Source organism: Edaphosphingomonas fennica (genome assembly GCF_003034225.1).
Taxonomy (GTDB): domain Bacteria; phylum Pseudomonadota; class Alphaproteobacteria; order Sphingomonadales; family Sphingomonadaceae; genus Sphingomonas_E; species Sphingomonas_E fennica.
Window position 1 is genome coordinate 1 of sequence record NZ_PHHF01000049.1, and the last position, 110,636, is coordinate 110,636.

The following is a 110,636-nucleotide window of genomic DNA, read 5'->3' on the forward strand; positions in this document are numbered from 1 at the left end:
CAATGCCCTTGCCAAGGGGGCGTCCACATATGAATCACATTCCCGACGCCAAGGGAATCCTGTTTATGGGTCCCGACCCTAATATCGTAGACCGCCATGTCTGATAGTGCCTGCACGTTCCTCGAAAGCCTGCAACGCTTCGATCTATCGATGCTGTTGCGGCATTGCCGAGCGTCCGTTGAAGAAGTCGAAGTCGCGTTTGATTGGGTCGGCGACATAACGGAAGAAGCCGTCGTTGTTCGCGCGCCGATCCCTATTGCCGAAGCCTTAACATCCTTGCCGCCGCAGGATCGTAAGCGGATTGCCGAAGCCGTCGCGAGCGGGCAGCAAACTGCCAAGCAGCATGAAGATATTTGCGTCGTAACGGCGGATGGCTCGCAGGCGAATGGCGCAGTCGCCTTGCTATCCGAACTTCTCATCCACCGGGCGATGATGGTTTCCGTCTCTACGGGCGGGCCGCGATTCAGGACGTAGACGACTACTACCGAGCGCGGGAAGCGCGCATTCGCCGCAGCCTGCCCGAAGCCGTCACATACGAGAACCCGCACTCCGATCTGTGGGCATGGTATCACCGCGCATAACGAGCCACGCGAACACCATGGGAGAACCCGCACTCCGATCTGTGGGCATGGTATCACCATTGGAGCGCGAACCTTCCGCAATACAAGGATCGCCGCTTCTACGTTCGCCAGCTATTCGGCCCGGCGATCGACGCTATCGCGGCTCGCTCATCGCTCCCATCCGAACCGCGAGAGGCGACAGGGTGGGAGCGTGTCGATCGCACATTGTCGAAGGCTCGCACGCAGTTGGACACGGCTTCGGCCGAAGAAGACTGCCAAGCGATCGGACTGCTTTGCCGCGAAGTCATCATATCGCTGGCGCAGGCCGTCTATGATCCCAGCATTCACGAATCGTTGGACGGCGTGAAGCCGAGCGCCACCGACGCTAACCGGATGCTTGAAGGCTACATCGGACACGCATTCCCCGGCGAAAGCTTCAAGGAAGTGCGAGCCCACGCGCGTGCGTCGCTAGCACTGGCGCTAAATCTTCAGCATCGGCGAACGGCGACACCCCCATTAGCGGCACTTTGCGTCGAGGCCACAGCCTCAACAACAGCCGTTATCGCGATCATTGCCCGCGCGGAATGAGACGCCCGTAGACGCCCGCTCCATGTGGTAGCTGATGTGGTAGAACGGCCGAAACCCCAGCTAAGTTATTGATTTGGCTAGGGTGTTGGCGGAGACAGAGCCCGCCATATCAAGATACTCATGGCGTTGTTTTTTCGTGTTATTTCCATGGGGAAGTGCCCTCGATACCATGGATTATACCATGCATCTAAAATCTACCCCTGCTGGCCGGATGACCCAGCCGTTCCCGCACATCGGCGTCGCCAGCGCGTCATGACGCCGCCGCGATGAGGTCGATTGGCCGTCACTTTTATGTTGACAGTCGCCCGCCCGTCACCTAAAAGTGACGCATGGAAACGAACGCGGCCGAACATCTCACCGATCCCGAGGATCAGGCCGAACTGCTGGCGGATGCCTTCGCTACCGGCGACCCCCGCTATGTCGCCCATGCGCTCGGCATCGTTGCCCGCGCCCACGGGATGACCAAGCTTGAACAGGCGACGGGCATGAAGCGCCAGGCCCTCTACCGGGCGCTCAGCATGGACGGAAACCCGAAGCTCGATACCCTGATGAAGGTGATGAAGGCCCTCCATCTGAGCCTGCGGGCGGAGCCGCGCGAGGCCGCGTGATCCATTCGCCCCGGCATCGCGAGCATCTCTCGCCGTCACTTTTATGTTGACAGTCGCCCGCCCGTCACCTAAAAGTGACGCATGGAAACGAGCCAGGGACAGACGATGACCACCATCCGCGATCAGGCTGAAGCGCTGGCGAGCGAGTTTCGCGCCCTTGGCCGCGATGTTGAGATCGCCCACTCGACCAATCGGGACGGCGGACATTCTAGCTACCTCACAGTCAGCGGCCTCGCGAAGCGGCTGCGCATTTCGGATCATCACAGCGGATGGACCGATGCAGTCGACGCGTTCGGCTCCGCTGCCGATATCATCGCGGCTGCGGAAAAGGCCGGCCAGATCCGACGCGATGAAGAACGTGCGGATCGGGCCGCCTTGACGGAACGCGACGCCCCGTTCCGCGCGCGCTATTTCGCCGCCAAGGATCACGAACGCCATGCGATCGTCTGCGAGGCCTACCCGGCAGCCGTGACGAATAAGACGTTCCGTCGGGATATCATCGCTCGCTGGACGCTGGAAGGGTGAGGGGCCGCCCGATGGGCGGCCCCCAAGCGCCTTAGCGCAAGACCTAACTTGTCGGAGACATGCTCCTTTTCAGCCTGCCCCGGAGGGCCTGCGAACCACCCCGATTAAAGGCGGACAGTGCCGCCCCGGCTGCACGGTTCAGAGATCGCGGACCAAGGCGGCGCGACGACAATATCAGAAGTTTGGTTGTCGTCCAGCTTTGTCGGAGCGTATTTTCGGCAGCATCGATTTACGCGACCACCACAGCCGTGGGCGCTGATGTGGCCGCCACCGTGCCGGCCGGCCCTTGCCGCGTCACCCGGGCGGTGATCGCCTTGCCGACGTCGGCTGCGACCGGAGTGTATTTCCAGAGTTCCGGCAGGGTCGCGACAGGCCCGGCCGCGCCATCCCGCAGCCATTCGACCTGGGTGACCAGCCCTGCATCAAGGGCCGCGCCCAGGTTTAGGGTGAGCACCTGACCCACCTGGGCTGTGCCGGTGATGCTCGGCGGCGTCGGGAACGATGGCGCGGCGACATCGGCGGTGCCGAGCACCTGATGCAGAAACCGCTTGTAATAGGGCGCATCCGCTTCGCCTCGCGCGCGCTGTCCGCCGGGATTCGTCACCGATAGATGTCGCTCGTCGGAAAAATAGACGGTGCTGCCCTGGGTGCCGTCCAGCCCGAACCGGATATCGAGATTCTCCGGGGAGCGCAGGTCGACCATGCCGGTCCCGTCGACCGCCGCGATCCAGGCATTGCGCGCGGCCTCGGTGTTGCCGGTGAGCGAATCCGAATAATCGGCAGGGGTGGCGACGTAGATGCCCGTCACGCCGGCCGAATGGATGCCGCTGATGATGGTGACGGCCGTCGCCCCGCTCGTCGCGTTGCCATATAGCTGATAGGTCACCAGCAGCGGGACGCCCAGCTCGCGTTCGAGGCCCACGACGTCCGCCGGGATCAGCGTGGTGCAGTCCGCCGCCGACAGGCCGCTCTGCGCCTGCCACATGCGATTTTCGTCCGAGACGGCCACCGCGTCCATGACGACGTGCCAGAAATTGCCGAGCGCGCCGTTGGCGCCGTTGCTGTCCCCATACATCAGATGGACGGGCGCCTCGGCCCAGGGGAGGGCCGCGCCCTTCTGCGCCCGCAGATATTTCTGGATGGCCACCCACTCGGCAGACGTGATCCGGCGAGGGATGACCCACAGGCGCCCGAGGCGACCGATGAAGCCCGAAGAACTGCTTTCGGCCGTCACGCCGCGCCCATAGAGATAATTGTTGCTCGCATGGACCGGCAGCCCAGCCGCCGGGGCGGGCGAGAACACATTGTCCCGCGCCTGCGTTCCCCAGGCGCCGCCCGAGGCGAGGCGCTGCGCCCCAAGCATGGCGAGCTGATAGCCGGCCTTCGGGCGGCGCGGATAGCTCGCCCCCTGGTCGCCAAGGCCGAAGGTCCCGACGCCGGTGCGCATCGCGCGGCCGCTATTATTCGCGTCGTCGCTGAAGGCTGTGCGGAAATTGCCGGTCGCCGTGGCGCCGACATCCGCCTCATAGATGATCGTATAGCCCCGGCCCGCGTTGGCCGATCCCGTGCCATATTCGCTGAGCGCGTTGATGAGTCCGGGCGCGCGCTGGAGGTTGATCCAGTTATTGCCGTTCATCTCGATGCCCGGGTGCCCGGTGCCAAACGTATCCTGCCGCAGGACGGGATAGGCGCTGGCGGATGTCTTGCCCGCCGGGCAGGCAGCGCCGCCCTTGCCATCGACGATCGCGCCGGTGATCTCCGCATCATAGGCGACCGTCCCGATCAGGGTGGCCGGGTCGAGGTGGAAGGTCGCCTCGGCAAGCACGGCGGCGGCGTCGATGCCGGCGGGAGGCGCCACCACCGCCGGCCGGTTCCGCAGCGCGCAGGCGGTGATCGCGAGGCTATTCGGGCTGATCAGCATGGTTATCCTTCCGTGGGGCGCCAGGCATAGCCGGAGCCGAAAATCGTCGAGATCGGGATGCCCCGCAGCTTCTGGCGGAGCCGGCAGACGTGGACCTGCGCGGTCGGGGCGCACCCATCGCTATCCAGCCGCGCCATGATGCTGTCGCGGCTGACAGGCTGGCCACCGGCGCGGACGATGATCTCCAGCACATCAAATTCGCGCGGGCAGATGCGGGCCGGTTGCCCCAGCCAGATCGCCTCGCGGCGGAGCGGATCGAGGATCAGGCCCGCGCTGGATATCGGCCCCTCTCCCCGGAAGCTGTGCCCGCAGTTCGGGCAACATGCCGGCGACGCCGGCGCGGCCATCATCGGCCATCCGCCTTCGCGGCGGCGCTCTGCGCCTCCACCCACCGGATCAGCGCGTCCAGCTGGAGAGCCTGCTCGGTCGCCGTCAGGGCATCTGCGGCAGGAAATCTATCTTGCGCGGCCGCTGCATCAGGTCTGCCGGCGGCACCGGGAAGGCCGGGCAGACCCGCTCCTGCGCCACCACTGGCAGCGGGGCGGCCGGCGGCGTCTGCGAGCAGGCGGTCATAGCGAGCGCGAGCGTCGGCGAGGCGAGCCTGATAATCATTCGATATCTCCTGGTTGATGACGGCGGCGCGCTGTTCGGCGGCGCGGGCGCGCGCGAGATCGGCGGCGTGGGCGGCGGCCGTCTTGGTCCGCACCGCGTCGGCCGTGGCGAGGGCGGCCGCCTTGACGCGCTCGATCGAGGCGATGGCAGGCCCCTCCGCCAGCCGGCGGCCGTCCGATCGGCCATAGGCATAGGCGCCGATCAGCAGCAGGGCGGCTCCGATCGGGAGAGCGGCGCGCAGGGTGCTGGGAAGCGTGATCATGACCGGGCTCCATGGAAGCGGCCGAAGGCGCAATGCGCCAGCTCGTGGCCGATGAACTCGGGGAGGTAGAGGCGGGTCGGATCGACGATGTGGATCGTGCAGTTGCCGTGCGCGTCGATCAGGCTCCACGCGGCAATGCCTTCGTCCCTCTGGACGATCGCGCCCGCGCGGCGGCCCTCACGGTCCAGGTCCTCGATCGACGGATGCAGCACCAGCGTCACCCGCAGCTGGCTGTTCGACCATTCGGCCCGCTCGAAGCGATAGCCGTCCTTGGCGGTCGGTGGCTGGCAGCCGACGAGCGCCGCCAGCGCGAACAGGCCGGCCGCCAGGCGATGGCGCCTCATGCCAGCACCCCCAGCGCCCGGACACGCAGGCGGGCGACCTCCTCCAGGCCGATATAGCCGCCATTGGTGATCTTCCGGGCCTGCCGATAATCGTGACGGTCGATCGCGTCGTTGACCTTGCCCAGCCGCCAGAAATGGAGCGCGATCAGCACCGACGTTGCCGGGTTGGCCGCGAGATCCGGCGCATCCTCCAGCGGCAGGCCGAGTGCCTGGCCGAACCGGCGATAATTGCCCCGGAAGGTCAGCTGCAGCCCGCCGCGCCCGCGATAGCGCCAGCCGTCGCCCGGCTGTGTGTTGCCCTCGGCTGCCCGGTCATAGACCCGGTTGGCGAGCTTCTCCGGGTTGCGTGCATAGGGCTCAGCGCTGGCGATCGTCGGAAACCGGCTCGGCCAGGTCCGCTGGATCGCCTCCGCCGAATAGTTGAGGTTCTCGACGAACCGCCGGAACCCGCCCGTCTCGTTGCAGATCTGCGCGACGAATTCGGCCAGCCGCTCGGGCGTCGTCATGCCATAGCCCGACGCCTGCTTGGCGAGCACCGCGCCCATGGCGCGGATCGCGTCATCCGCGGGCCGACTGGCGACGAAGGCCAGCAGCGCCGTCATGGTGATGGGGCCGGGCACGCCGTCGGCGGCCACGCCCAGCCGCTGCTGGGTGCGTTTCCAGTCGATCATTGCGATTTCCTTGGGTTAGGACGCGGCCTTGTCGATCCGCGCCAGGGTCTCGATCATGTCCGGCGGCGTCGCCGGATCGACCGGGAAGGATGAGCGGATCAGATCGTCCGCGCGGCAGCCGCAGCGCTGGCCTGCCAGCAGCAGGGCGCAGGCGGCGGCGAGGTCATGGGCGGCCGTGCGCACGGCGCGGATCGCCGCCAGCCGCGCCGGGGGCGTCACGGCGCCCTCCGATCCATATTGTTGATGGTGACGGTCAGGGCGGTCAGGGCGGAAGCTAGCGCCTTATCGGATTCGATCCGCTCGCGCTCGATCTGGTCGCGCTTCTCCGCGCCCGTCCGCTCCCGCCAGACGAGATACCAGATCATGAGCCCGAGCGGCCCGAATTGGCCGAATGCGGTGATCAATTCGGGTGGCACCTATTCCGGTCCTTTCGCTCAGATCGTGAGGATTTCGGCCGCGCGGCCCGCGCCGATCAGCCCAATGGCTTCGAGGTAGTTGGTCCCGGCGACGACATCCGGGTCGGTCAGGTCGATCTCGGTCGCGATCATCGCCAGCGCGTGCCAGTCGATCACCGCAGGATCCGCTGATCCGCGGATCGCTATCCGCTCGGCCTGGGTGAACCGCCGCTGGTAGGCGAGCGGGGATAGGATGCGGCCCGTCAGCGGCACGATGTCGCGGAAGGCCAGCGCCACGGGGTCCCAGAACATCAGCGCCGGAAACTCAGGCGGCGCGGGCCACGATTCGCGCCCCTCGTCCACCTCGGGCGCGTCGGCATGCGGGCCGGAGACGAGCGCCTTCGTCTCCGCATCGATTACGATCCAGGGCATCGAGGCCTCACTTGGGCTGCATGTAGGAACGGGACGATATGGTGATATTGCCGGCACCCACCTTCGATCCGATGAAGCGCACCGTCACGGTCGCGCCACCGGACGGTGCCGTATAGGTCCCGTTGAGATGGACCGAGGCCGGCTCACCCACGGCGAAGGGCGCCGAACCGGATGAGGTGCCGCCCATCGCGTTCCAGCTGCTGCCTCCGTCCAGGCTATATTGCAGCGATCCGGACATTGTGCCGCCGCCGGTCGGGTTGATCCCGTCGAGCACGGCCCAGACGGTCAGCGTCTGCCCGCCGTCGAGCGGGATAGGGTTCGGATAGGCCGTCGTCGTCAGCCCGACCGGCACCGCCGGATAGGCGGCCGATGGGTTCGTGCCGTCGCGCACCTTCGACACGTTCATCCTCAGGGTCAGAGTCTTGGCGCCGTAGGTCACGGTCACCATGATATAGCCGGCGATGTTGGGGCTCGGCAGCGACGTGGCCGTCACCAGCCCCTTCGTGCCGGCGGCATTGCTGACGCTGCCGGTCGCGCCCCCGCCGGTAGAGCTGCTGAAGGTGCAGCTTTCGGTGACGTTTGCGTTCCCGTCCAGCACCGTGATCTGGGCCGTGGCCGGGAACTGGCCGCTATAGACGCCGCCGTCGCGATCGGCCTGGACGATGATCGAGGGCGGGCTCGCGGATATCGTCACGCCGTCCGTGCCCGGCGCCCCTGGGCTCCCATCCTCCCCGTCGACCGGGCCGGCCGTGAAGGGCGGAAACAGCGTCTGAGAGGCGGTCGCCGACGATATCATCGGCTGCGCGATCGCGTTGATCCCGGTCCCTGCGGCGTTGGTGTAGCTGCTGACGTGAATGAAGGCTCGCACCGCCCCGGCCGGCACAACGGCAAAGCCCTGCATCAACGTATTATAGCCGCGCTGGCCCGTCAGAGTTTGCAGGGTCTCTTGGCCAAAATTCGCATCGGCCGCGTCGCGATACCAGATCTGCAGCTCCGTTCGGTCGATGGGGCCGTTCGCGCGGATATTGCACTGGACGGCCAGGCGCTCGCCTGGCTTAACCGCCACCGCATAGGCCGGATGCTCATACATATTGAGCCGTTGGCCGGCCGCCGTGGCGGTGTAACTCGCCCGGTATTGCTTGATCCCCCCCTCGATCGTGAAGGGACTGACGGTCGCCGTAAGGCCCGCAACACTGATCCCGAAGCCAGCCTCGTCCCGCTCGAACTGGCTGTTCCGAACCCGGTTAACATTGTTGATGGCGTCCGCACCATCGCTCCCGTCCTTCGCCATGGTCCGCACTGCGGCCCATTCGGTGGAAAGGATATTGTCGGTAGCAGCAGCAGATGCGGCCGTGGCGGTGGTGACGTGCAGGAAGCTACCGCCGCTATCCGCCGGCACCGTTTGCGACCATCCGTTCAGCGCGCCGCTCAGCACGGCTGTGGCGAATGTATAGGTCAGGTTCGTCGTCGGCAGCGGAGGGGCGGTGCCCGTATTGTTGCGCTGGTAGAGATAGACGGTCGCCGAATTGATGCCCGCCGCCCCGCTCGTGCCGTCCTGCGCGAGTATTTCCGGCGTTGTCCATTCGCCGGGCGCGATCGTGTCCGTCGCGGTCGAATTCACCGCGCTGGCGACGGCCACGTAAAGCGGCTGCCCGCCCGATGGCGCCGGGATCGTCGTCGACCAGCCATTGTTGAGGCCGGTCAGCGTCGCCGTCGCGAAGGTGTAGGTCGCATCTGCCGTGGGCAGCGCCGGCGCGGTCGCCGATCGGCGGTAGATGTAAACGATCGCCGTGTTCGACGCGCCGGGACGCGCGCCCGTCGTCGATGGACCAAGGATCAGGCGGGCGCCCCATTCGTCCCGCAGCCGATAGCGGATCGAGACCTGATATTGCGTCGCCGCCGTCACCGACGTGATCGTTATGCGCTGGGTGGCCGGATCGACCGTGCCCGCGGCGATCCAGTCGTCGCCGTCGCCCTGTGATCCCGTATATCGGCGATACTCGAACAGGATCGAATCGATTCCCTCGGTCGCGCTGGCGCCGGTCACCACCAGAGCGGGCGCCGCGTCGCCGGTCGCCGTGATCGTCGTCGCGGAGATCGCCCATTCGGCGGTGGTCGGGGTCGGCACCAGAGCCGGGCCGGAGACGGCGGCGGTGGGGGGCGGCGTGCCGGTTTGACCGAGGGCAAAGGGGTGCTTGCCGGCGGTCTCCGACCGGGCGGTCAGCGTCACCGATCCGTTCTGGAGGCTTAGATTGCGGTCGAGCAGGAGCACGTCCTGGTTGACGAGGCCGGCCTCGGGCACGTTCAGCCGCACCACGTCGCCTGGCTTGTAGCCCCAGAACCGCAGTTTCAGCGGCAGTTCGATCGGGCCGAACTCGCGACTGTTCTCGATGTCGTAGCGCGCGAGCTGCGCCGCCTGGTTGACGTTCTGGACCAGCGAATATTCGACCTCGCGGGTCCTCTCGTCGCCGTCGAAGGTCACATGCGCCGGCACGCGGATCGCGGCGCCCGGCACGATATCCCAGCCATGCGCCTCTGAGCGGTATCGCGGCACGATGCCGTTGATCCGATCCCGCCGGCTTTGGGTGGCGGTCACGCTCACATCGTCAACCAGATCGGCGGAAGTGACGGTGGTGAGGGCGACGCGCGGCGTGTTGATTACGCAGCTCACCTTCGCCCCCAGCGAGATCGGCCAGCCGCCGCCCGCCTGGCACATCGCCTTCAGCGCGTTCCAGCGCGTGTCGGGCCGCGATGTGACCGACCCGCCCAGCTTCCATCCGTTCGCATCGGCGATGGACGCCGCCTCGACGAAGGCCGCCATGTCGATCATGTCGATCGGCGCCCCGATGCCGATCACCCGCTTGCCGTTCTGCCACCGTCCCAGCAGCCACGTCAGCGCATGGAGCCACGGATTTTCCGAATATACGTAGGTTGCTTCCTGGAGCGGGCGACAAGGGCCGGAACCGCCCGGATAGGTGCTGTCGAGGCGAGGATCGTAGACCTTGACGCCGCGCACCACCCACCGCGCCTTGGGCTCGCTGGTAAGCTGCTTGTCACCCTTTCCGTCAAATTTCAGGGTGAGGACGGATGCCGCGTAGCCGGAAAGGCGGTGGGCGCTCGTCCAGCCGGCCATCGCGCCCTCGGGCGAGGTGAGGGCTGTCGATGGCGTCGCGCCCAGCTGCGCGCGGTGCCACATCAGGCCGGATAGCCTGCCGGTCAGTCCGCCGGAGCCATTGACCGATTGCAGCACGTCGTCGAGGTAAAGACCCTCGATCGCATCGATCGGCCCGCCGCCGGACAGCACGGTGACGATCGACTTGATCTTGTTATCGCCGCCATAGGCGCGGTGATAGATGATGTTCCCGGACGTCCCCGTCCGCCCCATCACGTAAGGGATGCCGGCATTGGGATCGGACTGCCACGAGGTCTGGGCTCCGCCCACGCCGCTTGGCGCTTTCCCAAGCAGGCTGGCGGCGACACCCAGCCCCGCGCCGATCGCCGCCAGCGTGGACAGGGACACCAGCGATGCGGCCTCGATGCCGGTTGAAAGCGCGAGGCCGCTCGTCAGCGCGATGCCGGCGCCGGCCGTCACGATCGCGATCGATGCGACGCCGACGACGGTTGCGGCGATCTTCAGAAACTTCGCCATCAGCGCGGCTCCGCGCGCCAGGCGGCGGCAAGATCGATGGCCTGCATCACCACCGCGCCCTCCGCTTCTTCCGAATAGCCGAGCAGGCGGCCGTTGCCGAGGCACACCCCCAGCGCCCCGAACACATCATCCCCCGTGCCCTTCACGATATCGCCAACGATGGCGGCCGCCGGCGGGATCGGGGCCAGCCCCATCCATTCCAGCCATTGATCGAGCGACGCGAAGCCCGCGCGGGCCAGCGCCCGATGCGCCCCCAGGGCGGACTTATATGGCCCGCCGCGCGAAAGACCGGGCTTGTAGCCCAGCCTGCGCAGGTGCCATGCGATGAGTCGCGCGCAATCGCTGCTGCCCCAGGCGAAAGGCCGTCCGCTGAAATGATCCAGCGTGGCCTGCGCCGCATCGCGGCGGCGGATCATCACCGCGCTCATCGGCCGAAAAACGCTGCGATCGAAGGCGGCAAAGAGATGTTGGTCACCGGAGCCTGCCGGCCCCAATAGACCTGATCGACCACCCCGGTAACGAAGGCGAATCCAAGCTCGCCCGGCCAGATGGACTGGTGGAACGTGTCCGCCAGCCGGCGGCCCTCCTCCTCGTCGAACATCCATTCGAAGACGGACGCCACCTCATATTCCAGCTGCCGCGATCCGGAGCCGGAGACGAGTCGCGGCACGTCGAGCGATCCCAGAAAGATCAGGGCCGGATCCGGGATCGGCTCCCCGGTCAGCGGATTGACTACGCCCAGCCAGATCGAAACCTTGCTGCCCTGCATGTTCGGCGCGGCAAGCGTGGCGGCGGCGGCATCGCTGGCGGGAAACAGCGTGATCGAAATGCGGGGGGCCTCGTCGCCGCCGCCGTCGCGAATATCGTTGACGGCCGCCCAGGTGCCGAAGGTCGGATCGCGTCCGACGAAGCTCGACCATGGCGAGCCTTTCAGCGCCGCCGGCCCGCTCAGCAGGCGCAGCGTATAGCCGGGTAGTTCGATCTGGAGCGCGCTGAAGATCGTGGCGACCGGCGCCGCCAGCGCCGCGTCGACTGCTGGGGTGAACTGGCTCATTCTGCCTCGGTGATGCTGAAATCGGGGATCCGAATGAAGGGTTCGCGCAGCAGCTCCCAATCGACCTGGCCGCCGTCGAGAAAGCCTTCGATCATCGGCGCCGCGAATTCGCAGACCGCGCCGTTAACGGGTGAGACGCGGAGCATCGGCAGGATCGGCAGTGCCATCCGGCCGTCTTCGCCCGCCGCCAGATCGGCGCGCGACGCATAGAGATAGCGCCGCCCCCCGTGGATGATCGAAAAGAACTGGCCTTCGCGGACCACATAGCCGGGCGTGAAGCCGCGCAGGTTCAGCACCATGCCGGCCTGACCTGCGCCGTCGACCACCGGCGCGCCCGGATCGCCGATGATCAGGCCATCCTGCGGGAAGCGGAGGATGGCGCCTTCCCGCTGCGCATGTCGCAGCCGGGCTGCATAGACCCGCCCCCTGGGTTCGGAGCGCATCGGGGGCAGGCGGACAAGGATCTTGTGCCGGTCGCCGATCCGATTGAGTTTCTGCGCGGCGCCGCCGAGCGGCGGGGTAAGTACGCCGCCGAAATCCAGCAGCGAGGGCACCGCGCCCCGAATGCCGGGCGCGGTGGGAAGCATGATCGACATTCAGGTCCCCCGTTAGCGCAGTGCCTGGCGGCTCCGCCGGCCGATCTGCTGCTGGGCAAGTGCCGCGCCGCCGGCTGCCGCGCGAACGCCGATAGATCGCATCTCGCTCATCAGGTCTGCCGCCAGCACGGCTCCCTGGGCATTGACGCTGAAACTCTGCCGGACCTGCACGGTGCTCCCCCAGTCGCCCAGCATGTGATTGGGCACGACCACGCCCGGCACCCTGGGGACGAACAGCTCCGGCCCGCGCTCGCCCACCAGGCTGGCCTTGCCCACTGGCGGCGAACCGCCGTCGGCGAAGCCGAGGCCGCTGAAGATCGTGCCGGCCTTGCCGATGAAACCCCGCCAGGTGCCGCCGCCGGCGCTGCCGGGCGACAGCAGCTCCAGCAGGCCCGATTCCAGGAGGGCGGCGGCGGCACGCTTGAATGTATTCTCCAGCACGTCGCCCAGATTGTCGCCATAGACCACCGCGTCCGCGAGGCTGCGGGTGAGGTCGCGGCCGAAGTCGGCCTCGAACTCCAGCAACCGCTGCTGGTCCTCGGCGGATACCAGCTTTCCGATCGCCCCCTCATAATCGGCGATGCGGCTCGCATGGTCACCGATGCTGCCCAACGTCCGGTCGATATCGAACAGGCCGTCCAGACCTTCGAGGAAATTGCCCTCAGGCCACCACAAAGCATCCGGCCTGCCTTCCTTTGCGATCTCGCGCAGGATGAGATCGCGGGGCGACAGATCGGCATCGGTTGGGCGGCGCGTTGCGCCTGAACGTCGCAATGATCGTCCGGCGGCGGCAGCCGGGGCGCTGGGCCGAGCGATCGCCGCCGCGCGCGGGACTCCTTCCGCCCAGATGTCATCCAGCACGGATTGTCGACGACTGTCGTCGATATAGGTATTTTTCCCTTCGTAGAAGGTGTCCTTGATATAGGGATTGTTGAGGATCAGCCGGCCAACGGCGCCCGGGAGGTTAAAATATCCAGCGACCTCGTTCGCGAACTTTGCGCGATCAAGATAGCCTTCAATTATCCGTATAAGTGGCGCATATTCCCGCTTGATCATCTGCATGGCGGCGACGCCAGCATCGGCGAAGCCGTCCCAGACATTCTCTAGCCCGGCAATCGTGCCTCGGATATCACGGCCCAATTCCTCCGCGCTTGAGGAAAGTGATCTGAACCCATCCGAGCCGCCTGTGACAAAATTGGCGATGGCGGTAGAAAACTGGCCACCCCGGTCGAACGCGCCGAAGGTCGTGATCGCCGCGTTGTCCACCAGCGTCATAGCCTCACTGAACGTCTTCGGAAGCTGCTGGAATTCGGCGTCGATGCCGGCGGTGAACTTCCTGTCTGTCAGCGCCTTAAACAAGACATCGGCGGTCAGCTTGCCCTCGGCCGCCATTTGCCGCAGCGCGCCGGTCGAGACCCCAAGGCTATCCGCCAGCAGCTTCAGGATGCGCGGGGAGGCTTCCGCGATCGAATTGAACTCATCGCCCCGCAGCACCCCGCTTGCCAGCGCCTGCCCGAACTGCAGCGTCGCGCTCGCCGCTTCGGCCGCGCCCGCTCCGCCGATCTTCAGGGCCTTCGAGAACGTCTCGGTGGCCCGCGCCGCCTCGTCCTGCGTTTTCCCCATTGCGGCGGAGGCGCGAACGAAATTGCCGTAAAGCGTCGAGGTTTCGGTCAGGCCGTTCCGTGTCGCGTTCGCGATCCGGCCTACATCCTGTTGGGCCTGGCCGAAGCTGCCGAACGACGCCGTTGCAAGGCGGAGCTGTGCCTCCATCTGCTTGGACTGGTCGGCGATGTCGAGGAACTGCTTGCCGAGGCTGGAAAGCCCCTGGATCGTGGCAAAGCCCGCAAGCGCACCGACCACCCGGCCGATCGATGCGTCGATCCGGCCAAGACTGCGATCGATCGAGGCGCTGTTCCTGCCGACGTCATTGTCGAGGGAATCGAGCGCGCGGCGCGCCAGTTCCACATTGGCATCCACCTGCAACAGCAGCTGCCGCACGTCCGATCTTGCAGCCATCGCCCATCCTAAAAGAAAAGCCCGCCAAAAGGCGGGCTGTTGGTTCGCGTTAGAACAAGGTTATTCCGCAGTGTATTCGCTAGAATCGTCGGATCGACGGATAGAATTTATGGCTGTCCGGAGGGCAACAAAAGGGCGGGTCGCAGGCATGACCAAAAGGTCAAGGGAGCCCGCCTCTTTTGTCTGTCAGGGCGCAACCTATGCGGCTTGCGCGGATGGACGGAGCAACGCTGCCAGCTTGGTCAGCCCCTTCGCTGTGACCAGCACCTGCTCCACGATCTTCTCCGACCCGTCGCCGCGCAGCACAGTCGCCACCTTGTGTTCCAGCAGGCCGGTCGTGACTTTGGACTGGTAGCCCAGATAACCGGTCCCGCCGTTGCGGCGGTAAATCCACCCATGGGCCTGCAAGTAGGCGAACAGGTCTTTGGGCCGCACCTGCAACGCCTTCGCCGCCGCCGTGATGTTGAGTGACCCGTCCGCCGTCGCGATCCGGTCGAGGGCTTCGGCCTTTGGCGTCAGTTCGGCGTTGGCCTGTTCCAGTTCTAGCACCTTCTCGCTGTAGGATAGCAACAGCCCGCGCATGGTGGCCGGATCGTTGAGTGCCACCATCGGATCAGGGCGCTCGCGGGCTTCCAGTTCCTGCCAGCGGTCGATGATCTTGGCGCGAAGTTCGGCACTGTAGCCGGATACGACAACAAGGGTGTCCCGCTTCGTCAGGTCATAAACCTGTGTCGGCCTGCCGCCGCCCTCCGGGGCGATCGTCCGGGTAGTTTTACGACTTTCTCGTAAAACCCCCTGATCGAACAAGCGGACGATGGTTGCGACAACATCGTTGTGCCGCGCCTCGCACAGGTCGGCAATCTCGCGGCTGCTCATGGTCTGGACGCCGCCGGTGTGAATCAAGTCGTTCATGCCAGTTCCTCCTGACGGACGTTGAGCCACGACCGGAACATTGCCGCGTTGCGCTCGTGGGCCGCGCCATCGACGCAGACGCGATATGCCTTGAACTTTGGGGCCATTGGGCCGCCGTCCGAATAATCCCACCCGCTCCAGCGGCCACGGGACCGCGAGATAAGGGAGCCGTCGAGATCAACGGTGAAGCCGCCGACGCGAACTCCGCGCGTTACGTCGCCGTTAAAGTGACGGACATCGATCAGCGTGCCCTGCGGAAGCGGGCAGCCGTTGCCGCTATGTTGGACCCACCCGCTCACTTCGCGCACTCCAGGATGTGCAGCGCGGTCGGCGCATGGGGCGAGAAGTTCAGATCGGCCAGCGTTCCGACCTTTTTGCGGATTTCTTCCTTCGCGGCGTCGGGCAGCAGCTTGAAGATAGCGGTGATGATGAGCATTTCCGGCGAACGGTCGAAGCGCGCATCCTGCCAAGCCTTGTTCCCGCCATGGTCTTCCCATGTCGCCGGGTGCTTAGGCAGACCTTCGGCAGCAGCGATCAGGCCAAGCCCAATGGGGTTCTTGACCTTGCGCGACGCGGCGGTGGGCAGGCGGACGACATTCGTGTTAAGTGCGGCAGTAGCCATGACCTGATCCTTCCGAGATCGGTTGCGGTTAGGGCCGAGGTGGAAGTTGCCGCTTCCCCTCGGTCTGATTTTTTGATATCTCGGCGTTATGGAAACGTCAAGCGAAGATATTAAAAAATCAGCAAGGGGCCGCCCACGGTCGGACACGTCCCCGGTTATGGTGCGCGTCACGGCTGGCGAACTAAGTAAAATTGACGCCTGGATCGCCGCTAACGGCCCGCCTTATGTCTCACGCCCTGAGGCTATCCGTCGCCTCGTCGAAAAGGGCCTTGGCGCAGATTAATCCTTTGCTGCATCCGCATCCGCGCAGCTGCTGTCCCAAACAGCGTTGAAACCTGCCTGTTGAGCGCTTTGCTCAATAAGCTGTTCGCTGCGCTCGCAAGCCGTCGAGGTAAAGCGTGGATCGTCGTTCCGAGCTTGAGCTCTTGAGCATAGGCTCATCGCTTCTTGCATCTCCGCATCGGATGCAGCGAAACGAGGATCTACCATCCAACCAGCTTCATTTTGGCTGACAATAAACCTTGTGAACCCCGCGTATGCGCCGAGCTTATTCTTTGCATTGACCTCTCCACATATGAGATGCGAGGTCCTGTCCTTATCTTTAAGGCTCACGGTTTTCATCTTTTGGAACTTCGCCGAGTCAGCATCAAACAGAGCATCAGTTAGCATCGCGCGCGACCGACGTTCCAACGCAGCATCCGTCCCTGGAATGCGGTCGCAACCGCACGTTGCGACGGCGACGAACACCATTAATTTCCGTAGTTCCATGGCCCCCTCCGTTCGATCGCACTATCCATGGAACGGGCCTATTGTCCATGCTCAGGCTTGTTCATCTCCCGCCGGGCCTCGCACATCGCGACAAACTCATGGTGGGTGGAGCGCCAGAACTGATCGGCGCTCCACCCGAAGGCGGCGAGCGCGAGGCCCATCAATCGCCGGTAGCGGTGGCGATCCCCTTCGTCGTCGCTACCGGCTTCAGCTCCCCCGATATCGTAGCACCTCCCGTCAGGGCGGCGGTCAGAACCACCGTCAGCCGGGCCGCGATCGCCGGCATGCCCGCTTCGTAGATTAGTTTTCCCCAGACCTCGGGCTCGCCCTGCTTCCCGCCGATATCGTCGTCGGCGGCGCCGGCGCGGATCAGCTCCGCCACCACCACGGCCATCGTGGCGATCGGCATCGTCATCGCATTGGCCATCTGCGCCAGTTCGCGCAACGATCGGCCCGTCAGGGTCTCGATCGTCATGACCGCCTCGTAGCTGGGGCGCAGCACCCGGCGCTTCTTCCCCAGGACGATATCGATCTCGCCCCGCTCCGCGTTCGCCACCATCAGGGCGCCACCGCCGCGAGGTTGTTGATCGTCGGCACCGCCGCCGGGGCCGCGATGGCGCTCCACGTGCCCGCCTGATTATTCGTGAAATCGGTATCGTTCGATCCCCAGCCGCACAGCCCCTGATACAGGACGACCGTACCGCGCTTGATCTGGAGCGTCGCTTCGGGCGGAGAGGAATTGCGGACCGCGATCAGGCGCTCATAACCCTCGTCGGGCAGCTTGACCTTGCCGTTCATCGTGAACCGGATCGATCGCCCGGCATAGCTCACCAGATTGAATTCGCCGTCATCCTTGCTGGACGTGTCGAATTCCGCCGAGCTGTCACCCCACTGCAGGGTCACCTCGCCGCCGATCGGATCGAAGGCTTCCGCGGGCGTGGCGCCGTCACCGATCAACACGCGCACGTCCTTGCCGCGTAAAACGGGCATTGCACTATCTCCTTGCTGGATGGGCCGCGCGCCGGCGGCTATTCTTCCGGTTCGACCGAAATTTCGAAGTTCATCAGGCCGATATAGGTCTCGCCGTCATCGTCGAGATCGGCTGTGGAATTGAGCCAGCGGCATTCGCTGATATAGGCGCCGATGGCCGGCGGCGCCTGGCCGTCCAGGTCCGCCCGGATCGCCGCCATGATCTCCAGCACCCCGCGCCGCGCCGGGCCATGGAAGAAGGCCGCGATCTCGATGGTGTGAATTTCGGCCTGGCAGCCCTTGGCCGTATCCTCCGCCGCGTCCATCCGGCCGAGAACGACGAGATCGCCTCGGAAATCGTCGGGCACGTGCTGCCGGACGCTCGCCTTCCCGCCTGTCACGCCATTGGCCAGCGCCGCGAACAGCGCGTCCTGCACCGGGATCATCAGATCCACGCTCACAGTGCCCCTCCTGCGCCGACCCGCGTAAGCACCTTGCCCCAGAAATCCTGCAGTCGCAGGCTACGCGCTATCCGCGCCGCTCCGCCGCCCGAAAATACATAGGGCCGGGCGCGCATGGCCTTGACCCTGAGCGGATAGCTGGCCGGCGCCGTCCGGCCACGGCGCCGGTTCACCTCAACCGTCTTCGCCTTCCGCCCACGCTCGATGATCCAGCGATACCAGCGATCCCGGTTCACCTTCTTGCCGATGAACCCGACCCGCAGACGGAGCGATTTCGGGTAGACCTTCTTCGACAGGCCAGAGGCGAGGAAGCCCGACCGGCGTGACACGTCGCGCCGCATGCGGGCCAGCTCGTCGTCGCCGACCAGATTCATCTCCACGATCATTTCGGCCCGCGCCTCGGGCGTCAGCCGCTTGATCATGCCGCGCATCCGCCGGGCCGATGCCCAGTCCACGCCGGATTTGCCGCCGGCCATCAGCCGATGGCCTCCGCGTCGGTGTCGCACATCATGGACAGCCACACCCGATCGGTCGCGTCCGGCTCAATCGACCGGATGTTGAGGTTCCGCCCGCGATAGCGCACCTGGTCGTTGGTGCGGATATCGTCGCGCCAGCGGATGGTGACGCGATACTGGCCGATCCCTTGCATCGACCGATCGATCAGCGCCTCGCGCCCGCCCTGGCCGATCACCTCGGCGAGCACCTCGGCGACCTGCGTCCACTGACGCACATAGGCGCCCTTGCCGTCGTCGATATCGACAAGGCGCCAGATGCTGATGCAATGGCGCAGGCGGCCTGCCAGGTTCATGCGAACAGCCTGTCGTTGCAGAGCAGCGCCGCCACCGCGTGGGGCGGTTCTCCGAGCGCAGGCCCGGTAACGATCGCGGTGGGATTGTCGAACCACCACGCAATCAGCAGCAGGATCGCCTGCTTGACGTGAAGGGGGACCGACGACGGCGTGAAGCCGGTGGATACCTGCACCGTGATCGGTGCGCGCCCCCGGCCGAGGGATGGTGCCGGTGCGAGAAGGTCGACGCCCGATTCGTAGCCGTCAACGAACAGGTCATAATCGACGGGATCGAGCGTGGCGGTGATGTTATCCGCCCCGATATACTGGATCGTCGCCGCCGAAACCGGGGCGACCGGCAGCCGGGCGATGTCCGCCCAGCGCGTGAAGCGCAGCTGAGCGGTACGCTCGATCAGCGACAGCCCGGTATATGCCTCGACGTAGGACCGCGCGGCCTTGCGCAGATGATCCAGCGTCGCGTCATGCGTCGTGTCGTTGTCGAGGAAGCGGCACTGCCGCCGGGCCTCGACCAGCGAAACCGGCTCGCCGTCATCTGCCGGCGGAGCGTCGCCGCCCGCCGGCACGATGCCGGTGACGATCAGGTGCGCGAGCATCGCTCAGAAGCCCGTCAGACCGCTCGCGGTGCTGCTGTCGCGGATATGGCTCGCGCGCAGCGGGAAGAAGCCAGCGGGCAGCGTGATCGTGCGGTCGCCACCCTCGCCGGGATAGCGATAGGTGATGTCCCCGCCGGTGACGATGGAGATAGCACCTATCTCGCGCTCCAGCGGATCGCTGGCATGAGGCGTGATCGCAAAGGCCGGCCCCTGTGGCGCGAGCGCTTCGATCGCGGCTGTGGCCGCGTCCTGCTTCGTGGCCGTCGCCGCCCCGGCGGGCAGGGGCAGGCTGGCGGCGCTCACCGGCTGGGTGGCCTGCCAGAACGTGCCGGTCACCGGCACCGAACCGGAGATGCCGACCGTCCCGGAAACCGGCTGCGTCTCGGGGTAGAAATCGCCTGTCACCGGGAAGGGACCGGCAAGCGCCGTCAGGATATCGTCCTGCTTGGCCGAGGTGGCCGCACCCGTCGGCAGCGGCAGCGACGCTATGGTGACAGAGAGCGCATCGCCCAACCGATCGAAGATGGCCTTCAGGCGGCCGAGGACGCTGTTCGCCGCCGGATCGGACGCGACAAGGCCGATCGCATCGGCGCCGGCCTGATCGACGATCACATTCTTGGGGAGGTGGACGCCGCCGATATCCTTGGTCCCGAGGACGGAACCGTCTGCCACCGGCGTCGTGAGATTGTCGGCCACGATCGGTTACTCCTTGGTCGCGGGCTTGGCCGCGCGCTTTTCGGGGGCCGCCGTCTTCACCGCTTTTTCGGTCGCCTTGTCGGCAACCGGGACGGCATAGCCGGCGTCAATGAGGCGGGTTGCCTCGCTGGTCGTGAAGCGATCTGTTTCGTCATCCGGCGACAGCGCGAAGTCCTGCCCCGAGATCGACGTGAGCATCTTGATTTTCATGAGCGAAGACGGGGCGGGTTGTTGGCCCGCCCCGGTCCCTGTCGCTGACCAGCCTTAGCTGGCAGGCGTGGCGAGATGCTTGATGGCGGCGGTGTCGCCCAGCTCGCCGTCGAGGCGGATCAGGCCGGCGATGCCCATGTCCGGCCAGAAGCGCTCGCGCAGCACGCCGATGATCGGCGAACCGACCTTGCGGACGAAATACTTGCCGAAGTCACCGAAGACGATCGGCTTCTTCGACGCCGCAACCGAGTCCATCGCCTGGTTGATGGAGTAGGGCTTCGACCAGAGCGTGTCGGGCGCGCCGGTCTTGATGTCCCCCATCTGCCACAGATAGTTGCCGTCACCGTCCTTCAGCTTGCGCAGGACGAGCAGCGTGGCGTCGTTGAACATCCATCGCGCCTTCGGCGAGGTGCGATAGGCCGGGTCTACCGAGTGGAACAGATCCAGCACCTCGTCCGAGGTGATTGCGGCGGCAGCGGCGGCCGTCTTGCCCAGCGTCGACGCGGTGACGATACCGTTCGGCGCCGTCGTGCCGTTGCCGGAGGTAAGCTGGGTGTTGGCGATGCGGCCGAGGCGTTCGCCGAGCAGTTCGCCGAGCAGGGCTTCCATCGAAAAGATGGAATCCATGTCCAGTTCCCAGCTCCACCGCACGAACTCGGTGTCGAACGCATACGCGCCCAGCACCTTCTGGCCGAAGGTGACGTCCTTGCCGCCGTCGTCGGTCAGCGCCGTGCCCTCGGTATGCGCACCGGCGGTGCTCGCCGTGTCGTCGACTGTCGGGATCGCCCAGGGATGGCCGCTGGAGTGGTTGACGACGCGGCAGATCGCTTCGTCATACATCGGACCCCACAGCTTCATGCTCTTGATGATCTCGGCCGCCAGTTCGGTCGGGACGGTATAGCCGCCCGCCGTGTTCGTGCCGGTCACCTGCGCGCGCTGCTCGCCGTCCTTGAACTTGGTGACGCCCTGCCGCAGCACGGCGCGTTCCTCGGTGGACAGGTCGGCCAGCTCGACGCCGCACATGATCTTGGCGAAGACGTGGCGATATTCCGGCTCGCCCTCGCCATTGTCCCCGGCCGGCTGCCGGTTGTTCGGCTCGGTCGGGCGACGACGCTCGCGCTCCTCCTCGTTCTGGCGCTGGGCGTTGGCCTCTAGCTCGGCCATGCGCTCCTCGCGCTCGATCTGCTTCTCGATCTTGTCGATCTCGGCCATGGCCGCATCGTGCTGGGCTTCCAGCTCGGCGGCACGGCTTTCGTCGGTGTTGGCGGTGATTCCGTCCAGGCGCGAACGCGCCTCGGTGATCAGCCGCGCGCGCTTTTCGCGCAGCTCCTTGAGCTTGCTCATTTTCTGATCCTTGGGAATGACCCGGCCTCACCGGGCTGCATGCCTTTCCGAAGGGCGATACAGGCGCGTCCCGCGAGGGACGGAGAAACTCAGGCGCGCGAGCGAATATCCAGCTGGGCGCGCATCCGAAGCCGGCGATCGATATGGGAGCGCTTCGCCTCCCGCGCCGCGATGGCCGCTTCCTTCCGTGCATCGTCCAGCGAGCGGAGGCCGACGCTGGTGTCAGGGTAGGCCGGGAACGCGGTCACCGTGATCTCGTAAAGCTCGACCTGCTGAATCGTCCGCTGTGGCGGCTCGGTGGTCCTGTCCCATTGCTGCCGGGTCACAGAGAAACCGAAGGACATGCCGCCTATATCGCCGCGCTCGACCGATACGGCGACGTCGCGGCCATCGGTGGTGTCAGGCAGGTCAATCTCGAAACGCAGCCCCTTGCCATCCTCGCTCAGCCGAAGCGTGCCGGCGCCGGTGCGGCCGATGACACGGTTACGGTCATGTCCGATGATCGCGACGATATCGCCTTCGAGAGCGCGGGTGAACGCGCCGCGCTCGATCGTCTCGATCCACGCGCCGCCGATATCGGCAGGCGAATTGAACACCGCAGCATAGCCCGTCAGCATCCGGCCCGTGCCGGTCGCGCGAAGCTCAGGACTGCGGCTCAGCGTCCGGGTTTCGGTCTCCATCGTCATTGGGTTCTCCAGTAGCGGGCTTCAATGGCTGCGATCCGAGCGGGACCGTGGCGCCCTGAAGGTAGAGCTTGTCGCCGTGCGGCTTGGACGGGCGGCCTTCCAGTTCACGGGCTTCGTCCGGCGTCAGCTGTGCCGTGTTGATCGCGCGCGCGAGGCCCTCGATCCGGCTCTTGAAGTCGCCGCGCTGAAGCCCGTCGAGATTATGCTCGACATAGCGGCGGCCGTTCATCTGCCCGAACAGCTTCAGGTTCATTTCCTGTTCGAGCGCCTCGGCCCACTGGCCGATCAGATGCTTGACGAAGAACAGGTCCTGCTGCTCGGTGTTGCTGAACGTGCCTTTCGACAAATCCTGCAGGAAGACCGGCGGCAGCTGGAAGACCCGCGCGATCTCTTCCAGCTGGAAGCGGCGCGCCTCCGTCATCTGCCCCTTGTCGGGATCGACCGCGACGGGCTTCAGGTCGTAGCCCGGCGGGATAGGAAATACCGGCTTGTCGGTCTCGCGCGCGGTATCGATCGCGCGCTGAACGTCGGCCATGGCCCGGCGCTGGGCTTCCGCGCCGGTCGGCAACGGCCCGGTCAGCGCCAGCGGCGGGACGCCGCCGCCGGCAAAGAACTTGCTGCCATAGACCTGCATGTTGAGCGCCAGCCGGATCGCGCCGGCGCACCGGGCGATCGGCCCGACGACGCCAACCTGATCGTCCTTCAGCGCGAACGGCAGGTCGATGACCTCGCTGCTGGCATAGCGGCGGCCATCCAGCGAATAGACGCGCCCCGTGCCGACCATCTCGACGGCGGTCCGCGTCACGTTGATCGGCCGCAGGGCGACGGGCTGGCCGTTCAGCCCGCGCTCGATCCAGAGCAGCCCGCGCCCGCGCGTGAACACCTGATTCCAGAAATACTGGCGAAGGCCGAAGCTGGTCCATTCCGTGTTCGGCGCTTCGTGGACCAGCGTCTCGATACCGCCCTTTATGCGCTCGGGCTGGTCGCCGACCTTCCGCCATGCATGCAGCGGCAGCGCGGCGAGCGTGCGGGTGAGGAAGTTGACGGCCGCGAAGACGGCGGGCACCTGCATCGCCTGCTCGACGCTCACCGGACCGATATCGAGCGCATCGCCCCCGCCGAAATAGCGGATAATACCCTCGGCGTCGGCCTTGACCTGCGGGTTCTCGATCGAGGCCGAGCGCGTCTCCGCGCGGCCGATCTCCCAGCCGAACAGCTTCATGCCGCCACCAGCGAGAAATCGGGATCGTCCCATGGGGACACGACGGGAGCCGGTGGCGGAAGCTGCATCGGCGCCATGGCGTTGATGGCAGCGTCGATGCCGTCGATCTTGTTCTGCGACATTGGCGTTTCCTTCTTTGGCAGGATCGTGTTGTTGACCCGCCGGTCCACCACGGCGTTGCCGGCCATCCACGTCATCACCGGATTTCCATCATGGCGCAGCAGATGCGGCCCGCCTTTTACCCTGGCTTCCAGATCCTTGGCCGGGTCCGTCACGTTGGCCGCGTTCTTCGACAGGATCGCTGCCAGTTCACCGTCGCCGTCGCCAAGGTCCTCGTTCAACCGGCTCGCCATCGCCTGAGCAGCGGCGAACTGATCGAACGTGATCCGCTTCACGCTCAGCACTTTCTGGAGCCGCCGGATCAGGCGCTCGACCCTGTTGTGATCGACGAAATTGCCCGGCGTCGTCCAAAGCCATCGGCCATCCTTCCACTGGCGATAAAGCTCGACGATCTGCTTGGACGCAGGATCGTCGCGCGCCAGCGCGGCTTCCGGCAGGAAGAACCATGTCTTGAGCAACAGCCGGCCGTCGGGGTGGAGCGCCGCAAGAGCGACCGCCGTAATGTCGTCCTTATCGGCCAGGTCGGCGCCGATATAGCAATCAAGCCCGCGAAAATCGGACAGCTTCAGCGACGGATCGGAACAGGCAATCCACTGGCTGACATTGAGCCAGGCGCTCGCGGCGCCGATCCACTTGTTGAGGCGCTTGGTGAAGAACTCGCCCTCGGCCGAAGGGCTGTTCTTCGCCTCGATGGCATATTGCCGCAACTCGTCCAGCTGGACCGCCGATCCGAGCAGCGGGTTCGCCTTGATCCAGTTCCGCTCGTCATACGGATCGTCGCCGACCTTCCGCTCCGGCGTGAAATCCTTGGGACCGTCCAGCGTGAAGATGATACCGAATATGTGCTCGGCGATGACCGAGCGCTCCAGCACCTTCGTCGCCATTGTCCGCTGCTCGTAGCAAACGCCATGGACATTCGAGCCGGCCGTCGTGATCTGCCAGAGAAGCGGTTGTTTCCTGGCACCAAAGGCCGAGCGCATCACGTCATAAAGGCCGCGATCAGCATGGGCGTGCAGCTCGTCCATGGTGACGAGATGCGGGTTATGCCCGTCCTGCGTCTTCGACTTGGCGTGCAGCGGCTGCATATATCCGCCGTTGTCGCCGCACGTGATCGACTTCGCCCAGGCCGTGACGCCGAATGCCTCCTGCAACTCCGGCGTCTTCTCGACCATCCGCTTGGCCGGATGAAAAACCTTCTTCGCCTGATCGAACGTCGTGGCCGCCGTCAAAACCTGCGGTCCGGTCTCGTTCTCGCAGCAGAGGCAATAGAGCGATACGCCCGCCGTCTTCGTCGACTTGGCGTTCTTGCGCGCAACCTCCTCGTAAACCACCGTGAATCGACGAAGTCCGTTATCCTTGCGGCGCCACCCGAATACGGTGGTGAGGATGAATATCTGCGGCGGCTCAAGGTCGATCTTGCCGCACCGATCAAGATGCATGCCGTCATCGCCGCGCGGGCACTTGCACCAATTTCCCTCGATATGGGGCAGGTTCTCGATGAAATCGCATATGTCGTTCGCGTGCCAAGGGTCGAAGCGATAGCCCCACACGTTAGACTTCGCGCGCTCCAGATCGTCCAGATGCCGTTGCGCCGCCAGCCGAACCCATTTGCAGTGGCGAACCTGATCCGTGTCCGCCGCCGCCGCCCTCGCATATTCCAGCGCGATCGATGCGTAGTTCCGGGCGTGCCCGCTATCCGGGAACGCCGGCCGCTTACGCCTTCGCGCGGTGGCCGTTGCGCGCGAACGGGTTTCTGGTTTTCGTCGGATCATCGGCGATCTTGCCGACGCGGCTCTTGCGACCAGCTATACCGAGCAGCTCGGCATACTGGCGCAGGACGGTCAGATATGACGCTGGCGGCGGCTCTCGGCCTGCGTTGAACGACTGCCGGACCAGCGCTTCCAGCGAGCAGTAGCGCGCAAACAGCGAACTATCGATCTCGGCCACGCCGGCGGCCATGACGCGACCGATCTCTTCCTGCCAGACGTCCTGCGCTTCCGCCGTCAGATAGTCCGGCATCAGTGGAGGATCGCCCGGAACGACAAGCTCGTTCTTCAGCCCGTCGCGGAACGGGCGCAGCGTGCCGCGAGCCGCCTTCGTGGAAGGTGCCTCGGCCTTCCGTCCAGGCTTCATGGCGATGTCTCCGAAATTTAATTTGGCCCGGAAGTTTAATTCGGGCGCGCGAAAAAAAGACTGGGGGCGCGGTGTCCGGCACATCGGCCCATGACTTTGACCCTCCCCCTCCGGGTCAAGCCGGCCGCTGGGCGCGCCTGCGCCCGCGCGCCGCCTCCTGGGCCGTCTTCGCATCGCTACATGCCTTGCAGAGGCTCTGGCGGTTGTCAGGCACGTCCTCGCCTCCTTCGGCCAGCGAAAGGGCGTGATCAACGATGACGGCTTCGGTCACTCGACCATGCTTCAGGCACTCGCGGCATAGAGGTTCACCGGCAAGGTGCGCCGCCCTGATCTGCTGGCCGCGCCGCCCCCGGATGCGCTGGGCGGATGCTGCGCTCTGCCTTTCCCACGGTTTGCTTTTCGGCTTGGCGTAGAGGCCGGGCGGCCGGCTGGGCATTAATCGTCCGCAGATGACGGAGGCGGAGGCGTGCCGGGCGGAACTATCGGCTTGCGGAACTGCGCTTCCGGTCCGCACCTGTCATGCTGGCGGAAGATGCCACCACGCCCAGGCCGACGCTCTCTGTTCGTTACCGTGTAAAGGCGATCGTCCAACTTGCCCGTGACGACATCCCTGCGATCCGACAGAGGGTGCGGCAGACGGCAAACAAATTCCGGGTGGAAACCTTCAGCGACAAATCCCCGGTGGAAACCGAATAACTGGTTCGAATCCAGTCGCCCTTCTCTCTTGCGATCGTATGCGCTGGCCATCATTACCGCAACCCGATCCGCTTCCAGAAGCGGTTGCCGCACTCGTCCTGCCACAGGCTGATGCAGATGCCGGCGCCGTGGACGTGCGCCTTCCACATGGACATGGGGAGCAGAACGAGCATGGCAGCCTCCGGCGTGAAGGGGTGGGGATCGGCGATTTGGCGCCCCGCCAATCCCCGGTCGCGGGCAACTCCTGCTTTCCTTGGCCGGCAGCAGGAGCGGGACAATACCCGCGTGAACATTCGAAACTACTCCGAGCCGGTAGTAGGGCATTGGGTTCGTAACGAATAAGGGCGGGCCGGACGGGGGGCTTCCGGCCCGCATCAGGCACGCGGCTCGCGCCCGACCTGTGAATAGCTATTGCCCGCTCTATCTGGCGGCGGGCGCCGGGCGCCGTAGTGGACGATCCGTCCATGCGACCCGACATCTACGGGCTCTTGCGGTGCCGCCCCAGATGGCAGGTCCCGCCGTCGACGCCCCTCGGCATGCCGATCTACTGATAATCTCCATGCTAACGCACTTCGCGGGAAGCGCTGCGCTTCCACCGCGTGTGGCGGCGAGGGCAGTAAGGTCGAAAGACCAGCCGGACCTACTCACCGAAGCTGCTGAAGCAGCGGTTCCCGCTTGGGATAACCACTACCTAACTCGCTCGACCGCAGAAGAAAAGAGTCGACATTGATGCTCAGCCGCCCGCCAAAGCACACCAGCGTGTGCCGCCCGTCGCTCTGCTCCACGATCCCCTCCAGGCCAGCGAAGGCGCCCTCGGGCACGCGAACGCGCTCGCCGACACGGAACACGCGCTTCCGGTCGCGCGGCTTCGCCCGTTCCTCCGCCGTGCGCAGCCCCTCGATCTCGCGGTCGGCGATCAACGGCACGCGGTCGCGATGGTGGAAGACCGAGAAGCCCACCGTCTGCGACACCTCGAACAGGTCGCGGATCCGGGCCGCCCGCGCGAACACATAGGTGGGCATGATCGGCACCGGCCGCTCGACGCGCGACTTCGATCGAGGCACGCGGCGTGACTGGATCTGGATCGGCGTCCAGACGTCATAGCCCGCCTCGGCAAGCGCCCGGAACACAGGCAGCGTGCTCTGCCCTTTCATCCGCAGGATGCACCAATCGCCCATTATGCCGCCTTCGCCTCCTCGGTCTCGTTGCCGCGATCATCCTGCCGCGGGCGATCGATCTCATAGGCCGATCCGTCGGCCGCATAGCGCGTCCTGATGCCGAGCCGGGCGAACGCCGCGTTGGCGCTGGCGATCTCGTCGGCGGATAGCGCCTCATCCTTGGGCGCCTCCAGCGCCGGCCGGCCGGCATCGGCAATCGCCTGCTCCAGCGCGCGCAGCCGCATCAGCGCCGTCCTGTGCCGGGCCATGATGTCGGCAGCCACGGCGCGCAGGGCGGGGTCGACCTCGGGGAAGAAACGGATCGGCTTCATCACCACGGCACCATCATCGCGAATGGCTGGGTATTTCCAGCGGCGCAGCACCGCCTGGGCCGCCTCGCGCGCCACCCGGCCGGGCAGGTCGCCGAGCGAGTAGGTCGTTGCCTTGATCCACGCATCGGCCTGATCCGCCGTCATCGTCGGGTTCAGCTTGGTCGCGATCATCGCCAGGTCGTCGCCCAGGCCACGGGAGAGCTTGCCGTCTTTCTGAGGATCGCGGGCCGATTTGCCACCCGGCTCTGCCTGCGCCAGCGGCACGAGGCCGCGCTCGTAGCTGTCGGCCAGCCGCCGGACGTCAAGGCCATGACAGGCCGTCAGCGCCTGCTCCGTCGTCCACTTCGCACTGCTCGCGAGCTCGACGACGGCTCTCGATGGGTCCGCTTGGTCGGTCGAAGTGATTTCGTTTGCCATGGGGTGCTCTCAGCTTGCCGGTGATGAACGATACGGGGTCGGGGGTGCCCTCGGCTTCGGCGGATGCCAGGGCCTCCATCACGGCCGCGTTGCCGTGGTCGCGCTTCCAGAGCCCGATCAGTTGGCGGGCCTGTGCGTCGGACTTTCCGGCAGCGCAGAGCAGCCGGACGCCGGAGGCGAAAATGGCAGCCTGAAGGTCGATCGCCGATGGCTTCGGCGGCGCGTCGCCGCCGGATGCGTTAGCATCCGAACTAATCGGAGATGGAGATGGAGAAGAAGAAGAAGAAGAAGGGGCGGGGTGAGTAGTGGTGCCTAAGGGGGGGTGAGTAGCTGACATAATCACGCCCCTAACCTCATCCCATTCGGCGTCTATCCACTCCCCCTCGCGTCGCCCGTCGAAACATGCATGCACGGCCGCTTCCGACCGCCCCATGTCGGCGACATCGAACGTGCCGAGGATGATGATCGGCCCGACCTTCTTGCGCAGGCCGTTGAAGCGCTGGTGCGGATATTTGGTGACGCCGATCTTGATGGGGCCGCCGGTATCGCGCTGCACGGCATAGAGCTTGCCCGGCTGGTTATAGAGCTCTTTCTTGTGCGGGTTGCCACCCAGCTTGCCGAACTCTGCGCCCTTGTGGCCATGCTCTGCCCCGGCGGCGCCACCGGCCGCACGGGCGTCGCGCAGCATCTCGTCGCGCACCATGCGGCGGCTGAAGATGACGCCTTCGCCATCCACCGAGTAGACTTGGTTTGCCTCCAGCTCCGCCAGCCACCGGCGAACCTGGGGGACGCCTTCGCCCACCAGGCGCGCCAACGCCTCCGGCCCCAGCGGCCGCCCCAGCACGGTCAGATGGCCATATGGCGTCGCGTCGTGCATCAGGCACATCATCTCTATCCACAGGCCGCGCGCCGCGATCGAGCACAGGCGAAGGCCCGGATCGTTGCGCCAGTCGGGCGGATAGAACTGGAAGGACGGGCGCTTGCTCATATCGGCCGGTTCGCCGCCTGATTGCGGATCGCTTCCCGATTGCACTCGCGGCAGAAGCTGGGGCCGGCGCACATCTTCCAATAGCCGTCGGCCTGAAGGAACTCGTGCCGGCGCTCGTTCCAGGATGTGGTGGTGACACGGACATCGCTCATACTTCGCGAAGCTCCAGTTGGGGGAAAAGGGCGATGAAGAAGGCGCGGCGCACCTCCCAGGCTTTGTCGCGGTAGGCGCCCTTGGCATCCTCCACGATCGTCCGGCCGTCTTCGCGATACTGGAAGTCGGCCGTGTAATAGATCTGGCGGCCGCTCGGGTGTCGGACTGGCCGTCCGTCGACGGTGAACCTGAAGCGCGGCTGCTGCTCCAGGTCGCTGATGCGCCCGGCGCGCTGCAGCAGGTGCAGGTCGTTGCACCGCGCCGCCTCGCGCCGGGAAGCATGCATATGGCCGTGGGCGCAATGCGTCTTCTTCGCGCCGAACTTGTTGGTCGGGCGCGTCATTCGCAAAGCCCATATTCGCTCTCGCAGAACAAGCCGTCCTCGTCGGCCTGGCGCTGCTCCAGCTCGATCAGCAGGTCATAGTTGCGCCCGCCCTTGCCGGTGCGCGACCACTCAACCGCCTTGTCTATGACGGCACGGCCATGATCGTCGGCGGCGCCAGGAACCATCGGCGCGGGCAGGAGCGATGCCGCGGTGCGGCGCGAAACGAGGGCGACCAACCGCTCCCATTCCCGCACCCGGTCCACCTCGGCGGGAAAGCGCATGGCCCACATCCGCAACTCGCGCTTCTTGACCATGATGCAGGTCGAGCAGCCGACCCGGCTCATGCCCATCGTGTAGAGCGGATTGTGACGGAGGCCGAACCGATCCGAGATCGCGAAGGCATCGGCGGCGGTCCAGCGGAAGATGGGCCGATAGAGCACCTGCCTAGCGCCGTTCGGATGACGCTTCGATTGGATAGGCAGCTTCTTCGCGCGGGCGGCGCTCTCGTCCGCCCGCTCGCCGATCCATTCGACGATCGACACGCCCTCGGCGAGCAGCGGTTGCTTCCGGTGCATCATCGGGACGAGCTTCGTCTCGTCGGTGCAGAAGCGCGTCTTGGTTCCGGGGAACCGACCGTGAAGCATAGCGATGTCGAGGAAAGGGATGCGGGTCGGGTAAAGGTGGGCGAGCGCCTGCTCGATCAGATCGTCCGGCACCGGCGGCGACACCATGACGGGGCAATCGCAAGCTGCGCGCCACGCCGCCTTTGCTTCGGCCAGCTCAGCCGGGTCCAGCTTCGCCCTGTTGATGGCTTCTCGCCGCCGGCTGCATTCGCCCCGATGCCGCTTCCGCCGCTTCTCCTTCGACCATTCCTCGCGGAGCATCGCTCGCTTCCGGGCGAACGCCGCTTCGTCGGTCAGGCCCGGCACATCGTTTGCCGAACAAATCTCGATCGACAGGCCGGTGCGCTGCTGGAGCCAGCTCGAAAGGTAATCGATATGCTCCAGCGTGATCGGATTCTCATGGCCGTTATCAGCCGCGAGAAAGCGCGGCGGCATATTGCCGAAGCCCGCCAACCCCTTGTGGTCCATCCGCTCGATGGCCTTGCAGAGCACGGCCTGACTATCTTTGCCGCCGCTGATGGACAAAAAGTGCTGCACCGTCATGTCGCAGCCCTTCCGATCTCACGGTTGAGCGCACGCTCGACGCACGCGCGGGCGAAGGCCAGCTCTTTGCCATTGACCCTGTGGCCGGCATCCCGAAGGAGGCCGGCCGTGTCCTCGACAAGGGCTGCCGCTTCGTCCGCCGTGTCGCGCTTGATGGGCGGCTGCATCACAGGCCCAGCGCCGCCTTGTAGGTGTCCAGCAGCGCCTCGGCTTCGTCGCGCGCATGCTTCTCCATCTTCCGCAGCCGGACGATGGCGCGCATGGTCTTCGTGTCGTAGCCTTGGCTCTTCGCCTCCAGGTAGACGTCCTTGATATCGTCGCCGACGCCCCTCTTCTCTTCCTCCAGCCGCTCGACCCGTTCGATGAAGAGGCGGAGCTGATCGGCGGCGACATTCGCTTCGGACATATGGATTCTCCCGTTGGTTGATGGTCGAGGGCTATTGGGCCTGCCAGCCAAGATCGCGCCGGATCTGCGCGAAGATGGCGGACGACCGTTGCTGGTTGACGCCGATCAGCCGGCCGGCAGCAGCGAGGGACGATCCCTCCGCCACCGCATCGGCGAAGACCGCAATCTTCCGCCGGCCGATCTCGCGGACGGCGATCGATCTGCCGCTCTCCACCGTGCGCGTGACGCCGATCGACCGGTCGAGCATCTCGTTCGCCGCCGCGGCATGGTCGAGGCCATAGCGGCGGATGAGCTCGGACATGCGGGCGGTAAGCTCGTTGTGCCGCGCCCATTTCTCCTGCAGGTCGCGCAGGATTTCGGTTTCCGTCTCCGCGTAGATGATGTCGATGATTACCGGATGCGGCTGCTGGAACCGCTGGAGGCGGTGGATCGCCTGGATCAGGTCGTTGAACTTGAAGCCGATGCCGCAGAAGATCGCGCGGTGGCAATGGCGCTGCAGGTTGGTGCCGCTCCCCAGCATCACCGGCTTGGCCGCCAGCAGCCGCGTCATCCCTTCGGCGAACCGGCTGATGATGCCCTCGCGGGTGTCGAGCAGCTGGGCGCCATAGACGCTTTCGGCTTCCGGCAGGCTCGCCTCGATCGCGCGCCGCTCATCCTCCAGGTCGTGCCAGAGGATGAAATGATCGTCGCCGCTGGAACGGACGATCTCCACCGCCTTCTCGATCCGGGCGGAAAGGGTGGCCCGCTTCTCCCGCGCTGCCTGGGTGACGCCGATCGCATTATCGCGCATCAGCCGCACCTGGCCGTGCTTGTCGGCGCCGGCATCGGCGATATCTGTCTTCACCTCGTGGTAGCGCACCTCGATCGGCGGCAGGTCATATCCCTCATCGGAAAAGCCGAGGTCGCTGGGCCGCTGGAGGAAGACGGCCCAGCTGTTCAGCCACAGCCAGAATTCGTCTTCCTTGTGGGGATAGAGGGTAAGGTCGTTGGCCTTTTCGCTGTTGCGCTGGAAGAACCGGGTCAGCGCCTGGCCCGTGTCCATGATGCCGAGATATCCGGCATAGTGGATCAGTTCCTTGAAGCGGTTGGGCGATGGCGTGGCCGTGGCGACGAATCGGTAGGGCACGCTCTCGAACAGCGGCAGGAACGTCTGGTAGGTCTTCGATCCATAGGATCGCAGCACGCTCGCCTCGTCCAGGCTCACGACGGTAAAGCGGCCGGGCTGGATCTTGCCCTCGCGCACGCTCTCATAATTGGTCAGGAACAGCGATGCCGCCGTATCCTCCCGCGGCCCTCCCTCCAGGACGGCGGAGATCTCGTCGTCGGACTGGACGAAGTGAAGCGCGATGCCCAGCATCGCCGCATCGCGCAGGAACTCGCGGCGCACGCCGAGCGGCGCGACGATCAGGCCTGGCTCGCATGCCGCTTCGGCGATGATGCGGCAGATTTCCAGCTGCTGCATCGTCTTGCCCAGGCCGAACGCCTCGAACAGCGCCCGCCTGCCGCCCTGCACGGCCCACGCGACCACCGCGCGCTGGTGCGCCAGCAGGATCGGGTTCACATCGTCGATCGAGCAATCGAGACCGCTCCGCTCCGCCACCGGCACCTTCGCTTCCAGAAAGGCGCGATAATCGTCGGGACGCACGCTTCCGTCCGGTGCATCGGCCATCGCCGAAGCACCGCTACCCAGCATTTCCATGTCTTCACTCCCCTCGGGGATAGCCCCGGATCAGGTCCTCAATTCTATGGTCAGGCGACCGCCTTGATGGCCGGGCGCCGCATCGCTTCGATCCGCTTCAGCCAGCTGCCGAGCGTGTTGTGGATGCGACGCATCCGGTGCTCGTCCTTCTGAAGCAGCTCATGATCGGTGACGACGACACCGCCGGGGCTGGACGGGTCCTCCGATTGCGCCACCTCGTTCGCGAGCGCGATGATGTCGCGCGTCAGCGGATCGGTGGAGCAAAGCGCGTCGATCGGCGAATTCTTCACCTGATACCTGGCGTCGATCTCGTCGTGGGCGGACGGGTCCAGCGCCAACAGGTTCCAGATCCGATCCGCAGCCGGCAGGCTGGCGCCGCTCTTCAGGTTGCGCAGGTGCCGCTCGGACACGCCAAGCGCCAGGGCGACGCGCCCGTCGCCGTGGGCAGCGCACAGCCGCGCCAGCGATTGCAGCCAGGCGTTGCGGAACTCTGCTTCCGTCAGAGGTTGCGCGGGCGGAACGACATTGCTGTGAGCGTCAGCCATTACGATCACCATGGAAAGAGGGGCATTTAACCGGATCGCAGACCCGCAGCGCGCGGGCCTCGCGCTCATCCGCCGGCCGCGAGGCGACCGGATGGAAGGCCATCGACCCGCGAAGCGTCGGGAAGATCAGGCTCGGGATCGGGGATACGAACATCGCCGGTCAATCCTCCCCTCGCAGAGCCCGAAGCTCCGCCAGAATTCTATCGAGCGTCGGCGTCACCTCCTCGTGGAGGATCTCGCGCACCCGCTCCTCGGAGACCGCCTCGATCGGCGTAATCCTTTCGAGATCGGTCATGCTGTGGCCATCCCGGGTGCCGTTCGACGGTGGCGACGGGATTGCTTCACAAAAGGGGGCGGATCGGCGCGATACCCTTCCATGAACTCCTTGACGCGCTCAACGGTGGACAGCCGGACATCCCGGCCGCCGCGCAAATCGCGCACGAAATGGGGATCGCCCAGTGCCTTGCGGCCGAACGTGATCGGAGACATGCTGTGCTGACCGAGAAAGTTTTCGATCTGGTCGATGAGGCTACTGGTCATAGGAGCCTATCTAACGTAGGTAAAAACCTACCGTCAAGCCAAATTGGTGGGGTTTATCCCAGCGTAGCGCTCAGCGCCCCGGCGTGGGAAATAACCCACATGCCCCACGTGAAAATGACCCCGCTCCAAACGTTCATCCAGCGCGTATTGGATCAGCAGCCGCGCGCGCGCGATCATTACGACAAGTTGATCCAAGGGCGACTGGGGACGACGGGGAAACCTATCTACGATGTCCAGAGGGGAAAGATAGAGCGGCCCGGTGTTAAAACGCTGCAGGCGATGGCTGACGTGCTGGGACAGCCGATGGATCTTTTTACAAGGGCAGCGCAAGGCGAGGACGTCTATCCGGCATGGGGCCGGGCATCAGCCGAGCGGCATCCAGATCAGATGCCCACCCGATCGGCCCATGCGTCGGATGGCGCTGTTGCGCTTAAACAGATCGATCTCAGCTTTTCAATGGGCCCTGGATCAAACATCGACGACTACGTCGAAGAGGGGACGCTTGATTTCGATGCGAACCTGCTCCGGTCTATTACGCGCTCGCCCGCTGAACGGCTTTATGTTGCCAAGGGCGACGGAGACAGCATGTTCCCGACGCTTATCAATGATGACATGGTTATCTTCGACACGCTGCAACGCCAGCTCAACCTGCAGGATCGCATTTGGGCGTGTAGCATCCACGGGGCGGGCGCGATCAAACGCTTACGCTCTGTCGGAAAGGGCCGGGTGCTGGTCATCTCCGACAATCCAGCCGTCGACAACCAAGAGGTTCAAGCCGAAGACCTATTCATAGTTGGGCGGGTGATATGGGTTGGACGGCGGATGTAGATCTGTATGCGGAGGGGTGAATGTTCCTGATACTAGCCGCCCTCTTGGCGAGCGCGGAAAAGCCGACCTTAGTGGAGCGGATGCTGGCGAGACCGCCAGATGCCGTTTTCGAAAGCGCGAAGGCGTCTGAGGATGTCCATACATGCCTCACTAGCATTCAGACTTCTTTGGACCACGCGACCGTGCCGATGAAGGATCGCGTGCGGATAGTGTTCGAATCTGGGGTAGGCATCGTCGATTTATATCAAGACGGGACGGGCACTCGGGCAGATGTCTGGGGCTTTTCCCTTGCGCGCCCGCGCGTAAGGAACTGGGTGCGACGGTGCGTGTAGCCTCGCCTTCCCCCGAGCGAAGGTCGCTAAGCCTCGCCGTCGTGGGCGCTGACTACCCAAACCGACGTGGCCCGACCCGGCGATTCGAGATAGCGATCTGCGCGCCCGGCGATCCAGTGGACCTCCTTGCCGAGCCCAACAACCCCGCCGACCCTCGCGCGGTGGCGGTTTTTAGTGCGCGCGGAGTTCAGCTGGGCTACATCACCGCCGAGCGATGCGGCTGGATCAGCGGCATGTTTGCTCGCGGCTGCGAAATCCACGCGATCTTCCAGCAGCGCACTTCATACGGGTGCGTGATCCGCATCGCTTTTAATGGCGAGCATCCAACCTTGCCGCCATCCAATAACCCGAGAACCCAGCCCGCTGACAATGATTCGGGATTCTGGCCGGATTATATCCCGCCAGATGAGTAGGTTTAACCCTACTATTTGGGCTTGACGTAGTAGGTAATGCCCTACTAAGCTCCCTCCCACGAGCAGACCTCGGCGCGGTGCCGACGCGAGACGCTCGGGGGAGAATTCCATGGCCCAAACCGAAAAATTCGCGGTGCGCAATCGCTGGACTGGAGAGGTCCAGTTTACCGCTGATATCGAATGCGCGGCTGACGCACCGATCCGCGTGAAGCTCGGCCTGGCGATCCGGTGGGCGCGCAAGAGCGGTGCCGACCTGCGCGGTGCCGACCTGCTCGGTGCCGACCTGCGCGGTGCCGACCTGCGCGGTGCCGACCTGCGCGATGCCGACCTGCGCGGTGCCGTCCTGCGCGGTGCCGACCTGCGCGGTGCCGTCCTGCTCGGTGCCGACCTGCGCGGTGCCGTCCTGCGCGGTGCCGACCTGCGCGATGCCGTCCTGCGCGGTGCCGTCCTGCGCGATGCCGACCTGCGCGGTGCCGTCCTGAGCGATGCCGTCCTGCGCGGTGCCGACCTGATCGATGCCGTCCTGCGCGGTGCCGTCCTGAGCGATGCCGACCTGCGCGATGCCGTCCTGCGCGATGCCGACCTGCGAAGTTTCAAGGCCGACTATTGGATGGTGCTGACCGCCGCGCGCGCAGAGGTCCCAGGCGTCATCGCCGCGTTGCGCGAAGGGCGCATCAACGGGTCGGTCTATGCCGGCGACTGCGCGTGCCTCGTCGGCACGATCGCGAACATCCGGGGCGTCGATGTTTCTGCGATGGAGCAAGATTCTCGCCGGCCGGCCGAACAGTGGTTCCTGATGATCAAGCAGGGCGACAAGCCCGGCGACGACACGGGCGGCGGCTTTGCCGCCGGCAAGGCGCTGGAATGGGCGCTGGAATATTGCGCGGCCACTGGCATCGAGGTTCCGCCCGAGCCCGCGCAGGTGGAGGCCGACTGATGCTTCACGCGCCGCTTTCGGGACAGGTCGACCCTGATCTCGTCCAATCGATAGAGGACTTCCTGCCGGTCGCGGCGATGATCCGTGCCCAGTCCGATCTGCTGGCTCGGATGCCGGCCGGCCAGGCGCGCGCGGCGGCTAGGGAGCAGGTCCAGTCCGCCATGGACGACCTGCGTATGCGGGCCGACCGGCACGGGCTGACGGATCGCCAGTTCCTCGTGCTGCTCTATCGCGAGATGACCGCGCGGCGGACGACGGAGCCGGCCGAGGTGGCATCCCTCTCGGTGGTATCGTCCGAACTGGCCTCCGCCTACATCCGCGAGAGCGAGGCTCGCCGGATCCTCACTCGGGCGCAGACCGATTATCTCGCCGCACGCGCTGCCCGAGAGGCTGCCGAGCGCCGCGAAGCGCAGGTTGCCCGGTGATGGCCGGCATCCATCCGCATGCGATCCACAGCGGCAGCGCGGTCCGCCGGGAAGCCGAACGGCGGGCGGCCAAGATGCCGATCGCCCGCGGCGCCTGGCACTGGCTCTCCGCGCCCCGGCCGGCGCTGCCGGGCGAATGGGCTGCCTTTGCGATCATGAACGCGATCACGGTCGCGATCGTCGCCTGGGCGGTGCTCGGCTGATGCTTCCGCCGAAACGTCGATCGAAATCCGGGCGGGAGAACGACGGGCCGCGCTGGGCTGAGATCGAGGCCGAATGGCCCCGCATCGGCGAATGGCTCCAAAGTCAGCGCAAGCAGGTGGCCGCATGAAGCTCCTCTCCACCCTCCGCTGCTGGCTCCGGTCGCTGATCACGCTTCCGGGCTGCTCCACCTGCCACGAACTTCGCCGGTCCTCGGGCAACCGCTGGACTGAGTGCGACACCTGCTGGGACGAACGCCAATGGTAACGAACGACAGCCATCCGCCGCAGCCGGCGTGGGCCGAGAGGGTAGCCGCGCTCGGTTTCCGGAACCCGGCAGGCATCCACAATCAGCCGCCGTTCGAGGCTTGGCAACTGACGGCAAATCCCGCCGGGCCGTGGGGCATCAGGTCGAGAACTGGCGTCAACTGTGCCGGCGCACTGGTAGTCGCGGCTGGCGGCGGTTTCATGCTGCGTAGCCAGGCTGAGGCAATTGCCGCCGCTCTCCGCGCCATGGCATCGAGGGAGGGGGAGCGGTGATGCGATACCTCGATGTCTGCGCCGGTATCAGCGCCAGCACCGTGGCGTGGAAGCCGCTGGGCTGGGAGGCGGCGGCCTATTCCGAGATCGAGGCCGCACCCCGCGCGATCCTCGCCCACCACTATCCCGACACGCCGCTGCATGGCGACTTCACCACCATCCGGGGCGATGAATATGGACCTGTTGACCTCCTTGTTGGGGGAACACCCTGTCAAGACTTCAGCATCGCCGGACTCCGAGAGGGACTGGCAGGCGACCGTGGCAGCCTTTCCCTCGAATATCTCCGCCTTGCTGATCGCGCACGGCCCCGCTGGCTGGTATGGGAGAACGTCCCCGGCGTGCTGTCCATTGACGGCGGACGGGCATTTGGAGCCATCCTCGGAGGGATGGCGGAACTCGGGTATGGGTTCGCCTACCGAATTCTGGACGCTCAGTTCTTCGGAGTACCACAGCGCCGCCGTCGTGTGTTCGTTGTCGGATATCTTGGAGACTGGCGCCGTGCCGCCGCGGTTCTTTTTGAGCGCCACAGCCTGTCGGGGCATCCTGCGCCGCGCCGAGAAGCGGGGGAAGGTGTTGCCCGGCCCATTGCTGCGGGCTCTGCGCGCGGCAGCGGGTATCGGAACGACGCCGACACCGCCGAAAATTTGATTGCCTCGACAGGCAATGTCGCACATTGCCTGAACGCCGGCGCCATGGGACGCCAGGACTATGAAACCGAAACGCTGATCGCTCATTCCCTGCGCGGGGAAGGCTTCGACGCGAGCGAGGATGGCACGGGTCGCGGTACGCCGTTGGTGCCGGTGGCCTTCGACACCACCCAAATCACCAGCGCCGCCAACTACAGCAATCCGAAGGCCGGCGATCCGTGTCACCCGCTGGCGGCCGGCGCTCATCCTCCCGCAATCGCGTTCAACAGCCGCGAAGACCCGTGTAGCAGCGTCGATGTGTTTGGAGCGCTGGGATCGTCGCATCCGCAGGCCCAGGCCTGCACCTATGCTGCGCCGTTAGCGGGTTCGCTTGATGCCACCATGGGTCGCCGCAACGCTTCGCCTGATGGCGACAACAGCAGTTGGCAATCGGTTGCTCAATCCAGTGCCGTCCGCCGCTTGACGCCGCGAGAATGTGAGCGCCTTCAGGGCTTCCCGGAGATTGAGCAATCGCTTAGGATTCTGGTGTGCAAAAGCGAGGACGAGAAGAACGGGCGTGCGCGGTCTGCGGAGCGCGCTTCATCAGCCCCAAGTCTCGACCCAAGCGCACCTGTGGCCGTGCTTGTGCAGATCGACTTAGAGCGGCAGCAAGCTCGGCTACACAGTCTCGGAAGGTCGCCCTGGTCTGCGAGCATTGCGGACGTAGCCGCTTCGTCTCGCCAACCTATGCCGGCAGACGCTTTTGCTCGCCTGGTTGCGCTCATGCACGGCGGCGGGGAGCAGAAAACCCACGCTGGAAAGGCGGCGTCACCGCCGAACATGCAACCTTCTTCTCATCCGTTGAATGGAAGCGTGTCGCTGCTGCTGTCTGGGCGCGAGATCGACGCCGTTGCCAGCAATGCGGGTCAGTTCACCGACGCCCTGAACCAATGTTTGAAGTTCACCACATCGGATCTTGGGCGCGATACCCCGGCCTGCGGCTCGACTTGGCAAACCTTAGCCTCCTGTGCCGCGGCTGCCATAAGTGGGTTCATTCCCGAGGCAATACGGGACGCTTGTTCCTACGAGATTAGGTTCACGACCCACTGCGGCTACACCGCAGTCCCCTATCGCGGCCGGATGATGGCCGATGGCCCGCGCTACAAGGCGCTGGGGAACTCGATGGCGGTTCCGGTGATGCGCTGGATCGGCGAGCGGATCGCCGCGGTCGAGGCTCTCCCTGAAAGGATCGCAGCATGACGCGCGTGGAGCTTCCCGGCAGCTCAACGCTGGACCTGCTCTATTCGGTGGGAAAAGGCCGGCCAAGCCGATCCCCTGCGGGACTTTTCAGCGGCGACATCGCGCAGTCGGTCGGCGAGTGCGTCATGCGCACCGTCGCTAACATGCTGGCGCACGCGACCGCCTATGATCACTGGATATTCGCCTATTCGGGCGGGAAGGACAGCACGGCCACCGTCAGCGCCATCATCACGGCGATCCAGCTCGGCGCGCTGCCGCGCCCGAAGACGATCACCGTCATGTACGCCGACACGCGCCTGGAGCTGCCGCCGTTGCAGGCTGCCGCCCGCGAGATGATGCGGCGGCTGCGGGCGATGGGGATCGACGTCGTCGAGGTGGTCGCGCCGATCGACGAGCGCTTCATGGTCTATATGCTCGGCCGTGGCGTGCCGCCGCCGTCGAACACGTTCCGCTGGTGCACGCCGCAGATCAAGGTCGAGCCGATGACGGCGGCGATCCGGGAGCGGGTCAGCAAGCTGGGCGGCACGGCGCTGACGATCACCGGCGTGCGACGTGGCGAGAGCGATGCGCGCGACGCCCGGATATCGCTGTCCTGCACGCGCAACGGCGCGGAGTGCGGCCAGGGCTGGTTGCAGACCGACCTGCCCGGCGATCTAACGGACACGTTCGCGCCGATCGACCATTGGACGCTGTGCAACGTCTGGGACTGGAATAAGATTTTCGCGCCCTGGCCCGAGTTCGGCGCATGGCCGACGGCGATGATCGCCGATGGTTATGGCGATGAAGAGGACATGCGGACGGGCTGCACCGCCTGCAATCTGATCGCGACGGACGGGGCGCTGGCGGCCGTGGTGAAGCTGCCGGGCTGGGATCATCTGCGGCCGCTGTTCGGGCTGAAGGCGCTCTATTCCGAGCTGAAGCTGCCGCGCAATCGCAAGCGCCAGCCCGGATTCCAGTATCGCAAGGACGGCACGCTTCAGTCCAACCAGCAGCGCATGGGGCCGCTGACCTTCGAGGCCCGGTTGATGGGGCTGGAGCGAGTGCTGCTGATCCAGCGGCGGGTCAACGAAGCAGCCGACCTGCTCGGCCGGCCTGGCATGGTATTGATCGACGCCCCCGAGATGCCCGGCCACTGCCGGCGCGGGCGCGTCTGTGCCCCCGGCGATCCGATCACCAGCAAGGCCAGCCTAGCAGCCGCCCTGATCCTCGGGCCCATCCGGCTCGAGCAGGTCACGACCGATCGATATGGCCGGGCCGTGGGGATCGTCTGGGCTGGGAACGTCAACACGTCCTGCTGGCAGCTTCGCCGCGGGCAGGCCGTCTATCGCAAGGATTGGGATCATCGAGGGGTGATCGGGAGGTGTGTCGCGTGAATCACCAACGCCCAATGACCGCGCGGGAGCAAAATCTTGCCGTGCTCGCGGCGCTGCCGCCGGCCGACAATTCTAATGACCGCCTAATTCCCTTCGCCCGCGTCGAGCAGATCGCGGGGCTGAAGCGGACGCGGATCTACAAGCTGATCCGAGAGGGCAAGTTCCCGAAGCCCTACAAGCCGGGCGGGTTCGGCTCGCGGTGGAGCGAAGCCGAGGTCCGCGCCTGGCTGGAGGCCGTCAAGCAGGCGGCCTAAGCCGCCAGCCGCCCCGGCCCCGTTGCCGCATATCTGATCGGCTTGCCCAGATGCTCTGCCGGATCGCATAGATCGGCGCCGATCAGGTCGGCATACTCGCAAGCAAGCTCGCGGCGCCGGTCCATATACCCCGCCCGATTATAGGCCGTCTCCGAGCCGGATTTTCCTTCAGGGACATGCGCGAGCATCAGGTCGATGACCTCCCGGTCGCCATCTTTCCGCTCGGAGAGCGGGCGGTCATTCATATAGGTCGAGAAGGCTGCCCGAAATCCATGCGGCACATGGCGCTGATAATAGCCGGCGCGGATCAGCAGCGCGCGCAGCGTGTTTTCGCTGATCGGCTTGTGCAGGTGCCGCTCGCCGGGGAAGACATAGGGCAGGCCAGCCGATAGTAGCCACATCACGCGCAGGACGGCCACCGCCTGGGGCGCCAGTGGCACCAGATGGTCGCCGAACTCTTCGGCCTTCCGTTCGTCGTCGCCCTTCATCCGTGCCGCCGGGATGCGCCAGAGCGCCTCGGGCGCGGGGGTATGCGGGTTGCCCCAGTCGATCCCCTCGAACTCCGCCCACGAGGCAAAGCGCAGCTCGTTCGACCGGACGGCGGTGAACGCCAGAAAGCGCAAAGCGAGCTTGGTGCTCGCCCGGCAGCGCTGTGCTTCGCATTTCGCCAGCATGTTCTTGATGGCCCGCAGGCGATCCTCCTGCTTCTGGATGCCGTCGATGACCGAGGGCTGCGGTTTCGAGCGCGGCTTCTTCGCGAGCGCCTTGCCCAGGCTTGCAGCCGGGTCAGCCCCGCACAGGCCGGCGGCGATACCATAGACGAATACCCCGGAAATCCGCTGCCGAAGGCGATGTGCGGTCTCGATCGCGCCGCGAGCCTCTACCTCCTGCAGCACTTCGAGGAGCAGAGGCGCGCGCGCCTCCAACGACCGAATCGGCAGACTGCCAATCGACGGGAAGACGTCGCTTTCGAGGCTTTTCAGGACGTCGGCGCTATGGACCGCCGACCATGGCGCGGGCTTTTTCGTCCAATGGCGGGCGGTCTTCCATGACCATTTGTCGCTATTCGCCGCGCGATATTCGCGCAGCTTCTCCAGCGACCAGCCGCTGTTCAACTCGAACCATTTTTCGGCGACCGATTCGAAGGTGTTCGCGTCGGATTGGGCCTGCTCCTTTCTGGCCACGCGGCGCTCGATCGCCGGGTCGCGCCCAGCGCTGAGGATCTTCTTTGCGGCATCGCGCGCGGCCCGCGCCTCCGCGAGCGTCATGGTAGGGTAGGAGCCGAAGCTCAGCGTCTTTTGCTTTTGCGTCGACGGGGCCACATAATTCATGCGCCAGTGCCGACCGCCGGCCGGGCTGACGTAGAGATAGAGCTGGCCTGAATCGCCCAGCTTGTAGGGCTTGTCCTTCGGCTTCGCCGCCTTGACCTTCGCGTCCGTCAGCACCCATCAGCTCCGATACCATGGTCTGGCATGGTCGATACCATGCGGAATGCCATGCCAGAGGGAGAACGCCAGCGCACAACTCCGCACGACATGCAGGTCGAGAAGCCAGGATTTCCGCGAGAAAATCAAGCCCAGTGAACAGGAGAGAATAGGAAAAAACGGCTAGATGGCGGAGACGGAGGGATTCGAACCCTCGGTACCAGTAATCCCGGTACGGCGGTTTAGCAAACCGCTGGTTTCAGCCACTCACCCACGTCTCCGGGAAAGGCCAGCGGCGGTTTTCCTAGGGTTGCCCGATCGATTGGTCAACGAGGAAAACGCTGACCGCGAAAAATCTACCGGCCTGTGGCGACACGCCAGGCGGCGCAATATGTTCCTGACTTGTTCGAGTTTGATGCCCGCCCCATTGCGCCCTCGACCGCCGGCATAAGCAGGTCCGCGAGAACGATATAATCCGGCGCTGTGCGGTGGACGCCGTCCGATAAATAATCACCACGACTCGGATCGGCGCGGCATCGACTCGGGTGATCGCCCGTTCATTGCCGGGCAAGGGTGAAAGGCGCTAGATTCACGCGCTTGTCGTTCCCGGGGGATGTTTGATGCCGAAATTCCTTGTTTCCTGCGCGCTTGGGCTGGGCGTGGCCGCGCTTGGGCTGGCGGCGCCGGCATCGGCGCAGGTCCGCACCGTCGATCCCAACCAGGCGATCCAGGCGGATGTCACCCCGGTGCCCGCCGACGAAGCCGGTTACGGCACCAACGTGACCGCGCCGGCGCCCGCCGCCGATCCGGTTCCGGCGGAGACCGCCGCCGGCGCCGCGCCCGTCGCGCAGGAAAACGCCACCTATCAGGAAAACGACGTGCTGGCGGCGGCCGAGGGCGTTTTCGGCAAGGGCGCCGAAGGGCTGGCGAAGATGATCGAGGGCATCCTGAAGGACCAGGGCGAGCCCAACGGCTATATCGTCGGCCGCGAGGCGGGCGGCGCGCTGGCGATCGGCGTGCGTTACGGTTCGGGCACGATGTTCCACAAGGTGGAGGGCCAGCGTCCGGTCTACTGGACCGGCCCGTCGGTCGGCTTCGACATCGGCGCGAACGGCGCCAAGACGTTCGTGCTGGTCTACAATCTCTACGACAGCCAGGAACTTTACCAGCGCTTCCCCGCGGTCGAGGGCACCGCCTATGTCGTCGGCGGCTTCACGGCCAGCTATCTGCGGCGCGGCGACGTGGTGCTGATTCCGATCCGGCTGGGCGTCGGCTGGCGGCTGGGCGCCAATGTCGGCTATATGAAGTTCACCGAGAAATCGAGCATCCTGCCGTTTTGACGGGATCCGGCCGGCGCGCGGAATTCTTCCCGCGTCCCGGCGGAAACGTGCCGGCCGCCGAAATCACGGCCGATAGGTCGCCTCGAACCGCACCGGCCGGCCGCTCGCGGCATTGGCGAGCGCGCCTTCCCACATCACCCGCCGGCCGCGAATGATCGTGCCGACCGGCTTGCCGGTCAGCGCCATGCCGGTGAAGGGGGACCAGCCGCACTTGGAGGCGAGCCAGCTTTCTTCCACCGTCCAGCGCGCCTTCAGGTCGACGATCGAGAAATCCGCGTCATAGCCCGACGCGATCCGGCCCTTGGTCACCAGCCCGAACACGCGCTGTGGCCCGGCCGACGTCAGGTCCACCAGCCGCTCCAGGCTCAACCGACCATTGGCGACATGGTCCAACATCAGCGGCAGCAGGGTCTGCACCCCCGGCATGCCGGATGGCGATGCGGGATAGGGCTTCGCCTTCTCCTCGCGCAGATGGGGCGCGTGATCCGATCCGATCACGTCCGGCACGCCCTGGTTCAGCCAGAACCACAGCCCGTCGCGATGCGCGCCAGACCGGATCGGCGGGTTCATCTGGGCATAGGTGCCGATCCGGGGATAGGCCTCCTCGCCCGCCAGCGTCAGATGCTGGGGCGTCACCTCGCAGCTCGCAATATCCTTGTGCCGGGCGATATATTCCAGCTCCGCCGGCGTCGTGACGTGGAGGATGTGGATGCGCCGTCCCGTCTTGCGGGCGAGCGCGATGATCCGCCTCGTCGCCAGCAGCGCGCTCTCGTCGTCGCGCCACACCGGATGGGAGGAGGGATCGCCCTCGATCCGCTCGCCCAGCCGCGCGTTCATCCGCGCCTCGTCCTCGGCATGGATCGCCACGCGGCGGCTGCCCGATCGCAGCACGCGCTCCAGCTGGTCGTCCTCGGCCACCAGCAGGCTGCCCGTGGAGGCGCCCATGAAGATCTTGATGCCGGCGGCGCCCGGCAGCCGTTCCAGTTCCGCACAGCGATCGGCATTCTCGGCGGTGGCGCCGACATAGAAGGCATGATCGCACCACATCCGCCCTTCGGCGCGGGAAAGCTTGTCGGCCAGCGCCTCGGGCGTATCGGTATTAGGCTTGGTGTTCGGCATCTCGAACACCGCGGTGACGCCGCCCAGCACGGCGGCGCGGCTGCCGCTTTCCAGATCCTCCTTGGCCTCCAGCCCCGGCTCGCGGAAATGGACCTGGCTGTCGATCACGCCGGGCAGGATGGTGAGGCCGGCGCAGTCGATCGTCTCGCCGCCGTCGCCCACCTGGCCGATCCGGTCGATTCGCCCGTCCGTAACCCCGATATCCGCCTGCACCGGGCCGCCCGGAGTCCAGACCGTGCCGTTCTTCAGGATCAGATCATGGGTGGGCATGGCGCTTTCCTTTCGTCGCCGGGCTTCCTAACTCTTGGCGATGCCGCATACCACCCCGCACACGCATCTCGCCGACCGCGCCGTCATCCGCCTTTCGGGCGAGGATGTGCGCGGCTTCCTCCAGGGCCTCGTCACCAGCGACGTTTCGGGGCCGCTCCCCGTCTGGGCCGGGCTGCTGACGCCGCAGGGCAAGGCGCTGTTCGACTTCATCCTCTGGGCGGACGGCGATGACCTGCTGGTCGATTGCGAGGCCGACCAGGCCGACGCGCTGGCTCGCCGCCTCACCATCTATCGCCTGCGCCGGCCGATCACGATCGCGCGCGATGCCACGCTGGGTGTCCATTGGGCGCCGGATGGAGTGGAAGGCGTGCCCGATCCGCGCCTTGCCGCGCTCGGCCGCCGCTGGATCGCCCCCGTTCCCGGCGGCGAAAGCGATGCCCCGGCCCGCTGGCGCGCCCATCGCCTGGCCCTTGGCGTCACCGAAGGCGCGGCCGAACTGGGGCAGGACAAGACGCTCTGGCTGGAGGCCAATGCCCGCGAACTGAACGGCGTCAGCTTCACCAAGGGCTGCTATGTCGGGCAGGAGAATACCGCGCGCATGCACCACCGGTCCAAGGTGAACCGCCGGCTGGTGGTGTTGCCGCTGGGTGATGGCGCGACGGAGGATTTCCGCGCCGCTTATCCCGATCTCGGCCTGGGCGTCGCCTTCCGCCGCGTGGAAACGCTCGATCCCGCCGCGCTCCCCGCCTGGCTCGCCGCCGCGATCGCGGCCTGAGCGCGCGCCCGCAACCTATCCTCGCGCCGCGCCAGTTCCTCATAACGGCAGAGCGGTGGCGCCTCGTCGGTAGGCTCGCTGTCGGCGGTATCGGCCATGGCCGGATGCTATCGCCAATCCGGCCTTCGCGCCATGGCGCGCGGACAAGTTCGGATTTGCATCAGTGCCGATGGGGAGGTCCGCGCAGCGCCCCGAAGCCCGGTGCCGGGGATTGTCCGCGCGGCCCGGCGCGGCGGACCGTCGGGCATGCCAAGTTCCGCCAAGTTCCGCCAAGTTTGCGGACACTCGGATGTCGCTTCCCCGGATATTCGATAAGTCGCGCTAATCCCTCGCCCATTGGCTCCGTTCGGCCAGCCGCCAAGGGCGGTCAATCCGGCTGTCGATGACGGGCAGGGCTCTTTTGAACTTTCCTGTTCAAGAGCTGAAAAGTCGATGTGGTGATTGCGTCGCGCACTGGACACCCGGAGATGGAATCAAATAGATTATAAATTCAGATGCGGAATCTTAGGCGCGTTACAGGCTCTAAAAGGGGACGTGGCGGCATGCGGAAGATGGGCTTTGCGGGTCGTTTCGGGAATGACGCGCCAAAACGCTTGAACGTTCCTGAAGTTCCATTTGATCCGACACTTTTCTTCCGCCGGGGAGCGCAGGCGAGAAAATCGGCGTTGCGTTGCGCGGGGAGCCGGCTCGTTCCACAGCCGTCCGGCGGTCCGGGCCACCGTGCGGGGTTGTCACTGGCAGCCGGGCTGGCCCTCATCACTGCGCCTTCCGCATCCTGGGCCGCCTGCACCGGCACGACCGTGATCACCTGCACGGGCACGACCAACCAGCGCGTCGGCAACGGCCCCGGCCAGGTGGATGGGACGAGCGTAACGATAGCGGCCAATGCCCGGCTCAACGGGAGGAGCGATAACGCCATCAGCCTGCGGGACAATGCCACCATAACGCTGCAGAACAATGCCCGCGTGACCAACTCGGCCACCGGCAATGGGAACGGTCAATATGGGGCCGGGCTGAATACGATCGAGTTCAGGTCGAACGGCACCCTCACGATCGGCACGGGCGCCTCCGTGGAAGCGCTGGGAGATCAGACCAGAGGCGAGCCCATCAATGTGATGGGCGCCGGCAACAGCATCATCAATCGCGGATCGATCATCTCGACCAACGGTGCGGCGATCTGGTTCGAGGACACGGTTGTCGGCAGCGGCAACCGGATCGACAATTACGGCACGATCACCACGAGGGTGAGTGCCAGTGCCAATGTGATCGGCAATAACGGGACCAGCGACGTCACCTTCATCAATCGGACGGGAGGCAGGGTCGAAGGCAGCCTGTCCTTCGCTGGCGGCAATGACAGCCTGACGCTGGAAGCCGGGTCGACCATCACCGGCAGTTTCAACGGCGGCGGCGGGACGAATACGCTGACCTTGAGTGGCGGGGCGGGCTCGTCCGATAGCCTGTCGGGCGATATCCGCAATTTCCAGACCTTGACCAAAAGCGGCGAGGGGCGCTGGACGCTGACCGGCGCGGTCGGCGCCAATGGCGGCAACGCCGCGCTTCAGGTTCTCGTGAATCAGGGCACGCTGGCGCTGACCGGCAACAACCAGAATTTCAACGGTAGTGTCACGGTCGCCAGTGCGGGGATTCTGGAGGCGCGCGCGCAGAGCCTGCCGCTGACGATTACCGATAACGGCCTGGTGCGTTTCGTGCAGGATTCGGATGGCGCCTATTCGGGCGTCATCTCCGGCAGCGGGTCCGTCGAGAAGACGCTAGGCGGCACGCTGACCCTGGCGGGAACCAGCAGCTATTCGGGCGGCACCACGATCAACGCCGGCACGGTGCGGATTTCGTCCAACGCCAATCTCGGCGCCCCGACGGGCGGACTTGTTCTGAACGGAGGCACGCTCGCTTCGACGGCCAATATCACCACGGCGCGCGCCACGACGATCGGTGCGGCCGGGGGCGCCCTGGCGCCGGATGCCGGCACCACGCTGACCCATAACGGCGCGATCACGGGGCCGGGAACGCTGACGAAGCAGGGGGGCGGCACGCTCGTCCTGACGGCGGTCAACGGCTATCAGGGCGGCACCAATATCGCGGCGGGCACTTTGCAGATCGGCGCCGACGCCAACCTCGGCGCCGCGGGGACCGGGCTGACGTTCAACGGCGGCACGCTGCGCACCACCACCACCATGGCAACGGCACGCGGGGCCGTGATCAATGCGGCCGGCGGCACGCTCGAAACCCAGGGAAACACCACCCTTACCTATGATGGTCTGATCTCCGGGGCGGGGGCGCTCGGCAAAAGCGGGGCCGGCACGCTCGTGCTGACGGCCGCAAACCAGTATGCGGGCGGCACGAAGGTGACGGGCGGCGTCGTCCAGATCACGAGCGACGCCAATCTCGGCGCCGCGGGCGGCGCCCTGACGCTCGACGGGGGAACGCTCCGCACTGGCACCGACATCACGATCGGACGCGCCGGGGTGATGGGTGCGGCGGGCGGGACGTTCGATACCACCGCCGGCACGCTCACTTATGAAGGCGTGATTTCGGGCAACGGCGGGCTGACCGCCACGGGGGCGGGCGGCAATCTGGTGCTGACCGGGGCCAACAGCTATCGGGGCGCGACGACGGTCGATGCCGGCTATCTGATCGTCAATGGCGACCAGACCCAGGCGACCGGCCTCACCACGGTCGGCAATGGTGCGCGCCTCAGCGGCAAGGGGATCATCGGCGGCAGCGTCCAGGTGGGGAATGGCGGCATTTTCGCGCCGGGTTCGGAGCCATTCACGCCGGCGACGCTCACGATCAACGGCGATCTGGCATTCAGCAATAATTCCAATATCTTCTACGATATCCAGGATACGGCGGTGGGCGGATCGCTCAACGATCTGACCATCGTGAAGGGAAACCTCACGCTCGACGGCGTCATCAACGTGCATGACCAGGGGCAGGATCTGGGGCCGGGCGTCTATCGCATCATCAACTATAGCGGCACCCTGATCGATAATGGGCTAGAGATCGGCCAATATCAGTCGGCGCCCGGAACTTCGGGGCGGCCGCTGGACAATTTCAGCGTCCAGACCGCCATTCCGGGCCAGGTCAACCTGATCAATACCACGGGATTGTCGCTGAATTATTGGGACGGCAGGGACGGGCCGAAGAATAATGGTGCCATCAACGGCGGCGACGGCCAGTGGGTGAGAGCGGGAGAAGCCGCCACATCCAACTGGACCGATGCGGACGGCGGCGTGAACGCGCCATGGAGCGACGGCCAGTTCGCGATCTTCCAGGGTTCGTCCGGCATCGTCACCATCAGCCATCAAGATGGAGCCGTGACGGCATCGGGCATGCAGTTCGACGTGGATGGCTATGTCCTTAACGGAGAGGCGCTCCTGCTGGTGGATTCCAGCGCGGCGCCCGGAGAGGCGACCATCCGCGTGGGCAACGGCGGCGCGGCAGGCATGACCGCGACGATCAACGCACAGCTCACCGGCGATGTGCTGCTCCGCAAGACGGATGCCGGCACGCTCGTGCTGAACGGCGTGAACACCTATACGGGCGGCACCCGCATCGAGGGCGGCGTGATCCAGATCGCGAGCGATCAGGCGCTCGGTGTGGTATCCGGGAGCCTCACGCTCGACAGCGGCACGATCCGGACCATGGCCAGCATGAGCGCGTCGCGCGATGCCGTCCTGAACAGCGGCGGCGGGACCGTGGATGTGTTCGGATCGACCACGCTCACGCTCAACAATGCCATCACCGGCGTCGGCGCGCTGACCAAGGCCGGCGATGGCACGCTGCAATTGCTGGCCGGAAACAGCTATGCCGGCGGCACCACGATCAGCGCGGGCAAGCTGCAACTGGGTAATGGCGGCACCACCGGCAGCATCCTGGGCGACGTGATCAACAACGCCGCATTCGCGGTCAATCGTTCCGATACGTTGACCTTCGGCGGCACGATATCCGGGACGGGCCGGTTCGAGCAGGCCGGCACCGGCACGACGATCCTGACGGCTGATAGCCACTACACCGGCGGCACCACGATCAGCGCCGGCGCGCTCCAACTCGGCAATGGCGGCCTGTCCGGGGGCATCACCGGCGACATCGTGAACAACGGCACGCTTGTCTTCAATCGCGGCGATATGACCCGTGCCAGCGCACTGACGCTGGATGGCGTCATTTCGGGAACGGGCGGGCTGGTCGATATCGGCTCAGGCATCACGGTGCTGACGGGCAACAACAGTTACAAGGGCACCACCGATATCCGCAGCGGCTATCTGTTCGTGAACGGCGATCAGAGCGAGGCGACGGGACTGACCACCGTGGCCGCCAATGCGCGGCTGAGCGGACACGGCACGATCGGCGGCAATGTGCAGGTGGCCGATAACGGCATATTGGCACCGGGATATGAGCCCTTCACGCCGGCGACGCTGACGATCAACGGCGATCTGGTGCTGAGCGACAATTCGAACCTCTTCTACAATATCGGGGATACCAGCGTCGGCGGGCGGCTGAACGATCTTACGATTGTGCACGGCAATCTCACGCTGGATGGCGTGATCAACGTTCTGGACCAGCAGCAGAATCTGGGCGCCGGGGTTTACCGCATCATCAATTATGACGGCGATTTGATCGATCGTGGCCTGCGGATCGGAACATATATGTCCGATCCGGACACGCCTTCCGGCCGGCCGTTCGAGGGCTTCAGCGGGATGCGGAACCCGGCGGCGTCTATAACGAAGGGCCGGCCTTCAGGGCCAATGTCCGCGCCTTCCAGGTCGGCGTGGATCTGTGGCGGGGCGGCACGCCGGGCAAGAGCCTGACCGTCGCCGGCCTATATGGCGCGGTCGGCTGGAACGAGGGGATCGTGAAGGATCACGATCTTTCCTATGCCGGCCAGGTGAAGTTCGATGCCTATACGGTGGCGGGCTACGCAACCCATTATGGGCCGGGCGGCTGGTATGTGGACGGCGTCGTCCAGGCGACGTGGTACAAGGTGCGCGCCGGATCGGTTTCTCCCGACGACATGAAGACAGACGGCACGGGCATCGCCGTGTCGCTGGAAACGGGCTATCCGGTGCGCCTCGGCGGCGGCTTCAGCATCGAGCCGCAGGCGCAGCTCATCTATCAGCATCTCGACCTGGACGACAGCGCGGACATGGCCGCCGACGTTCAATTCGACAAGGCCGAGGCGCTGACCGGCCGGATGGGCCTGCGGCTGCTGCACAATGGCGAGCGGCCCGGACGTGACGGGCCGCGCCCGATCGCCACCTGGCTGAGGGCGAATGTCTGGCGCGAATTCAACGCCGATCCCCGGACGTCCTTCTCCTCCGAGGATGGGCCGGTGCCGTTCCGGTCGAACATCAAGGCGACCTGGGCCGAATTCGGGGCCGGCGTGTCGACCGAGGTTACGCGCGGCGCCACGCTGTTCGGCAGCGGATCGTGGCAGACGGCCTTCGGGCAGGAGACCAAATCTTGGGGCCTGCGCGCCGGCTTGCGCTTCAACTGGTGAGGATAGGGCGTAACGGCCGATAGCTCCCCCGATTCTCGGGCTGGCCCTTCCTCAGGGGCCACGCCCGCGATCGTGCGGCATCGCCGCGCTGGCGCCTACAGGCAGGATTCGAGGAAGGGCTGGTCGAAACCGAACTGCTTGGCCTTGTCCAGCGTATAGGGGCGCAGGCCCATGGCGCGATATTCGCCGATGATCTTGCCGTCGGCGCTTTCGTCCAGATATTCNCATGGCGCGATATTCGCCGATGATCTTGCCGTCGGCGCTTTCGTCCAGATATTCGAACTTGAATAGCTCCTGCGTCACGATCACCGGGCCTTCCATGCCGATCACCTCGGTGATGTTGGTGACGCGGCGGCTGCCGTCGCGCAGGCGCTTCACCTGGACGATGAGGTCCACCGAATCGGCGATCTGGCGGCTGATCGCCTCCTTGGGCACCTTGATGTCCGACATCATCACCATGTTTTCCATACGCGCCAGCGCCTCGCGCGGGGAGTTGGAGTGGAGCGTGCACATCGATCCATCGTGGCCGGTATTCATGGCGGCGAGCATGTCGAAGCATTCGCTGCCGCGGATTTCGCCCAGGATGATGCGATCGGGGCGCATACGCAGCGCGTTGACGACGAGATCGCGGATGGTGATCGCGCCATTGCCCTCCAGATTGGCGGGACGGGTTTCCAGCGGCAGCCAGTGGGGCTGCTGAAGCCGAAGCTCGGCCGCGTCCTCGATGGTGATGACGCGCTCGCCCGGGTCGATCATCTTCGAAAGCGCGTTCAGCATCGTCGTCTTGCCCGATCCGGTGCCGCCGGAGATGACGATGTTGAAGCGGCTGGCGCCGGCGATCTTCAGGGCGGTGGCCATCTTCGGGCTCATCGATCCGAAGCCGGCCATCATGTCGAGCGTGATCGGCTTGGCGGAGAATTTACGGATCGAGATGGCGGTGCCGCGCAGGGACAAGGGCGGCACGATCACGTTGACGCGGCTGCCGTCGGCCAGGCGGGCGTCGGCCAGCGGCGTCGTCTGGTCGACGCGGCGGCCGACCTTGTTGACGATGCGCTGGGCGATCTGGAACAGATGCTCCTCGTCGCGGAACTGGATGTTGGCGAGCTGCAGCTTGCCCTTCTTTTCGATGTAGGTCTGGTCCGGCCCGTTGACCATGATGTCGCTGATGTCGGCGTCGGCCAGCAGTTCCTCGAGCGGGCCGAGGCCGAGCAGCTCGTCCACCAGCACCTTTTCCAGCGCGAACTGCTCACGCCGGTTCAGGTTGATCTTCAGCTCCGCCAGCACCTCGCCGATGATCGGGCGGAATTCCTCGGCCAGCTCATCCTTGTTGAGCGTGGCGGCCGCCTCGGGGTCCACCCGCTCCAGCAGGCGCGGCAGCACCTGTTCCTTGATCTTGTGGACGGACGCCTCGAATCCCTCCGCCTTGGCGGGGCCGGCCTCGGCCGGGGCGTCCTGGCGATGGGCGAGCCGCGCCATCGCGTCCACCGGCGGCGCCGGCTCGGCGGGCGCGCCGGGCAGGGTCGCGGGATCGACCGTGGGGAACTGGTTGCCGCCGTCGAGCGGGGAGGAGGCGTTGCCCCCGCCCTGCATGGGCCGCGCCACGCCGAAGGAAGGGCGCTGGCCCGCGCCCGTCAATCCGCCGCGTCGTCCGAATGCGCTCATCCCCACTCACCTGTCACTTGCCGGAATTCCGGCCATGGTCTTAGGACGCACTCTTTGACAATTGCCTAACCAATGCGGATGAACCGGGCGATGACCGTTCGTGCCGCAACCGCCGCCCCGGCCAATGCCAGCCATCGCCGCGCGGCGATGCTGCTGGCGCTCGCCGGCTTCGCCTGTCTTTCCGTGGGCGATGGGCTGGTGAAATCCATGGCCGGGCAATGGCCGGGATCGGCGATCTCGGCCCTGCGCTACGTCTTCGGCCTGATCGGTCTGGGCATCGCCATCGCGGTGACGCAGGGGAGAGCGGGATTCGCCTGCCCCCGGCCCTGGCTGCAATTCGGTCGCGGCGCGGCGGTCGCGGTGGCGACGCTGGGCTTTTTTCTGGGCGTGCAGGTGATGCCGCTGGCGGACAGCACCGCCATCCAGTTCACCAGCCCAATTCTCACGGCCCTGCTGTCCGCCCTGCTGCTGCGCGAGCATGCCGGCCGGGCGGTGTGGGTGGCGACCGTGATCGCCTTCGCCGGCGTGCTCATCGTGCTGCGGCCCAACCTGCTGGCGCTGGGGCCGGCCGCGCTGCTGCCGGTGGGCGCGGCGCTGGGCATGGCCTTCCTGATGATCTTCAACCGGATGGCGGCGGGCGGCGCATCGGCGATCCAGATGCAGTTCCTGGGCGCCTGCTTCGCCACGCCGATCCTGATCCTGGCGGCGGCCGTGGGCGAGCTTTCCGGCGCGGCGCGATTCCATGTGGCATGGCCGGACTGGACGGTGATGCTGCGTTGCGCGGTCGTTGCGGTGACGGGCACGGTCAGCCACCTCCTCATCTACCTCGCCACGACGCGGGCGAGCGCGGCCACGATCGCGCCGATGGCCTATATCCAGATAGTCGTGGCGCTGCTGATCGGCGCGCTGGCTTTCGGCGACCTGCCCGATCCGGTGACGGTGGGCGGCGTCGCGCTTATCATCTGCGCCGGCCTCTGGCTGTTTCGCGGCCAGAGCGAGCCGATGGTGGAGGGGACGCCCGACTGAGGCGGCCCCGGAGCGGGAGGAAGGCGATGCGATTCGCGGTGGCGATGGCCGGGCTGCTGGCGGTGGCGGCGCTGCCCGCCCGGGCGCAGGATGCGGCGAGCCTGGGCTGGCTTTCGGGCAACTGGCATTTCGAGGCGCCGGACAGGCGCTGGACGGCCGAATGGTGGACGGAACCCATGGGCGGGATGCTGATGGGCGGCAGCGTCACCGGCATCGGCGGCCAGGCCGATTTCTTCGAGCATGCCCGGATCGCCGCCGATGCGGATGGCACGCTCACCTATTTCGCCATGCCGCGCGGGCAGGCGGCGGTGCCGTTCCGGCTGGTGCGGGCGGACAAGGGGGAGGCGATGTTCGAGAATGCCGCCAACGATTTCCCGCAGCGCATCCACTATCGGCGCGAGGGCGACATGCTGGTCGCGACCATATCGACGCTGGACGGCGCGCGCGTCGAACGCTGGCATTATCGCCGGCGCTGACGCGCGTTCCGATAGTCAGGCGGGAACCGCCACGGCCCGCGGCCGGCGCCGGATCGCCATGCCGACCAGGCCGAAGCCGGCGATCATCATCGCCCATGTCGCGGGTTCGGGCACGGAGGCGGTGATCGCGAACTGGCGATCGATATCCCGCGCGATCGCCGCCTGCACCTGGGCGGTCGGGTGGGTGCCGTCGAACGAGAAATAGCCGGTGCAATCGATGTCCGGCCCCGGCGTCTCGCCGACCAGGCAGGGCACGGTGGTATTGAGCGGCGGCAGGCCCAGGCTGCCCGGATCGGACAGCAGCCGCCCGAACACGTCGAGCACGTCGTAGCGCATCAGATGCGTGCCGGCATCGAGCGCGAGGCCGTCCAGCGACGTCTGCAGCATCGCATCGACCATATAGGCCAGCGGAATGTCGCCATTGGGGATGCCGGCGATCAGGATGTTCCGCGCGCCGATATCGTTCAAGAACTGCACGCCGGCCGCATAGGTGGACACGACGGCCGAGATATAGTCCGTCGGCGTGAAGCCGCCGATATTGCCGTCCACCAGCCCGAATATGTCATTGCCGCCGAAATTGAGGACATAGAGCGCGTTCGCATTGGCGACGCCGCCATGGTCGCCGGCATAGAAGCCGAGCTGCGCCTGGATATCGGGAATGGCATCGCCATGATCGACCACCCTGGCGCCGCCGAAGGCATAATTGTTGCCGCCGGCGAGCGAGGCCACCGTGGGGGCGCCGTAGAGCGCGATCGAGAGCAGATCGGTATAGTCGTAGCCGTTGGTGAAGCGGCCGTCATAATAGCCGAGTGATTCGTTCGGCGTTGCGCCGCCGGTCAGGATCTTGATGTTGCCGGCATCGACCAGGCTGTCGCCGAAGACGTAGAGATCGGAATATTTCGGGTTTGCCGTAGCGGCAATCGCCGCCGTGGAGACCATCGCGACGCAGCCGGCAATGGCCAGCCGCAGGGCTGTGCGTGCACGCATCCTCGTCCTCCTCCTTATTATGGAGAGGGAGGCTAGGCGCTTTCGTTAACCATGCAAGGGTTTGGGGCGGTGCGCCCCGAAAGGGGTAGGAAGCCGGCGTGCGGAAGGCGCCGCCGGCCTTCCGCTATCAGGCCTGGATTTCGGTCGCGGCCTCGGCCAGCACGGTCAGGCCCTTCTCGTTCACTTCCGCGAAGCCGCCTTCCACCTGGATGCGGGCGGAGACGGTGTTCGGGCCGGAATAGACGCGCAGCTCGCCCGAACGGATCACCGACATGAAGGGGGCATGGCCGGCGAGCACGCCGAATTCGCCCTCGGTGCCGGGAACGACCACCATGTGGACCTCCTCCGAAAGGAGCAGCTTTTCGGGGGTGACGAGTTCGAAGTGCAGGTTGGCCATATCATTCCTCTTAGCCCCCTCCCGCTTGCGGGAGAGGGTTGGGTGAGGGGGGTATTCTTTCGGGATGGAAGAGGGCGTTTGTGCTCGCCTTCATCCCGGCCCCCTCCCGCAAGCGGGAGAGGGATAGAGTCGTGTTACGCGGCCTCGGCCAGCTTGCGGGCCTTGGCGACCGCTTCGTCGATGCCGCCGACCATGTAGAAAGCGGCTTCGGGCAGATGGTCATATTCGCCGTCGACCACCGCCTTGAACGACTTCACCGTATCCTCGATCTGCACGAACTTGCCGGGGATGCCGGTGAACACTTCGGCGACGTGGAACGGCTGGCTGAGGAAGCGCTGGATCTTGCGGGCGCGGGCGACGGTGAGCTTATCTTCTTCCGAAAGCTCGTCCATGCCCAGGATGGCGATGATGTCCTGCAGCGACTTGTACTTCTGCAGCGTTTCCTGGACCTTGCGGGCCGTCTCATAATGCTCCTGGCCGACGACAGCGGCGGTGAGCACGCGCGAGGTGGAGTCGAGCGGATCGACGGCCGGGTAGATGCCCAGCTCGGAGATGGCGCGCGACAGCACGGTCGTGGCGTCGAGGTGGGCGAAGGACGCGGCCGGCGCCGGATCGGTCAAGTCGTCGGCGGGCACGTAGATGGCCTGCACCGAGGTGATCGAGCCCTTGTTGGTCGAGGTGATGCGTTCCTGCAGCTGGCCCATGTCGGTGGCCAGCGTCGGCTGGTAGCCCACGGCCGAAGGAATACGGCCCAGCAGAGCCGACACTTCCGAACCGGCCTGGGTGAAGCGGAAGATGTTGTCGACGAAGAACAGCACGTCCTGGCCTTCGACGTCGCGGAAATATTCGGCGATCGTCAGGCCCGAAAGCGCGACGCGGGCACGCGCGCCCGGCGGCTCGTTCATCTGGCCGAACACCAGCGCCACCTTCGAGCCGTCCGGCGTCGGGTTGCCATCGGCGTCCTTGGCGATGACGCCGGCGTCGAGGAATTCGTGATAGAGGTCGTTGCCCTCGCGGGTGCGCTCACCCACGCCCGCGAACACCGAGGTGCCGCCATGGCCCTTGGCGATGTTGTTGATCAGTTCCTGGATGAGCACGGTCTTGCCCACGCCGGCGCCGCCGAACAGGCCGATCTTGCCGCCCTTGGCGTAAGGCGCGAGCAGGTCGATCACCTTGATGCCGGTGACGAGGATCGAGGTTTCGGTCGACTGGTCGACGAACAGCGGCGCTTCCGCGTGGATCGGGGCGGACAGGTCGGTATCGACCGGGCCGCGCTCGTCGATCGGCTCGCCGATCACGTTCAGGATGCGGCCGAGCGTCTTGGGGCCGACCGGCACGCGGATCTGCGATCCGGTGTCGACGACTTCCTGGCCGCGGGTGAGGCCGTCGGTCGTGTCCATCGCGATCGTGCGGACGGTGTTCTCGCCGAGGTGCTGGGCGACCTCGAGCACCAGGCGGTTGCCCTGGTTCTCGGTTTCCAGCGCCGAAAGGATCGCCGGCAGCTGGCCATCGAAATGGACGTCGACGACGGCGCCGATGACCTGGCTGACGCGGCCGACATTGCTGGCGGCGGCGGCCTTACTGGCTTTCTTGGGCTCAAACATGTCTTCTCACCTCAATGTCCGGGTGCGTCACCCGATCAGGATTTGGTTTAGAGCGCTTCCGCGCCCGAAATGATTTCCACCAGCTCGGTGGTGATCGCGGCCTGGCGGGTCCGGTTATACTGGATCGTCAGGCGGTTGATCATGTCCCCCGCATTGCGGGTCGCATTGTCCATCGCCGTCATGCGGCTGCCCTGTTCGGAGGCCGCATTTTCCAGCATCGCGCGGAAAAGCTGAACGGCAACGTTGCGGGGCAGCAGCTCCGTCAGGATCGCTTCCTCGTCGGGCTCATATTCCACCGATGCTTCCGCGCCGCCCGTGGCCGGGGCCGCATTCACGGCCAGCGGCACGGGAATGATCTGCAGCTCGGTCGGGATCTGCGCCAGCGCCGACTGGAACTTGGCGAAGAACAGGTGGGCGATATCGAACTCGCCGGCGTCGAAGCGGCGGATCAGATCCTCGCTCACCTGATGCGCATCGGCGAAGGCGACGTTCTTGATGTGGCTCTGATCGACCTGGTGGACGATCTTGCCCGGATAGAGGCGGGCGATGACGGCGCGGCCCTTCTTGCCGATCAGGTAGAACTTCACGTCCTTGCCCTGGGCGATCAGCTCGTCCGCCGTCTTGCGCGCCAGCTTGACGATGTTGCTGTTGAAGGCGCCAGCGAGGCCGCGCTCCGACGTGGCGACGACCAGCAGGTGGCGCTGGTCGCTGCCGGTGCCGGCCAGCAGCTTCGGGCTGGACGGGCCGATCGTCACCTTGGAGGCGAGGCTGGACATCACCGTGGACAGCCGCTCCGCATAGGGGCGGCCCGCCTCGGCGGCCTGCTGCGCGCGGCGCAGCTTGGCGGCGGCGACCATCTTCATCGCCTTGGTGATCTTCTGGGTCGACTTCACCGAAGTGATGCGGACCTTTAGGCTCTTGAGGCTGGGCATATGCGATCAGTTCCGGGAAAGAGCGAGTTTGCCGGCGAAGCCGACGAATGCGGTGCCGAGGGCGCCTTCGATCCAGCGCATGGCCTGGCTGTTGCCGATGCGGGTGCCCGCGCGGGAGGCGAGGCCGGCAAGAAGCGCCAGCCAGGCGAAGCCCACGGCATAGACGATCCCGACCAGCAGGACGCCGCGCAGCGGCGCTTCCGGGCCGGTGCCGACGAACTGGGGCAGCGCCGCCAGGAAGAACACCGCCACCTTCGGGTTGAGGATGGTGGTGAGGAAACCCTGGCGGAACGGCGCGCCCATGGCGACCGGAGCGGCTTCACCCCTGGCGGGCGCGATCGCGCCGCGGACCAGCTTGAGGCCGAGCCAGGCGAGATAGATCGCGCCGATCGTCTTCACCGCCGCGAACATGCCGGGCACGGCATTGAGCAGGCTGAGGAAGCCGAAGCCGCACAGCGCCATATACCACACCCCGCCGAGCGCGATGCCGCTGGCGGTCGCGATGCCGGCGCGGAAGCCGCGCCGTGCCGCGTTGCCCGCCACGAGCATCGTGTCGGGGCCGGGGGTCAGCACCAGCGCGATCGCCAGCACCGTCCAGGCCAGAAGGGTGTGGGTGGTCAGCATCCGATCAGGCGAAGGTCTTGGCGAAGGCGTCCAGCGCGGCGGTCAGCTTCGCCTTCAGGTCGTCGCCCAGGTCCTTGGTGTCGCGAATGCCCTTCAGCACGTCCGCGTGATGCGCGCGCAGGTCGGCGAGCAGCGCGGCCTCGAAGCGGACGACATCGGACGCCGGGATGGCATCGAGATAGCCGTTCACGCCGGCGAAGATCGAGGCGACCTGTTCCTCGAACGGCATCGGGTTGAACTGGGCCTGCTTCAGCAGCTCGGTGAGGCGGGCGCCGCGGTTCAGGAGCTTCTGGGTCGAAGCGTCGAGATCCGAGCCGAACTGGGCGAAGGCCGCCATTTCGCGATACTGGGCCAGCTCCAGCTTGATCGAGCCGGCGACCTTCTTCATCGCCTTGGTCTGCGCGGCGGAACCGACGCGGCTGACCGAGAGGCCGACGTTAATCGCGGGGCGGATGCCCTGATAGAAGAGGTCGGTTTCGAGGAAGATCTGGCCGTCGGTGATCGAGATCACGTTGGTCGGGATGTAGGCGGAAACGTCGCCGGCCTGCGTCTCGATGATCGGCAGCGCGGTGAGCGAGCCGTTGCCGTTGGCGTCGTTCATCTTCGCCGCGCGCTCGAGCAGGCGCGAGTGGAGATAGAACACGTCGCCCGGATAGGCTTCGCGGCCCGGCGGACGGCGCAGCAGCAGCGACATCTGGCGATAGGCCACGGCCTGCTTCGAAAGGTCGTCATACACGATAACGGCGTGCATGCCGTTGTCGCGGAAATATTCGCCCATCGCGCAGCCGGTATAGGGCGCGAGGAACTGGAGCGGCGCCGGCTCGGAGGCGGTGGCGGCGACGACGATGGAATATTCCATCGCGCCGTTTTCCTCGAGCTGGCGGACGATCTGGGCGACGGTCGAGCGCTTCTGGCCGACGGCGACATAGACGCAGTAGAGCTTCTTGCCCTCGTCGTCGCCCTTATTGGCCTCGCGCTGGTTGATGAAGGTGTCGATCGCGACCGCGGTCTTGCCGGTCTGGCGGTCGCCGATGATCAGCTCGCGCTGGCCACGGCCCACGGGGACGAGCGCATCGAGCGCCTTGAGGCCGGTCTGCACCGGCTCGTGCACCGACTTCCTGGGGATGATGCCCGGCGCCTTCACCTCGACGCGGCGGCGCTCGCTATATTCGATCGGGCCCTTGCCATCGATCGGGTTGCCGAGGCCGTCGACGACGCGGCCGAGCAGGCCCTTGCCGACCGGCACGTCCACGATCGTGCCGGTGCGCTTGACGGTATCGCCTTCCTTGATCTCGGAATCGGTGCCGAAGATCACGACGCCGACGTTATCGGCTTCGAGGTTGAGGGCCATGCCCTTGATGCCGTTGGCGAATTCCACCATCTCGCCGGCCTGGACATTGTCCAGCCCGTGGATACGGGCGATGCCGTCGCCCACCGACAGGACCGAGCCGACCTCGGAAACCTGCGCTTCGGAGCCGAACGAGGCGATCTGGTCCTTGATGACCTTTGAGATTTCTGCGGCGCGGATATCCATGTTCAGCCTTTCATCGCAGTCGCGAGAGTGTTCAATTTGGTGCGGATGGAGCCATCGACCTGGCGGCTGCCGACCTTGACGATCAGCCCGCCCAGAATCGCGGGATCGACATGCAGGTTCACGGCGACGTCGCGGCCGATCTGGGCCTTCAGCGTGGCCTTGAGCTCTTCCACCTGCGCATCGGAAAGCGGGTGGGCGGACGTCACCTCGGCGGTGGTTTCGCCGCGATACTGCGCCAGGATCTGGCCGAAGGCGCGGATGGCCGCGCCCGTCTGCGCCAGGCGGCGGTTGGTGGCGAGCACGCCCAGGAAGTTGGTGGTGAGGGGATCGAGCTTCAGCGCCACCGCCACGGCTTCCACCGCGTTGTTGGCGTCGTAGCGGGACACCATCGGGCTGGTCGTCAGCTCGCGCAGCTCGGCCGAATCGGCGAGCGCCTGCTTCAGGGTGGCGAGGCTGGCGGAAACGACGTCCAGCCTGTTCTCGTCACGGGCGAGCTCGAACAGCGCTATTGCATAGCGTCCTGCAAGGCTTGCCTGAATACCGCCGGAAATCTCCACGCGCCTAAAATCCCCCAAATGGATTTCGACCCATACGCAAAAAGGGGGCGCCGGAAGGGCGTCCCCGCATGGGTTGGGCGCCGGTTAGCAGGGGCGGTGCGGGGATGCAAGGCAGCCGTTCACCTTGTGGACATGCGGAGGGACAGGAAGGCCCGATCCGGCGGGACAAGCGCGACATCGGGGGTTCGACAAAGGCCGGCCGCGCGGGCTGGTGCCCGCCGGAAAGGCATCGCCGCTTTGAAAGCAAGCTGCGGGATGCGAAGCGGGCCAACCGGGGCCACATAGGCGGCATGACCCAGATCGAATCATCCCACCCGATCCCCGCAGGCGAGGCCATAGACGGCGATGCCGCCTGGGCGGCGGTGCTGCGCCGGGACCGGGCGCGCGACGGGCATTTCGTGACCGGGGTGCTTTCCACCGGCATCTATTGCCGGCCGTCCTGCGCGGCGCGGCACCCCCGGCGAGAAAATGTCCGTTTCTTTCGCGATGGCGCGGCCGCCCGCGCCGCCGGCCTGCGCCCCTGCCGGCGGTGCCTGCCGGACGACGTCGCGCGCGACGAAGCGGGGATCGCCAGGGCGCTGGCCTATATCGCGGCGGAAGCCGAGCCGCCCTCGCTCGACGCCGTGGCCGCCGTCGCGGGCTATGCCCCCCACCATTTCCTGCGGCTGTTCCGCCGCGCCACCGGGCTGACGCCCGCCGCCTATGCCCGCGCGCTGCGGGCCCGCCGGGCCGAAACCGCGCTGAAGGAGACCGAGACCGTGACCGAAGCTCTCTACGATGCCGGCTATGCCGCCCCCGCCCGCTTCTACGCCGAGGCGCCGGCCCGGCTGGGGATGACCCCATCGGCCTGGCGCGACGGCGGCCGGGGCGTCTCCATCCGCTGGGCGATCGCGCCGACCAGCCTGGGCGCAATGCTGGTCGCCGCCACCGATCGCGGCATCTGCCGCCTGTCCTTCGACGAGGACGAATCGGTGCTGGCGGACCGCTTCCCCCATGCCGATATCGCGCCCGGCGGGGCGGAACTGGCCGATCTCGTCCGGCGCACGGTGGCGGCGGTCGAGGAGCCGGAACGGCCGCACGATCTGCCGCTCGACGTGAAGGGCACCGCCTTCCAGGAAGCGGTGTGGCGCGAGCTTTCCCGCATTCCGCCGGGCGAAACCCTCTCTTATGCCGCGCTTGCCGCCAAGGTGGGCCGGCCGGGCGCTGCGCGGGCGGCGGGTTCCGCCTGCGGCGCCAACAATGTCGCGGTGCTGATCCCCTGCCACCGCGCCAAGCGCGGCGACGGCACGCTCGGCGGCTATGCCTATGGCCTGGCGATCAAGCAGGAACTGCTGGCGCGGGAAGGGCGGGAGGGCTGAGGAGGGGCGGGATGCCGTCACGCTGGACCGGGCTCAGCGCCCCTCGCGCGACAAGCGATGTCGGCGCGCGTGGAAGGATGGATGCTGAGCGAGTTCAGCATGGCGGATTGGGACAGGAATGCGCTCGGGCATCCGCTAGTGCATCGGCAGGACGAAGCCGTTAGGAGGGGCGTCGCCCTTGTCTCTCTGGAGCTTCCGTGACCGCCGATCCCTTCGCCCAGCTTTTCCGGTCCTCGGCGGAATTGTTCGTGCAGTCGCTGGACGTGGCCGGGGATCGCCTGCTCGTCGCGCGGATGGCGGAGGCGGATTATGCCGGAGCGAGCTTCCTCGATCAGCGCATCCTCACCCCGGACCGCCCCTGCCAATGGTTCGGCTGGGAGGATCTGGAACGCCTGTCGGGATCGTTGCCGGCCACGGCCTGTCACATCTTCCATATCGGTCATGTCGGGTCGACGCTGATATCCCGGCTGCTGGGCGAGCTGCCGGACGTGCTGGCGGTGAGGGAGCCCGTGCTGCTGCGCGGGCTCGCGGACCTGCGGCGCATCCGGGGCAGGCCCGAATCCGCCTGGTCGCCGCAGCGGTTCGATGCGCGGGTCGGCATGGCGCTGGGCTGGCTTTCGCGGACGTTCCGGCCCGAGCAGCGCGCCATCGTCAAGGCGACCAGCTTCGTTTCCGATCTTGCGCCCGAAATCCTGGCGGCCGGGCAGAAGGCGCTTTTCCTGTTCGTGAAGCCCGAAAGCTATCTGCCGACCATCCTGGCCGGCGAGGCATCGATGCAGGAGCTGGCGGTGTGGAGCCCGACCCGGCTCCTCCGCCTCCACGCCCGGATCGGCGCCGAGCCCTGGCGGCTGTGGGAGATGTCGCCGGGCGAGCGCGTGGCGCTCGGCTGGGCGTGCGAGATGGCCGCGGTGGAAGAAGCGGGCGCGGGCGCCGCGGAAGGGCAGGCGCTGTGGATGGACTTCGATGGCTTCCTGGCCGATCCGGCGGCATCGCTTGCGCGGATCGCCGCCCATTTCGGGGCGCCGCTGGCGATGGAACAGGCGCAGGCGCTTGTCGGCGGGCCGATCATGTCGCGCTATTCCAAGGCGCCCGAGCATGGCTATAGCCCGCAATTGCGGCGCGACGTGCTGGCCCAGGCGAGGCGCGATCAGGCGGGGGAGATCGCCCGGGGTCAGCGCTGGCTTGCCGAGGCCGGCCGCCAATATCCGTTGATCGCCCGCGCGCTGGATCGCGCGGCGCAGGGAGTGCATTGATGTTCAGGCTGATCGAGAATGTGTTGGCGCCGGAGGCGGTGGCGGAGCTCCGGCAGATCGCGGCGACCTCCAATTTCGTGGATGGGCGCGTCAGCAACCCGCACTCGCGGGTGAAGAACAACCAGCAGCTTCATGAACCCCAGCCGGCGGAACGGACGGCGCAGATCGTGGCGCGCGCGCTGCTCGGCAACCGGGAATTCTTCGACGTGGCCTTTCCCAAGGCGATCGCGCCGCCGCTGCTGGCGCGTTACGAGCCGGGGATGAATTACGGCCTGCATCCCGATGCGGCGATGATGCAGACGCCGAACGGGCCGCTCAGGTCCGATCTGAGCTGCACCGTCTTCCTGGCCGATCCGGCAAGCTATGACGGCGGCGCGCTGCGCATCATGCTGGGCAGCGGCGAGATGCGGTTCAAGGGGCCGCCCGGCTCGGCGATCGTCTATCCGTCGATGACGCTTCATGAGGTGGAGCCGGTGACGCGCGGGCAGCGGCTGGTGGCGATCACCTTCATCCAGAGCCGCATCGCCGATCCGGTGGAGCGCGACCTGCTCTACGAGCTGAACGAGGTGGCGGCGCTGGAGGGCAATAATATGGCGCCGGAGAATTTCTCCCGCCTGCAGGCCGTGCAGTTCAATCTGATGCGGCGCTGGACGGATCACCCCTGATCGGCATTTCCTTTCCGGCTTCGCATCCCTAATTCGGGGGCGTGAACCCTCGCGCCCGTGTCCTCCTGCTCAACCCCGCGCTCGGTCCGCTCGATTATCGGGTGGACCCGGGGCAGGACGTGCGGCCGGGATCGATCGTGCTGGCGCCGCTCGGTCCCCGGCAGTGGACCGGGGTGGTGTGGGAGGCGGATCGCATGCCTTCCGATGCGGAGGTGGGCGACAATCGCCTGCGCCCGCTGGCCGGCGTCTATGATCTGCCGCCGCTGGGCGAGCCGCTGCGCCGGTTGATCGAGTGGACCGCCAATTATTATCTCGCGCCGCCGGCCGCCGTGCTGCGGATGGCGCTTTCCTCCGCATCGGCGCTGGATGGCGCGCGGACCGTGACCGAATATCGCGCCACCGGCCGGGTGCCGGATCGCCTCACCCCGCAGCGCGAGCAGGCGCTGGAGCGGATCGGCGAGCGGCAGGGGCTGGTGCGCGAGCTGGCCGCCATCGCCGACGTTTCCGATGCGGTGATCCGGGGGCTGGTGAAGGCCGGCGCGATCGAGGCGGTGGAGGTTTCGGTCGACGATCCCTTCCTCGATCCCGATCCCGACCATGCCCGGCCCGATCTTTCGGCGGATCAGGCGGCGGTGGCGGGCCGGCTGGTGGAAGCGGTGCGCGCGCACGCCTTCCAGCCCTTCCTGCTCGACGGCGTGACCGGATCGGGCAAGACCGAGGTTTATTTCGAGGCGGTGGCCGAGGCGATTCGGCAGGGGCGGCAGACGCTGGTGCTGCTGCCCGAGATCGCCTTGACCGAGCCGTTCCTGAAGCGCTTCGCCGCGCGTTTCGGCCATGCGCCCATCGCCTGGCATTCGGACCTGCGCCAGTCGCAGCGGCGGCGGGCCTGGCGGGCGATCGCGACCGGCGAGGCGAAGGTGGTGGTGGGCGCGCGCTCCGCCCTGTTCCTGCCTTATGCGAAGCTGGGCCTGATCGTGGTGGACGAGGCGCACGAGACCAGCTTCAAGCAGGAAGACGGCGTGATGTATCACGCCCGCGACGTGGCGGTGATGCGTGGCGGCTTCGAAAGCTGCCCGGTGGTGCTGGCATCCGCCACGCCCGCGATCGAGACGCGCCAGCAGGTGGCGCTGGGCCGCTATGAGGAACTGAAGCTGCCCGGCCGTTACGGCGTGGCGCAGATGCCCGATATCAACGAGGTGGACCTGCTGCGCGATCCGCCGCCGCGCGGCCGCTGGCTGGCGCCGACGCTGGTGAAGGCGATCGAGGAGACGCTGGAGCGCAAGGAACAGGCGCTGCTGTTCCTCAATCGGCGGGGCTATGCGCCGCTCACCCTCTGCCGGACCTGCGGGCACCGCTTCCAATGCCCCAATTGCACGGCCTGGATGGTGGAGCACCGGCTGATGGCGCGGCTCGCCTGCCATCATTGCGGCCATGTGATGCCGCCGCCGGCCTTCTGCCCCGAATGCAAGGCGGAGGATTCGCTGGTCGCCTGCGGGCCGGGGGTGGAGCGGATCGCGGATGAAGCGTCCGCGCTCTTTCCCGACGCGAAGACGGCGGTGGTGACGTCCGACACGCTCTGGTCGCCGGCCAAGGCGGCGGAGTTCGTCGGCCGGATGGAGGCGGGCGATATCGATATCGTCATCGGCACCCAGCTCATCACCAAGGGCTATCATTTCCCGAACCTCACCCTGGTGGGCGTGGTGGATGCCGATCTCGGGCTGGCCGGCGGCGATCTGCGCGCGGCGGAGCGCAGCTTCCAGCAGATCGCGCAGGTGGCGGGGCGGGCGGGGCGCGGGGCCAAGCCCGGCCATGTCTATATCCAGACGCGCGAGCCGTCCGCGCCCGTCATCCGCGCGCTGGTGTCGGGCGATGCGGAAAGCTTCTACGCCGCCGAAACCGAATCCCGCCGCGCCGCCAACGCGCCGCCCTTCGGCCGTTACGCCGCGATCATCATCTCGTCCGAAAAGCTGGAGGAAGCGGTGGAAACGGCCCGGCTGATCGGCCGCACCGCGCCCCAGGTGGATGGCATGCACGTCTTCGGCCCCGCGCCGGCCCCGCTCGCGATGCTGCGCGGCCGGCATCGCCAGCGCCTGCTGGTCCATGCCCGCCGCGCGCTCGACGTGCAGGACGTGATCCGCCAGTGGCTGGGCGCCCTGGAATGGCCGCGCGGCGTGCGCGTGGCGGTGGACGTGGATCCTTACTCCTTCGTTTGAGCCATTGTTGCCGGGGCGCGGCCATGGCACCTTGCGGGCCATGGGCGTGGTGGAACTGCTCGGTGTCGCCGCCAGCGTCAGCCTGCTCGCGGGCTGGAGGCTCTATCTCTGCGTGTTCGCGACGGGGCTGGCGATGCGCACGGGCTGGATCGATCTGCCGCAGCATCTCTCCTCGCTGGACGTGCTGGCCAATCCCTGGGTGATCGGCATATCCGCCGTGGCGCTGCTCGCCGAATTCCTGGCGGACAAGATCGCCATCGTCGACAGCGTCTGGGATGCGATCCACACGCTGATCCGCCCGGTGGGCGGCGCGCTGCTGGCCATGGCGATCGTCGATGCCAGCGATCCCGCCTGGCAGGTGGCGAGCTTCCTGCTGGGCGGCGGCGCGACGCTGATGGCGCACGGCGCCAAGGCCGGCGCGCGGGCGGTGGTGAATGCCAGCCCCGAACCGTTCAGCAATATCGCGGTTTCGACCGGGGAGGACGTCGCCACCACGGGGCTGCTCTATCTGGCGCTCGCCAATCCGGTGGCGGCGGTGGCGATCGCCTTGCTGCTGCTGGCGGCGGTGGTGTTGACGCTCTGGTGGGTGCGGCGGCTGTTGAAAAGGTTGCTGGGCGGGCCTGAAAGGGCCGCGTGAACCGGCGCCGATAGCCTCATGACCAAAAAGAAAACGCCGCCCCGGCGATCGACCGGGGCGGCGTTGTTTCCTGGACGTAGCGGCGGAGCCGCGTCGATCAGCCCTTCACCTCGGCCTTGGCCTTGCCGCCCTTCTTCGGGCGCTTGGGCGCGGCGGGGGTGATCTCGAAGGCGAGGGCCTCGTCCTTCAGGCGGACCTTCACCTCGCCGCCATGGACGAGCTTGCCGAACAGCAGCTCCTCGGCCAGCGGCTGTTTGATCTTCTCCTGGATCAGGCGGCCCATCGGGCGGGCGCCGTAGAGCTTGTCATAGCCCCGGGCGGTGAGCCACGCCTTGGCGTCCTCGTCCATCGAGATGTGGACATCGCGATCGGCCAGCTGAAGCTCGAGCTGGAGGATGAACTTCTCCACCACCCGGCTCACCACCTCGGTCGGCAGGTAGCTGAACGGCACGATCGCATCGAGGCGGTTGCGGAATTCGGGGGTGAACATCTTCTTCACCGCCTCTTCCTGCGCATCCTCGCGGCTGGTCGCGCCGAAGCCGATGCCCTCGCGCGCCATGTCCGACGCGCCGGCATTGGTCGTCATGATCAGGATGGTGTTGCGGAAATCCACCGTCTTGCCGTGGTGATCGGTCAGCTTCCCATTGTCCATCACCTGCAGCAGGATGTTGAACAGGTCGGGATGCGCCTTCTCGATCTCGTCGAGCAGCAGCACGCTGTGCGGATGCTGGTCGACCGCATCGGTCAGCAGGCCGCCCTGATCGTAGCCGACATAGCCCGGAGGCGCGCCGATCAGCCGGCTGACCGAGTGGCGCTCCATATATTCGGACATGTCGAACCGCTGCAGCGGGATGCCCATGATCTGGGCGAGCTGGCGGGCGACCTCCGTCTTGCCGACACCGGTGGGGCCGGAGAACAGATAGTTGCCGATCGGCTTGTCCGGATCGCGCAGGCCCGCGCGGCTCAGCTTGATGGCGGAGGAGAGGACCTCGATCGCGCGATCCTGGCCGAACACCACGCGCTTCAGGTCGGTCTCCAGCGTCTCCAGCACCTTCTTGTCGTCGGTGGAGACGGATTTCGGCGGGATGCGCGCCATCGTCGCGATCACGGCCTCGATCTCCTTGGGCGTGATCACCTTCTTCCGGCGCGACGGCGGCACAAGCATCTGCATGGCGCCCACCTCGTCGATCACGTCGATCGCCTTGTCGGGCAGCTTGCGATCGTTGATGTAGCGGGCCGAAAGCTCGACCGCCGACTTGATCGCATCCGGCGTATATTTCACCGAATGATGTTCCTCGAAGGCCGAGCGCAGGCCGGCGAGGATCTTGATCGTATCCTCCACCGTCGGCTCGTTGACGTCGATCTTCTGGAACCGGCGCAGCAGCGCGCGATCCTTTTCGAAATGGTTGCGGAATTCCTTGTAGGTGGTCGATCCGATGCAGCGGATCGTGCCGCCGGAAAGGGCCGGCTTCAGCAGGTTGGACGCATCCATGGCGCCGCCCGACGTGGCGCCGGCGCCGATCACGGTGTGGATCTCGTCGATGAACAGCACGGCGTGCGGCAGCTTCTCCAGCTCCGTCACCACCTGCTTCAGCCGTTCCTCGAAATCGCCGCGATAGCGGGTGCCGGCGAGCAGCGCCCCCATGTCGAGCGAATAGATCACGGCCGGCAGCAGCACGTCCGGCACATCGCCTTCCACGATCTTGCGGGCCAGACCCTCGGCGATCGCCGTCTTGCCCACGCCCGGATCGCCCACATAAAGCGGGTTGTTCTTGGAGCGGCGGCACAGGATCTGGACGGTGCGGTCCACCTCCGGCCCGCGGCCGATCAGCGGATCGACGCGGCCGTCCTTGGCCTTTTCGTTGAGGTTGACGCAGAACTGCTTGAGGGCGCTCTCGCCCTTCTTGCCATCCTGCTTCTGGGCCTTTTCCTCGTCCGCGCCCTTCACTTCGCGCTGCTCCGTGGGCTGGCCGGCCTTGCCGACGCCGTGGCTGATATAGCTGACCGCATCCAGCCGGCTCATATCCTGCTGCTGGAGGAAATAGACCGCGTAGGATTCGCGTTCGGAAAAGAGCGCGACGAGAACGTTGGCGCCCGTCACTTCCTCCCGCCCGGACGACTGGACGTGGAGGATCGCGCGCTGGACCACGCGCTGGAAACCGCTGGTGGGCGAGGGATCGGTATTGCCCTCCACCTTCAGCGCATCGAGTTCGGTATCGAGATAAAGGCGCACGGCCTCCTTGAGATCGCCCAGCTCCACCCCGCAGGCGGCCATGACCTTGGCGGCATGCTCGTCGTCGATCAGCGCGAGCAGGAGATGTTCGAGCGTGGCATATTCGTGACGGCGGCTGGACGCGGCGGAAAGCGCGTTGTGCAGGGTCTGTTCCAGCTCGCGGGCGAAAGATGGCATTGCAATCTACTCCTTCAGGCCGCGTGGGAGGCGCGACCCGCTGACACATATGTCGTGAGCCTGGGGGCGTTCATCAAGGCACCCGGCCGATCCGGTGCTTCCCGCGTGGAAAGAGCGCCCATCGCCGTTGAAGCCCGCCCGAGCCCGATCGCGTCTTCCGCGCTCAGGCTGGCCCGTCCTCATCGCCGGAATAGGGACTCGGCGCTTGCGCGGTGGTTAACGGCGGCATCGATCTTGCCGCGCACCCGGGCGATCTCCGCCTCCAGCGCGGCGATTCTCGCGTTCAGCTCGTCCACCGAAAACGGGTCGAGATCCTGCAGGCGAAGCAGCGTCAGCGGATCGTCGGTGCGTCGGGGAAGATTGTCATCAACGTCCATTCGGGGAGCGTTGACCGATGCGCGCTCCATGTCAATAAACGCGACCTGACAAAAGCGCCGAACGGGGGAAATATGGCCGCGCTTCCGGAAACCATGCGGGCGATCGATCCGGACGAGACCGGCGGGCCGGAGGTGCTGCGCGTGGTGGAGCGGCCGGTGCCCCGGCCCGGCGCGGGGGAGGTGCTGATCCAGGTCGCGGCGGCGGGCGTGAACCGGCCGGACGTGGTGCAGCGGAAAGGGGGCTATCCGCCCCCGCCCGGCGCCCCCACGATCCCCGGCCTGGAGGTGGCCGGCCGCATCGTCGCGCTGGGGCAGGGGGTGGAAACCGAATGGCTCGCCCAGCCGGTCTGCGCGCTGCTGGCGGGCGGGGGCTATGCCGAATATGCGGTCGCGGCCGTCGGCCAGTGCCTCGCGGTGCCGCCCGGCCTGCCGCTGATGGAGGCGGCCGCCATTCCCGAGACGCTGTTCACCGTGTGGACCAATTTGTTCGAGCGCGCTTATGCGGTGGAGGGGGATGTCGCCCTCGTCCACGGCGGCACCAGCGGGATCGGCACGATGGCGATCCAGCTCGGCAAGCTGTTCGGCCTCACCATGATCGTCACCTGCGGATCGGACGAGAAATGCGCCCGCGCGATCGCCATCGGCGCCGATCACGCGATCAACTATCGCACGGCCGATTTCGTCGAGGAGGTGAAGCAGATCACCGGCGGGCGCGGCTGCCAGGTGGTGCTGGACATGGTGGGCGGGGATTATGTGCCCCGCAACCTCGCCTGCCTGGCCGAGGACGGCCGCCACGTCTCGATCGCGGTGCAGCGCGGCGCCAAGGCGGAAGTGCCGATCTGGGATATCATGCGCCGCCGCCTCACCCTCACGGGATCGACGCTGCGCCCCCGCTCCGCCGCGTTCAAGAGCCTCGTCGCGGACGAGCTGGCGGCAACCGTATGGCCGTTCGTGCGCGAAGGCCGGCTCAGGCCGGTGATCGACCGCACCTATACGCTGGAGGAGGCCGCCCTTGCCCATGCCCGCATGGAATCGGGCGATCATGTCGGCAAGATCGTGCTGCTGGTCGGCGAACAGGGCAGCGCTGCTTCCTTATAATTCCGCAGCGATCCGCCATCTGCCGCCGGCATCGGGCGGGTGCGCGATTTTCGCGCGCATTTCCCGACGGGCTCGCCTATAGGGGGCCGATTTCATATGGAGGCATGATTGTTCAAGGGTGTGCGGCCGATCCTCTACGGGGGGCGCGAGGTGTGGCCGTTGATCGAGGGCGGCAAGGGTGTCGCCGCTACCAACCATATGAGCTCCGGGGCCTGGGCGGCTGCCGGCGGCATCGGCACGGTATCGGCGGTCAACGCCGACAGCTACGATCCCGAAGGCAAGATCATTCCCCAGGTCTATCATGCGCTTACCCGGCGCGAACGGCATGAGGAGCTGATCGCCTACGCCATCGATGGCGCGGTGGAGCAGGTGAAGCGGGCGTTCGACATCGCCGGCGGCAGGGGCGCGATCAACATCAACGTGCTGTGGGAGATGGGCGGCGCGCAGCGCGTGCTCCACGGCGTGCTGGAACGCACCAAGGGCCTCGTCACCGGCGTCACCTGCGGCGCGGGCATGCCCTACAAGCTCTCCGAGATCGCGGCCTCCTACGGCGTCCATTACCTGCCGATCATCAGCTCGGCCCGCGCCTTCCGCGCTTTGTGGAAGCGGGCCTATTCCAAGGCGTCCGAATGGCTGGCGGCGGTGGTCTATGAGGATCCCTGGCTGGCGGGCGGGCATAACGGCCTGTCCAACGCCGAAGACCCGCTGAAGCCGCAGGACCCTTATCCGCGCGTCAAGGAATTGCGCGCCACCATGCGCGAGGGCGGCATCCCCGATAGCGTGCCGATCGTGATGGCCGGCGGCGTCTGGTATCTGCGCGACTGGAACGAGTGGATCGACAATCCGGAGCTGGGGCAGATCGCCTTCCAGTTCGGCACGCGGCCGCTGCTGACGCAGGAAAGCCCGATCCCGCAGGCGTGGAAGGATCGGCTGACGACGCTGGAGGAGGGCGACGTGCTGCTCCACCGCTTCTCGCCCACCGGATTCTATTCCTCGGCCGTGCGCAATCCCTTCCTCCGTAACCTGGAAGGCCGGTCCGAACGGCAGATCGCCTTTTCGGGCGAGGCGGCCGGCGACCACCAGTTTCAGCTCGACGTGGGCGTGAAGGGCAAGAATTTCTGGGTGACGCGCGGCGATCTGATGCGCGCGCGCGAATGGTTCGGCCTCGGCTACACCACCGCGCTCAAGACGCCGGACAACACGCTCGTCTTCGTGACGCCGGAGGAAACCAAGGAAATCCGCAAGGATCAGGCCGATTGCATGGGCTGCCTCAGCCAGTGCGGCTTCTCGTCCTGGGCGGATACGGAGGGCAATTCCACCGGCCGCCTCGCCGATCCGCGCAGCTTCTGCATCCAGAAGACGCTGCAGGATATCGTCCATGGCGGCGATGTGGAGAACAACCTGATGTTCGCGGGCCACGCGGCCTATCAGTTCAAGAAGGACCCCTTCTATTCCAACGGCTTCGTGCCGACGGTGAAGCAGCTCGTCGATCGTATCCTGACGGGCGACTGATCGGGCGATGAAGCGGGCGCTGGTGATCCGGCATGTGCCGGTGGAAGGTGTCGCCGGTTTTCGCGCGCCGATCGAGGCGGCCGGCTTCATCGTCGATCGCATCGACGTGACCGATCCGGCCTTCCCGGAAACGGACATGGTGGCGCCCGACCTCGTCGTGATGATGGGCGGGCCGATGGGCGTCTACGAGACGGATCGGCACCCGTGGATCGCCTGCCAGATCCGCCGCCTGGGCGAGCGGCTGGCGGCGGACCGCCCCACGCTGGGCGTGTGCCTGGGCGCGCAGATGATGGCGGCGGCGCTGGGCGCCCGCGTCTATCCGGGCGGGCGGCAGGAGGTGGGCTTCGCGCCCGTTTCCCTCAACGGAAAGGGCGCGGATTCGCCGCTACGCCATGTGGAAGGGCTGCCGATGCTGCACTGGCACGGCGACACCTTCGATCTGCCGGGCGGCACCGAATTGCTGGCCTCCACCGATCATTACGCCCATCAGGCGTTCCGCCGGGGCGCCAATATCCTCGCCCTCCAGTTCCATGCGGAAATGGGCGAGGACCCGCGCTTCGAAAACTGGCTGGAGAAATGGCCCGACGCCATCGCGGCCGCCGGCGGCACCGCCGACGAGCTGCGCGCCCACCACGATGCGCACGGCCCCAATGCCGTCGCCGCCGGCCGCCGCATGATCGCCGAATGGCTGGAAGGGCTGCGGCTGTAGGGCGCTGCCCCGCTTCATGTTTTCGGCCGCCGCTTCCTGTTCCCAACCCACGTCATTCCCGCGAAGGCGGGAATCCATCATGTCGGATGTCGTCGGCTCCATCGGGCCGCTCGCTTCCACGGATTGGCTGCGGCGGCCTTGGCGGGAATGACGGTTGTTGGGTGCGCCCTCAGAATTGCGGCGCGATCTCCACGTCCAGCCCGTCCAGCTCCGGCTTCAGGATGATCTGGCAGGACAGCCGCGAGGAGGGGCGGACCTCGACGATCGAGCCCATGCCCTCCAGCATGTCCGCCTCGTCCTCGCTGGGCTTGGGCAGCGTGGTTTCGGAAGCGATATAGACGTGGCACGACCCGCAGGAACACATGCCCCCGCAGGTGCCGTCCACGCCCAGCCCGGCGTCGCGCAGCATCTCCATGAGGGCGGAGCCTTCCTGCCCGTCGATCTGCTGGCGGTCGCCGTCGCGGGTGGTGACGTTGATGGTGATCATCACACGATCTCGAACAATCCGGCTGCGCCCATGCCACCGGCGATGCACATCGAAACGATAGCATATTTCACGCCGCGGCGCTTGCCTTCGATAAGCGCGTGTCCCACCAGGCGCGATCCCGTCATACCGAAGGGGTGGCCGATGGCGATGCCGCCGCCGTTGACGTTCAGGATATCGGGATCGATGCCCAGCTTCTGCTGGCAATAGATCGCCTGGCTGGCGAAGGCCTCGTTGATTTCCCACAGGCCGATGTCGGAAACCTTGAGGCCGGCGCGGTCGAGCAGCTTGGGGATGGCGAAGACCGGGCCGATGCCCATTTCCTCCGGCGCGCAGCCGGCGACCTGGAAACCGCGATAGATGCCCAGGATCGGCAGGCCTTCCTTCTCCGCGATCGCGCGATCGACGACGATCTGGGCGGAGGCACCGTCCGAAAGCTGGCTGGCATTGCCGGCGGTGATGTGGCGGCCTTCCTGGATGATCTCGCCATTCTTGAAGACGGGCTTCAGGTTGGCGAGCGCTTCCACCGTGGTATCGCCGCGAATGCCCTCGTCGCGGTCGAGCGTCACCTCCTGCTTGCCGGTCTCGTTGCCTTCCTTGTCGAACAGCGCCTTCTGGACGGTGATCGGCACGATCTCGTCGGCGAAGCGGCCGGCGGCCGTCGCCGCACCGGCGCGCTGCTGGCTGCGGGCGGAAAATTCGTCCTGCGCCTCGCGGCTGATGCCGTAGCGGTCGGCGACGATCTCGGCCGTCTCGATCATCGCCATATAGGCGTGCGGCTCGGCGGCGATCACCGCCTGGCTGCGGTTGCGATAGGTCATCGCATGCTTGTTGAGGGTGAGCGAGATCGATTCCATGCCGGCGGCGACCGCCGCGTCGATATCGCCCGCGATGATCGATCGCGCCGCCAGCGCCACCGCCGTCAGCCCCGATCCGCATTTCCGATCCAGCGCGAAGCCGGCGACGCTCTGGCCCAGGCCGGCGGTGGCCGCCGTCAACCGGCCCAGATTGTAGCTCTGCGTGCCGCTCTGCGTGCCCACGCCCATGAAGATGTCGTCGATGCGCTTGGGGTCCAGCCCCGAACGATCGAGCGCCGCCTTCACCACATGGCCGGAAAGGACGGGCGCCTCCGTGTCGTTGAAGGCGCCGCGATAGGCTTTGCCCACGCCGGTGCGGGCGGTGGATACGATGACGGCTTCACGCATGATCGATTACATTCCCTGCATGTTGTTCGGGCCGAAATAGGCGTGCATCTCCACGACCTTGCCGTCCTCATTGAAGCGGAAAGTATCGATCACGTCGATCCGTGCCGTATCCTTGAAGGCCAGCGACACGGAAAAGGCGAAGGCGGCATAGTCGCCGGCGGTGCGCACGGGGCCTTCCAGCTTCAGCTTCGCGCCCGTCTTCATCGATTCGGTGTAGAAGGCCAGGATCGCGTCATGGCCGACATGCGCGCCGGTGCCGACGGGGTCCTCGACGGACGCGCCCGGCGCGAACAATGCGGCGACGGCGGCGGGATCGCCCTTGGCGAACGCATCGATATAGGCCTGGACGACGGCATCCTTCTGTTCGTGGCTGGGCATCTCTCTCACTCCGGGAAATAGCGGCCGATTGTGTCGACGACGCAGGCCGGCTTGTCACCGCCGTCGATCTCTATGGTGATGCGCACGACCAGCTGGATCGCGCCCTTGATCTCCTCGACATGCACGATCTCGCCCACGCCCCGGATGCGCGATCCTTCGGGCACGGGAGCGAGGAAGCGCGTCTTGTCGGTGCCCACGTTCACCGCATGGGCGAAGCCCTGCACCTCGATAAGCTGGGGCAGGAAGAAGTTGGCGAGGCTGAGCGTGAGGTAGCCGTGGGCGATGGTGCGCCCGAACGGCCCGGTCTTCGCGCGCTCGACATCGACATGGATCCACTGGTGATCGCCCGTCACCTCGGCAAAGCCGTCGATGCGCTTCTGGTCGATCGTCAGCCAGTCGGTGGGGCCGAGCTTCGTGCCCTCCTGGCCGATCAGGTCCTGGGGCCTGGCATAGACCTTCGCCGTCATCGTCAGGCCCTCTGGCTGGAAACGCTGACGACCTCGCCGGTCATGTAGCTGGCGAGATCGGAGGCGAGGAACAGCATGACGTTGGAGATTTCCCACACCTCGGCGGCGCGGCCGAAGGCTTCCCGCTCGGTCAGCTTGGCCAGCAGCTCGTCCGTCGTCACCTTGGCGAGGAAGGCGTGCATCGCGATCGAGGGCGATACGGCGTTGATCCGCACGCCATGTTCGGCGGCTTCCACGGCGGAGCAGCGGGTGAAGGCCATCACGCCGGCCTTGGCGGCGGCATAATGGGCCTGGCCCTTCTGCGCGCGCCAGCCGAGCACCGAGGCGTTGTTCACCACCGCGCCGGTCTTGCGTTCATACATGTGGGGCAGGAAGGCGCGGCTCATGCGGAACACGCTGGTCAGCGTCACGTCCAGCACGCGGTTCCACTGGTCGTCGGTCATGTCGACCACGTCGACCTCGCCGCCCAGCCCGGCATTGTTGATGAGCACGTCGACATGGCCGAGCTCAGCCACCGCCGCATCGCGCAGCGCCTGCACCTGCTCCTCTTTCGTCACGTCGCAGATCTGGGTGAAGGGGCGGGTGCCCACTTCCGCGGCGATCCGATCGGCGGCTTCGTTGAGGCGGCGCTCGTGGAAGTCGCTGATGAGGACGGTGGCCCCTTCCTCGGCCGCGCGCTTGGCGGTGGCGAAGCCGATGCCGGTGCCGGCGGCGGCGGTGACGACCACCGTCTTGCCCTTCAGCAGGCCGAGCGGGGTGGGGTAGGCGGGAATGCTGGTCATGCGGCTTGTTCCGTATCGATGATGGCGCGGGCGATAAGCTCGCGATGATGCGCGGGCGAATCCAGCAGCGTGGCCGTTCCGCGCGCGCGCTTGAAGAAGAGGTGGGCGTGGTGTTCCCAGGTGAAGCCGATCCCGCCGTGAAGCTGGATGCCGTCCGCCGCGATGCGGAGATAGGCGTCCGAGCAGTAGGAGCGGGCGGCGGCCGAGAGCGTCTCCATGTCGCCTGCGTCGCGGGCGATGGCGTCGGCGGCCATGGCGGCGGCGGACCGGGCCGCTTCCAGCCATAGCTTCATGTCGGCCATGCGGTGCTTCATCGCCTGGAAGGAACCGATCACCCGGCCGAACTGCACACGCTGCTTGGAATATTCGACCGTCTCGTCGAGCGTGCGCTGCATGCCGCCCACCTGTTCGGAGGCAAGGATGCCCGATGCGATGGCGAGGGTGCGGCGAAGCGCCGGGCCCGCGGCGCCCACGGCGCCCAGGATCGCTTCCGCGCCGATCGTGACGTCGAGATCGACATGGGCGAGCGGACGGGTGAGATCGAGCGAGGTGAGCGCCTCGCGCTCGAGGCCGGCGGCGGGAAGCGCGATCAGGCTGATGCCGTCCCAGCCGGCGGAGCCGGGCTCACGCGCGGCGACGATCAGCAGATCGGCATCCGCGCCGAAAGGCACGAAATGCGCGCGGCCGCTGAGGCGATAGCCGCCGCCGTCCTTTTCCAGCACCGGGCCGATGCCTTCGGGGATCGGCCCGCCGGCCGCATCGCGCATCGCCAGCGTGGCGATGGTCTCGCCGCGGGCGATGGGGCCGAGCAAGGCCGCCTGCTGCGCCTCGCCGCCGGCTTCCGCGATCGCGGTCGCGGCCAGCACGGCGGTTTCGAACCAGGGGATGGGCGCCAGCGTGCGGCCAAGCTCCTCGGCGATCAGCGCCAGCTCCACCGGGCCCAGCCCCGCGCCGCCATGGGCTTCCGCCACGCCGATCCCGGCAAAGCCCAGTTCCCCGGCGAAGCTGTCCCACAGGGCGCGATCCCAGCCGGCGCCGTCCACGGCCTTGCGCAGCGCATCGAAATCCGCGCGGTCGCGCAGGAAATCCCGCGCGCTGTCGCGGATGAATATCTGGTCGTCGGTCAGGCCGGCGGACATGGATCAGGCGGTCCCGTAGACGGGCTTGGCGGGCTCGCGCGTCGCCACCAGCTTCTCGACGATCGGGGCAAGCTCGCTCGCCTCGAAGCGGGCGCCCTTGTCGTAGGCGGGGCTGTCCGTCCAGCCCTGCGACAGGAAGATGCGGCCGCCCTTCAGCTCGAACACCTGGCCCGTCACCTTGCGGGATTGCTCGCTGACCAGATAGGCGACCAGCGGCGCCATATTCTCCGGCGCGAACACGTCGAACTCGCCTTCCGCCACGCTCATGTCGAAGGCGGTGGCCGTCATGCGGGTGCGGGCGTTGGGCGCCAGCGCGTTGGCGGTGATGCCGTAACGGGCAAGCTCGGCCGCCTGCACCAGCGTCAGCGTGGCGATGCCGGCCTTGGCGGCCGAATAGGCGCTCTGGCCGATCGAACCCTGCAGGCCCGCGCCGGAGGTGGTGTTGATGATCCGCGCGTCGATCGGGTTGCCCGCCTTCTGCTGCGCGCGCCAGTAATCGACCGCGTGGCGGCTGGTGCAGAAATGGCCGCGCAGGTGGACGCGGGTGACGGCGTCCCATTCCTCGGGCGTGCAGGAAACGAACATGCGATCGCGCACGAAACCGGCATTGTTCACCACCGCATCCAGCCGGCCGAAGGTGGAGACCGCAAGGTCCACCATACGCTTGCCGGCATCCCAATCGGCGACGTCGCCGGTATCGGCCACCGCCTCGCCGCCCATGGCGCGGATCTCATCGACGACCTGTTCGGCGGCGCCCTTGGTGAGGCCGTCCTCGCCATGCGTGCCGACGCCCAGGTCGTTCACCACCACCTTGGCGCCTTCGGCCGCCAGGCCCAGCGCATAGGCCTTGCCGAGGCCGTTGCCGGCCCCCGTCACGATCGCCACGCGCCCTTCGCAGATGCCCACGTCTTTCCTCCGTATCTATATCATTTGGATCGCGCGAAGCGGACCGCCCTGGCGCCGCCCGCCGGGCGCCCGCGCCCCGGCTCCATCGCGGCCAGCGGTCCGCATTCGACGAGGCCGGCCAGCGATCGGCGGGCAAGGCGGACATATTCGCCATCCTCCCCCATCCGCCAGAAAACCTTGTCCTCCGGGATTTCCTTCACGACCCTGGCGGGGTTTCCCGCGATCAGGCTGCGCGCCGGTGCCCGCATGTCCGATTTGACGAGGCTCAAGGCCCCGATCAGGCTGTCCTCGCCGATTTCCGCATCGTCCAGCACAACGCTGTTCATGCCTACCAGCACGTTGCGGCCCAGCCGGCAGCCATGGAGCACCGATCCATGGCCCACCGTGCAGCCGAACCCCACCACGCAATCGCTTTCGGACGATGTGTGGAGGGTGCAATTGTCCTGGATGCTGGCATTGCCTTCGACGACCACGCGGCCGAAATCGCCGCGCAGCGACGCGCCGGGGCCGATATAGCAGCCGGGGCCGATCACGACGTCGCCGATCGGCACCGCCGTCGGGTGCAGAAAGGTCGCCGGATCGACCACGGGCACGAGGCCCTCGAAGGCATAGACCGGCATCAGAGCCTTTCGATGATCGTCACGTTGGCGAGGCCGCCGCCTTCGCACATCGTCTGCAGGCCGTAACGGCCGCCGGTGCGCTCCAGTTCGTAGAGCAGCGTCGTCATCAGCTTGGCGCCCGTCGCGCCGAGCGGGTGGCCGAGCGCGATGGCGCCGCCATTGACGTTGACCTTCGACAGGTCGGCGTCCAGTTCCTTCGCCCAGGCGAGGACGACGCTGGCGAAAGCCTCGTTGATCTCGACCAGGTCGATGTCGGAAAGCTTGAGGCCGGTCTTTTCCAGCGCATGGCGGGTGGCCGGGATCGGCGCGGTCAGCATGAAGATCGGGCTGTCGCCACGCACCGTCAGATGATGGATGCGCGCGCGCGGCTTCAGCCCGTGGGCCTTCATCGCCTGCTCGCTGGCGACCAGCACGGCCGATGCGCCGTCCGAAATCTGGCTGGAGACGCCGGCGGTGATGAGGCCGCCCTCGCGCACGGTCTTGAGGCCCGCCAGGCCTTCCAGCGTGGTGCCGCGACGGACCGTCTCGTCCATGCGGAAATCGCCGACGGGCACGATCTGGCTGTCGAAGCGGCCTTCGTCGATGGCGCGTTCCGCCCGCGCATTGCTTTCGACCGCGAAGGCTTCCATGTCCTGCCGGCTGATGCCCCAGGTGGCGGCGATCTTCTCGGCGGCGTAGATCTGGTTCACTTCCTCGTCGCCATAGCGCGCCTTCCACGCCGGCGAGGTGGAGAAGGGCGTTTCGAAGCCCAGTGCCTGCCCGGCATACATGGCGGACGAGATCGGGATGGCGTTCATGTTCTGCACGCCGCCGGCGATCACCAGGTCCTGCGTGCCGCTCATCACGCCCTGCGCGGCGAAGTGGATCGCCTGCTGGGAGGAACCGCACTGGCGATCGATGGTGACGCCGGGAATGGCCTCGCTATAGCCGGCCGCCAGCCAGGCGCTGCGGCCGATATTGCCGGCCTGCGGGCCGACGGCGTCCACGCAGCCCCACACCACGTCGTCCACCGCGTTGGGATCGATGCCGGTGCGATCGACGATCGCCTTGATCGGGATGGCTCCCAGATCGGCCGGATGCCAGCCGGCAAGGCTGCCCTTCTTCTTGCCGGTCGGCGTGCGAATGGCATCGACAATATAGGCTTCAGGCATGGATCATCTCGCTTGCGAAGGTGCGATCGGGGCCAAGGTCGATGCCGCCGCCGATCACGGCGTCATCGATACGTTTCAGGTGGAAGGCGCGGTCGCCCCAGGCGCCGGCCAGCGCCCAGGCGCGCTTCATCCAGAAATGGAGATCGACCTCATAGGTGTAACCCATGGCGCCGTGGATCTGGATCGCGGTTTCGGCCGCGAAGATCGCGGCGTCGGTGGCGGCCAGCTTGGCGTGGCTGATATGGACGGAGCCGCGGGCATGGCCGTTCTGGAGCGCATAGGCCGCCCGCCACAGCACCGGCTTGGCGAACTCCACCTTCACCGCCACCGATGCGGCGTGGTGCTTCACCGCCTGGAACGATCCGATCGGCTGGCCGAACTGCTCGCGCTGCTTGGCATAATCGACCGCCAGCGCCAGCATGCGATCGGCCGCGCCGACCAACTGGGCGGCCGCCATCAGCGCCGCAAGGTCGAGCAGCAGCGGATCGCCGCCGCCCAGATCGCCGCGCGCGGAAAGCCGGCGCAGCGGATCGACCGAATCCAGGGCGACGGGCGAGGCGGCGACATCGGCCAGCTTGCCGTGCGAGATCACCGCGCCCGCCTGATCGAGATCGGCGACCCACGGGTTCACGTCATGGGCGAGCGCCACCTTGAGCGCGCCGCCGGCGATATCCCCCAGCCGATCGGTCTGCCCTTTGGCCGCGAGCCATGGCGCCGCGACGAAGGCGGTATCGACGATCGGCTCGCTGACATTGGCACGGCCCAGCTCGACTGCGATCAGGGTCGCCTCGATCAGGCCCATGCCCAGCCCGCCCTGGTCCTCGGGCACGAGCAGGCCGGCGAGGCCCATTTCGACGAGGCCGTTCCACACGCCGTCGTCGCGGTTGCCATGTTCGTCCAGTTTGCGCAGCAGTTCCGGCGTGTGCGTGCCTTCCAGATATTCGCGCACGCTGTCGCGCAGCGTGATCTGGTCTTCGGTGAAGCGGAAATCCATGGCGCTTACCTCGGCAGGCCGAGCAGCCGCTCGGCGATGATGTTGCGCTGGATCTCGTTCGATCCCGCATAGATCGGGCCGGAGAGCGAGAAGATATAGCCTTCCAGCCACTCGTTCATCGCGCCGTCCGCGAAGGTGCGCAGCTCCGCCGCCGCGCCGAGCAGGCTCATCGCCGTGCGGTGCATCGACCGGTCGAGTTCCGACCAGAAGATCTTGTTGAGGCTGGCCTCCGCGCCGATATGCCCGCCCGCCTGGATGGTGGAGGCGACCATATAGGTGTTGAGCGCATAGGCTTCCGCATCGGTCCAGGCCTGCGTCACCGCCTCGCGCGCGGCGGGGGAGGCATGGGCCTCATGCTGCCGATAAAGCTCCACCAGCCGCTTCGCCGTCGCCTGGAAGCGGGCGGGGGAGCGCAGCATCAGCCCGCGTTCGAAGCCCGCCGTCGCCATCGCGACGTTCCAGCCCTCGCCCTCGCCGGCGATGCGGTTTTCCACCGGCACGCGCACTTCGTCGAAGAAGATTTCGGCGAAGCCCGTCTCGCCATGGAGCTGGCGGATGGGCCGCACGGTGACGCCGGGCGAGTCGAGCGGCAGCAGGATGAAGCTCAGCCCCTTGTGGCGCTTGCTGTCCTGATCGGTGCGGAACAGGCCGAAGCACCAGTCGGCGAAGGCCGCCCGGCTGGACCAGGTCTTCTGGCCGCTGATGACATAATGGTCGCCGTCGCGCACGGCGCGGCTGCGGATCGCCGCCATGTCCGATCCGGCGTTCGGCTCGGACCAGGCCTGCGCCCACATGATCTCGCCCTTGGCCATGGGGGTGAGGAAGCGGGCCTTCTGCTCGTCCGTGCCATATTCCATGATCGTCGGGCCGAGCAGGAAGATGCCGTTCTGGTTGGCGCGCAGCGGGGCCTTGGCGCGATAATATTCCTCCTCGAAGATCAGCCAGCGGATCAGGTCGAGGTTGCGGCCGCCATAGGCTTCGGGCCACGTCACCATGCCCCAGTTGCCGGACGCCAGCGTGCGCTCCCACTCGACATGCTGGTCATAGCCTTCGCGGCCTTCCAGCGTCTTGAGCGGGGTCTTGGGAACATGGGCTTCCATCCACGCGCGGACCTCGGCGCGGAAGGCTTGCTGTTCGGGGGTGTAATTAAGATCCATCAATTCAAATCCGTTCGTGTCGAGCGAAGTCGAGACACGTTTGCGATCCGCCTGCGGCACGTCCCTCGACTTCGCTCGGGACGAACGGGGCAAGAAAGTCAGCGGGCATCAGAACTTCGCCGCCTGGCCCTTTTCATGGACGAAGGCGTCGCGCGATTTCTGGCTGTCCTCGTGCATGTACATTTCCAGCGTGAAGCCCTGTTCCCAGCGATAGCCCTGGTCGACGTCGCGCGGCTCGATGCCGTTCAGCGCCTCCTTGGCGGTGGTCAGCGCCTTGCGGCTCTTGGAGGCGATGATCGCGCAGAATTCGCGGGCCTTGGCATGCAGCTCCTCGACCGGCACGACCATCTCGACCGCGCCCAGCCGATAGGCTTCGGCCGCCGGGATGCGCCCGCCGGTGAAGAAGGCGGCGCGCACCTTCTGGATCGGGAACATGCGCTGGAGGTGGCTGGCGCCGCCCATCGCGCCGCGATCGACCTCGGGCAGGGAGAAATAGGCGTTCTCGGCGGCGATCACCACGTCGGATGCGCCGCAGATGCCGATGCCGGTGCCGATCACGAAGCCCTGCACCGCGCTCACCACGGGCACCGGGCAGGTGTGGATCGCCTTGAACGTGCGGTAATTGCCCCGGTTGAGGTTCACGATCCGCTCCGGGTTCGCCTGCATCTCCTTGATGTCGGCGCCGCCGTTGAAGCCCTTACCCACGGCGCGGATCAGGATGCAGCGCACGTCCTCGCGCTGGCCCACCTCGGCGATGATGTCCGCCAGCTCGTTCACGGTCGCGCTGTCGAGCGCATTCACCGGCGGGTGATCGACGATCACCTCGCCGATATTGTCCTCGACATGGATACGGATGGGCATTGGCTATTCTCTCCTCAGGCCGCCGCGGTCGATGCGGGGGCGGCGCCGGTCAGCGCGGCGATGCGGGCGCGGGCCTCGCTTTCGATCGATGCGATCAGCTCGGCGCAGGTCGGCAGCTTGTCGATGCGGCCGCCGACCACGCCGGTGGCGAGCAGGCCGTTCTCGATATCGCCTTCCACCACCGCCTTCTGGATCAGCGTGGGCGCGGCGGCGGCGAGCATCGCCTGCATGAAGCTCAAGCCGCCATGGCTGGTCATGCCCTTGGCCGCCGCGATCATTTCGCCCCAGCTCGCGCCGGTGCGCTTCTTCATTTCGAGCCCGCCTTCCATCGCGCGCAGCCACATGCCGATCGTGCCCGAACGCTCGATCTTGTCGAACAGGGGCGTGCGGACCATGCGCTGGGGCAGGCCGTCGATCTTCTTCGATACGATGATGTCGTCCGTGCCGGCCTTCAGATAGACGTCCTTGGCCTTCTGCGGCAGCGGGCTTTCCTGCGTCATCAGGAAGCGCGTGCCCATGGCGATGCCGACCGCGCCGAAGGCCAGCGCCGCCGCCAGCCCGCGCCCGTCCGCGAAGCCGCCGGCGGCGATCACCGGCACCTTCACCGCGTCCAGCACCTGCGGCAGCAGGATGGTGGTGGGGACAGAGCCGGTATGGCCGCCGCCTTCGCCGCCCTGCACCGTCACCATGTCGACGCCCAGCTCGACCATCTTCTGCGCATGCTTCACCGCCCCCACGGTGGGCACGCAGAGGATGCCGGCATCCTTGAAGCGCTGGATCATCTTCCGGTCCGGCCCGCGCCCGAAGCTGACGGCGCGCACCCGATCCTTGTTGGCGATGACGAGATCGACGATCTCCGCCGCGCCCGGCTGGAACATGTGGAAGTTGACGCCGAAGGGCGCGGTCGTCGCCTCGCGGACCAGCTTGATCTTCTCGGCCGCTTCCCTGGGCGTCATCACCGCGACGCCGAGGAAGCCGAACGCGCCGGCATTGGTGGAAGCGATCACGAGCGGGGGCTCGGCCACCCAGCCCATCGCCGTCTGGATTACGGGCACGCGGCAGCCGAGCCGCTCGGTCAGGACCGTGGCGAGGGGATCGTAAGCCATCAGCGCTTCACGATCACCGAGGAACCGTGGCCGAACAGGCCCTGGTTCGCGGTGATTCCCACCTTGGCGCCTTCCACCTGCCGGTCCCCGGCCTGGCCGCGCAGCTGCCACGTCAGTTCGCACACCTGCGCGATCGCCTGCGCCGGCACGGCTTCCCCGAAACAGGCGAGGCCGCCCGAGGGGTTCACCGGAATGCGCCCGCCGATCCGCGTCGCGCCCGAACGGGTGAGCGCGGCCGCCTCGCCACGGGCGCACAGGCCGCAATCCTCGATCCAGTCCAGCTCCAGCGCGGTCGAAAGGTCGTAGACCTCGGCGACGGACACGTCCTCCGGGCCGATGCCGGCCTGCTCATAGGCCTTGGCCGGCAGCGCCGAACGGAAGCTCAAGGGCGCACCCGCCACCGCGCTGTCGGTGGCGAGATCGGGCATCTCGACCAGCGCCGAGGGGAAGCTCGGCGTCACGGTCGAGATGGCGGCGATGCGCACGGCATCGGCCTTGCCGATCCTGCGGGCATAATCGAGGCTGCACACGATCAGCGCGGCGCCGCCGTCGGAGGTGGCGCACACGTCCATCAGCCGCAGCGGATCGGCCACCATCGCGGATGCCGCGACATCCTCCGCCGTGAACTTCTTCCGATAGCGCGCATTGGGATTGGTGAAGCCATGCTCGGCATTCTTCACCTTCACGGCCGCGAAATCGTCCTGCGTGTCGCCGTAGATTTCCATGCGGCGGCGGGCATAGAGCGCGAAATAGGTGGGGTTGGTGATGCCCACCCGGAAACGCACCCAATCGGGATCGTCGGGGCGCTCGCCCTTGGCCGGGGCCAGGAAGCCCTTGGGCGTGGTGTCCGCGCCCACCACCAGCGCGACCTCGCAATCGCCCGACAATATCTTGGTGCGCGCGGCGGCCAGCGCCTGCGAGCCGGAGGCGCAGGCGGCGTAGGAGGTGTTCACCTCCGCCCCCTGCCAGCCCAGCGCCTGCGCGATGGTGGCGCCGGCGACATAGCCCGGATAGCCGTTGCGCACGGTGCCGCCGCCGGAAATGAAGCGCACGTCGCGCCAGTGGATGCCGGCATCCTTGATGGCGGCCTGCGCCGCCGCCACGCCATATTCGGCGAAGTTGCGGCCCCATTTGCCCCAGGGGTGCATGCCGACGCCGATGATCGCGATCTCGCCGCTCATTGGCCGGCTCCTTCGACGGGCTTCCATTTCCAGGTGAGCTTGCCCTCGGGCAGGTTCGCATCGGCTATGGTGCCCAACACCAGCTCCATCTCGATGCCGGCCTTCAGGTCCTCGACGCCGACGCCGTCGACCACCTGGCCCAGCACGACCATCTTCTCGCGATCCAGCTCCACCGCGGCGATGGCATAGGGCACGAACGGATCGGCCGCGATATAGGGCTCCGGCGGCTTGTAGCAGGCGTTGGTGAAGGACCAGAGCCTGCCCCGGCGCGACAGTTCCACCGTCTCGAACTGCGAGCTTTCGCAGTCCGGGTTGCGGCAGAAGGTTTCCAGCTTGGGGAAATAATAGGTGCCGCAGGCGGCGCAGCGCGTGCCGATCAGGTGCGGGGCCGCACCATCCAGCGTGAACCAGCCGTCGAGAACGGGAACCGTCGCTTCCGTCATCAGTCGCGCCTTCCGGGGGGATTGTCCTTCAGCATCTTGGACCGCACGTCGTTCGGATCGAGCCGCGCGATTTCCGCGAGCACCGCCGCCGACGGGCCTTCCGTCTCCGGGATCGCGCCTTCGGGGCGGACGATGTCGAAGCCGGTATTGTCCTGCACCTCATCGAAGGTGACGCCGGGGTGCAGCGAAACGATGCGGATCGCGTGGTCCGGCCCGCCGAAGTCCATCACGCACAGATTGGTGATGATGACGCGCAGGTCGAGGCCGGGCGGATAGCGGCCGTTCATCTGGCGGGCCGGATTGTAGCCGGCCATGCAGACATAATCGACCTCGCCGCCCATCAGCGCCCGCTTGTTGTGCACGGGGAAGAAGAAGCTGTTGGCGTGGCTGATCGAGTTGCCGGGGAAGCCGCGCGCGCCGAGCAGCGCCGCCTTGGGCTTCGCATGATCGCCGATCACGCTGATATTGGCCTGGCCGAACCGGTCCATCTGCACCGGGGCGACCATCGCGTGGCGCTTGCCGCTCCAGAGGTTGTTGAAGGTGCGGTCGTAAGGCGCCCAGCCTTCGATCACATAATCCTTGCCGTTGCGCGGGCCGGGCGGGATCGGCGCGTCGGCGAACCAGTTTTCGCCGTCCGAGACGATCAGGCGCGGGTTGAGCGTGGTCTTGGCCAGGCTGGCGCCCAGGCGCGGCAGGGGCGTGATGCCGGAAGCGAGGATCTCGCCGTCATTGGCCCAGGCCTTGGAGGCGGTGTGGATGATGAGTTCCGCGAGCGTATAGGTCATGGTCCCGCCTCCCTCAATAAACCGGACGGGGCGAAGCGAGCACGGCATCCGCGCCGCCGACCGCCGCCAGATAGGCATCGGCATCGACCGCAACGAACTGCTGGCGATAGGCCTCCCATGCCTCCGGCGTCTCCGCCGAGGCGACGTAGGTCTTCAGATGCTTCATATCGATCTCATAGTCGGGCTGGGCGCTCGTCGGATGGGCGCCGAACGGGGCCTCCGCCACGCCGGTCAGCACCGAACGTTCGAACAGGTTGAACCGCGCGTTGGCGCGCATGTCGAGCTCGGCTGTGGAGACGATCTTCTCCGCCGTCGCGTAGACTTCATCGGCGGCGCGGGCGAGCAGCTCGTCGAAGAAGGGGTCCGGCGAAAGCACCAGCACATTGCCCTTCTCGTCCGAACGATGGACGTGGATCAGCGCGATATCGAGCTTCAGCGGCGGCACCGCCACCAGCTCCTCGCCATCCTCGAACGGGCTCTTCACCGTGGCGAAGCCCGGCTGCTCGATGATCGAGGTGCCGATGCCGACGCGGGTGGGCAGGAAGGGCAGCTTCATCGCCGCGCAGCGCAGCATCCAGTGCGCCATGCCCTCGTCCAGCTCCAGCACCGACAGGCCGGCCTGGCGGGCATTCTTGAAATGCGGCTCGATCGGGATCTGGTCCATCGATGCGAAGGCGAACACCAGCTTCTTGAGCTTGCCCGAAGCGGCCAGGATGCCGATCTCGGGGCCGCCATAGGGCGCCACCAGCGTCAGGTCCTTCAGGTCCGACCGCGCGATTGCGCGGGCCAGCGCCATGGGCTTGCGGCGGGTGGCCCAGCCGCCCATGCCGATCGTCATGCCGTCCTTGATCCGGCCGACGATGTCGTCGACCGTCATACGCTTGTCGAAACTCAGATCACTCACTGGCCGAAATCCCATACATGACCCCACAGATCCTCCTTGATGGTGAAGGTGGGGGTGAAATTGCTCCAGTCGGGGCGGATGCCGCCGCAGCCATATTCGATGTCGAACCCGCCCGGCGTGCGCATGTAGAAGCTCACCATCTTGTCGTTGGTGTGCTTGCCCAGCGTCGAGGAGATGTGCGTGCCGGCGGCGAGCGCGCGATCGAGCGCGATGCCCACCTCGTCCAGCGTCGCCACCTCGACCATCGTGTGCACCAGACCCGAAGGATTGGGGAACTGGGCCAGGCCGATCACATGGTGACGCGGGCTGCCGGCATGGAGGAAATGCATGCCGATGCCGGGATCGTCCGGGCCGCCCTGCAGATAGACGCGCATCTCGTCCGAATTGGCGAAGCCGAGCAGGTCGACATAGAAAGCGCGGGTCTCGTCGATGTTCGGCGCCGGCAGAACGGCATGGCCGAAGCCCATGTCGTTGTCGCCGTCCAGCGTGATGAATCCGTCGACCGCCTGGGGCGAGATGAAGGGCGTGCCGGAAACGATGTGTCCCCAGCCGATCTCCAATGGATTGCCCGCCGGATCGACGCAGCGGAACAGGTCGTGGAAGCCGCGCGCCTTGGCTTCGGCGGCGCTCGCCACCTCGACGGCGACGCCCGCATTCTTGAGCGAGGACAGGGACTTGTCCCAATCCGCGCGCGATGCGCATTCCAGCCCGGTGGCGATCAGCTTGTCCGCCTCGCCTGCTTCGATGCGGAAGCGGAAGCTGCGGTGATCCATGCGGTAGTGGAGCACGTTCTCCTGGCCCGAATCCCCCCGCATCAGCCCGACGACCGATTCGGCGTAACTCGTCCAGGCAGCGAGATCGCGGGCGCCTATGACCAGATAGGCGAGCGAATGTACCGACATGCCCCCATCACTCCTCTCTCGTCGCCGCGCTGCGGGCGACGTTCATGCCATCGGCTCTATCGGCCGTTATCGGGCATTTCAAGCGTTAGTCGTTGTCGAAAGCACGATATGATTGCGCATATGGTCATCTCAAATGCGGAATTGGCGCCTTGTGCGGAGTGATGATGGCCATTTGCGCGGCATTCGGCATTGACTGTTGACAGCTTGATCCATTCAAGGTGAATGTGATTCACGTTGGCGGCAAGAGGATTCCGTCAGCGCTCGCCGCGGGACATGCGCGGTGGCAGGATCCGCCTACCGCGAAAACGCGGGGGCATCAGGAGGAGAGGTTATGGCCGGCGTTCTCGACGGACTGAAAGTGCTCGATCTTTCCTGGGGCGTGGCGGGGCCGATGACGGCCATGCTGCTCGCCGACCATGGCGCCGAGGTCACCCGGATCGAACGCCCCCAGGGCGATCCCTTCGGCCAGCTCCTCGGCTACAAGGTATGGAATCGCGGCAAGCGCAGCGCCGTGTTCGATCTGAAGGACGTGGACGATCACGCGCTGTTCCTGAAGCTGGCGGCCAATGCCGACGTGCTGATCGAAAGCTTCGCGCCCGGCGTCACGAAGCGGCTGGGCATCGATCACGAGGCGCTCGCCGCCATCAATCCCCGGCTGATCTACTGCTCGATCACCGCTTATGGCGAAGGCACGCCCGATCAGGACCGCAAGGGCTATGACGCGCTGGTCGCCGCCCGCGTCGGCCTGCAATATGAACAGCGCGGCCATCCCGAAGGCGCCGTCTGGCACATGACGGGCCGGGAAAACCCCTTCATCGACGCGGCCGAGATCGATCCCGAATGGCTGCAGGGCGCCAATCGCGAAGGCCCGCTGTTCGTGGCATCGCCCTGGCCGTCGCTGGGCGCCTTCTTCTCCGCCTCCACCGGCATCGCCGCCGCCCTGTTCGCGCGCACCCGCACCGGGCGCGGCCAGAAGGTCAGCACCTCGCTGCAGCAGGGTGCGATGGCCTGCGCCTCGGGCGTGTGGCAGCGCATGGAGGAGCCGGACGCCCCCGGCTTCAACACCTGGATCCTCAGCTCCAAGTCGCCCAAGGGGCATTTCCGGTGCAAGGACGGGCGCTGGGTGCATAATTGGGTGCCCAACCCGCGCTTCATCCTGAGCGCATCGGCCGGCGAAACGCTGAACGCCACGCCCGATCTCACCGTGCAGAACGATCCCGACCGCTTCGGCATCGGGCCGGAGGAATTGCTGGTGATGGCGCATTATCAGCCGCTGCTGCAGGATGCGATTGCCAAGTTCAGCGCGGCCGAATGGGTGGAGGCCGCCCGCATCGCCGAAATGACGATGCAGGAATGCCGCCCGCTCGAGGAATCGCTCACCGATCCGCTGCTGATCGACGATCGCTGCGTCACCACCGTGAACGATCCCGATCTCGGGCCGATCAACCAGGTCGGCATCACCTATCGCCTGTCGAACAGCCAGGGCGAGGTGAAGGGGCCGGCCCATGCCCGCGGCGCGGACACCAAGGCGGTCAAGGACGAGGCGGCGGCGCTGCCCGATCCGGTTCGCCAGCCGGTCGATACCACGCCGGGCGATCCGCCGCTCAAGGGCATCCGCGTGCTCGATCTCGGCCTAGCCATCGCCGGGCCGTTCGGCTGCCAGCTCCTTGCCGATCTCGGCGCGGAGGTCATCAAGATCAATGCCTTGTGGGATACCTACTGGCATCGCAACCACATCGCCTACATGGCCAATCGCGGCAAAAGTTCGATCGCGCTGATGCTGAAGCATCCGAAGGCGATGGCGATCCTCAAGGATCTGATCGCCAGCGCGGACGTGGTGCAGCACAATATGCGCTACGACGCCGCCCAGCGGCTGGGCCTCGATTATGAGACGCTGTCGAAGGAATTTCCGCGCCTCATCTATTGCCACACGCGCGGGTTCGAGAAGGGGCCGCGCATGGGCCTTCCCGGCAACGACCAGACCGGCGCCTGCCTGTCCGGCATCCAGCATGAGGACGGGGCCGTCGCCGCCGGCGGCCGCCCGATCTGGAGCCTCACCTCGCTGGGCGATACCGGCAACGGCTTCCTCTCCGCGATCGGCATCCTCAATGCGCTGATGGAGCGGGAGAAGACCGGCCGGGGCCAGTTCGTCGATACCTCGATCGTCAACGCCTGCCTGCTCAACACCAGCTATGCGGTGGCGAAGCCCGACGGCGCGGCGGTTCCCCGCCTGCGGCTCGACAAGGACCAGACCGGCTATTCGGCGCATTACCGCCTCTATCAGGCCGCCGACGGCTGGGTGCAGGTGGCGGCGATCACGGATACGGAAAAGCAGGCGTTCGATGGTCTTGCCGGCAGCGATCCGGTTGCTTTCTTCGCGGGCAGGGCGGTGGCCGATGCGCTGGCCGCGCTGGCGGCCGCCGGCGTGCCCGCCGAGCTTTCGGACGACACGGCATCGCTGCGCCTGTTCGACGATCCGGTGCTGCGCCAGCGCAAATGGACGACCGACTATCACGATCCGGCCGTCGGCAAGCTGGAGCAGATCGGCCTGACCTACGAGCTTTCGGGCACGCCGGGCGTGATCCAGGGGCCGCCGCTGATCGTCGGCCGCGATACGGCCAATATACTCGAAACGCTCGGCTATGACGATGCCGGGATCGATGCGCTGGCGGCCGAGGGCGCGATCGCCTGCGATCCGCCCCGCGCCACCCAGCAGCAGATGCGGAGCCCTTGGCAATGAATGCGGAGCCCCTGGCGATGAGCGGCGATACCAATCCCAACCCCCACCGTCCCGATCCGATCATGACGGTGGATGGCGCGCCTTTCTGGCGGGCCGCCAACGAAGGGCGCTTCGTCGCGCAGAAATGCGGCGGCTGCGGCCGGCTGTGGCACCCGCCGCGCGCGATCTGCCCCGATTGCCTCAGCAAGGACCGGCAGGAGCAGGAGCTTTCCGGCCGCGGCACGGTGGTGAGCTGGGTGATGCCCGTCCACCCGGCGGCGTTCGGCTTCAACGAGCCGCCGATCGTGGCGCTGGTGGAGGTGGAGGAGGGGCTCCGCTTCGTCACCAATGTCGAAGGCGTGCCGGCGGACCAGATGCGGATCGGCATGAAGGTGGAGGTCGGCTTCGCCACCACCAGCGGCGGCAATCGCATCCCCGTCTTCCATCCCGCGAAGGAGGCCTGATGATGGTCGATCGCAATGCCCAGGCCGCGATCGTCGGCATCGGCCAGACGGAATTTTCCCGTAATTCGGGCCGTTCGGAACAGCAGTTGATGGCGGAGGCGGTGCTCGCCGCGCTCGACGATGCCGGCCTTTCGCCCAAGGATGTGGACGGCTGCCTGACCTTCGATCTCGACAATTCGGACGAGGTCGATCTGATGCGCAACCTCGGCGTGGAGGAGATCAAATATACGCTCCGCACGCCGCAGGGCGGGGCATCCTCCGTCACCACGCTGGTCCATGCCAAGAAGGCGGTGGAATCGGGTTTCTGCGACGTGATGGTCGTGTGGCGCGCGATGAACGAGCGTTCGGCCTATCGCTTCGGCCAGCCCAACCTCAACATCCAGCCCAGCGGCCGCAGCAGCACCTTCATCGAATGGTGCTTCCCTTATGGCGCGCAGACGCCGGCGGTGTGGGAAGCGCTGTCGTGCGCACCCTATATGAACCGCTACGGCGTCACGTCCGAGGATCTCGGCCGCATCGCGGTGCTGTTGCGCAGCAATGCCGCGACCAACCCGATCGCCTGGTTCCACGGCAAGCCGATCACGCTGGAGGATCACCAGAATTCCAAGTGGATCGTGGCGCCCTGGCTCCACCTGCTCGATTGCTGCCAGGAATCGGATGGCGGCGTGGCGCTGGTGATCGCGCGGGCCGATCGCGCGCGGGATACGAAGAACAAGCCGGCGCGCATCCTGGGCGCGGAATATGCCTTCCTCAAGAATCACGAGATCATATCGGATTATTATGAGGGCGACCTGACCGAGCTTGCCGTGTCGCAGCGGGTGACGGAGCGGCTGACCAGGGCCGCCGGCATCGCGCCGCGCGAAACCAACGTCGCGATGATCTACGACAATTTCACGCCGCAGATCCTGCGCCAGACCGAGGGCTTCGGCTTTTGCGGGCGGGGCGAGGCCAAGGATTATATCCGCGACGGCCATATGAACCTCGACGGCCGCACGCCGCTCAGCCCCAATGGCGGACTGATGGGCGAGGCCTATATCCACGGCATGAACAACATCACCGAAGGCGTCCGCCAGCTGCGCGGCACGGCCGCCAACCAGGTGAAGAATGTGGAGACGGTGTTCTGCGCCTCCGGCGTCGCGGGCGCGATCCTGGGGCTATGACGGCGGTGGCCGCCTCCCGCGCCGCACCGCGCCACGCCGTGCATGTGCTCAGGGTGGACGTGGGAGAGATCGCGCCGGGTGCGGGGGCGATCGAGCTGGCGCTCGACCTCCATGTCCCCTCCCGGCTGGCGGATCGGCCGCTGCTCTTCTGGTGCGTGCCGGGCGGCGGGGTCGCGCGCGGCTATTATGATCTCCACGATCCGCAGAATCCGGATGACGAGGCGTTCAGCCTCGCCGCCGCCCTGGTCGCGGCCGGGCATGTCGTCGTGGCGATCGATCCCGTGGGCGTGGGGGACAGCACCCGGCCGGAGGATGGCTATGCGCTGACCACCGAGGCGGTGGCGCAGGGGAATATCCGCGCGCTGGCCGATATCCGCGGCCGGCTGGCGGAAGGCGGGCTGGGCGGGCTGCCGCCGCTGCCCGGCCTGCCGGTGATCGGCACCGGCCATTCGGCGGGCGCGATGATCAGCGCGGTGCATCAGGTGGCGTCCCCCGATTTCACGGCGATGCTGCTCTTCTGCTTCGGCACCACAGGCCTGCCCGAATATCTGGATGACGATCTGCGCGCCGCCCTGGAAACGCCCGATGGCGGCCGTTCCCGCGTGGTCGAATTCGCGCGGGTCCGCTTCGGTGCGCAGCCCTATCTGCCGGCCCCCCGGTATGAGAAGGATACGCCCGCCGGCCGCGCGCTGCGCGAGGTGATGAACAATGTGCTCGCCAATATCGGCATGCACGCGATGATGCCCGGCAATGTCCGCGAGGAATTGGGCGCGATCGGCGTGCCGGTGTTCCTTTCGGTGGGCGAGCGGGACATGACCGGCCCGCCGCACCTGCTGCCGGCGGATTATGCCCGCTGCCCCGATTTCACGCTGCATGTGGTGCCGACATCCGGCCATCACGTGTTCGTGGCGCCGGAGACGGACCGCCTGTATCGCCGCATCCTCAACTGGGTGGACGGGGTGGTCCCGTCCTGACGCCTTGGCGGGCGACGGAGAAGGCGCAAATCCGGGCTGGCTCCGGCGCACGGGCGGCGGCATGATCCATTGGTGACGATGCCGCCTTCTCCCGCCGATCTCGCCCGCCGGCTGCTCGTCGATTGCGATTGTCCCCTGCCGGTGCCGGACGGGGGCGGGGACCATCCCGCGCTTGCCTGGCGCCGTGCCGGGCTGATGGCGGTGACGGGGCGGGAAGACGGTCCTGCGTTGATGTGCCCGGCGGCGTTGACGCTTTCGGCCGACGCGGCCCTGCTGGCGCTCGCCGCGCTGGCGCCGCCCGATGCGCTGCTCCCCCCCCATGGCGCGCTGCTGCTCGGCGAGCGGGCGCGGCTGATGGGGTTGCAGCGGGGCGGCGCGATGTCCGCCAACCGTTCCTGCCGGCTGATCTCGGCCGCCGACGGGCATTTCGCCCTCAATCTCGCGCGGGAGGAGGATCGGGATCTGTTGCCGGCGTGGCTGGAGGCGGATGCCGATGGCTGGGATGGCGTCGCGCGCGAGGCGCGGCTTCGGCCCGCCGCCGATCTCGTCGCACGCGGGATCGAGATGGGCCTGCCGATCGCGCTCGCCGCCGCGCCCGCACCTGTGCCGCAGCCCTGGTTCCGCAGGAGGGGGGCCGGCCCGATCAGGGCAGCCGGGGGAAATCGCCCCTTTGTCGTCGATCTCGCGCCGCTCTGGGCCGGGCCGCTCGCCGGATCGCTGCTGGCGATGCTCGGCGCCGATGTGGTGAAGGTGGAAAGCCTTGCCCGGCCGGACGGCGCGCGGCTGGGCCATGCCGGTTTCTTCGATCTGCTGAATGGCGGCAAGCGTAGCGTGGCCCTCGATTTCCGATCCGGGGAGGGGCGGGCCGCGCTGCGCCGGCTGGTCGCGCGGGCCGATATCGTCATCGAAGGATCGCGGCCGCGCGCGCTGGCGCAACTGGGCGTGGACGCGGACGAGGCCGTGGCGAATGGCGCCATCTGGGTTTCGATCACGGCCTATGGGCGCGAAGGGGCGGCCGCCGATCGCGTCGGCTTCGGTGACGATGCGGCGGTGGCGGCGGGCCTCGCGCAGGCGATGGCGGCCGGCTGGGGCGAGCCGATGTTCGCGGGCGATGCCATTGCCGATCCGCTGACGGGGCTGCACGCGGCGCTGGCCGCCTGGGCCGCCTGGTGCCGGGGTGAGGCCGGGCTGATCGCCCTGTCGCTTGCCGGGACCACCGCGCACGCGATGGGGGCCGGTATCGCGCAAGGCGATCTACTGGCGGAATGGCAGGCGATGGCGGAGCGGGACGGCGCGCCGCTCTATCCGCCGCGCGCGCCCTTCGCGCCGGCGGGCGCGCTGGGGGCGGATACGGCGGCGGTGCTGGCATCATGCTGATCCGGGGCGCGGAGCTGGACGGCGCGAGGGTCGACCTGCGGCTGGCCGGCGGCCGGATCGCGGCGATCGCCGCGTCTCTCGCGCCCGCGCCGGAGGAGGCCGTGATGGAGGCCGGCGGCGCGGCGATCCTGCCGGGGCTCCACGATCATCATATCCACCTGAACGCCGCCGCCGCCGCGCTGGCCTCGCTGCGCTGCGGGCCGCCCGACATCGCTTCGCTGGACGATCTGGCCGCTCGCTTGCGGGCCGCGCCCGGCACCGGCTGGCTGCGCGGCATCGGCTATCATGACAGCATCGGCCGGATAGACCGCGCCTGGCTCGACGATCATGGGCCGGACCGGCCGATCCGGATCCAGCATCGCGGCGGGCGGATGTGGGTGCTGAACAGCCGGGCGATGGACCTGCTCGATGGCGGGCCGGCAGATGGCCGCCTGGTGGATGGCGATGCCTGGCTCGCCGCGCGGCTGCCCCGGAACCCGCCGGACCTGCGGCCGCTGGGCGATCTGCTCGCCAGCTACGGCGTGACCGGCGTGACCGAGGTGACGCCGCGCAACGATGCCCGCGATTGGGCGCGCTATCGCGGGGCCGGTCTGCGGCAGCGGCTGCTGGTGATGGGCACGCGCGCGCTGGACGGGCTGGAAGGCGCAGGAGCGCTGAAGCTCCATTATCACGATCATGACCTGCCGGGGCTGGACGCGCTGGCCGCCGAGATCGCCGGCGCGCACGGCGCCGGCCGGCCGGTCGCCGCGCATTGCGTGACGCTGGCGGAACTGATGCTGACGCTCGCGGCGATCGAGGCGGCGGGGCCGATGCGCGGCGACCGGATCGAGCATTGCGGCGTGGCTCCGCCCGAGGCGATCGACTGGATCGCGCGGCTGGGGCTGACGGTGGTGACGCAGCCTCACTTCGTGGCGGAAAGGCAGGCGGCCTACCGCGCCGAAGTGGCGGCGGCGGACCGGCCGTTCCTCTATCCGCTGCGATCGCTGCTGGTCGCCGGCATCCGCGTGGCGGCGGGCAGCGACGCGCCGTTCGGCGGCATCGACCCCTGGGCGGCGATGGCGGCGGCGGTCGCGCGGCCCGAGGGGCTGGGGCCACAGGAAGCGGTGACGCCGGAACAGGCGCTGGCGCTGTTCACCGGCCGTCCTGCCGATCCCGGCGGCCCGGCGCGGCGGGTGGCGGTGGGCGAACCGGCGGACCTTTGCCTGATCGATCGGCCATGGGCGGCGGCGCGCGCCGGTCTGGCGGCGGTGCGGGCGCGGGCGACCTGGGTGGGGGGCGCGGTGGCCTATTCCACGATCGCGTCCACCAGCCCCCAGTCGCGCGCGGCCGCGGCGGAAAGGCGGCGCATCGACAGCGCGAGATAGGCGGTGCGCTGCCGGCCGATGCGGCGCGGCAGGCTGGCGGTGCCGCCGGCGCCGGGGATCAGGCCATATTTCAGCTCGGGAAGCTGGAACCAGGCATCGGGCGTCGCGGTCAGATGCCGGGCGAAGGCGGCGATCTCCAGCCCGGCGCCGATCGCGGCGCCATGGACGTGGACGGAGAGGCGATCGGCCAGCCGGGCGATGCGGCGGGCGGGCAGGCGGAGCGAGCGGACCCAATGCGCTGTGGCGGGATCGGCGGCCAGCCCGAATTCGGCCACCTCGCCGCCCGTCGAAAAGGCGCGGCCTGCGGCGGTGAGGCGAACGGCGGGCGCATCGGGATCGAGCAGGGCGATATCCAGCGCCTCGCACAGGGCGTCGCGCATTTCGGCGTCGATGGCGTTGAGGGTCGCGGGGCGGTTGAGGCGCAGGCCCATGCCGGTTCCGGTATATGAAATTTCGACCGGGGCGGGCTGGTTGGCGGGCTTCCGTTCTATGCGGGGGAAGCTCAAGCGCTTGAATTCGGGGCCTTGCTGAAGGGTGGCATAAGCGAAGCTTTCCGCCGTGAGCGCGGATTCCAGCGGGAGGCCGGCGCTGGCGCGCAGATGCTGGACGAGGACCATCGCCGCGATCGGCGCGGCGGCGACGTTGCGGGCGATGGGGCCGAGCTGGTCGGCATCGTCCAGCACGACATCGCAGGCGAGGTCGAGCGGACCGGCGCCGATGCCGATCACCGGGCAGGGCAGGTGCGCGAGCCACGGGCCGAGCGCGGGATCGGCATCGGCGAGCGCGAAGGCGATCAGCGGGCGGGGGCTGTCCGGCCCAAATTCCTCCGGCATCGGCTGGCGCGCGGCGAGGGCCGCGAGATCGGCCGGTGAGAGGATATCGGCCGGGGCGGGCACGGAACCTAGCCGGCCTTGGCGAAGAAGGCGTCGAGCGCGGCCTGCACCGCCGGCTGGCCGGCCGCGCGCGCGATGCCGCCGGCCTCGATCGCAAGCTGATCGGCCAGGCCGTTGCCGGGGCTGGCGTGAAGCTGGCGCTTGAGCACGGCGAGCGCATCGCCCGGCAGCGCCGCGAGCGTGGCGGCGACGCGATCCGCCTCGGCCGCCAGCGCGTCATCGGCGACGACGCGTGCGACGAGGCCCAGCGCCAGCGCCTCCTCCGCAGACAGCACAGGGCTCAGCGCCATGATCTCGAACGCCTTCTGCCGGCCGACGAGGCGGGGGAGGAACCAGCTTGCGCCGCCATCGGGGGTGAGGCCGGACTTGAGATAGGCGGAGACGAGCTTCGCGGAGCGCCCGGCGATGGCGAGATCGGCGCCAAGCACGAGGCTGAAGCCGCCGCCCGCCGCCGTGCCGCCCAGCGCCACCACCAGCGGCGCGGCGGCCGCCTGCAACCGTTCGATGCCGAGATGGAAGGTGGAAGCCATTTCAAGAACATGGCGTTCGGCGCGATGCCGTTCGGCCACCATTTCGGCAAGGTCGCCGCCGACCGAGAAGACCGGGCCGTCGGCGCGCATCAGGGTGACGCGGACGGACGGATCGGACTGGATGTCGAGCGCGGCGGCGGCGAATTCACGCAGGAAGGCGATGTCGATCGCGTTGCGGCGCTCGGGCGCGGAGAAGCTCAGCCGGGCGATGCCATCGGCGATGGCGAGCGAGATGCGGGCGGTCATGACGGGCGATGCTCCGGTGCGAGATGATCGGGCTTGGCGATGGCGACGCGGGCGATGGTGCGATCGAGCACATGGGCGAACACGGCATCCCAATCGCCGTCGCGATCGCCCCGGCGGATCGCGGCGGCCAGCGCCGCCTCATCCTCGTCCGCCAGCGGCTTGCCGCGCAGCTCGCGCTCGACCATGGCGAGGATGTGGGTGCAGACGAGCGCCTGATAGCGATCGCCGCCATCCAGCCTGGGGCCGATGCCCTTCAGGAAATCGGCGACGACATCGACGAGATCGGCGGTGGAAGGGCGATAGTGGCGCATCAGTCATATTTTCCCGAAAGCGTCATCAGCAGATCATATTCCATCATCGCCGTGTTGCGGCCGCAGACGGCATAGGCCGGGGATCGGCGGCCGCGTTCGAAGCCGTGGGCCTGGAGGATGTTGTACATGGCCCAGCGCACCAGCCCATAACGTTCCCACCAGCGCAGCTCCTCCGCATCGAGGCGCGGGCCGCCGGCATCGGCATAAGCGGCGATCAGCTCGTCGCGCGTGCCGAAGCCGCCGGCATGGCGGGCCGGCTGGCCGAAGCGCCAGGATCGGGTGCAGAGCCAGCCCAGATCCTCCACGCCCGATCCGAAATGGGTGCATTCCCAATCGAGCAGCGCCGCCAGCCCGGCATCGCCGACCATGAAGTTGCCGTTGCGGAAATCGCCGTGGACGAGCGCGCGGGGGCGTTCCGGCGGGCGATGGGTTTCCAGCCAGCGCAGGCCCAGCTCCAGCGCCGGATGCGGCTCCCCGAGCGCGTCGATGCGCAGCCGCATGGCGGCGACGGGATCGCCGCTTTCGGGAATATCGCCCAGGAAGGCGAGCGGATGGCCGGCGGCCGCTCCTCCCGCGGCGGGCACCGGCAGCGCGTGCAGCCGGGCGGCGGCGGCGGCGATCTGGCGGAGCAGGCCCGCCGGATCGGGGCGCTCCAGCAGGCGGCGCGGCATGGTTTCGCCCGATACGAAGGCGGTGACGAAGCCGGGGCCGAGCGCGTCGGCGGCGTCATATTCGAAGACGGGCTCCGGCACCGGCACGCCGGCGGCATGGACATGGGCCATGATCGCGAACTGCCGCGCGGGCGACAGGAAGGGGTTGGCCTCCCCGCCGAAGGTTTCCTCCCGCGAGACGAGCCGGCGGCGCGCGTTGCCGTCCACCAGATCGAACAGCAGGGTGCGGTTCGATCCGCCGAGCGTGGCCTGGACGATATTGTCCACCCCCGCGCCCGCGCCGAAGCGGCGGCGGACGGCGGCGGTCAGCGCCTCGGCTGGATCGGCGGGGGCGGGATCAGAGAGGGTAGCCGGCAAGGGAGCCGTCCTCCGCCACGCGCTCGATATATTCGGTCATGCCGTATCCGGTCACGCCATCCCAGGTGAAGCGGCTATGGCCCTCGGCGATGCGGCTCAGCAGCGTGCGGCCGCCTTCTTCCCGCCGATTGCGCAGCGGCGCCATCGATAGCACCTCCACCCGGATATCCGCCGTCAGGCCGGTCTCCGTGCGCACGACGATGCGCGCGGCGGCGGGATCGCGATTGGCATCCCATTCGGTGATCGCGTCGAAATCGGTGATCTCGTGATAGGCGCCGTCGACCAGCAGCACGCCCGATCGGCGGGTGCGGCCGCTTTCATCGGCGATGCGGTGGATCATCAGGCCCCGGCCATCGGGGAAGGCCGCCAGGAACAGCCGATACCAGACGATGTTGGTCCACCAGCGCGGCCCCCAGCTATGGTCGCGCCAGCCATGGCCGGAAATGGCGAAACGTTCGCCGCCGATGGTGATGTGGCCGGTCGCGCGCGTATGCTGGTTGAAATGGCCGAGCGAGAAATCGCGGCCATACATGGTCGGCACGTCGTCGCGCACCGGCTCCCCGCCATGCTGGGGGGATATGGTTTCGAGCTGCCATTCCACCGTGCAGGGGAAGCGCGGGGCCGAGGTGAACAGCCTTTGCGGTTCGCGCAGATCATCGGGATCGGTGACGATCATCACCTCGCCCGCATAATGCGCGTCGAGCCTGCGCATCGGCTCCACCACGTCGAAGCGGAGGCCGCCGGCATCGAAGGCGTCATTGCCGGCGATGCGCGGGCGGGCGAACTGCACGGCGATGCGGCCGTCGGGAAGGTAGAGGCAGACGGAAAGCTCGGCCCGCCCCTCATTCACCCGGTTGCCCAGCCGCATCCAGCCGCCGATGCCGGTGCCGTCGTCGAAGGCGTTCACATAGACGCTCTCGTTGAAATTGGGCTCCGGCCCTGCGGGGTGGGGATATTCGTCGGCCGGGTCGAGCCGGAAATCGGCGGGGTTCATGAGGCTTCCTCGGGTAATTATGTTCTGTCTCCGCCATGTCCGCGACGGCGGCCATGATGAATCATATTCATCTTAGACGCGGCCCGGCATGTCCGCCAAGCCCGGATCATGCCTCGAGCGGCTGATAAAGCTCCACCCGGAAGCCATCGGGATCGATCAGATAGGTCACGCGGCCCCAGAAGAGCGGGTTGGGCGATGTGGTGATCGGCGGCGAGACGAAGCGGTGGCCGCGCGCCGAAAGATCGGCGTAGAGCGCGTCCACATCCTCCACCACCACCGCGAAATGGGCGGCGCCGGCATTGCCGTTGGCCGGGTCCACCACCGTGCCGCCATTGGTATATTCCAGCAGCTCGATCAGCTGGTCCCGCCGGCCGAAATCGAGGAAGGCCTGCCGCACCGAGCAGCCGGGATAGCCCGTGACCTTGCCGAGGCCGGGGCCGGTGCGGTCCCAGGGGCCGTGCACCGCCACGTCGAAGATCGATGTGTAGAAGGCGATCGAGCGATCCAGATCGGCGACGGTGAGGCCGACATGGTTGAGCGCGGCGATGCGGGCGCGGGGGCCGGCCGGCCTGTTGGCCTCGGACTTTGCCTCAGACAAGGCCGTTGGCCTTGAGGATCGAGAAGAAGGGCGGCACCTCGCCCCCGCCGTCCACTTCCCACGCGGCGCCGTTGACATAGCCGGCATGGTCGGACGCCATGAACAGGCAGGCGGATGCGATATCCTCCCCGGTGCCCAGCCGGCCGATCGGCTGGTTGGCGATGATCGCCTGCTGGATATCGTCCGATCCGTAGGTGGCGGCGGCATCCTCCGTGCCGATCAGCCCGGCGATGATCGCGTTCACCCGGATCTTGGGCGCCCATTCCTGCGCCAGGCTGCGGGTGAGGCCGATCAGGCCGGTCTTGGCGGCGGCATAGGCGGCGGTGCCGGGCGAGGGGCGGATGGCCGAGACGCTGGCGATGTTGATGATGGATGCCTGGCCGGGCGCCTTGACCAGCCAGTCATAGGCGGCGCGGCTCACATGCAGCGGCGCCAACAGATTGAGCGCGATGATCGATTCGGAAAAGCGCGGGCTGGCCTTCGCGGCATCCACCTGCGGCGATCCGCCGGCATTGTTGACGACGATGTCGACATGGCCATGCTCGGCCCCGATCGCGTCCAGCATCGCCTGCACCTGATCGGCCTTGCGCACGTCGCAGGCGTGGAAGGCGGCGGGAATCGGCTCTTCCGGCGGATTGCGGCCGCAGGTGACGACCTTCGCGCCTACATCCGCGAAGGCCTGCACGATATCGCGGCCGATGCCGCGGCTGCCGCCCGTTACCAGCACCACCTTGTCGTCGAAGCGCAGACGCCGCTCGGCCAATTTCTTCTCCCCCCACCTTACCGGGTTTCGTTGACAATGGAATCACGATAGATGAAGCGAAGCGGCAAGCAACAGGCAATATGCGTAGAGAATGTCGTAAGGGGCTACGCATATCGAAGAAGAGGGTGGAAGAGGTGCTGATGGAGACGATACCCGGCGTCGCGCGCGAGGCCGCGGCCCGATTCGGCGACAAGGCCGGCGTGGTCGATGGCGAGCGGACGATTAGCTTCGCCGCCCTCTGGGAAGCGATCCGCAAGGCGGCGGCCGGCTTCATCGTCGCCGGGCTGGAAAAGGGCGATCGCGTCGCCATCTGGGCGCCCAACCGGCTCGACTGGATCGTGGGCGCGGTGGGCGCGCAGGCGGCGGGCTGCGTGGTCGTGCCGCTCAACACCCGGCTGAAGGGCGGCGAGGCGGCCTTCATCCTCAACCGCGCGCGGGCGCGCTGGGTGCTGACCGTCGATAATTTCATCGGCAACGATTACCGCGCGATGCTGGCGGCGGAGGACCTGCCGCACCTGGAGCGCGTCATCACCTTCGGCCCCGAATGGGATGCCTTCCTGGCCGCCGCCACCCCCGATGCCGGCACGGATGCCCGCATCGACGCGGTGACGCCCGAAGACCCCAGCGACATCATGTTCACATCCGGCACGACCGGCGATCCCAAGGGCGTTATCAGCGGCCACGGGCAGACGTGCCGCACCTTCCGCATCTGGACCCAGTCGGTGGGGCTGCGGGACGATGACCGCTACCTGATCGTCAATCCCTTCTTCCACAGCTTCGGCTACAAGGCGGGGTGGCTGCCCTGCCTGATGACGGGCGCGACCATCTATCCGCTGGCTACGCTGGACGTGCCGAAGCTGGTGGACCTGGTTTCCGCCCACCGCATCACCATGCTGCCGGGGCCGCCCGCCATCTTCCAGACGATCCTCGCGACCGACATCGGCGGGGCGGACCTGTCCTCGCTGCGCCTCTCCATCACCGGCGCCGCATCGATCCCGCCGGCGCTGATCGAACGGATGCGCAAGGATATCGGCATCGAGACGGTGCTGACCGGATATGGCCTGACGGAAACCTGCGGCACCGTCTCCCTTTCCGACGCGCATGATCCGGCGGATGTCGTCGCGCGGACGTGCGGCAAGCCGATCCCCGGCATCGAGGTGCGCATCGCCGACGGCGATGGCAGCATCCTGCCCGCCGGGGAGGAGGGCGAGGTGCAGGTGCGCGGCTTCAACGTGATGATCGGCTATTTCGAGGACCCGGAGGGCACGGCCGAGGCGATCGACGCCGAGGGCTGGCTCCACACCGGCGACGTCGGCCGCTTCGACGAGGACGGGCGGCTGATGATCACCGACCGGATGAAGGACATGTATATCTCCGGCGGGTTCAACTGCTATCCGGCGGAGATCGAGAAGATCCTGCAGAAGCACCCCGATATCGCGCTCGCCGCCGTGATCGGCGTGCCGGACGAGCGGATGGGCGAGGTGGGCAAGGCCTTCGTCATCCCCGTCGCCGGCGCGCACCCCGATCCGGCGGAGATCTGCGCCTGGGCCAAGGCCAACATGGCCAATTACAAGGCGCCCAGGAGCGTGGAGGTGGTGGAAAGCCTGCCGCTCAACGCATCGGGCAAGGTGCAGAAGTTCGCGCTGAAGGACCGGGTGAAGGCGGAGGCGGCCCCGGCCGGGGGCGTGGCCGCGGGCGCCTGAGCGGCGATGGCCGGCTTCTTCACCCTCGTGCCCGGCGACGGCCCCCGGCGCTGGCGGCTGGCGATCGATCCGTGGCTGACGGTGGGGCCGCCCGAAACCTCCTTCATGTTCGGCGGCGTCGGGCTGGGGGCGACGGTGGAGGCGGCCGAGCGGACCACCGGCCGCGCCGTGGTGTGGGCGAGCGCGCAATATCTCGCTTATGCGCCGCGCGGCACGGAGGTGGAGTTCCACGTCGTGCCGATGGTGGAGGGCCATTATACCAGCCAGGCGCAGGTGATGGCCGAAGGCCGGGACGGCCAGGTGCTGCGCGCCGGCCTTTCGCTGGGCGCCCGGCCCGATGCGCCGCGCGTGCAGTTCGTGAAGCCGGCGCGCGTGCCCCGGCCGGAGGATTGCCCGCGCATGCCGCTGCGCTGGGGCTATGCGCCCGACGACATGTATTCGCGCCTCGACGTGCGCATCGCCAAGGGGTGGGATGCCGCGGTCGAGGAGGCGGGGCATCTCGTCTTCTGGATCAGGCCCGCCGGCGCGGCGGCGGACGCGGCGATCGACCGGCCGATGCTGGCGATCATGGCCGATTTCGTGCCGGCTTCGATCGGCAACGCCCTGTCAGACGGCACCGCCGATTTCGGCGCCAACAGCCTGGATAACGGCATACGCTTCCTCCAGATCGTGCCGACCGGCTGGGTGCAGTGCGAAATCCGCGTCCACGGCGCCGCCGATGGCTTCGGCCATGGCGAGATGCTGCTGTTCGCCGAGGACGGCACGCTGATGGCGACGGCGAGCCAGTCGGTGATCCTGCGCGGGCTGATGCATCCGCGCGATCCGCGCGGGCGGTGAAGCGATTGCCCGGATCCGTCAGCCTCCATGGCTGACGCGGGCCGGAAAGGGACGGCACAAGAATGACGATCCCGGCACGACCGGGACGCACAGGACAGGAGAGCATGATGGCCGAAGCCAGTTCCAGCGATTTCATCCAGGCGCCGACCGAGGGGCCGGGCCCCGATCATATCCGCAACGTGATGCGCACCTATGGCGAGCGGATGGGCGCCGCCGATCTGCCGGGCGTGCTGGCGCTGTTCCACCCGGACGCGGTGATCGAAGACCCGATCGGCACCGGCGAGAAGCACGGCCATGCAGGGATCGGCGCCTTCTTCCAGGCGGGATTCGATGCGATGCAGGGCGGCATATTGCTGACGCTGGATGGCGCGGTGCGCGTGGTTGGACGTTATGGCGCGGCCGCCTATATTGCCAGGCCGGTAAACTATCCCGTCAAGGTCGAGATCGAGACGCTGGACGTGATGGAATTCGACGATGACGGGCTGATCGTGCGGATGACCGCCTATTGGGGCGAGACCAACCGCAAGGTCGTCGACTGAGGAGAGCGATGGCGGTGGACGCCGACTGGAAGATCGCAGCCCATGCGGATACGGCGACCGCCGCGATCGACCTGTGCCGCATCCACTGGCCGACGCCCTTCGAGCTGACATTGTGCGAGGCGGCGCCGACGATCAGCCTGAACCTCGCGCCGCCGCACGGCCACAAGGAAGGGCGTTACGCCGCGCCCCGCGCCGATTTCCTGCCGATGGGCGACATATTGTTCCATCCCGCCGGGACCCGGCTGGAAACGCGCGGGCTGGGCGGCGACCAGAGCTTCCTGCGCGTGATGTTCCGGGATCGCGCGCCCGGCGGCGGCGAGGGGCCGGACCTGGATATCGATCCCGCCGATCCGCATGTGCAGCGCGCGCTGCTGGACGTGCGCCAGCCCGAGGTGGCGGGCGCGATGCGCCGCATCGCCGACGAGCTGGCGCGGCCGGGCATGGCGAGCGCCTTCCTGCTGGACGGCCTGACGACGCTGCTGGCGGTGGACCTGGCGCGCGGCCTCGGCCGGCTGGGCGAGGAGGATGAGCCGGCGCGCGGCGGGCTGGCGGGCTGGCAGCTCAACCGCGTGCGCGAGCGCATCGCCGAGGCGGATATCCAGCCGCCGACGGTGAGCGAGCTTGCCACGCTGGTGCGATTGAGCCCGCGCCACCTTTCGCGCGCATGGCGGGCCTCGACCGGCACCACCCTGTCCGATGCGGTGGAGGATGCGCGGCAGGCGCGTGCCGAGGCGATGATCCGCGCCGGCGACCGGCAGCTCAAGGAGATCGCCTATCTGCTGGGCTTTTCCAGCCCGAGCAGCTTTTCCACCGCCTTCCGCCGCCGCACCGGCATGTCGCCGCAGGAATTCGCGCGGCGATAGCCTGCCGATCCTGATTCCGGCCGCCGCGCCTTTTTCAGAAGATCATATAGCAGGGAGAGCATGGGATGGCGGATCTGGCGGGGCGCGTCGCGCTGGTGACGGGCGGCGGCGATGGCGTGGGGCGGGGGATCGTGAACCGGCTGGCGGCGGCCGGTGCCGCCGTGGTGATCGCGGAATTCGATGCCGAAAAGGGCCGCGCGGCCGAGGCGGAAGTGCGTGCCGCCGGCGGGACGGCCGCATTCGTCCGCTGCGACGTGACCCGCCGGGAGGAAATGGAAGGCGCGGTGGCGGAGGCGATCGGCCGCTTCGGCGGCATCCACATCCTCGTCAACAACGCCTATCGCGGCGGCGTGCCGGACCGCATCGAAAATCTCGACGACGATCGCTTCCGCGCCTCGCTGGACATCAACCTGATGGCGGCGAAATGGTCGATGACGGCGGCCTATCCCGCCATGCGCGAACAGGGCTGGGGCCGGATCGTCAACGTCGCGTCGCTGAACGGCGTGAACGCCCATATGGGCACGGCCGATTACAATGTCGGCAAGGAAGCGCTCCGTGCGTTGACGCGGTCGGCGGCGCGGGAATGGGCGCCCTTCGGCATCTGCGCGAACATCATCTGCCCGGCGGCGATCTCGTCCGCCTTCCGCCAGTTCGCGCAATATCAGCCGGAGGTCGCCGCCGGGGCCGCGCGCGCCAACCCGATGCACCGCATGGGTGATCCCGAACGGGACATCGGCGGCGTCGTGCTGTTCCTGGTGGGGGAGGATGCCCGCTATCTGACGGGCAACACGCTGTTCGTGGACGGCGGCGCCCATATCAACGGCGTCGCCTGGGTCCCCGACATCTTCGCCGGGGATTGATCCGGCAGGCGGCCGGGGCGGCCTCGCGTCGGTGTCAGCCGAGGATATCGGCGACGATCCGGCGCAGTTCGCGCCGGCTGAGATGGGCCGACTTGCGGGCCGCCATCCGGGGATGTTCCATCGGGAATGCGGGCGCCATCGGCTGGTTGCCGGCCGGAATGGCCGACGGGTGAATCATATCGGATTGCATAAATTCCTGGGCGCGGATCGTCCGCGCAAATTGTTCGATTGGGGGAAGGCGGCGACGGTTTCGCCGCATCATGGGTGCGCCTGCGGGCGCATGGGGCGGCGATCGGGGGATCGCGCGCGGGCGGGCCGGTCGTGGCGATGCCGCTTTCCGTCCGCCATCCCGGCGTCGACCGGGCCAGCCTTGCGGCCGGTTGCCGGTCGTCCATCGGGAAGGGCCGGTCCCCGTCCGGTCTGAACCGGATCGGGACCAGCCTGTCCTTCATCGCTCCGCGATTTGCGGGCCGGCGGGTTGATCCGTCCGGCCCGAAATCACGCAGCGTCCGTCAAGGCCGGCGGATCGCTCCGCCCGGCGTTCAGGCCGGCTGGAGGTTGACGGCCGACTGCTTGCCGCGCCGGTCGGTTTCCAGTTCGTAGCTCAGCCGCTGGTCCTTGTTGAGCGTCGCCATGCCGGCGCGCTCGACCGCGGTGATGTGGACGAAGCTGTCGCCCGAGCCGTCCTCGGGGGCGATGAAGCCATAGCCCTTGTCGGCGTTGAAGAATTTTACGGTGCCGATTGGCATGATGTTTTCCTTTCGCGAAAACACAGTGATCCCACCGGCGACATGCCGGCGGAGCCAGGTAGCGAGATAAGGAAGAATCAGCCTCTCGGGCTTCAAGTTCCGTCGCAGGCGACGTTAGCAGGACTGCATATAGGCCAAATCGGCGTCCATATCAACCAAGGCCCCCGGCCGGCCGGAACTTGCCGCCACCAGATCCATGGCCAGACGATCGTAGAAGGCGGAAATCCAGACGAGGTTTGCGGGCGTGACGACCAGCCTTTCGCCGATCGCGATGCTTCTGCCGAGGCCGCCGGCATGTTCCCCGCAGGGCCAGCCCACCGTCATCGTCCCGCCATGCCGCCTGTCGCTGCGCGTGACGATGCCGTCGCAATAGAACAGGCAATCGCGGGACCGGCCGATCGCGCGCAGGCGATCATGATCCGGGCTGGGCCGGCCCATGGCGGTATGGAGGGCGCGCAGCTTGTTGGGGGTGTTGCGCTGCCGGGCGAGGCTGCCGGTGTCGACGTGGCGCGGCGGCAGGGCGCCCGCCACCTCGTCGATCAGCACGCTCAGGAACCGGTCCAGCTCGCGCAGGCCGTTGCCGATCACCTTATGGTCGCAGCGGCCCGCCACGCCCACCGAACCGGGAGGCAAGGAAACCGGGCTCCGCGCGCCGCCGCCCTTCGCCGTGCGCAGCCCGTCCCCGAAGAAGGCCGCGCCGCGCCTTAGGGTCGCCAGGGCCGATGTCAGGCGTGAACTCTGGCTGTCGATGAACAAGCTACCCCCAGGCCCCGCGAAAGCGGGCATCGCCACGGCCCTGCCGCGACGCCCCTCGCCCCTACGCGGATTCGCGTCTTACCCCCAAAGGGTATATCAGGGATCATCGCCGGCCCGAGTCCCAGCAGGCATCCGACGACTGAGAGACAAATGCGCGCTCCCGCTTGCCCGAGGAGTCGCATCATGACCGTCCCGAGCCTGTCGGACTATCTGCTTTCGCGTGAGAAAATCTCGATCACGGCCGCCCGCGACGCTACCCATTCCAGCGCCCGCATCGCCCATGAACAGCTTGCCGCCGCCTATCATGCCCGCCGCATGGCCGAGGCCCCGTCGCCGCCGCGCAAGCAAGATTGACGCTCATGACCTGCCGGATCGACTATCGGGCCTGGGCCTCGCGCGCGGCTCGGGAAGCCCTGGCCGCCGCCCATCACGAAACGCGGATGCGGTGCAGGAACAGCGCGGCCGCCTGGGGTTCGATCGCCGACGCGATCGATGCCGGGGATAGTTGCAGGGTGGAACGCCTGACCAACAATCTCCGCTTTCTGGAGATCGGCTAGGTTTCCGGCGGCGAGGCGATCAGCCCGTGCCGCCATGCTCCGTGGCGCTGAAATCGCGGCGGGTGTCGGGCTTGGTGGGTTCGAGGGCCTTGGTGCCCTTATCCTCCACGAAGCCCCGGAAATCGCCGACCAGCGTGGTCCACCAGTCGAAGCTGTCGAGGAAGTTCGCCGCGCTGACCCCGCCGACCAGCGAGATATAATAATCGAGGACGAGATCGTCGTCGGCGTCGATCGCGGCGCGGGCCATGCGATAGCCTTCGTTCCACTCGTTCACCGCCTTGGCATCCAGCGTGGGCGGGCGGGTCAGCCAGGCGAGGAAGCGGATGCCTCGGCAGCCCTTGGCGCCCTCGCACTCGGTGAAGTTCACGGTGAAGCTCACCCCGCCGGCGGCGCTGTCGATATAGCGCTGCCCGTCCTCCCGCGTGCGGATGCGCGCCTTGTATCCCGCATCCTGCAGGACGGCGGTGAAGCCGTCGATATCGTCGCCGTGCAGCACGGCGGGGGCCGCGCCGGGATTTTCGGGAAGCCGCGCCGTGGCCGCCGCCGGAGATGTCGCCGCCGTCATCGCCGTGATGCCGGCAAGCGCCAGCGCCAGAGCAGTCGCGCTCCCGTGGGGAAAGCTGCGTTTCGCCTTCATGCCGGCCCTCTCCTATGGCCTTTTTTGGCAGAATGGACGAGTTGGCGATGGCGTCAAGATGGCCGCGACGGCGCGGTGCGGAAGGGCGGCGCGGCGGGGCCTTGGGGCGGGCGGTTCAGGCCGGCGCTTTTGCCACGCCTTTCAGCACGATATCGGCGATCGCATCCGCGGTGGACGCGCCCGGCGCCTCGGTGCTGACGAGCAGGCGGAACAGCGTGGTGCCGACGGCGATGTCGAACAGGGCGTCGGCATCCACCTCCTCGCGCACCAGATCCAGCGCCTTGCCGCGCGCGACGATGGAGCGGAGCTGGGCGCGGGCATCGGATTCGAGCGGGCTGTGCAGCTCCTCCCGGAGCGAGGGCTCGCGCTGGTAGGATACGATCATG

At 67.0% G+C, this 110,636-nt stretch carries 122 protein-coding genes, 1 tRNA gene and 4 pseudogenes (1 of these 127 running past the window's edge); 40 read left to right on the forward strand and 87 right to left on the reverse strand.

Annotation, left to right across the window (positions count from 1 at the left end):
* The first annotated feature begins 96 nt into the window (after positions 1-96).
* The 4 genes from CV103_RS11865 (at position 97) to CV103_RS11875 (ending at position 2,281) form a co-directional block, all read left to right on the forward strand.
* Entirely contained in the window at positions 97-474 is a 378-nt protein-coding gene (locus CV103_RS11865) for a hypothetical protein (RefSeq protein ID WP_107395038.1), read from the forward strand.
* A 332-nt stretch (positions 475-806) separates the two neighbouring features.
* On the forward strand, positions 807-1,148 hold the full coding sequence (locus CV103_RS22155) for a hypothetical protein (protein ID WP_146163419.1): 342 nt from the start codon (positions 807-809) through the stop codon (positions 1,146-1,148).
* 329 nt (positions 1,149-1,477) lie between these two features.
* Entirely contained in the window at positions 1,478-1,756 is a 279-nt protein-coding gene (locus tag CV103_RS11870) for an addiction module antidote protein (RefSeq protein ID WP_107395039.1), read from the forward strand.
* Positions 1,757-1,861: 105 nt separating this feature from the next.
* Positions 1,862-2,281 carry a hypothetical protein gene (locus CV103_RS11875; RefSeq protein WP_146163420.1) on the forward strand — a complete coding sequence of 140 codons (420 nt, stop codon included), beginning with the start codon at positions 1,862-1,864 and terminating at the stop codon, positions 2,279-2,281.
* Between the two features lie 229 nt (positions 2,282-2,510).
* Here the strand turns inward: CV103_RS11875 and CV103_RS22870 are convergent, their stop codons facing one another.
* The 43 genes from CV103_RS22870 to CV103_RS22165 all read right to left on the reverse strand — a co-directional run bounded on the left by CV103_RS22870 (position 2,511) and on the right by CV103_RS22165 (position 34,201).
* Complete coding sequence (locus CV103_RS22870) at positions 2,511-4,202, reverse strand: hypothetical protein (RefSeq protein ID WP_245896797.1); 1,692 nt, start codon at positions 4,200-4,202, stop codon at positions 2,511-2,513.
* 2 nt (positions 4,203-4,204) lie between these two features.
* Positions 4,205-4,552, reverse strand: coding sequence for a winged helix-turn-helix domain-containing protein (locus CV103_RS11885; protein ID WP_107395041.1), 348 nt, complete (start codon positions 4,550-4,552; stop codon positions 4,205-4,207).
* A complete protein-coding gene (locus CV103_RS11890; RefSeq protein WP_107395042.1) occupies positions 4,549-5,076 on the reverse strand; it encodes a hypothetical protein in 528 nt (175 codons plus the stop codon). The genes CV103_RS11885 and CV103_RS11890 overlap by 4 nt, the downstream gene beginning before the upstream one ends.
* Complete coding sequence (locus CV103_RS11895) at positions 5,073-5,420, reverse strand: hypothetical protein (RefSeq protein WP_107395043.1); 348 nt, start codon at positions 5,418-5,420, stop codon at positions 5,073-5,075. The genes CV103_RS11890 and CV103_RS11895 overlap by 4 nt, the downstream gene beginning before the upstream one ends.
* Positions 5,417-6,091, reverse strand: coding sequence for a glycoside hydrolase family 19 protein (locus CV103_RS11900; protein ID WP_107395044.1), 675 nt, complete (start codon positions 6,089-6,091; stop codon positions 5,417-5,419). The genes CV103_RS11895 and CV103_RS11900 overlap by 4 nt, the downstream gene beginning before the upstream one ends.
* Before the next feature lie 15 nt (positions 6,092-6,106).
* Positions 6,107-6,310: a hypothetical protein gene (locus tag CV103_RS11905; protein ID WP_015457793.1), complete on the reverse strand. Its 204-nt coding sequence runs from the start codon at positions 6,308-6,310 to the stop codon at positions 6,107-6,109.
* A complete protein-coding gene (locus CV103_RS11910; protein ID WP_015457792.1) occupies positions 6,307-6,507 on the reverse strand; it encodes a hypothetical protein in 201 nt (66 codons plus the stop codon). The genes CV103_RS11905 and CV103_RS11910 overlap by 4 nt, the downstream gene beginning before the upstream one ends.
* Before the next feature lie 18 nt (positions 6,508-6,525).
* On the reverse strand, positions 6,526-6,918 hold the full coding sequence (locus CV103_RS11915) for a hypothetical protein (RefSeq protein ID WP_107395045.1): 393 nt from the start codon (positions 6,916-6,918) through the stop codon (positions 6,526-6,528).
* Between the two features lie 7 nt (positions 6,919-6,925).
* The gene (locus CV103_RS11920) at positions 6,926-10,567 is read right to left on the reverse strand and encodes a phage tail protein (protein ID WP_107395046.1); all 3,642 of its coding nucleotides are present in this window, start codon (positions 10,565-10,567) and stop codon (positions 6,926-6,928) included.
* Positions 10,567-10,983 (reverse strand): DUF6950 family protein, encoded by a 417-nt coding sequence (locus CV103_RS11925; RefSeq protein ID WP_245896799.1) that lies wholly within the window; start codon positions 10,981-10,983, stop codon positions 10,567-10,569. The genes CV103_RS11920 and CV103_RS11925 overlap by 1 nt, the downstream gene beginning before the upstream one ends.
* Positions 10,984-10,991: 8 nt before the next feature.
* Positions 10,992-11,621 carry a hypothetical protein gene (locus tag CV103_RS11930; protein ID WP_107395048.1) on the reverse strand — a complete coding sequence of 210 codons (630 nt, stop codon included), beginning with the start codon at positions 11,619-11,621 and terminating at the stop codon, positions 10,992-10,994.
* Positions 11,618-12,217, reverse strand: coding sequence for a hypothetical protein (locus CV103_RS11935; protein ID WP_107395049.1), 600 nt, complete (start codon positions 12,215-12,217; stop codon positions 11,618-11,620). Before CV103_RS11935 ends, CV103_RS11930 begins: the two co-directional genes overlap by 4 nt.
* Positions 12,218-12,229: 12 nt before the next feature.
* A complete protein-coding gene (locus CV103_RS11940) occupies positions 12,230-14,215 on the reverse strand; it encodes a tape measure protein (RefSeq protein WP_170112619.1) in 1,986 nt (661 codons plus the stop codon).
* 216 nt (positions 14,216-14,431) lie between these two features.
* Positions 14,432-15,145 (reverse strand): phage antirepressor KilAC domain-containing protein, encoded by a 714-nt coding sequence (locus tag CV103_RS11945; protein ID WP_107395051.1) that lies wholly within the window; start codon positions 15,143-15,145, stop codon positions 14,432-14,434.
* The gene (locus CV103_RS11950; protein ID WP_107395052.1) at positions 15,142-15,444 is read right to left on the reverse strand and encodes a hypothetical protein; all 303 of its coding nucleotides are present in this window, start codon (positions 15,442-15,444) and stop codon (positions 15,142-15,144) included. The genes CV103_RS11945 and CV103_RS11950 overlap by 4 nt, the downstream gene beginning before the upstream one ends.
* Positions 15,441-15,767: a hypothetical protein gene (locus CV103_RS11955; RefSeq protein ID WP_107395053.1), complete on the reverse strand. Its 327-nt coding sequence runs from the start codon at positions 15,765-15,767 to the stop codon at positions 15,441-15,443. The genes CV103_RS11950 and CV103_RS11955 overlap by 4 nt, the downstream gene beginning before the upstream one ends.
* Positions 15,768-16,046: 279 nt before the next feature.
* On the reverse strand, positions 16,047-16,535 hold the full coding sequence (locus tag CV103_RS22160) for a hypothetical protein (protein WP_146163421.1): 489 nt from the start codon (positions 16,533-16,535) through the stop codon (positions 16,047-16,049).
* Between the two features lie 160 nt (positions 16,536-16,695).
* Complete coding sequence (locus tag CV103_RS11970; RefSeq protein WP_107395056.1) at positions 16,696-17,094, reverse strand: GTA-gp10 family protein; 399 nt, start codon at positions 17,092-17,094, stop codon at positions 16,696-16,698.
* On the reverse strand, positions 17,094-17,525 hold the full coding sequence (locus CV103_RS11975) for a hypothetical protein (protein WP_107395057.1): 432 nt from the start codon (positions 17,523-17,525) through the stop codon (positions 17,094-17,096). Before CV103_RS11975 ends, CV103_RS11970 begins: the two co-directional genes overlap by 1 nt.
* Before the next feature lie 38 nt (positions 17,526-17,563).
* Positions 17,564-17,965 carry a DUF3168 domain-containing protein gene (locus CV103_RS11980; RefSeq protein WP_015457782.1) on the reverse strand — a complete coding sequence of 134 codons (402 nt, stop codon included), beginning with the start codon at positions 17,963-17,965 and terminating at the stop codon, positions 17,564-17,566.
* Positions 17,962-18,441 (reverse strand): hypothetical protein, encoded by a 480-nt coding sequence (locus CV103_RS11985; RefSeq protein ID WP_107395058.1) that lies wholly within the window; start codon positions 18,439-18,441, stop codon positions 17,962-17,964. Before CV103_RS11985 ends, CV103_RS11980 begins: the two co-directional genes overlap by 4 nt.
* The gene (locus CV103_RS11990; protein WP_107395059.1) at positions 18,441-18,773 is read right to left on the reverse strand and encodes a phage head closure protein; all 333 of its coding nucleotides are present in this window, start codon (positions 18,771-18,773) and stop codon (positions 18,441-18,443) included. Before CV103_RS11990 ends, CV103_RS11985 begins: the two co-directional genes overlap by 1 nt.
* The gene (locus tag CV103_RS11995; protein WP_107395060.1) at positions 18,770-19,366 is read right to left on the reverse strand and encodes a head-tail connector protein; all 597 of its coding nucleotides are present in this window, start codon (positions 19,364-19,366) and stop codon (positions 18,770-18,772) included. Before CV103_RS11995 ends, CV103_RS11990 begins: the two co-directional genes overlap by 4 nt.
* A 3-nt stretch (positions 19,367-19,369) precedes the next feature.
* On the reverse strand, positions 19,370-20,062 hold the full coding sequence (locus tag CV103_RS12000; protein ID WP_146163422.1) for a spike base protein, RCAP_Rcc01079 family: 693 nt from the start codon (positions 20,060-20,062) through the stop codon (positions 19,370-19,372).
* Positions 20,063-20,068: 6 nt separating this feature from the next.
* Positions 20,069-20,260, reverse strand: coding sequence for a hypothetical protein (locus CV103_RS12005; RefSeq protein ID WP_146163423.1), 192 nt, complete (start codon positions 20,258-20,260; stop codon positions 20,069-20,071).
* A gap of 66 nt (positions 20,261-20,326) precedes the next feature.
* Complete coding sequence (locus CV103_RS12010) at positions 20,327-21,616, reverse strand: phage major capsid protein (RefSeq protein WP_107395063.1); 1,290 nt, start codon at positions 21,614-21,616, stop codon at positions 20,327-20,329.
* Between the two features lie 89 nt (positions 21,617-21,705).
* Positions 21,706-22,302, reverse strand: coding sequence for an HK97 family phage prohead protease (locus CV103_RS12015; RefSeq protein WP_107395064.1), 597 nt, complete (start codon positions 22,300-22,302; stop codon positions 21,706-21,708).
* The gene (locus CV103_RS12020) at positions 22,259-23,524 is read right to left on the reverse strand and encodes a phage portal protein (RefSeq protein WP_107395065.1); all 1,266 of its coding nucleotides are present in this window, start codon (positions 23,522-23,524) and stop codon (positions 22,259-22,261) included. Before CV103_RS12020 ends, CV103_RS12015 begins: the two co-directional genes overlap by 44 nt.
* Positions 23,521-25,083, reverse strand: a complete 1,563-nt coding sequence (locus CV103_RS12025; RefSeq protein ID WP_245896800.1) for a terminase large subunit — start codon at positions 25,081-25,083, stop codon at positions 23,521-23,523. Before CV103_RS12025 ends, CV103_RS12020 begins: the two co-directional genes overlap by 4 nt.
* A gap of 274 nt (positions 25,084-25,357) precedes the next feature.
* Positions 25,358-25,861: a hypothetical protein gene (locus CV103_RS12030; RefSeq protein ID WP_245896802.1), complete on the reverse strand. Its 504-nt coding sequence runs from the start codon at positions 25,859-25,861 to the stop codon at positions 25,358-25,360.
* 31 nt (positions 25,862-25,892) lie between these two features.
* Positions 25,893-26,213, reverse strand: coding sequence for an HNH endonuclease signature motif containing protein (locus CV103_RS23070; protein ID WP_107395067.1), 321 nt, complete (start codon positions 26,211-26,213; stop codon positions 25,893-25,895).
* A gap of 904 nt (positions 26,214-27,117) precedes the next feature.
* Positions 27,118-27,651, reverse strand: a complete 534-nt coding sequence (gene nusG / locus CV103_RS12040) for a transcription termination/antitermination protein NusG (protein WP_070933700.1) — start codon at positions 27,649-27,651, stop codon at positions 27,118-27,120.
* Positions 27,651-28,379 (reverse strand): hypothetical protein, encoded by a 729-nt coding sequence (locus CV103_RS12045; RefSeq protein WP_146163424.1) that lies wholly within the window; start codon positions 28,377-28,379, stop codon positions 27,651-27,653. The genes nusG and CV103_RS12045 overlap by 1 nt, the downstream gene beginning before the upstream one ends.
* Complete coding sequence (locus tag CV103_RS12050; protein ID WP_170112620.1) at positions 28,264-29,367, reverse strand: GIY-YIG nuclease family protein; 1,104 nt, start codon at positions 29,365-29,367, stop codon at positions 28,264-28,266. Before CV103_RS12050 ends, CV103_RS12045 begins: the two co-directional genes overlap by 116 nt.
* Positions 29,364-29,519 (reverse strand): hypothetical protein, encoded by a 156-nt coding sequence (locus tag CV103_RS22440; RefSeq protein WP_170112621.1) that lies wholly within the window; start codon positions 29,517-29,519, stop codon positions 29,364-29,366. Before CV103_RS22440 ends, CV103_RS12050 begins: the two co-directional genes overlap by 4 nt.
* Entirely contained in the window at positions 29,516-29,863 is a 348-nt protein-coding gene (locus CV103_RS12055) for a DUF1064 domain-containing protein (protein ID WP_070933703.1), read from the reverse strand. Before CV103_RS12055 ends, CV103_RS22440 begins: the two co-directional genes overlap by 4 nt.
* Positions 29,860-30,960 carry a phosphoadenosine phosphosulfate reductase domain-containing protein gene (locus CV103_RS12060; RefSeq protein ID WP_170112622.1) on the reverse strand — a complete coding sequence of 367 codons (1,101 nt, stop codon included), beginning with the start codon at positions 30,958-30,960 and terminating at the stop codon, positions 29,860-29,862. Before CV103_RS12060 ends, CV103_RS12055 begins: the two co-directional genes overlap by 4 nt.
* Before the next feature lie 47 nt (positions 30,961-31,007).
* On the reverse strand, positions 31,008-31,181 hold the full coding sequence (locus tag CV103_RS22445) for a hypothetical protein (RefSeq protein WP_170112623.1): 174 nt from the start codon (positions 31,179-31,181) through the stop codon (positions 31,008-31,010).
* Positions 31,178-31,417, reverse strand: coding sequence for a DUF2312 domain-containing protein (locus tag CV103_RS12065; protein WP_070933704.1), 240 nt, complete (start codon positions 31,415-31,417; stop codon positions 31,178-31,180). Before CV103_RS12065 ends, CV103_RS22445 begins: the two co-directional genes overlap by 4 nt.
* Before the next feature lie 31 nt (positions 31,418-31,448).
* Positions 31,449-33,116, reverse strand: coding sequence for an SNF2-related protein (locus tag CV103_RS12070; protein ID WP_107395071.1), 1,668 nt, complete (start codon positions 33,114-33,116; stop codon positions 31,449-31,451).
* 50 nt (positions 33,117-33,166) lie between these two features.
* Positions 33,167-33,661 (reverse strand): hypothetical protein, encoded by a 495-nt coding sequence (locus tag CV103_RS12075; protein WP_107395072.1) that lies wholly within the window; start codon positions 33,659-33,661, stop codon positions 33,167-33,169.
* Positions 33,662-33,821: 160 nt separating this feature from the next.
* Complete coding sequence (locus CV103_RS23075) at positions 33,822-33,956, reverse strand: hypothetical protein (RefSeq protein WP_281258483.1); 135 nt, start codon at positions 33,954-33,956, stop codon at positions 33,822-33,824.
* Entirely contained in the window at positions 33,953-34,201 is a 249-nt protein-coding gene (locus CV103_RS22165) for a hypothetical protein (RefSeq protein ID WP_211314390.1), read from the reverse strand. Before CV103_RS22165 ends, CV103_RS23075 begins: the two co-directional genes overlap by 4 nt.
* Positions 34,202-34,300: 99 nt before the next feature.
* On the opposite strand from CV103_RS22165, the gene CV103_RS12080 reads away from it, so the two are divergent.
* The 9 genes and pseudogenes from CV103_RS12080 to CV103_RS12130 all read left to right on the forward strand — a co-directional run bounded on the left by CV103_RS12080 (position 34,301) and on the right by CV103_RS12130 (position 41,389).
* Positions 34,301-35,029, forward strand: coding sequence for a S24 family peptidase (locus CV103_RS12080; RefSeq protein WP_170112624.1), 729 nt, complete (start codon positions 34,301-34,303; stop codon positions 35,027-35,029).
* Between the two features lie 373 nt (positions 35,030-35,402).
* Positions 35,403-35,774 carry an HIRAN domain-containing protein gene (locus CV103_RS12090; RefSeq protein WP_281258484.1) on the forward strand — a complete coding sequence of 124 codons (372 nt, stop codon included), beginning with the start codon at positions 35,403-35,405 and terminating at the stop codon, positions 35,772-35,774.
* 109 nt (positions 35,775-35,883) lie between these two features.
* Positions 35,884-36,711 (forward strand): pentapeptide repeat-containing protein, encoded by an 828-nt coding sequence (locus CV103_RS12095; RefSeq protein ID WP_107395076.1) that lies wholly within the window; start codon positions 35,884-35,886, stop codon positions 36,709-36,711.
* Positions 36,711-37,136: a hypothetical protein gene (locus CV103_RS12100; RefSeq protein WP_107395077.1), complete on the forward strand. Its 426-nt coding sequence runs from the start codon at positions 36,711-36,713 to the stop codon at positions 37,134-37,136. Before CV103_RS12095 ends, CV103_RS12100 begins: the two co-directional genes overlap by 1 nt.
* Positions 37,136-37,339 carry a hypothetical protein gene (locus CV103_RS12105; RefSeq protein WP_107395078.1) on the forward strand — a complete coding sequence of 68 codons (204 nt, stop codon included), beginning with the start codon at positions 37,136-37,138 and terminating at the stop codon, positions 37,337-37,339. The genes CV103_RS12100 and CV103_RS12105 overlap by 1 nt, the downstream gene beginning before the upstream one ends.
* Before the next feature lie 536 nt (positions 37,340-37,875).
* Positions 37,876-38,358: pseudogene (locus CV103_RS23220) on the forward strand (DNA cytosine methyltransferase); the annotation flags it as partial.
* A gap of 1,094 nt (positions 38,359-39,452) precedes the next feature.
* A complete protein-coding gene (locus CV103_RS23225; RefSeq protein WP_107395136.1) occupies positions 39,453-39,596 on the forward strand; it encodes an HNH endonuclease in 144 nt (47 codons plus the stop codon).
* Between the two features lie 162 nt (positions 39,597-39,758).
* Complete coding sequence (locus tag CV103_RS12125) at positions 39,759-41,135, forward strand: phosphoadenosine phosphosulfate reductase domain-containing protein (protein ID WP_245896806.1); 1,377 nt, start codon at positions 39,759-39,761, stop codon at positions 41,133-41,135.
* Entirely contained in the window at positions 41,132-41,389 is a 258-nt protein-coding gene (locus tag CV103_RS12130; protein WP_245896808.1) for a helix-turn-helix transcriptional regulator, read from the forward strand. Before CV103_RS12125 ends, CV103_RS12130 begins: the two co-directional genes overlap by 4 nt.
* On the opposite strand, the gene CV103_RS12135 is transcribed toward CV103_RS12130, so the two are convergent.
* Both CV103_RS12135 and CV103_RS12140 read right to left on the reverse strand, forming a co-directional pair.
* Positions 41,386-42,834 (reverse strand): tyrosine-type recombinase/integrase, encoded by a 1,449-nt coding sequence (locus tag CV103_RS12135; protein ID WP_107395079.1) that lies wholly within the window; start codon positions 42,832-42,834, stop codon positions 41,386-41,388. The genes CV103_RS12130 and CV103_RS12135 overlap by 4 nt on opposite strands.
* Before the next feature lie 167 nt (positions 42,835-43,001).
* A tRNA-Ser gene (locus CV103_RS12140) sits at positions 43,002-43,094 on the reverse strand.
* Between the two features lie 339 nt (positions 43,095-43,433).
* Here CV103_RS12140 and CV103_RS12145 point away from each other — a divergent pair.
* Positions 43,434-44,153, forward strand: a complete 720-nt coding sequence (locus CV103_RS12145) for a DUF1134 domain-containing protein (protein ID WP_070934429.1) — start codon at positions 43,434-43,436, stop codon at positions 44,151-44,153.
* Between the two features lie 63 nt (positions 44,154-44,216).
* Here the strand turns inward: CV103_RS12145 and CV103_RS12150 are convergent, their stop codons facing one another.
* Positions 44,217-45,542: a dihydroorotase gene (locus CV103_RS12150; protein WP_107395080.1), complete on the reverse strand. Its 1,326-nt coding sequence runs from the start codon at positions 45,540-45,542 to the stop codon at positions 44,217-44,219.
* 40 nt (positions 45,543-45,582) lie between these two features.
* On the opposite strand from CV103_RS12150, the gene ygfZ reads away from it, so the two are divergent.
* The 3 genes from ygfZ to CV103_RS12165 all read left to right on the forward strand — a co-directional run bounded on the left by ygfZ (position 45,583) and on the right by CV103_RS12165 (position 51,832).
* Entirely contained in the window at positions 45,583-46,317 is a 735-nt protein-coding gene (gene ygfZ / locus CV103_RS12155) for a CAF17-like 4Fe-4S cluster assembly/insertion protein YgfZ (protein WP_107395081.1), read from the forward strand.
* A gap of 728 nt (positions 46,318-47,045) precedes the next feature.
* Positions 47,046-51,143, forward strand: a complete 4,098-nt coding sequence (locus tag CV103_RS12160; RefSeq protein ID WP_170112625.1) for a beta strand repeat-containing protein — start codon at positions 47,046-47,048, stop codon at positions 51,141-51,143.
* On the forward strand, positions 51,104-51,832 hold the full coding sequence (locus CV103_RS12165; protein WP_170112626.1) for an autotransporter domain-containing protein: 729 nt from the start codon (positions 51,104-51,106) through the stop codon (positions 51,830-51,832). Before CV103_RS12160 ends, CV103_RS12165 begins: the two co-directional genes overlap by 40 nt.
* A gap of 95 nt (positions 51,833-51,927) precedes the next feature.
* Here CV103_RS12165 and CV103_RS12170 read toward each other — a convergent pair.
* Positions 51,928-53,494 (reverse strand): annotated as a pseudogene (locus CV103_RS12170) (TadA family conjugal transfer-associated ATPase).
* A gap of 90 nt (positions 53,495-53,584) precedes the next feature.
* Between CV103_RS12170 and CV103_RS12175 the strand changes: the two are divergent.
* Entirely contained in the window at positions 53,585-54,520 is a 936-nt protein-coding gene (locus tag CV103_RS12175) for a DMT family transporter (RefSeq protein ID WP_015457733.1), read from the forward strand.
* Between the two features lie 26 nt (positions 54,521-54,546).
* Complete coding sequence (locus CV103_RS12180; protein WP_070934424.1) at positions 54,547-54,996, forward strand: DUF6265 family protein; 450 nt, start codon at positions 54,547-54,549, stop codon at positions 54,994-54,996.
* Positions 54,997-55,011: 15 nt separating this feature from the next.
* On the opposite strand, the pseudogene CV103_RS23230 reads toward CV103_RS12180, so the two are convergent.
* The 8 genes and pseudogenes from CV103_RS23230 to CV103_RS12215 all read right to left on the reverse strand — a co-directional run.
* Positions 55,012-55,113, reverse strand: a pseudogene (locus tag CV103_RS23230) (PEPxxWA-CTERM sorting domain-containing protein); the annotation flags it as partial.
* Between the two features lie 39 nt (positions 55,114-55,152).
* Positions 55,153-55,983: pseudogene (locus CV103_RS22875) on the reverse strand (SGNH/GDSL hydrolase family protein); the annotation flags it as partial.
* A 127-nt stretch (positions 55,984-56,110) separates the two neighbouring features.
* Positions 56,111-56,380, reverse strand: coding sequence for an ATP synthase F1 subunit epsilon (locus tag CV103_RS12190; RefSeq protein ID WP_015457730.1), 270 nt, complete (start codon positions 56,378-56,380; stop codon positions 56,111-56,113).
* A gap of 134 nt (positions 56,381-56,514) precedes the next feature.
* Entirely contained in the window at positions 56,515-57,984 is a 1,470-nt protein-coding gene (gene atpD, locus CV103_RS12195) for a F0F1 ATP synthase subunit beta (protein WP_070934423.1), read from the reverse strand.
* A 47-nt stretch (positions 57,985-58,031) separates the two neighbouring features.
* The gene (locus CV103_RS12200) at positions 58,032-58,916 is read right to left on the reverse strand and encodes a F0F1 ATP synthase subunit gamma (protein WP_015457728.1); all 885 of its coding nucleotides are present in this window, start codon (positions 58,914-58,916) and stop codon (positions 58,032-58,034) included.
* A 6-nt stretch (positions 58,917-58,922) separates the two neighbouring features.
* On the reverse strand, positions 58,923-59,540 hold the full coding sequence (locus CV103_RS12205; RefSeq protein WP_015457727.1) for a LysE family translocator: 618 nt from the start codon (positions 59,538-59,540) through the stop codon (positions 58,923-58,925).
* 4 nt (positions 59,541-59,544) lie between these two features.
* Positions 59,545-61,074, reverse strand: a complete 1,530-nt coding sequence (gene atpA / locus CV103_RS12210) for a F0F1 ATP synthase subunit alpha (protein ID WP_015457726.1) — start codon at positions 61,072-61,074, stop codon at positions 59,545-59,547.
* 2 nt (positions 61,075-61,076) lie between these two features.
* The gene (locus CV103_RS12215) at positions 61,077-61,631 is read right to left on the reverse strand and encodes a F0F1 ATP synthase subunit delta (RefSeq protein ID WP_015457725.1); all 555 of its coding nucleotides are present in this window, start codon (positions 61,629-61,631) and stop codon (positions 61,077-61,079) included.
* Positions 61,632-61,921: 290 nt separating this feature from the next.
* On the opposite strand from CV103_RS12215, the gene ada reads away from it, so the two are divergent.
* The 5 genes from ada (at position 61,922) to CV103_RS12240 (ending at position 67,757) form a co-directional block, all read left to right on the forward strand.
* Complete coding sequence (gene ada / locus CV103_RS12220) at positions 61,922-62,989, forward strand: bifunctional DNA-binding transcriptional regulator/O6-methylguanine-DNA methyltransferase Ada (protein ID WP_015457724.1); 1,068 nt, start codon at positions 61,922-61,924, stop codon at positions 62,987-62,989.
* A 197-nt stretch (positions 62,990-63,186) separates the two neighbouring features.
* A complete protein-coding gene (locus tag CV103_RS12225; protein ID WP_107395085.1) occupies positions 63,187-64,242 on the forward strand; it encodes a hypothetical protein in 1,056 nt (351 codons plus the stop codon).
* The gene (locus CV103_RS12230; protein WP_015457722.1) at positions 64,242-64,907 is read left to right on the forward strand and encodes a Fe2+-dependent dioxygenase; all 666 of its coding nucleotides are present in this window, start codon (positions 64,242-64,244) and stop codon (positions 64,905-64,907) included. Before CV103_RS12225 ends, CV103_RS12230 begins: the two co-directional genes overlap by 1 nt.
* 41 nt (positions 64,908-64,948) lie before the next feature.
* A complete protein-coding gene (locus CV103_RS12235; RefSeq protein ID WP_107395086.1) occupies positions 64,949-67,120 on the forward strand; it encodes a primosomal protein N' in 2,172 nt (723 codons plus the stop codon).
* A 40-nt stretch (positions 67,121-67,160) separates the two neighbouring features.
* Positions 67,161-67,757 carry a DUF4126 domain-containing protein gene (locus tag CV103_RS12240; RefSeq protein WP_015457720.1) on the forward strand — a complete coding sequence of 199 codons (597 nt, stop codon included), beginning with the start codon at positions 67,161-67,163 and terminating at the stop codon, positions 67,755-67,757.
* 97 nt (positions 67,758-67,854) lie between these two features.
* Here CV103_RS12240 and clpA read toward each other — a convergent pair whose 3' ends face one another.
* On the reverse strand, positions 67,855-70,167 hold the full coding sequence (gene clpA / locus CV103_RS12245; protein WP_015457719.1) for an ATP-dependent Clp protease ATP-binding subunit ClpA: 2,313 nt from the start codon (positions 70,165-70,167) through the stop codon (positions 67,855-67,857).
* Between the two features lie 179 nt (positions 70,168-70,346).
* Positions 70,347-70,544, reverse strand: a complete 198-nt coding sequence (locus tag CV103_RS12250) for a DUF1192 domain-containing protein (RefSeq protein ID WP_015457718.1) — start codon at positions 70,542-70,544, stop codon at positions 70,347-70,349.
* A 72-nt stretch (positions 70,545-70,616) separates the two neighbouring features.
* Here CV103_RS12250 and CV103_RS12255 point away from each other — a divergent pair, with 72 nt between their 5' ends.
* The 3 genes from CV103_RS12255 to CV103_RS12265 all read left to right on the forward strand — a co-directional run bounded on the left by CV103_RS12255 (position 70,617) and on the right by CV103_RS12265 (position 73,863).
* Complete coding sequence (locus CV103_RS12255) at positions 70,617-71,642, forward strand: NAD(P)H-quinone oxidoreductase (protein ID WP_107395087.1); 1,026 nt, start codon at positions 70,617-70,619, stop codon at positions 71,640-71,642.
* A gap of 108 nt (positions 71,643-71,750) precedes the next feature.
* On the forward strand, positions 71,751-73,154 hold the full coding sequence (locus CV103_RS12260) for an NAD(P)H-dependent flavin oxidoreductase (RefSeq protein ID WP_107395088.1): 1,404 nt from the start codon (positions 71,751-71,753) through the stop codon (positions 73,152-73,154).
* Between the two features lie 7 nt (positions 73,155-73,161).
* Complete coding sequence (locus tag CV103_RS12265; RefSeq protein ID WP_070934418.1) at positions 73,162-73,863, forward strand: glutamine amidotransferase; 702 nt, start codon at positions 73,162-73,164, stop codon at positions 73,861-73,863.
* A gap of 169 nt (positions 73,864-74,032) precedes the next feature.
* On the opposite strand, the gene CV103_RS12270 is transcribed toward CV103_RS12265, so the two are convergent.
* The 18 genes from CV103_RS12270 to CV103_RS12355 form a co-directional block, all read right to left on the reverse strand.
* Positions 74,033-74,350, reverse strand: a complete 318-nt coding sequence (locus tag CV103_RS12270; protein ID WP_107395089.1) for a 2Fe-2S iron-sulfur cluster-binding protein — start codon at positions 74,348-74,350, stop codon at positions 74,033-74,035.
* Complete coding sequence (locus CV103_RS12275; RefSeq protein ID WP_070934417.1) at positions 74,350-75,552, reverse strand: thiolase family protein; 1,203 nt, start codon at positions 75,550-75,552, stop codon at positions 74,350-74,352. Before CV103_RS12275 ends, CV103_RS12270 begins: the two co-directional genes overlap by 1 nt.
* 6 nt (positions 75,553-75,558) lie before the next feature.
* Positions 75,559-75,930, reverse strand: coding sequence for a nuclear transport factor 2 family protein (locus tag CV103_RS12280; RefSeq protein ID WP_107395090.1), 372 nt, complete (start codon positions 75,928-75,930; stop codon positions 75,559-75,561).
* A 5-nt stretch (positions 75,931-75,935) separates the two neighbouring features.
* Positions 75,936-76,397: a MaoC family dehydratase gene (locus CV103_RS12285; protein ID WP_107395091.1), complete on the reverse strand. Its 462-nt coding sequence runs from the start codon at positions 76,395-76,397 to the stop codon at positions 75,936-75,938.
* A 2-nt stretch (positions 76,398-76,399) separates the two neighbouring features.
* On the reverse strand, positions 76,400-77,179 hold the full coding sequence (locus tag CV103_RS12290) for an SDR family oxidoreductase (RefSeq protein WP_015457710.1): 780 nt from the start codon (positions 77,177-77,179) through the stop codon (positions 76,400-76,402).
* Complete coding sequence (locus CV103_RS12295; protein ID WP_015457709.1) at positions 77,176-78,318, reverse strand: acyl-CoA dehydrogenase family protein; 1,143 nt, start codon at positions 78,316-78,318, stop codon at positions 77,176-77,178. Before CV103_RS12295 ends, CV103_RS12290 begins: the two co-directional genes overlap by 4 nt.
* Before the next feature lie 3 nt (positions 78,319-78,321).
* On the reverse strand, positions 78,322-79,224 hold the full coding sequence (locus CV103_RS12300) for an SDR family oxidoreductase (protein ID WP_015457708.1): 903 nt from the start codon (positions 79,222-79,224) through the stop codon (positions 78,322-78,324).
* A 20-nt stretch (positions 79,225-79,244) separates the two neighbouring features.
* The gene (locus tag CV103_RS12305) at positions 79,245-79,844 is read right to left on the reverse strand and encodes a gamma carbonic anhydrase family protein (RefSeq protein WP_107395092.1); all 600 of its coding nucleotides are present in this window, start codon (positions 79,842-79,844) and stop codon (positions 79,245-79,247) included.
* Positions 79,844-80,995 (reverse strand): acetyl-CoA C-acetyltransferase, encoded by a 1,152-nt coding sequence (locus CV103_RS12310; RefSeq protein ID WP_107395093.1) that lies wholly within the window; start codon positions 80,993-80,995, stop codon positions 79,844-79,846. Before CV103_RS12310 ends, CV103_RS12305 begins: the two co-directional genes overlap by 1 nt.
* Positions 80,988-81,989, reverse strand: coding sequence for an acyl-CoA dehydrogenase family protein (locus CV103_RS12315; RefSeq protein WP_015457705.1), 1,002 nt, complete (start codon positions 81,987-81,989; stop codon positions 80,988-80,990). Before CV103_RS12315 ends, CV103_RS12310 begins: the two co-directional genes overlap by 8 nt.
* A 5-nt stretch (positions 81,990-81,994) precedes the next feature.
* Positions 81,995-83,146, reverse strand: a complete 1,152-nt coding sequence (locus CV103_RS12320; protein ID WP_107395139.1) for an acyl-CoA dehydrogenase family protein — start codon at positions 83,144-83,146, stop codon at positions 81,995-81,997.
* 108 nt (positions 83,147-83,254) lie between these two features.
* Entirely contained in the window at positions 83,255-84,007 is a 753-nt protein-coding gene (locus CV103_RS12325) for an enoyl-CoA hydratase family protein (RefSeq protein ID WP_015457703.1), read from the reverse strand.
* A 14-nt stretch (positions 84,008-84,021) separates the two neighbouring features.
* Entirely contained in the window at positions 84,022-85,113 is a 1,092-nt protein-coding gene (locus CV103_RS12330; protein WP_107395094.1) for an NAD(P)H-dependent flavin oxidoreductase, read from the reverse strand.
* Positions 85,113-86,294 carry a lipid-transfer protein gene (locus CV103_RS12335; protein ID WP_015457701.1) on the reverse strand — a complete coding sequence of 394 codons (1,182 nt, stop codon included), beginning with the start codon at positions 86,292-86,294 and terminating at the stop codon, positions 85,113-85,115. Before CV103_RS12335 ends, CV103_RS12330 begins: the two co-directional genes overlap by 1 nt.
* Positions 86,291-86,737, reverse strand: coding sequence for a Zn-ribbon domain-containing OB-fold protein (locus tag CV103_RS12340; protein ID WP_015457700.1), 447 nt, complete (start codon positions 86,735-86,737; stop codon positions 86,291-86,293). Before CV103_RS12340 ends, CV103_RS12335 begins: the two co-directional genes overlap by 4 nt.
* Positions 86,737-87,522, reverse strand: a complete 786-nt coding sequence (locus CV103_RS12345) for a CoA-transferase subunit beta (RefSeq protein ID WP_015457699.1) — start codon at positions 87,520-87,522, stop codon at positions 86,737-86,739. Before CV103_RS12345 ends, CV103_RS12340 begins: the two co-directional genes overlap by 1 nt.
* Before the next feature lie 13 nt (positions 87,523-87,535).
* Positions 87,536-88,426: a CoA transferase subunit A gene (locus CV103_RS12350; RefSeq protein ID WP_245896810.1), complete on the reverse strand. Its 891-nt coding sequence runs from the start codon at positions 88,424-88,426 to the stop codon at positions 87,536-87,538.
* Positions 88,423-89,328, reverse strand: a complete 906-nt coding sequence (locus CV103_RS12355) for a VOC family protein (protein WP_015457697.1) — start codon at positions 89,326-89,328, stop codon at positions 88,423-88,425. Before CV103_RS12355 ends, CV103_RS12350 begins: the two co-directional genes overlap by 4 nt.
* A gap of 331 nt (positions 89,329-89,659) precedes the next feature.
* Between CV103_RS12355 and CV103_RS12360 the strand changes: the two genes are divergently transcribed.
* The 6 genes from CV103_RS12360 to CV103_RS12385 all read left to right on the forward strand — a co-directional run bounded on the left by CV103_RS12360 (position 89,660) and on the right by CV103_RS12385 (position 97,386).
* Positions 89,660-92,068, forward strand: coding sequence for a CaiB/BaiF CoA transferase family protein (locus CV103_RS12360; RefSeq protein ID WP_107395096.1), 2,409 nt, complete (start codon positions 89,660-89,662; stop codon positions 92,066-92,068).
* On the forward strand, positions 92,065-92,511 hold the full coding sequence (locus CV103_RS12365; protein ID WP_015457695.1) for a Zn-ribbon domain-containing OB-fold protein: 447 nt from the start codon (positions 92,065-92,067) through the stop codon (positions 92,509-92,511). Before CV103_RS12360 ends, CV103_RS12365 begins: the two co-directional genes overlap by 4 nt.
* Positions 92,511-93,671, forward strand: a complete 1,161-nt coding sequence (locus tag CV103_RS12370; protein WP_015457694.1) for a thiolase C-terminal domain-containing protein — start codon at positions 92,511-92,513, stop codon at positions 93,669-93,671. Before CV103_RS12365 ends, CV103_RS12370 begins: the two co-directional genes overlap by 1 nt.
* A complete protein-coding gene (locus CV103_RS12375; RefSeq protein WP_107395097.1) occupies positions 93,668-94,645 on the forward strand; it encodes an alpha/beta fold hydrolase in 978 nt (325 codons plus the stop codon). The genes CV103_RS12370 and CV103_RS12375 overlap by 4 nt, the downstream gene beginning before the upstream one ends.
* Positions 94,646-94,723: 78 nt before the next feature.
* The gene (locus tag CV103_RS12380; RefSeq protein ID WP_107395141.1) at positions 94,724-96,022 is read left to right on the forward strand and encodes a CoA transferase; all 1,299 of its coding nucleotides are present in this window, start codon (positions 94,724-94,726) and stop codon (positions 96,020-96,022) included.
* Positions 96,016-97,386 carry an amidohydrolase family protein gene (locus tag CV103_RS12385; protein ID WP_107395142.1) on the forward strand — a complete coding sequence of 457 codons (1,371 nt, stop codon included), beginning with the start codon at positions 96,016-96,018 and terminating at the stop codon, positions 97,384-97,386. Before CV103_RS12380 ends, CV103_RS12385 begins: the two co-directional genes overlap by 7 nt.
* Here CV103_RS12385 and CV103_RS12390 read toward each other — a convergent pair.
* From CV103_RS12390 to CV103_RS12420, 7 genes are all read right to left on the reverse strand, one after another.
* Entirely contained in the window at positions 97,308-98,282 is a 975-nt protein-coding gene (locus CV103_RS12390) for an enoyl-CoA hydratase/isomerase family protein (protein ID WP_107395098.1), read from the reverse strand. The two genes, CV103_RS12385 and CV103_RS12390, sit on opposite strands and share 79 nt — an antisense overlap.
* Positions 98,283-98,287: 5 nt before the next feature.
* Positions 98,288-99,055, reverse strand: a complete 768-nt coding sequence (locus CV103_RS12395) for an enoyl-CoA hydratase/isomerase family protein (RefSeq protein ID WP_107395099.1) — start codon at positions 99,053-99,055, stop codon at positions 98,288-98,290.
* Positions 99,052-99,366, reverse strand: a complete 315-nt coding sequence (locus CV103_RS12400; protein WP_070934408.1) for a DUF6285 domain-containing protein — start codon at positions 99,364-99,366, stop codon at positions 99,052-99,054. Before CV103_RS12400 ends, CV103_RS12395 begins: the two co-directional genes overlap by 4 nt.
* Complete coding sequence (locus CV103_RS12405) at positions 99,366-100,394, reverse strand: phosphotransferase family protein (protein ID WP_107395100.1); 1,029 nt, start codon at positions 100,392-100,394, stop codon at positions 99,366-99,368. The genes CV103_RS12400 and CV103_RS12405 overlap by 1 nt, the downstream gene beginning before the upstream one ends.
* On the reverse strand, positions 100,375-101,388 hold the full coding sequence (locus tag CV103_RS12410; RefSeq protein WP_107395101.1) for a DUF7064 domain-containing protein: 1,014 nt from the start codon (positions 101,386-101,388) through the stop codon (positions 100,375-100,377). The genes CV103_RS12405 and CV103_RS12410 overlap by 20 nt, the downstream gene beginning before the upstream one ends.
* 106 nt (positions 101,389-101,494) lie before the next feature.
* Positions 101,495-101,986 carry a VOC family protein gene (locus CV103_RS12415; protein WP_107395102.1) on the reverse strand — a complete coding sequence of 164 codons (492 nt, stop codon included), beginning with the start codon at positions 101,984-101,986 and terminating at the stop codon, positions 101,495-101,497.
* Positions 101,979-102,749 (reverse strand): SDR family oxidoreductase, encoded by a 771-nt coding sequence (locus tag CV103_RS12420; RefSeq protein ID WP_107395103.1) that lies wholly within the window; start codon positions 102,747-102,749, stop codon positions 101,979-101,981. The genes CV103_RS12415 and CV103_RS12420 overlap by 8 nt, the downstream gene beginning before the upstream one ends.
* A gap of 140 nt (positions 102,750-102,889) precedes the next feature.
* Here CV103_RS12420 and CV103_RS12425 point away from each other — a divergent pair, with 140 nt between their 5' ends.
* The 5 genes from CV103_RS12425 (at position 102,890) to CV103_RS12445 (ending at position 107,551) form a co-directional block, all read left to right on the forward strand.
* A complete protein-coding gene (locus CV103_RS12425; protein WP_107395143.1) occupies positions 102,890-104,452 on the forward strand; it encodes a FadD3 family acyl-CoA ligase in 1,563 nt (520 codons plus the stop codon).
* Positions 104,453-104,458: 6 nt separating this feature from the next.
* On the forward strand, positions 104,459-105,289 hold the full coding sequence (locus CV103_RS12430) for an acyl-CoA thioesterase (protein WP_015457682.1): 831 nt from the start codon (positions 104,459-104,461) through the stop codon (positions 105,287-105,289).
* 107 nt (positions 105,290-105,396) lie between these two features.
* Complete coding sequence (locus CV103_RS12435) at positions 105,397-105,828, forward strand: nuclear transport factor 2 family protein (RefSeq protein WP_015457681.1); 432 nt, start codon at positions 105,397-105,399, stop codon at positions 105,826-105,828.
* Between the two features lie 8 nt (positions 105,829-105,836).
* Positions 105,837-106,691 (forward strand): helix-turn-helix domain-containing protein, encoded by an 855-nt coding sequence (locus CV103_RS12440; RefSeq protein WP_107395104.1) that lies wholly within the window; start codon positions 105,837-105,839, stop codon positions 106,689-106,691.
* A 65-nt stretch (positions 106,692-106,756) separates the two neighbouring features.
* Positions 106,757-107,551 (forward strand): SDR family NAD(P)-dependent oxidoreductase, encoded by a 795-nt coding sequence (locus CV103_RS12445; RefSeq protein WP_107395105.1) that lies wholly within the window; start codon positions 106,757-106,759, stop codon positions 107,549-107,551.
* A gap of 34 nt (positions 107,552-107,585) precedes the next feature.
* Here CV103_RS12445 and CV103_RS22450 read toward each other — a convergent pair whose 3' ends face one another.
* The 3 genes from CV103_RS22450 to CV103_RS12455 all read right to left on the reverse strand — a co-directional run bounded on the left by CV103_RS22450 (position 107,586) and on the right by CV103_RS12455 (position 109,056).
* The gene (locus CV103_RS22450; RefSeq protein ID WP_170112627.1) at positions 107,586-107,729 is read right to left on the reverse strand and encodes a hypothetical protein; all 144 of its coding nucleotides are present in this window, start codon (positions 107,727-107,729) and stop codon (positions 107,586-107,588) included.
* A 364-nt stretch (positions 107,730-108,093) separates the two neighbouring features.
* The gene (locus tag CV103_RS12450; RefSeq protein ID WP_015457678.1) at positions 108,094-108,300 is read right to left on the reverse strand and encodes a cold-shock protein; all 207 of its coding nucleotides are present in this window, start codon (positions 108,298-108,300) and stop codon (positions 108,094-108,096) included.
* 114 nt (positions 108,301-108,414) lie between these two features.
* Positions 108,415-109,056, reverse strand: coding sequence for a hypothetical protein (locus CV103_RS12455; RefSeq protein WP_015457677.1), 642 nt, complete (start codon positions 109,054-109,056; stop codon positions 108,415-108,417).
* Positions 109,057-109,239: 183 nt separating this feature from the next.
* Between CV103_RS12455 and CV103_RS22455 the strand changes: the two genes are divergently transcribed.
* Both CV103_RS22455 and CV103_RS12460 read left to right on the forward strand, forming a co-directional pair.
* Entirely contained in the window at positions 109,240-109,410 is a 171-nt protein-coding gene (locus CV103_RS22455; protein ID WP_170112628.1) for a hypothetical protein, read from the forward strand.
* Positions 109,411-109,415: 5 nt separating this feature from the next.
* Entirely contained in the window at positions 109,416-109,613 is a 198-nt protein-coding gene (locus CV103_RS12460; protein WP_015457676.1) for a hypothetical protein, read from the forward strand.
* A 19-nt stretch (positions 109,614-109,632) separates the two neighbouring features.
* Here the strand turns inward: CV103_RS12460 and CV103_RS12465 are convergent, their stop codons facing one another.
* Entirely contained in the window at positions 109,633-110,250 is a 618-nt protein-coding gene (locus CV103_RS12465) for a YbjN domain-containing protein (protein WP_107395106.1), read from the reverse strand.
* Between the two features lie 115 nt (positions 110,251-110,365).
* A protein-coding gene (locus CV103_RS12470) for a TetR/AcrR family transcriptional regulator (protein ID WP_015457674.1) crosses the window boundary here: on the reverse strand, positions 110,366-110,636 show its final stretch. 347 nt of this gene lie beyond the right edge of the window; the window shows 271 of its 618 coding nt (coding positions 348-618); its start codon lies beyond the right edge, outside the window; the stop codon is at positions 110,366-110,368.

Coding starts and splice junctions, on each gene's coding strand:
- CV103_RS12330 (WP_107395094.1), bottom strand. CDS start 85,113: ATGGCTTACGATCCCCTCGCCACGGTCCTGACCGAGCGGCTCGGCTGC.
- CV103_RS23225 (WP_107395136.1), top strand. CDS start 39,453: ATGTTTGAAGTTCACCACATCGGATCTTGGGCGCGATACCCCGGCCTG.
- CV103_RS11990 (WP_107395059.1), bottom strand. CDS start 18,773: ATGAACCTGGCAGGCCGCCTGCGCCATTGCATCAGCATCTGGCGCCTT.
- CV103_RS11955 (WP_107395053.1), bottom strand. CDS start 15,767: ATGGCTACTGCCGCACTTAACACGAATGTCGTCCGCCTGCCCACCGCC.
- CV103_RS12010 (WP_107395063.1), bottom strand. CDS start 21,616: ATGAGCAAGCTCAAGGAGCTGCGCGAAAAGCGCGCGCGGCTGATCACC.
- CV103_RS12305 (WP_107395092.1), bottom strand. CDS start 79,844: ATGCCGGTCTATGCCTTCGAGGGCCTCGTGCCCGTGGTCGATCCGGCG.
- ygfZ (WP_107395081.1), top strand. CDS start 45,583: ATGCCGCATACCACCCCGCACACGCATCTCGCCGACCGCGCCGTCATC.
- CV103_RS12360 (WP_107395096.1), top strand. CDS start 89,660: ATGGCCGGCGTTCTCGACGGACTGAAAGTGCTCGATCTTTCCTGGGGC.
- CV103_RS12425 (WP_107395143.1), top strand. CDS start 102,890: ATGGAGACGATACCCGGCGTCGCGCGCGAGGCCGCGGCCCGATTCGGC.
- CV103_RS11925 (WP_245896799.1), bottom strand. CDS start 10,983: ATGATCCGCCGCCGCGATGCGGCGCAGGCCACGCTGGATCATTTCAGC.
- CV103_RS12250 (WP_015457718.1), bottom strand. CDS start 70,544: ATGGACGTTGATGACAATCTTCCCCGACGCACCGACGATCCGCTGACG.
- CV103_RS11930 (WP_107395048.1), bottom strand. CDS start 11,621: ATGAGCCAGTTCACCCCAGCAGTCGACGCGGCGCTGGCGGCGCCGGTC.
- CV103_RS11895 (WP_107395043.1), bottom strand. CDS start 5,420: ATGAGGCGCCATCGCCTGGCGGCCGGCCTGTTCGCGCTGGCGGCGCTC.
- CV103_RS12290 (WP_015457710.1), bottom strand. CDS start 77,179: ATGACCAGCATTCCCGCCTACCCCACCCCGCTCGGCCTGCTGAAGGGC.
- atpA (WP_015457726.1), bottom strand. CDS start 61,074: ATGGATATCCGCGCCGCAGAAATCTCAAAGGTCATCAAGGACCAGATC.
- CV103_RS12295 (WP_015457709.1), bottom strand. CDS start 78,318: ATGTCCGCCGGCCTGACCGACGACCAGATATTCATCCGCGACAGCGCG.
- CV103_RS12205 (WP_015457727.1), bottom strand. CDS start 59,540: ATGCTGACCACCCACACCCTTCTGGCCTGGACGGTGCTGGCGATCGCG.
- CV103_RS12325 (WP_015457703.1), bottom strand. CDS start 84,007: ATGCCCATCCGTATCCATGTCGAGGACAATATCGGCGAGGTGATCGTC.
- CV103_RS23070 (WP_107395067.1), bottom strand. CDS start 26,213: ATGCCCAGCCGGCCGCCCGGCCTCTACGCCAAGCCGAAAAGCAAACCG.
- CV103_RS12355 (WP_015457697.1), bottom strand. CDS start 89,328: ATGTCGGTACATTCGCTCGCCTATCTGGTCATAGGCGCCCGCGATCTC.
- CV103_RS12310 (WP_107395093.1), bottom strand. CDS start 80,995: ATGCCTGAAGCCTATATTGTCGATGCCATTCGCACGCCGACCGGCAAG.
- CV103_RS12015 (WP_107395064.1), bottom strand. CDS start 22,302: ATGACGATGGAGACCGAAACCCGGACGCTGAGCCGCAGTCCTGAGCTT.
- CV103_RS12230 (WP_015457722.1), top strand. CDS start 64,242: ATGTTCAGGCTGATCGAGAATGTGTTGGCGCCGGAGGCGGTGGCGGAG.
- CV103_RS12450 (WP_015457678.1), bottom strand. CDS start 108,300: ATGCCAATCGGCACCGTAAAATTCTTCAACGCCGACAAGGGCTATGGC.
- CV103_RS11945 (WP_107395051.1), bottom strand. CDS start 15,145: ATGAACGACTTGATTCACACCGGCGGCGTCCAGACCATGAGCAGCCGC.
- CV103_RS12440 (WP_107395104.1), top strand. CDS start 105,837: ATGGCGGTGGACGCCGACTGGAAGATCGCAGCCCATGCGGATACGGCG.
- CV103_RS12345 (WP_015457699.1), bottom strand. CDS start 87,522: ATGACCTATACGCTCGCGGAACTCATCATCCACACCGCCTCCAAGGCC.
- CV103_RS12445 (WP_107395105.1), top strand. CDS start 106,757: ATGGCGGATCTGGCGGGGCGCGTCGCGCTGGTGACGGGCGGCGGCGAT.
- clpA (WP_015457719.1), bottom strand. CDS start 70,167: ATGCCATCTTTCGCCCGCGAGCTGGAACAGACCCTGCACAACGCGCTT.
- CV103_RS11935 (WP_107395049.1), bottom strand. CDS start 12,217: ATGTCGATCATGCTTCCCACCGCGCCCGGCATTCGGGGCGCGGTGCCC.
- CV103_RS11975 (WP_107395057.1), bottom strand. CDS start 17,525: ATGCCCGTTTTACGCGGCAAGGACGTGCGCGTGTTGATCGGTGACGGC.
- CV103_RS12340 (WP_015457700.1), bottom strand. CDS start 86,737: ATGACGGAAGCGACGGTTCCCGTTCTCGACGGCTGGTTCACGCTGGAT.
- CV103_RS12275 (WP_070934417.1), bottom strand. CDS start 75,552: ATGCGTGAAGCCGTCATCGTATCCACCGCCCGCACCGGCGTGGGCAAA.
- CV103_RS12065 (WP_070933704.1), bottom strand. CDS start 31,417: ATGTCCGAAGCGAATGTCGCCGCCGATCAGCTCCGCCTCTTCATCGAA.
- CV103_RS12100 (WP_107395077.1), top strand. CDS start 36,711: ATGCTTCACGCGCCGCTTTCGGGACAGGTCGACCCTGATCTCGTCCAA.
- CV103_RS12145 (WP_070934429.1), top strand. CDS start 43,434: ATGCCGAAATTCCTTGTTTCCTGCGCGCTTGGGCTGGGCGTGGCCGCG.
- CV103_RS12315 (WP_015457705.1), bottom strand. CDS start 81,989: ATGGATTTCCGCTTCACCGAAGACCAGATCACGCTGCGCGACAGCGTG.
- CV103_RS11970 (WP_107395056.1), bottom strand. CDS start 17,094: ATGGTGGCGAACGCGGAGCGGGGCGAGATCGATATCGTCCTGGGGAAG.
- CV103_RS23075 (WP_281258483.1), bottom strand. CDS start 33,956: ATGACCGATCTCGAAAGGATTACGCCGATCGAGGCGGTCTCCGAGGAG.
- CV103_RS12280 (WP_107395090.1), bottom strand. CDS start 75,930: ATGCCCAGCCACGAACAGAAGGATGCCGTCGTCCAGGCCTATATCGAT.
- CV103_RS12395 (WP_107395099.1), bottom strand. CDS start 99,055: ATGACCGCCCGCATCTCGCTCGCCATCGCCGATGGCATCGCCCGGCTG.
- CV103_RS12050 (WP_170112620.1), bottom strand. CDS start 29,367: ATGAGCAAGCGCCCGTCCTTCCAGTTCTATCCGCCCGACTGGCGCAAC.
- CV103_RS22440 (WP_170112621.1), bottom strand. CDS start 29,519: ATGAGCGATGTCCGTGTCACCACCACATCCTGGAACGAGCGCCGGCAC.
- CV103_RS12430 (WP_015457682.1), top strand. CDS start 104,459: ATGGCCGGCTTCTTCACCCTCGTGCCCGGCGACGGCCCCCGGCGCTGG.
- CV103_RS12365 (WP_015457695.1), top strand. CDS start 92,065: ATGAATGCGGAGCCCCTGGCGATGAGCGGCGATACCAATCCCAACCCC.
- nusG (WP_070933700.1), bottom strand. CDS start 27,651: ATGGGCGATTGGTGCATCCTGCGGATGAAAGGGCAGAGCACGCTGCCT.
- CV103_RS22160 (WP_146163421.1), bottom strand. CDS start 16,535: ATGGAACTACGGAAATTAATGGTGTTCGTCGCCGTCGCAACGTGCGGT.
- CV103_RS11870 (WP_107395039.1), top strand. CDS start 1,478: ATGGAAACGAACGCGGCCGAACATCTCACCGATCCCGAGGATCAGGCC.
- CV103_RS12180 (WP_070934424.1), top strand. CDS start 54,547: ATGCGATTCGCGGTGGCGATGGCCGGGCTGCTGGCGGTGGCGGCGCTG.
- CV103_RS12095 (WP_107395076.1), top strand. CDS start 35,884: ATGGCCCAAACCGAAAAATTCGCGGTGCGCAATCGCTGGACTGGAGAG.
- CV103_RS12385 (WP_107395142.1), top strand. CDS start 96,016: ATGCTGATCCGGGGCGCGGAGCTGGACGGCGCGAGGGTCGACCTGCGG.
- CV103_RS12075 (WP_107395072.1), bottom strand. CDS start 33,661: ATGGCTGACGCTCACAGCAATGTCGTTCCGCCCGCGCAACCTCTGACG.
- CV103_RS11875 (WP_146163420.1), top strand. CDS start 1,862: ATGACCACCATCCGCGATCAGGCTGAAGCGCTGGCGAGCGAGTTTCGC.
- CV103_RS12125 (WP_245896806.1), top strand. CDS start 39,759: ATGACGCGCGTGGAGCTTCCCGGCAGCTCAACGCTGGACCTGCTCTAT.
- CV103_RS11995 (WP_107395060.1), bottom strand. CDS start 19,366: ATGCTCGCGCACCTGATCGTCACCGGCATCGTGCCGGCGGGCGGCGAC.
- CV103_RS12240 (WP_015457720.1), top strand. CDS start 67,161: ATGGGCGTGGTGGAACTGCTCGGTGTCGCCGCCAGCGTCAGCCTGCTC.
- CV103_RS12070 (WP_107395071.1), bottom strand. CDS start 33,116: ATGGAAATGCTGGGTAGCGGTGCTTCGGCGATGGCCGATGCACCGGAC.
- CV103_RS12255 (WP_107395087.1), top strand. CDS start 70,617: ATGGCCGCGCTTCCGGAAACCATGCGGGCGATCGATCCGGACGAGACC.
- CV103_RS11890 (WP_107395042.1), bottom strand. CDS start 5,076: ATGATCACGCTTCCCAGCACCCTGCGCGCCGCTCTCCCGATCGGAGCC.
- CV103_RS12285 (WP_107395091.1), bottom strand. CDS start 76,397: ATGACGGCGAAGGTCTATGCCAGGCCCCAGGACCTGATCGGCCAGGAG.
- CV103_RS11865 (WP_107395038.1), top strand. CDS start 97: ATGTCTGATAGTGCCTGCACGTTCCTCGAAAGCCTGCAACGCTTCGAT.
- CV103_RS12410 (WP_107395101.1), bottom strand. CDS start 101,388: ATGAACCCCGCCGATTTCCGGCTCGACCCGGCCGACGAATATCCCCAC.
- CV103_RS12080 (WP_170112624.1), top strand. CDS start 34,301: ATGCCCCACGTGAAAATGACCCCGCTCCAAACGTTCATCCAGCGCGTA.
- CV103_RS12380 (WP_107395141.1), top strand. CDS start 94,724: ATGCCGCCTTCTCCCGCCGATCTCGCCCGCCGGCTGCTCGTCGATTGC.
- CV103_RS12105 (WP_107395078.1), top strand. CDS start 37,136: ATGGCCGGCATCCATCCGCATGCGATCCACAGCGGCAGCGCGGTCCGC.
- CV103_RS12020 (WP_107395065.1), bottom strand. CDS start 23,524: ATGAAGCTGTTCGGCTGGGAGATCGGCCGCGCGGAGACGCGCTCGGCC.
- CV103_RS12265 (WP_070934418.1), top strand. CDS start 73,162: ATGAAGCGGGCGCTGGTGATCCGGCATGTGCCGGTGGAAGGTGTCGCC.
- CV103_RS12025 (WP_245896800.1), bottom strand. CDS start 25,083: ATGCATCTTGATCGGTGCGGCAAGATCGACCTTGAGCCGCCGCAGATA.
- CV103_RS12465 (WP_107395106.1), bottom strand. CDS start 110,250: ATGAAGGCGAAACGCAGCTTTCCCCACGGGAGCGCGACTGCTCTGGCG.
- CV103_RS12175 (WP_015457733.1), top strand. CDS start 53,585: ATGACCGTTCGTGCCGCAACCGCCGCCCCGGCCAATGCCAGCCATCGC.
- CV103_RS12370 (WP_015457694.1), top strand. CDS start 92,511: ATGATGGTCGATCGCAATGCCCAGGCCGCGATCGTCGGCATCGGCCAG.
- CV103_RS22165 (WP_211314390.1), bottom strand. CDS start 34,201: ATGACCAGTAGCCTCATCGACCAGATCGAAAACTTTCTCGGTCAGCAC.
- CV103_RS12320 (WP_107395139.1), bottom strand. CDS start 83,146: ATGGATCTTAATTACACCCCCGAACAGCAAGCCTTCCGCGCCGAGGTC.
- CV103_RS11985 (WP_107395058.1), bottom strand. CDS start 18,441: ATGGCCGGCGGCAAATCCGGCGTGGACTGGGCATCGGCCCGGCGGATG.
- CV103_RS12190 (WP_015457730.1), bottom strand. CDS start 56,380: ATGGCCAACCTGCACTTCGAACTCGTCACCCCCGAAAAGCTGCTCCTT.
- CV103_RS12335 (WP_015457701.1), bottom strand. CDS start 86,294: ATGAGCGGCGAGATCGCGATCATCGGCGTCGGCATGCACCCCTGGGGC.
- CV103_RS11920 (WP_107395046.1), bottom strand. CDS start 10,567: ATGGCGAAGTTTCTGAAGATCGCCGCAACCGTCGTCGGCGTCGCATCG.
- CV103_RS22870 (WP_245896797.1), bottom strand. CDS start 4,202: ATGCTGATCAGCCCGAATAGCCTCGCGATCACCGCCTGCGCGCTGCGG.
- CV103_RS11885 (WP_107395041.1), bottom strand. CDS start 4,552: ATGATGGCCGCGCCGGCGTCGCCGGCATGTTGCCCGAACTGCGGGCAC.
- CV103_RS12150 (WP_107395080.1), bottom strand. CDS start 45,542: ATGCCCACCCATGATCTGATCCTGAAGAACGGCACGGTCTGGACTCCG.
- CV103_RS12375 (WP_107395097.1), top strand. CDS start 93,668: ATGACGGCGGTGGCCGCCTCCCGCGCCGCACCGCGCCACGCCGTGCAT.
- CV103_RS11900 (WP_107395044.1), bottom strand. CDS start 6,091: ATGATCGACTGGAAACGCACCCAGCAGCGGCTGGGCGTGGCCGCCGAC.
- CV103_RS12200 (WP_015457728.1), bottom strand. CDS start 58,916: ATGCCCAGCCTCAAGAGCCTAAAGGTCCGCATCACTTCGGTGAAGTCG.
- CV103_RS12005 (WP_146163423.1), bottom strand. CDS start 20,260: ATGCTCACGTCGATCTCGGGGCAGGACTTCGCGCTGTCGCCGGATGAC.
- CV103_RS12400 (WP_070934408.1), bottom strand. CDS start 99,366: ATGCGCCACTATCGCCCTTCCACCGCCGATCTCGTCGATGTCGTCGCC.
- CV103_RS12270 (WP_107395089.1), bottom strand. CDS start 74,350: ATGATCACCATCAACGTCACCACCCGCGACGGCGACCGCCAGCAGATC.
- CV103_RS22455 (WP_170112628.1), top strand. CDS start 109,240: ATGACCGTCCCGAGCCTGTCGGACTATCTGCTTTCGCGTGAGAAAATC.
- CV103_RS12045 (WP_146163424.1), bottom strand. CDS start 28,379: ATGGCAAACGAAATCACTTCGACCGACCAAGCGGACCCATCGAGAGCC.
- atpD (WP_070934423.1), bottom strand. CDS start 57,984: ATGTTTGAGCCCAAGAAAGCCAGTAAGGCCGCCGCCGCCAGCAATGTC.
- CV103_RS12055 (WP_070933703.1), bottom strand. CDS start 29,863: ATGACGCGCCCGACCAACAAGTTCGGCGCGAAGAAGACGCATTGCGCC.
- ada (WP_015457724.1), top strand. CDS start 61,922: ATGACCCAGATCGAATCATCCCACCCGATCCCCGCAGGCGAGGCCATA.
- CV103_RS12460 (WP_015457676.1), top strand. CDS start 109,416: ATGACCTGCCGGATCGACTATCGGGCCTGGGCCTCGCGCGCGGCTCGG.
- CV103_RS11915 (WP_107395045.1), bottom strand. CDS start 6,918: ATGCCCTGGATCGTAATCGATGCGGAGACGAAGGCGCTCGTCTCCGGC.
- CV103_RS12030 (WP_245896802.1), bottom strand. CDS start 25,861: ATGTGCCGGACACCGCGCCCCCAGTCTTTTTTTCGCGCGCCCGAATTA.
- CV103_RS22450 (WP_170112627.1), bottom strand. CDS start 107,729: ATGATTCACCCGTCGGCCATTCCGGCCGGCAACCAGCCGATGGCGCCC.
- CV103_RS12435 (WP_015457681.1), top strand. CDS start 105,397: ATGGCCGAAGCCAGTTCCAGCGATTTCATCCAGGCGCCGACCGAGGGG.